The 114,909-nt window shown below is 72.2% G+C and carries 102 protein-coding genes, 1 tRNA gene, 1 pseudogene and 1 riboswitch (2 of these 105 cut by a window edge); of the genes and pseudogenes, 52 read left to right on the top strand and 52 right to left on the bottom strand.

Annotated elements, in window-relative coordinates; all coding sequences use genetic code 11:
* The 3 genes in view from OO60_RS01260 to OO60_RS01250 are tightly spaced (at most 47 nt apart) and all read right to left on the bottom strand, a layout consistent with a single transcriptional unit that may run on beyond the window.
* A protein-coding gene (locus OO60_RS01260) for a WXG100 family type VII secretion target (protein WP_033260642.1) crosses the window boundary here: on the bottom strand, window positions 1–529 show its beginning. 800 nt of this gene lie to the left of the window's left edge; the window shows 529 of its 1,329 coding nt (coding positions 1–529); its start codon is at window positions 527–529; its stop codon lies off the left edge, out of view.
* 3 nt (window positions 530–532) lie between these two features.
* Entirely contained in the window at window positions 533–1,138 is a 606-nt protein-coding gene (locus tag OO60_RS01255; RefSeq protein ID WP_240490955.1) for a DUF3558 domain-containing protein, read from the bottom strand.
* Window positions 1,139–1,185: 47 nt separating this feature from the next.
* A complete protein-coding gene (locus OO60_RS01250; RefSeq protein WP_004562601.1) occupies window positions 1,186–1,581 on the bottom strand; it encodes a hypothetical protein in 396 nt (131 codons plus the stop codon).
* 184 nt (window positions 1,582–1,765) lie between these two features.
* Here OO60_RS01250 and OO60_RS01245 point away from each other — a divergent pair, with 184 nt between their 5' ends.
* The 5 genes from OO60_RS01245 to OO60_RS01225 all read left to right on the top strand — a co-directional run bounded on the left by OO60_RS01245 (window position 1,766) and on the right by OO60_RS01225 (window position 7,418).
* Entirely contained in the window at window positions 1,766–2,347 is a 582-nt protein-coding gene (locus OO60_RS01245; protein ID WP_004562600.1) for a TetR/AcrR family transcriptional regulator, read from the top strand.
* Between the two features lie 199 nt (window positions 2,348–2,546).
* Window positions 2,547–3,896: a hemolysin family protein gene (locus OO60_RS01240; protein WP_033260641.1), complete on the top strand. Its 1,350-nt coding sequence runs from the start codon at window positions 2,547–2,549 to the stop codon at window positions 3,894–3,896.
* Entirely contained in the window at window positions 3,893–4,936 is a 1,044-nt protein-coding gene (locus OO60_RS01235; protein WP_004562599.1) for a hemolysin family protein, read from the top strand. The genes OO60_RS01240 and OO60_RS01235 overlap by 4 nt, the downstream gene beginning before the upstream one ends.
* Entirely contained in the window at window positions 4,933–5,808 is an 876-nt protein-coding gene (locus OO60_RS01230) for a hypothetical protein (RefSeq protein WP_004562598.1), read from the top strand. The genes OO60_RS01235 and OO60_RS01230 overlap by 4 nt, the downstream gene beginning before the upstream one ends.
* Before the next feature lie 116 nt (window positions 5,809–5,924).
* Complete coding sequence (locus OO60_RS01225; protein ID WP_033260640.1) at window positions 5,925–7,418, top strand: hypothetical protein; 1,494 nt, start codon at window positions 5,925–5,927, stop codon at window positions 7,416–7,418.
* Here the strand turns inward: OO60_RS01225 and OO60_RS01220 are convergent.
* The 3 genes from OO60_RS01220 to OO60_RS01210 are packed head-to-tail and all read right to left on the bottom strand — an operon-like array spanning window position 7,415 to window position 9,383.
* Window positions 7,415–8,194: an aldo/keto reductase gene (locus OO60_RS01220; protein ID WP_033260639.1), complete on the bottom strand. Its 780-nt coding sequence runs from the start codon at window positions 8,192–8,194 to the stop codon at window positions 7,415–7,417. The genes OO60_RS01225 and OO60_RS01220 overlap by 4 nt on opposite strands.
* A 40-nt stretch (window positions 8,195–8,234) precedes the next feature.
* Window positions 8,235–9,023, bottom strand: coding sequence for a helix-turn-helix domain-containing protein (locus OO60_RS01215; RefSeq protein ID WP_033260879.1), 789 nt, complete (start codon window positions 9,021–9,023; stop codon window positions 8,235–8,237).
* Window positions 9,024–9,068: 45 nt separating this feature from the next.
* A complete protein-coding gene (locus OO60_RS01210) occupies window positions 9,069–9,383 on the bottom strand; it encodes a hypothetical protein (protein WP_033260638.1) in 315 nt (104 codons plus the stop codon).
* A gap of 143 nt (window positions 9,384–9,526) precedes the next feature.
* On the opposite strand from OO60_RS01210, the gene OO60_RS01205 reads away from it, so the two are divergent.
* The gene (locus tag OO60_RS01205; RefSeq protein ID WP_033260637.1) at window positions 9,527–9,886 is read left to right on the top strand and encodes a nuclear transport factor 2 family protein; all 360 of its coding nucleotides are present in this window, start codon (window positions 9,527–9,529) and stop codon (window positions 9,884–9,886) included.
* A 61-nt stretch (window positions 9,887–9,947) separates the two neighbouring features.
* Here the strand turns inward: OO60_RS01205 and OO60_RS01200 are convergent, their stop codons facing one another.
* Window positions 9,948–11,102 (bottom strand): NAD-dependent epimerase/dehydratase family protein, encoded by a 1,155-nt coding sequence (locus OO60_RS01200; protein ID WP_033260636.1) that lies wholly within the window; start codon window positions 11,100–11,102, stop codon window positions 9,948–9,950.
* Between the two features lie 139 nt (window positions 11,103–11,241).
* Between OO60_RS01200 and OO60_RS01195 the strand changes: the two genes are divergently transcribed.
* Window positions 11,242–11,739 carry a GtrA family protein gene (locus tag OO60_RS01195; RefSeq protein WP_033260635.1) on the top strand — a complete coding sequence of 166 codons (498 nt, stop codon included), beginning with the start codon at window positions 11,242–11,244 and terminating at the stop codon, window positions 11,737–11,739.
* On the opposite strand, the gene OO60_RS01190 is transcribed toward OO60_RS01195, so the two are convergent.
* From OO60_RS01190 to OO60_RS01175, 4 genes are all read right to left on the bottom strand, one after another.
* Window positions 11,669–13,843, bottom strand: coding sequence for a glycosyltransferase family 2 protein (locus tag OO60_RS01190; protein ID WP_033260634.1), 2,175 nt, complete (start codon window positions 13,841–13,843; stop codon window positions 11,669–11,671). The two genes, OO60_RS01195 and OO60_RS01190, sit on opposite strands and share 71 nt — an antisense overlap.
* A complete protein-coding gene (locus OO60_RS01185) occupies window positions 13,840–14,775 on the bottom strand; it encodes an NAD-dependent epimerase/dehydratase family protein (RefSeq protein ID WP_033260633.1) in 936 nt (311 codons plus the stop codon). Before OO60_RS01185 ends, OO60_RS01190 begins: the two co-directional genes overlap by 4 nt.
* A gap of 5 nt (window positions 14,776–14,780) precedes the next feature.
* Entirely contained in the window at window positions 14,781–17,684 is a 2,904-nt protein-coding gene (gene gcvP / locus OO60_RS01180; RefSeq protein WP_033260632.1) for an aminomethyl-transferring glycine dehydrogenase, read from the bottom strand.
* 170 nt (window positions 17,685–17,854) lie between these two features.
* A riboswitch (glycine riboswitch) is annotated at window positions 17,855–17,953 on the bottom strand.
* A 42-nt stretch (window positions 17,954–17,995) separates the two neighbouring features.
* Window positions 17,996–18,574: a MerR family transcriptional regulator gene (locus OO60_RS01175; RefSeq protein ID WP_033260631.1), complete on the bottom strand. Its 579-nt coding sequence runs from the start codon at window positions 18,572–18,574 to the stop codon at window positions 17,996–17,998.
* Window positions 18,575–18,851: 277 nt separating this feature from the next.
* Here OO60_RS01175 and OO60_RS01170 point away from each other — a divergent pair, with 277 nt between their 5' ends.
* Window positions 18,852–19,484, top strand: coding sequence for a TetR/AcrR family transcriptional regulator (locus tag OO60_RS01170; RefSeq protein WP_081656039.1), 633 nt, complete (start codon window positions 18,852–18,854; stop codon window positions 19,482–19,484).
* Here the strand turns inward: OO60_RS01170 and trxA are convergent.
* The 8 genes from trxA to OO60_RS01130 all read right to left on the bottom strand — a co-directional run bounded on the left by trxA (window position 19,465) and on the right by OO60_RS01130 (window position 23,973).
* Window positions 19,465–19,800, bottom strand: coding sequence for a thioredoxin (trxA, locus tag OO60_RS01165; protein ID WP_004559571.1), 336 nt, complete (start codon window positions 19,798–19,800; stop codon window positions 19,465–19,467). The genes OO60_RS01170 and trxA overlap by 20 nt on opposite strands.
* 11 nt (window positions 19,801–19,811) lie before the next feature.
* The gene (locus OO60_RS01160; protein ID WP_004559570.1) at window positions 19,812–20,207 is read right to left on the bottom strand and encodes a MerR family transcriptional regulator; all 396 of its coding nucleotides are present in this window, start codon (window positions 20,205–20,207) and stop codon (window positions 19,812–19,814) included.
* 41 nt (window positions 20,208–20,248) lie between these two features.
* The gene (locus OO60_RS01155; RefSeq protein ID WP_004559569.1) at window positions 20,249–20,722 is read right to left on the bottom strand and encodes a bifunctional nuclease family protein; all 474 of its coding nucleotides are present in this window, start codon (window positions 20,720–20,722) and stop codon (window positions 20,249–20,251) included.
* 216 nt (window positions 20,723–20,938) lie between these two features.
* A complete protein-coding gene (ftsR, locus tag OO60_RS01150) occupies window positions 20,939–21,685 on the bottom strand; it encodes a transcriptional regulator FtsR (RefSeq protein WP_162186941.1) in 747 nt (248 codons plus the stop codon).
* Window positions 21,682–22,146 carry a glycogen accumulation regulator GarA gene (gene garA / locus OO60_RS01145; RefSeq protein WP_004559567.1) on the bottom strand — a complete coding sequence of 155 codons (465 nt, stop codon included), beginning with the start codon at window positions 22,144–22,146 and terminating at the stop codon, window positions 21,682–21,684. The genes ftsR and garA overlap by 4 nt, the downstream gene beginning before the upstream one ends.
* Before the next feature lie 114 nt (window positions 22,147–22,260).
* Complete coding sequence (gene gcvH / locus OO60_RS01140) at window positions 22,261–22,644, bottom strand: glycine cleavage system protein GcvH (protein WP_004559566.1); 384 nt, start codon at window positions 22,642–22,644, stop codon at window positions 22,261–22,263.
* Between the two features lie 92 nt (window positions 22,645–22,736).
* Window positions 22,737–23,354 (bottom strand): cardiolipin synthase ClsA, encoded by a 618-nt coding sequence (clsA, locus tag OO60_RS01135; protein WP_004559565.1) that lies wholly within the window; start codon window positions 23,352–23,354, stop codon window positions 22,737–22,739.
* A 409-nt stretch (window positions 23,355–23,763) separates the two neighbouring features.
* A complete protein-coding gene (locus OO60_RS01130; RefSeq protein WP_033260629.1) occupies window positions 23,764–23,973 on the bottom strand; it encodes a hypothetical protein in 210 nt (69 codons plus the stop codon).
* A gap of 316 nt (window positions 23,974–24,289) precedes the next feature.
* On the opposite strand from OO60_RS01130, the gene OO60_RS47630 reads away from it, so the two are divergent.
* Together OO60_RS47630 and OO60_RS01120 are read left to right on the top strand one after the other, a co-directional pair.
* Window positions 24,290–24,793 (top strand): hypothetical protein, encoded by a 504-nt coding sequence (locus OO60_RS47630; RefSeq protein ID WP_081911101.1) that lies wholly within the window; start codon window positions 24,290–24,292, stop codon window positions 24,791–24,793.
* 30 nt (window positions 24,794–24,823) lie between these two features.
* Complete coding sequence (locus OO60_RS01120) at window positions 24,824–25,219, top strand: hypothetical protein (protein ID WP_033260628.1); 396 nt, start codon at window positions 24,824–24,826, stop codon at window positions 25,217–25,219.
* Between the two features lie 3 nt (window positions 25,220–25,222).
* On the opposite strand, the gene OO60_RS01115 is transcribed toward OO60_RS01120, so the two are convergent.
* The gene (locus OO60_RS01115) at window positions 25,223–26,917 is read right to left on the bottom strand and encodes an AMP-binding protein (protein ID WP_003091700.1); all 1,695 of its coding nucleotides are present in this window, start codon (window positions 26,915–26,917) and stop codon (window positions 25,223–25,225) included.
* 12 nt (window positions 26,918–26,929) lie between these two features.
* Window positions 26,930–27,772 (bottom strand): crotonase/enoyl-CoA hydratase family protein, encoded by an 843-nt coding sequence (locus OO60_RS01110; protein ID WP_033260627.1) that lies wholly within the window; start codon window positions 27,770–27,772, stop codon window positions 26,930–26,932.
* 134 nt (window positions 27,773–27,906) lie between these two features.
* Between OO60_RS01110 and OO60_RS01105 the strand changes: the two genes are divergently transcribed.
* Window positions 27,907–28,782: an alpha/beta fold hydrolase gene (locus tag OO60_RS01105; protein ID WP_003091693.1), complete on the top strand. Its 876-nt coding sequence runs from the start codon at window positions 27,907–27,909 to the stop codon at window positions 28,780–28,782.
* 26 nt (window positions 28,783–28,808) lie between these two features.
* Here OO60_RS01105 and cobA read toward each other — a convergent pair whose 3' ends face one another.
* The 7 genes from cobA to rpmB all read right to left on the bottom strand — a co-directional run bounded on the left by cobA (window position 28,809) and on the right by rpmB (window position 34,054).
* The gene (gene cobA, locus OO60_RS01100; protein ID WP_003091691.1) at window positions 28,809–30,029 is read right to left on the bottom strand and encodes a uroporphyrinogen-III C-methyltransferase; all 1,221 of its coding nucleotides are present in this window, start codon (window positions 30,027–30,029) and stop codon (window positions 28,809–28,811) included.
* 47 nt (window positions 30,030–30,076) lie between these two features.
* On the bottom strand, window positions 30,077–31,945 hold the full coding sequence (locus tag OO60_RS01095; protein ID WP_003091689.1) for a vWA domain-containing protein: 1,869 nt from the start codon (window positions 31,943–31,945) through the stop codon (window positions 30,077–30,079).
* A complete protein-coding gene (locus OO60_RS01090; protein WP_003091688.1) occupies window positions 31,942–33,003 on the bottom strand; it encodes an ATP-binding protein in 1,062 nt (353 codons plus the stop codon). Before OO60_RS01090 ends, OO60_RS01095 begins: the two co-directional genes overlap by 4 nt.
* Window positions 33,004–33,094: 91 nt before the next feature.
* Window positions 33,095–33,349 (bottom strand): 30S ribosomal protein S18, encoded by a 255-nt coding sequence (rpsR, locus tag OO60_RS01085; protein WP_033260626.1) that lies wholly within the window; start codon window positions 33,347–33,349, stop codon window positions 33,095–33,097.
* Window positions 33,346–33,651, bottom strand: coding sequence for a 30S ribosomal protein S14 (gene rpsN, locus OO60_RS01080; protein WP_003091684.1), 306 nt, complete (start codon window positions 33,649–33,651; stop codon window positions 33,346–33,348). Before rpsN ends, rpsR begins: the two co-directional genes overlap by 4 nt.
* Complete coding sequence (gene rpmG, locus OO60_RS01075) at window positions 33,651–33,818, bottom strand: 50S ribosomal protein L33 (RefSeq protein ID WP_003091682.1); 168 nt, start codon at window positions 33,816–33,818, stop codon at window positions 33,651–33,653. Before rpmG ends, rpsN begins: the two co-directional genes overlap by 1 nt.
* Window positions 33,818–34,054 carry a 50S ribosomal protein L28 gene (gene rpmB, locus OO60_RS01070; protein WP_003091680.1) on the bottom strand — a complete coding sequence of 79 codons (237 nt, stop codon included), beginning with the start codon at window positions 34,052–34,054 and terminating at the stop codon, window positions 33,818–33,820. The genes rpmG and rpmB overlap by 1 nt, the downstream gene beginning before the upstream one ends.
* 79 nt (window positions 34,055–34,133) lie before the next feature.
* Here rpmB and mrf point away from each other — a divergent pair, with 79 nt between their 5' ends.
* From mrf to OO60_RS01025, 9 genes are all read left to right on the top strand, one after another.
* The gene (gene mrf, locus OO60_RS01065) at window positions 34,134–35,378 is read left to right on the top strand and encodes a ribosome hibernation factor-recruiting GTPase MRF (protein WP_003091678.1); all 1,245 of its coding nucleotides are present in this window, start codon (window positions 34,134–34,136) and stop codon (window positions 35,376–35,378) included.
* Window positions 35,375–35,629 (top strand): type B 50S ribosomal protein L31, encoded by a 255-nt coding sequence (locus OO60_RS01060; protein ID WP_003091674.1) that lies wholly within the window; start codon window positions 35,375–35,377, stop codon window positions 35,627–35,629. Before mrf ends, OO60_RS01060 begins: the two co-directional genes overlap by 4 nt.
* Complete coding sequence (gene rpmF, locus OO60_RS01055) at window positions 35,629–35,781, top strand: 50S ribosomal protein L32 (RefSeq protein ID WP_003091673.1); 153 nt, start codon at window positions 35,629–35,631, stop codon at window positions 35,779–35,781. The genes OO60_RS01060 and rpmF overlap by 1 nt, the downstream gene beginning before the upstream one ends.
* Window positions 35,778–36,830 carry a GTP-binding protein gene (locus OO60_RS01050; protein WP_003091671.1) on the top strand — a complete coding sequence of 351 codons (1,053 nt, stop codon included), beginning with the start codon at window positions 35,778–35,780 and terminating at the stop codon, window positions 36,828–36,830. Before rpmF ends, OO60_RS01050 begins: the two co-directional genes overlap by 4 nt.
* Before the next feature lie 20 nt (window positions 36,831–36,850).
* The gene (locus OO60_RS01045) at window positions 36,851–37,534 is read left to right on the top strand and encodes a hypothetical protein (RefSeq protein ID WP_003091669.1); all 684 of its coding nucleotides are present in this window, start codon (window positions 36,851–36,853) and stop codon (window positions 37,532–37,534) included.
* 94 nt (window positions 37,535–37,628) lie between these two features.
* A complete protein-coding gene (locus OO60_RS01040) occupies window positions 37,629–38,063 on the top strand; it encodes a MarR family winged helix-turn-helix transcriptional regulator (protein ID WP_003091668.1) in 435 nt (144 codons plus the stop codon).
* Complete coding sequence (locus OO60_RS01035) at window positions 38,060–39,730, top strand: MFS transporter (RefSeq protein WP_003091666.1); 1,671 nt, start codon at window positions 38,060–38,062, stop codon at window positions 39,728–39,730. Before OO60_RS01040 ends, OO60_RS01035 begins: the two co-directional genes overlap by 4 nt.
* Window positions 39,727–40,467: a dienelactone hydrolase family protein gene (locus OO60_RS01030; protein WP_003091665.1), complete on the top strand. Its 741-nt coding sequence runs from the start codon at window positions 39,727–39,729 to the stop codon at window positions 40,465–40,467. Before OO60_RS01035 ends, OO60_RS01030 begins: the two co-directional genes overlap by 4 nt.
* A gap of 13 nt (window positions 40,468–40,480) precedes the next feature.
* Window positions 40,481–40,753, top strand: a complete 273-nt coding sequence (locus tag OO60_RS01025; protein WP_003091663.1) for a DUF6295 family protein — start codon at window positions 40,481–40,483, stop codon at window positions 40,751–40,753.
* A gap of 42 nt (window positions 40,754–40,795) precedes the next feature.
* Here the strand turns inward: OO60_RS01025 and OO60_RS01020 are convergent, their stop codons facing one another.
* From OO60_RS01020 to OO60_RS01005, 4 genes are all read right to left on the bottom strand, one after another.
* Entirely contained in the window at window positions 40,796–42,214 is a 1,419-nt protein-coding gene (locus tag OO60_RS01020; protein WP_003091661.1) for a pyridoxal phosphate-dependent decarboxylase family protein, read from the bottom strand.
* On the bottom strand, window positions 42,201–43,514 hold the full coding sequence (locus tag OO60_RS01015) for an MFS transporter (RefSeq protein WP_003091658.1): 1,314 nt from the start codon (window positions 43,512–43,514) through the stop codon (window positions 42,201–42,203). The genes OO60_RS01020 and OO60_RS01015 overlap by 14 nt, the downstream gene beginning before the upstream one ends.
* Window positions 43,515–43,633: 119 nt before the next feature.
* Entirely contained in the window at window positions 43,634–44,659 is a 1,026-nt protein-coding gene (locus tag OO60_RS01010; RefSeq protein ID WP_003091653.1) for an LLM class F420-dependent oxidoreductase, read from the bottom strand.
* A gap of 10 nt (window positions 44,660–44,669) precedes the next feature.
* Window positions 44,670–45,587, bottom strand: a complete 918-nt coding sequence (locus OO60_RS01005; RefSeq protein ID WP_003091652.1) for an oxygenase MpaB family protein — start codon at window positions 45,585–45,587, stop codon at window positions 44,670–44,672.
* Window positions 45,588–45,674: 87 nt separating this feature from the next.
* Here OO60_RS01005 and OO60_RS01000 point away from each other — a divergent pair, with 87 nt between their 5' ends.
* The 5 genes from OO60_RS01000 (at window position 45,675) to OO60_RS00980 (ending at window position 50,485) form a co-directional block, all read left to right on the top strand.
* A complete protein-coding gene (locus tag OO60_RS01000; RefSeq protein WP_003091651.1) occupies window positions 45,675–46,265 on the top strand; it encodes a TetR/AcrR family transcriptional regulator in 591 nt (196 codons plus the stop codon).
* 57 nt (window positions 46,266–46,322) lie between these two features.
* Window positions 46,323–47,108 carry an IclR family transcriptional regulator gene (locus tag OO60_RS00995; protein WP_003091649.1) on the top strand — a complete coding sequence of 262 codons (786 nt, stop codon included), beginning with the start codon at window positions 46,323–46,325 and terminating at the stop codon, window positions 47,106–47,108.
* Between the two features lie 95 nt (window positions 47,109–47,203).
* Complete coding sequence (locus tag OO60_RS00990) at window positions 47,204–49,027, top strand: hypothetical protein (RefSeq protein ID WP_033260625.1); 1,824 nt, start codon at window positions 47,204–47,206, stop codon at window positions 49,025–49,027.
* Between the two features lie 17 nt (window positions 49,028–49,044).
* Complete coding sequence (locus OO60_RS00985; protein ID WP_003066513.1) at window positions 49,045–49,878, top strand: DUF4397 domain-containing protein; 834 nt, start codon at window positions 49,045–49,047, stop codon at window positions 49,876–49,878.
* A complete protein-coding gene (locus OO60_RS00980) occupies window positions 49,868–50,485 on the top strand; it encodes a class F sortase (RefSeq protein ID WP_003066515.1) in 618 nt (205 codons plus the stop codon). The genes OO60_RS00985 and OO60_RS00980 overlap by 11 nt, the downstream gene beginning before the upstream one ends.
* On the opposite strand, the gene OO60_RS00975 is transcribed toward OO60_RS00980, so the two are convergent.
* From OO60_RS00975 to OO60_RS00955, 6 genes and pseudogenes are all read right to left on the bottom strand, one after another.
* Window positions 50,482–51,585: an LLM class flavin-dependent oxidoreductase gene (locus OO60_RS00975; RefSeq protein ID WP_033260624.1), complete on the bottom strand. Its 1,104-nt coding sequence runs from the start codon at window positions 51,583–51,585 to the stop codon at window positions 50,482–50,484. The two genes, OO60_RS00980 and OO60_RS00975, sit on opposite strands and share 4 nt — an antisense overlap.
* The gene (locus tag OO60_RS00970) at window positions 51,582–52,592 is read right to left on the bottom strand and encodes an ABC transporter substrate-binding protein (protein WP_033260623.1); all 1,011 of its coding nucleotides are present in this window, start codon (window positions 52,590–52,592) and stop codon (window positions 51,582–51,584) included. The genes OO60_RS00975 and OO60_RS00970 overlap by 4 nt, the downstream gene beginning before the upstream one ends.
* Window positions 52,582–53,283: pseudogene (locus OO60_RS47020) on the bottom strand (ABC transporter ATP-binding protein); the annotation flags it as partial. The pseudogene OO60_RS47020 and the gene OO60_RS00970, both read right to left, overlap by 11 nt.
* Window positions 53,268–54,083 (bottom strand): ABC transporter permease, encoded by an 816-nt coding sequence (locus OO60_RS00965; RefSeq protein ID WP_003066519.1) that lies wholly within the window; start codon window positions 54,081–54,083, stop codon window positions 53,268–53,270. The gene OO60_RS00965 and the pseudogene OO60_RS47020, both read right to left, overlap by 16 nt.
* A gap of 125 nt (window positions 54,084–54,208) precedes the next feature.
* Window positions 54,209–54,919, bottom strand: coding sequence for an MBL fold metallo-hydrolase (locus OO60_RS00960; RefSeq protein ID WP_003066521.1), 711 nt, complete (start codon window positions 54,917–54,919; stop codon window positions 54,209–54,211).
* Between the two features lie 10 nt (window positions 54,920–54,929).
* Window positions 54,930–55,883, bottom strand: a complete 954-nt coding sequence (locus OO60_RS00955; protein WP_033260622.1) for a zinc-binding dehydrogenase — start codon at window positions 55,881–55,883, stop codon at window positions 54,930–54,932.
* Window positions 55,884–55,950: 67 nt separating this feature from the next.
* Here OO60_RS00955 and OO60_RS00950 point away from each other — a divergent pair, with 67 nt between their 5' ends.
* The gene (locus tag OO60_RS00950; RefSeq protein ID WP_033260621.1) at window positions 55,951–56,508 is read left to right on the top strand and encodes a TetR/AcrR family transcriptional regulator; all 558 of its coding nucleotides are present in this window, start codon (window positions 55,951–55,953) and stop codon (window positions 56,506–56,508) included.
* Here the strand turns inward: OO60_RS00950 and srmL are convergent.
* Window positions 56,452–57,603, bottom strand: coding sequence for a PheS-related mystery ligase SrmL (srmL, locus tag OO60_RS00945; RefSeq protein WP_003066529.1), 1,152 nt, complete (start codon window positions 57,601–57,603; stop codon window positions 56,452–56,454). The genes OO60_RS00950 and srmL overlap by 57 nt on opposite strands.
* A gap of 567 nt (window positions 57,604–58,170) precedes the next feature.
* Window positions 58,171–58,683 carry a DinB family protein gene (locus OO60_RS00940; protein ID WP_003088632.1) on the bottom strand — a complete coding sequence of 171 codons (513 nt, stop codon included), beginning with the start codon at window positions 58,681–58,683 and terminating at the stop codon, window positions 58,171–58,173.
* A 56-nt stretch (window positions 58,684–58,739) separates the two neighbouring features.
* Between OO60_RS00940 and OO60_RS00935 the strand changes: the two genes are divergently transcribed.
* From OO60_RS00935 to OO60_RS00925, 3 genes are read left to right on the top strand one after another with little or no spacing between them, the layout of a single operon-like run.
* Entirely contained in the window at window positions 58,740–59,600 is an 861-nt protein-coding gene (locus tag OO60_RS00935) for a DMT family protein (protein ID WP_003088634.1), read from the top strand.
* 53 nt (window positions 59,601–59,653) lie between these two features.
* Entirely contained in the window at window positions 59,654–61,324 is a 1,671-nt protein-coding gene (locus OO60_RS00930) for an ABC transporter ATP-binding protein (RefSeq protein WP_033260620.1), read from the top strand.
* Entirely contained in the window at window positions 61,321–63,072 is a 1,752-nt protein-coding gene (locus OO60_RS00925) for an ABC transporter ATP-binding protein (RefSeq protein ID WP_033260619.1), read from the top strand. Before OO60_RS00930 ends, OO60_RS00925 begins: the two co-directional genes overlap by 4 nt.
* A 326-nt stretch (window positions 63,073–63,398) precedes the next feature.
* Here OO60_RS00925 and OO60_RS00920 read toward each other — a convergent pair whose 3' ends face one another.
* The 4 genes from OO60_RS00920 to OO60_RS00905 form a co-directional block, all read right to left on the bottom strand.
* The gene (locus OO60_RS00920; protein WP_033260618.1) at window positions 63,399–63,608 is read right to left on the bottom strand and encodes an MbtH family protein; all 210 of its coding nucleotides are present in this window, start codon (window positions 63,606–63,608) and stop codon (window positions 63,399–63,401) included.
* A gap of 11 nt (window positions 63,609–63,619) precedes the next feature.
* Window positions 63,620–64,645: an ABC transporter substrate-binding protein gene (locus OO60_RS00915; RefSeq protein ID WP_033260617.1), complete on the bottom strand. Its 1,026-nt coding sequence runs from the start codon at window positions 64,643–64,645 to the stop codon at window positions 63,620–63,622.
* Window positions 64,646–64,712: 67 nt separating this feature from the next.
* Complete coding sequence (gene panD, locus OO60_RS00910) at window positions 64,713–65,126, bottom strand: aspartate 1-decarboxylase (protein ID WP_004561863.1); 414 nt, start codon at window positions 65,124–65,126, stop codon at window positions 64,713–64,715.
* Between the two features lie 2 nt (window positions 65,127–65,128).
* Window positions 65,129–83,134 carry a non-ribosomal peptide synthetase gene (locus OO60_RS00905; protein WP_033260616.1) on the bottom strand — a complete coding sequence of 6,002 codons (18,006 nt, stop codon included), beginning with the start codon at window positions 83,132–83,134 and terminating at the stop codon, window positions 65,129–65,131.
* 136 nt (window positions 83,135–83,270) lie between these two features.
* On the opposite strand from OO60_RS00905, the gene OO60_RS00900 reads away from it, so the two are divergent.
* The 4 genes from OO60_RS00900 to OO60_RS00885 are packed head-to-tail and all read left to right on the top strand — an operon-like array spanning window position 83,271 to window position 86,686.
* Entirely contained in the window at window positions 83,271–84,308 is a 1,038-nt protein-coding gene (locus tag OO60_RS00900; RefSeq protein WP_063749369.1) for a FecCD family ABC transporter permease, read from the top strand.
* Window positions 84,308–85,366: a FecCD family ABC transporter permease gene (locus tag OO60_RS00895; RefSeq protein WP_003097982.1), complete on the top strand. Its 1,059-nt coding sequence runs from the start codon at window positions 84,308–84,310 to the stop codon at window positions 85,364–85,366. Before OO60_RS00900 ends, OO60_RS00895 begins: the two co-directional genes overlap by 1 nt.
* A gap of 4 nt (window positions 85,367–85,370) precedes the next feature.
* On the top strand, window positions 85,371–86,180 hold the full coding sequence (locus tag OO60_RS00890; RefSeq protein ID WP_033260615.1) for an ABC transporter ATP-binding protein: 810 nt from the start codon (window positions 85,371–85,373) through the stop codon (window positions 86,178–86,180).
* Between the two features lie 20 nt (window positions 86,181–86,200).
* Entirely contained in the window at window positions 86,201–86,686 is a 486-nt protein-coding gene (locus OO60_RS00885) for a DinB family protein (protein WP_003097988.1), read from the top strand.
* 44 nt (window positions 86,687–86,730) lie between these two features.
* On the opposite strand, the gene OO60_RS00880 is transcribed toward OO60_RS00885, so the two are convergent.
* Entirely contained in the window at window positions 86,731–88,029 is a 1,299-nt protein-coding gene (locus OO60_RS00880; RefSeq protein ID WP_003097991.1) for a lysine N(6)-hydroxylase/L-ornithine N(5)-oxygenase family protein, read from the bottom strand.
* A gap of 114 nt (window positions 88,030–88,143) precedes the next feature.
* Here OO60_RS00880 and OO60_RS00875 point away from each other — a divergent pair, with 114 nt between their 5' ends.
* Window positions 88,144–89,088: a methionyl-tRNA formyltransferase gene (locus tag OO60_RS00875; protein ID WP_003097994.1), complete on the top strand. Its 945-nt coding sequence runs from the start codon at window positions 88,144–88,146 to the stop codon at window positions 89,086–89,088.
* Window positions 89,089–89,093: 5 nt separating this feature from the next.
* Here the strand turns inward: OO60_RS00875 and OO60_RS00870 are convergent, their stop codons facing one another.
* Entirely contained in the window at window positions 89,094–90,047 is a 954-nt protein-coding gene (locus OO60_RS00870) for a hypothetical protein (protein ID WP_003097996.1), read from the bottom strand.
* Between the two features lie 273 nt (window positions 90,048–90,320).
* Here OO60_RS00870 and OO60_RS00865 point away from each other — a divergent pair, with 273 nt between their 5' ends.
* The 4 genes from OO60_RS00865 (at window position 90,321) to OO60_RS00850 (ending at window position 95,575) form a co-directional block, all read left to right on the top strand.
* Window positions 90,321–92,411, top strand: a complete 2,091-nt coding sequence (locus tag OO60_RS00865) for an alpha-galactosidase (protein ID WP_003097999.1) — start codon at window positions 90,321–90,323, stop codon at window positions 92,409–92,411.
* 112 nt (window positions 92,412–92,523) lie between these two features.
* A complete protein-coding gene (locus OO60_RS00860) occupies window positions 92,524–93,798 on the top strand; it encodes an extracellular solute-binding protein (protein ID WP_033260613.1) in 1,275 nt (424 codons plus the stop codon).
* On the top strand, window positions 93,780–94,745 hold the full coding sequence (locus OO60_RS00855; protein WP_003098003.1) for a carbohydrate ABC transporter permease: 966 nt from the start codon (window positions 93,780–93,782) through the stop codon (window positions 94,743–94,745). Before OO60_RS00860 ends, OO60_RS00855 begins: the two co-directional genes overlap by 19 nt.
* Window positions 94,742–95,575 carry a carbohydrate ABC transporter permease gene (locus OO60_RS00850; protein ID WP_033260612.1) on the top strand — a complete coding sequence of 278 codons (834 nt, stop codon included), beginning with the start codon at window positions 94,742–94,744 and terminating at the stop codon, window positions 95,573–95,575. Before OO60_RS00855 ends, OO60_RS00850 begins: the two co-directional genes overlap by 4 nt.
* A 533-nt stretch (window positions 95,576–96,108) precedes the next feature.
* Here the strand turns inward: OO60_RS00850 and OO60_RS00845 are convergent.
* Window positions 96,109–97,746 (bottom strand): ABC-F family ATP-binding cassette domain-containing protein, encoded by a 1,638-nt coding sequence (locus tag OO60_RS00845; protein WP_003098009.1) that lies wholly within the window; start codon window positions 97,744–97,746, stop codon window positions 96,109–96,111.
* A gap of 146 nt (window positions 97,747–97,892) precedes the next feature.
* On the opposite strand from OO60_RS00845, the gene OO60_RS00835 reads away from it, so the two are divergent.
* The 5 genes from OO60_RS00835 to OO60_RS00815 all read left to right on the top strand — a co-directional run bounded on the left by OO60_RS00835 (window position 97,893) and on the right by OO60_RS00815 (window position 103,447).
* Window positions 97,893–98,804 carry a PaaX family transcriptional regulator gene (locus OO60_RS00835; protein ID WP_081655931.1) on the top strand — a complete coding sequence of 304 codons (912 nt, stop codon included), beginning with the start codon at window positions 97,893–97,895 and terminating at the stop codon, window positions 98,802–98,804.
* Between the two features lie 2 nt (window positions 98,805–98,806).
* Window positions 98,807–99,586, top strand: coding sequence for an enoyl-CoA hydratase/isomerase family protein (locus OO60_RS00830; protein WP_033260611.1), 780 nt, complete (start codon window positions 98,807–98,809; stop codon window positions 99,584–99,586).
* A 119-nt stretch (window positions 99,587–99,705) separates the two neighbouring features.
* Window positions 99,706–101,961, top strand: coding sequence for a glycosyl hydrolase family 18 protein (locus OO60_RS00825; RefSeq protein WP_240490760.1), 2,256 nt, complete (start codon window positions 99,706–99,708; stop codon window positions 101,959–101,961).
* Window positions 101,962–102,093: 132 nt separating this feature from the next.
* The gene (locus OO60_RS00820) at window positions 102,094–103,257 is read left to right on the top strand and encodes an alginate lyase family protein (protein ID WP_003098024.1); all 1,164 of its coding nucleotides are present in this window, start codon (window positions 102,094–102,096) and stop codon (window positions 103,255–103,257) included.
* 116 nt (window positions 103,258–103,373) lie between these two features.
* Window positions 103,374–103,447 (top strand) — tRNA-Pro (locus tag OO60_RS00815).
* Window positions 103,448–103,555: 108 nt separating this feature from the next.
* Here the strand turns inward: OO60_RS00815 and OO60_RS00810 are convergent.
* Both OO60_RS00810 and OO60_RS00805 read right to left on the bottom strand, forming a co-directional pair.
* On the bottom strand, window positions 103,556–104,767 hold the full coding sequence (locus tag OO60_RS00810) for a site-specific integrase (protein ID WP_003098027.1): 1,212 nt from the start codon (window positions 104,765–104,767) through the stop codon (window positions 103,556–103,558).
* An 11-nt stretch (window positions 104,768–104,778) separates the two neighbouring features.
* Entirely contained in the window at window positions 104,779–105,321 is a 543-nt protein-coding gene (locus tag OO60_RS00805) for a helix-turn-helix domain-containing protein (protein WP_003098028.1), read from the bottom strand.
* Between the two features lie 117 nt (window positions 105,322–105,438).
* Between OO60_RS00805 and OO60_RS00800 the strand changes: the two genes are divergently transcribed.
* The 9 genes from OO60_RS00800 (at window position 105,439) to OO60_RS00765 (ending at window position 113,099) form a co-directional block, all read left to right on the top strand.
* Window positions 105,439–105,660 carry a MerR family transcriptional regulator gene (locus OO60_RS00800; RefSeq protein WP_003098031.1) on the top strand — a complete coding sequence of 74 codons (222 nt, stop codon included), beginning with the start codon at window positions 105,439–105,441 and terminating at the stop codon, window positions 105,658–105,660.
* A 284-nt stretch (window positions 105,661–105,944) separates the two neighbouring features.
* Window positions 105,945–106,766 carry a helix-turn-helix domain-containing protein gene (locus tag OO60_RS45690; RefSeq protein ID WP_081655932.1) on the top strand — a complete coding sequence of 274 codons (822 nt, stop codon included), beginning with the start codon at window positions 105,945–105,947 and terminating at the stop codon, window positions 106,764–106,766.
* Window positions 106,763–107,308, top strand: coding sequence for a hypothetical protein (locus tag OO60_RS00795; protein WP_033260609.1), 546 nt, complete (start codon window positions 106,763–106,765; stop codon window positions 107,306–107,308). The genes OO60_RS45690 and OO60_RS00795 overlap by 4 nt, the downstream gene beginning before the upstream one ends.
* Entirely contained in the window at window positions 107,305–107,829 is a 525-nt protein-coding gene (locus OO60_RS00790; protein ID WP_033260608.1) for a hypothetical protein, read from the top strand. Before OO60_RS00795 ends, OO60_RS00790 begins: the two co-directional genes overlap by 4 nt.
* A 76-nt stretch (window positions 107,830–107,905) precedes the next feature.
* Entirely contained in the window at window positions 107,906–108,679 is a 774-nt protein-coding gene (locus OO60_RS00785; protein ID WP_051767610.1) for a head maturation protease, ClpP-related, read from the top strand.
* Window positions 108,680–108,681: 2 nt separating this feature from the next.
* Complete coding sequence (locus OO60_RS00780) at window positions 108,682–109,473, top strand: hypothetical protein (protein WP_033260607.1); 792 nt, start codon at window positions 108,682–108,684, stop codon at window positions 109,471–109,473.
* Window positions 109,470–109,823 (top strand): hypothetical protein, encoded by a 354-nt coding sequence (locus OO60_RS00775; protein ID WP_003055829.1) that lies wholly within the window; start codon window positions 109,470–109,472, stop codon window positions 109,821–109,823. Before OO60_RS00780 ends, OO60_RS00775 begins: the two co-directional genes overlap by 4 nt.
* A 139-nt stretch (window positions 109,824–109,962) precedes the next feature.
* Window positions 109,963–112,818, top strand: a complete 2,856-nt coding sequence (locus OO60_RS00770) for a hypothetical protein (protein ID WP_033260606.1) — start codon at window positions 109,963–109,965, stop codon at window positions 112,816–112,818.
* A 2-nt stretch (window positions 112,819–112,820) separates the two neighbouring features.
* The gene (locus OO60_RS00765) at window positions 112,821–113,099 is read left to right on the top strand and encodes a hypothetical protein (RefSeq protein WP_033260605.1); all 279 of its coding nucleotides are present in this window, start codon (window positions 112,821–112,823) and stop codon (window positions 113,097–113,099) included.
* 387 nt (window positions 113,100–113,486) lie between these two features.
* Here the strand turns inward: OO60_RS00765 and OO60_RS00760 are convergent, their stop codons facing one another.
* The 3 genes from OO60_RS00760 to OO60_RS00750 all read right to left on the bottom strand — a co-directional run.
* Window positions 113,487–113,750 (bottom strand): hypothetical protein, encoded by a 264-nt coding sequence (locus OO60_RS00760; protein ID WP_033260604.1) that lies wholly within the window; start codon window positions 113,748–113,750, stop codon window positions 113,487–113,489.
* A 65-nt stretch (window positions 113,751–113,815) separates the two neighbouring features.
* Window positions 113,816–114,799: a helix-turn-helix domain-containing protein gene (locus OO60_RS00755; protein ID WP_003055821.1), complete on the bottom strand. Its 984-nt coding sequence runs from the start codon at window positions 114,797–114,799 to the stop codon at window positions 113,816–113,818.
* An 82-nt stretch (window positions 114,800–114,881) separates the two neighbouring features.
* Window positions 114,882–114,909: the 3' portion of a hypothetical protein gene (locus OO60_RS00750; protein WP_003055819.1), read on the bottom strand. The gene runs 248 nt beyond the window's last position; only the last 28 of its 276 coding nucleotides appear in the window; the start codon falls outside the window, past its right edge; its stop codon occupies window positions 114,882–114,884.

Here is a 114,909-nt window from a genome sequence, read left to right as displayed (position 1 = left end):
CACCGTCGGACTCGAGAACACCGTAGTCGGTGGGGAGCACCGCCTGGTTGCTGCTGGTGCTGTTGCTGTACTGGTCCATGACGCGGACGTTGGTCTCGTTCGCGGCGTTGTACCGCGCCATGCCTTCTTGGTAGTTGTCGATGTCGTCCTTGGCCATGAAGGGCCCGGCGATCGGGATCGCGGCTTTCAGGCCGGTGGTCCACGGATTCGGCTTGTCGGGCTTCGGCGGCACCTCGACGACGGTATTGCTGGAGTCTTCGAAGACGGCAGCTTGCGTCTTCACGGACGCGGACGTCGCGTCCAGCGGCGCCGAGCTGTCGTGGAAAGCCCGTTCCATCGGCCCTGCGCCGGCGTTCGCGGCATCCGCTGCGTCACCGCTCCACGACTCCACCATGCGTGCCTGGAGCGCCTTGATGCTCGCGCCCCGCTCCATATAGGCATCGGACAGCTCCTGCACCGTCTGCGCCATCTGCTGCAGCCCGGAGGTGTCACCCTGTCTGAAGTTGTCGTAGATCTGCTTTCCGTCCACTCGTCATGCCCCCTTGAGTGTCTTTATGACGCTCGACGCAACCTGGTTGGCCACCCCGCAGGAGTCGTCGGCTCCCTGGTAGCCCTGCGCGTACACGTCGAAGGTGAGGTCGTCGGCGATGCCGACCCCGATCCCGCAGGAACCCATCGGCCGTTCGTCCAGCGGTCCCCAGTAGACGGCCGGATAGCCGTCGACGTCCGGAGCGCGTTCCAGGAACCTGATGTAAGTCTTGCTGGCGTAGCCGCGATAGATCCCCGCCAGGCCACCAGCCCCCTCGTCGCGGCTCCCGGTGCCGAGCGAGACCGACAGACCGATCCCTTCACCCTGCAGTTTCCAGAGGCAGGACGGGCCGGCCTTGGTGAACAGCGTGTCACCCTTCGCCTGGTACCGGCCCGGGTCGGTGAACTTCAGCGACGTCAGCACGTCCTTCGACACGACGGCACAGGTGTCGGAGACATACTTGCTCGCGTCGAGCGGGGCGGAAACCTTCGGAACTTCCGGATCCGCCGTTGGCTCGCCGGTCACCGACGACGAGGCCGCCGTCGACGGGGACGCCGTGCCTCCGGTCGTCGTGGTGCACGCGGCTACCGAGCCCCCCGAGACGGCCACGAGGACGGCCAGAACGCCCAGTTTGGTTCGGAACAAGTTCAGTTCGCCTATGCCTTGAAGGTGCCGGACAGGTCTTGATCGGTCGCCACGGTCTTGGACTGGGCTTCCTTCAGCTTCTTGAGGTACTCCTGCGCGTACTTGCGCATCGAGTCGTTTTGCTTGAGCAGGGCCAGGACCGAGTCCGAGGTCGTCGAGGCGTAACCTCCGCTGACGGAGTCCTGGCCCGGCGCCAGCTGTCCGATCTGGATGATCTGCCGGATCTTCGCCCCGTCGTCGACGATCTTGTCGACCAGGTCCTCCCACTGGCCGATCACCGCGGACAGCTCTTCGGGGTCCATCTTGAACTGGCCACCCTTGCCCCCGCCGCCGTACACGCGGCCGGAGTTGCTGAAGACGTCTCCCCACAGCGCCTGTGCCGCCTGGCCGGCCTCACCGATGATCACGCCGCACCTTCCCCTCAGCTCACCCACCGTGATGGGGCAAACCATAGCCAACCGTCTCACTTCGTGTCAGCGAAACGCCGCAACGTTCAGACGGTGGGGACACGCTCGGGGTTCCCGGGCACTCCGGGTCACAGTACGTACGTACGGATTGCGAGAAGCCGGTCCTCGGTGCCAGGATTTCAGGATGCCACGCGTAAGCCAGGATCACCTCGACGCACGCCGGCGCCAGATCCTCGACGGCTCGCGCGTCTGCTTCGCGCGCTACGGCTATGAAGGTGCCACAGTCCGGCGCCTCGAGGAAGCCACCGGGCTCTCCCGAGGGGCCATCTTCCACCACTTCCGCGACAAGGAGTCGCTCTTCCTCGCCCTCGCCGAGGACGATGCCCTCCGGATGGCCGACGTCGTCGCCGAACAGGGGCTCGTCCAGGTCATGCGGGATCTGCTGGCCGGTGGGGACCACCCCGCCGACTGGCTCGGGACGCGCCTGGAGGTCAGCCGGCGGCTGCGCACCGATCCGGAATTCCGGGCGCGGTGGGCCGAGCGGTCCGAGCAGCTGACCACCGCCACCCGGCTGCGGCTGCTGCGGCAGCGGGAGGCCGGGAACCTGCGTGACGACGTCGACGTCGACGTGCTCACGGCCTTCTTGGAGCTCGTCCTCGAAGGGCTCGTCTCGCACCTGGCCATGGGCCTGCCCGCCGCCGGGCTGGGGCCGGTGCTCGACCTCGTCGAAGAAACCGTGCGCCGGCACCGGCCCGGTGCCGGATGAGCGCTCCGACACACCCGGTACGCCTGCGGCGGACCCAAAAGACACGTTAAGATTGTCCCCATATCCGCAGTACACGCCGATTTCTTGCTAGGAGTGACCGTTTCGTGCGCGCAGCGCAGTCACCCGGTGACAGTACCGGGCCGGGTGACCGACCCGGCTGTCCGATAGGTTCGTCCCCCGCCGCTCGAGCGGGTGCGGAATGATCCAGATCCTCTTCGCCGTGCTCGGCGTCCTCCTCTTCGTGCTGCTGACCGTCGGCACCGGCCTCGCCGTCGCCGCCGAGTTCTCGCTGACCGCGCTGGAACGCAGCACCGTTGACGCCAACGTCCGCCAGGTCGGCGACCGCCGCGCGCTGACCGTGCAGAAGGCGCACCGGACGCTGTCCTTCCAGCTCTCCGGCGCCCAGGTCGCGATCACGCTGACCACGCTGGTCACCGGGTACCTGGCCGAGCCGCTGATCGGCGAGCTCGTCCGCCCGCTGCTGACCGCCGTCGGCCTGCCGGCCGGGTTCGCCGGGGGCGCGTCGATCGTGCTCGCGCTCGTCATCGCCACCTCGCTGTCGATGATCCTCGGCGAGATGGTGCCGAAGAACCTCGCGATCGCCCGGCCGCTGCCGACCGCGCGCGCGGTCGCCGGCTACCACTCGCGGTTCTCCGCGCTGTTCCGCTGGCTCATCACGCTGATGAACAACAGCGCGAACTTCCTCGTGCGCAAGTTCGGCGTCGAACCGCAGGAAGAGCTGCGGTCCGCCCGCTCGCCGCAGGAGCTGGGCTCGATCGTGCGGTCCAGCGCCGAGAGCGGCACGCTCGACACGTCCACCGCCGAGCTGCTCGACCGCTCGCTGCGGTTCGGCGAGCGCACCGCCGAGGAGCTGATGACCCCGCGCGTGCAGCTCGAATCGCTGGCGATCGACGACACCGTCGAGGACCTCATCGAGATCTCCCGCCGCACCGGGTTCTCGCGCTTCCCGGTGCACGCCGAGGACCTCGACGACGTCCGCGGCGCCGTGCACGTGAAGCAGGCCTTCGCCGTGCCCGCCGCCGACCGGGCCGCCGTGCCGATCGGCTCGGTCATGCGGCCGGTGCCGACCGTGCCCGAGTCGCTGCCCGGCGACGACCTGCTGCTGCGCCTGCGCGACTCCCGCTTCCAGCTGGCCATCGTCGTCGACGAGTACGGCGGCACGGCCGGGCTGGTGACCCTGGAAGACGTCGTCGAGGAGATCATCGGCGACGTCCGCGACGAACACGACGAGCGCGAGGCGCCGGCGTCCCAGCAGGTCGGCGCGGACAGCTGGCTGGTGTCCGGGCAGCTGCGCGCCGACGAGATCACCGATGTCACCGGGTTCCGGATGCCCGACGGCGACTACGAAACCATCGCCGGGCTGATCCTCGAACGACTGGGCAAGATCCCCGCCGAGGGTGACGCCACCGAGGTCGACGGCTGGCTGCTCACCGTGACCACGATGGACAAACGGCGGATCGCCGAGGTCGAGGTCGCCCCGGTCCGCCCCGTTCAGGAAGCGGCCGCGGACGCGGAGGTGGCCTCGTGACCGACTGGCTGAACATCGCCCTCGTCGTCGTCCTGCTGCTGGCCAACGCCTTCTTCGTCGGCGCGGAGTTCACGCTGATCTCCTCCCGGCGCGACCGGCTCGAAGCGCTGCTCGAACAGGGCAAGACCCGCGCGAAGATCGTCATCAACGCGAGCAAGCACGTGTCGCTGATGCTCGCCGGCGCGCAGCTGGGCATCACCATCTGCTCGCTGCTGCTCGGGCGGCTCGGCGAGCCCGCCATCGCGCACCGGCTGTCGGCGGCCTTCGACCTGCTGGGCCTGCCCGAAGCGCTGCTGCACCCCATCTCGTTCGCCATCGCGCTGGCGTTCATCACCGTGGCCCACGTCCTGATCGGCGAGATGGTGCCGAAGAACCTCGCCATCGCCGAGCCCGAGCGGCTCGCGCTGTGGCTGGTGCCGGCGCACGTCGCGTGGGTGAAGGTGGCCAACCCGTTCATCTGGCTGCTGAACTTCGTGGCCAACTCGCTGCTGCGCGCGGTCCGCGTCGAGCCGAAGGACGAGCTGGAAACGGCCTACACGTCCGACGAGCTCGCCGAGCTGCTCAGCGAATCGCGGCGGGAGGGCCTGCTCGACCAGTCCGAGCACCAGCGGCTCGCCCAGACGCTGTCGTCGGTGCAGAAGACGGTGGCCGACGTGCTGGTGCCGACCGCCGAGCTGACCACGCTCCCCTGCGGGCCGACGGTCGGCGAGGTCGAGAAGGCCGTGTCGTCCACCGGGTTCTCGCGGTTCCCGGTGTGCACCGACGACGGGCGCCTGACCGGCTACATCCACGTCAAGGACATCCTGGACCTCGCCGGGCAGGACCCGGGGACGATCGTGCCCGCCTCGAAGACGCGCGCGCTCACCGAACTGCGGGCCGACGCCCGGCTCGACGTCGCCCTTTCGGCGATGCGCAAGGAGCGCAGCCACCTCGCGCGGGCGCTCGACGAAGGCGGCAACGCCGTCGGCGTCGTCGCGCTCGAGGACCTGGTCGAGGAGTACGTGGGCACGGTGCGCGACGGCACCCACGTGGGCGCATGACCGAGGTGCTCGCCGAGGCGGACTGGCTCGCCCGGGAGGCGGCGCACGTCGCGCGGATGCGCCGGTGGACCGGCCCGCACCAGGAGCGGCGCTCCCGTGGCGAGAAGCACCCGGTGCTGGACTTCCTGTTCACCTACTACTCGTACCGGCCGTCGCACCTCGAACGGTGGCAGCCCGGGCCCGGCATCGCGCTCGCCGGGCCCGCGGCGCGCCGCTTCCTGGACCGCAAGGGGTACGTCACGGCACCGGACGGCGTGGTCCTGGACCCCGCCGGGTTCGGCGCGGGCAAGGTGCGGACGGCCGAGTTCGTCCTCCGCCTGCTGACCGCGACGGCGTCCCGCCCGCCCCGGCTGAGCTGCTTCGGGCTGCACGAATGGGCGATGGTCTACCGCGAGCCGGCGGATTCGGTGCGGCACGACCAGGTGCCGCTGCGGCTGGGCTCGGCGGGCACCGACGCGGTCGTCGAGTCCCTGGACATCCGGTGCGGGCACTTCGACGCGTTCCGCTTCTTCACCGCGCCCGCGCGGCCGTTGAACGGGCTGACGCCCTCGCGGGAGACGCAGATCGCACTCGAGCAGCCGGGGTGCCTGCACGCGAACATGGATCTGTTCAAATGGGCGTACAAGCTCGACCCGTTCGTGCCGGCGGAGCTGGTGGCGGACTGCTTCGAGCTGGCGGTCGAGATCCGGACGCTGGACATGCGGGCGAGCCCGTACGACCTGGCCTCGCTCGGCTACGAGCCGGTGCGGATCGAGACGGCCGGGGGCCGGGCCGAATACGCCCGCGCCCAAGGGGAGTTCGCCCGCCGGGCGGCGCCGCTGCGTCATCGCCTGATTGCGCATTGCCATCGCCTGGTCAGCGCAGCACCCTGAGCACGGGCCACTGTGAGTCAGATTATTCTCTCACCGATACTCACCTGTTAGGGTGATAACGGTTTGATTGCATAGCAGCGCGTGCTTGGCATGCGCTCACCCCGAAAGGATGACGGATGGGGCGACACTACCGGGACGAGGAGCCGGTGCCGCACCCTCAGGACCGCACGCCGCGCGTGCCCGCCGAGGGCCGCAGCGAGGCGTCCGGTGCCTTCCGCACCCCGGGGCGCAGCTCCATTTCCGACGCCTTCGGGATCGCGGGCCGCGCGGCCGGTGCTCCTCGCGAGTCGTCCGGTTCGGCCTTCTTCACGGAAGGGGCCGAGGCACCGGGGTTCCCACCGGAGCCGAGCGGCCCGCCGCCGGCCGGTCGCCGGGGCGAGGCGTCCGGGGCCTACCCGGTCGCGAGCCGAGGTCAGGCCTCGGGTTCGTACCCGGTCGTGGGCCGCGGCGAGCCGACGGTGACCCGTGCCCCGCGGCGTGGTGAGGCGTCCGGCTCCTACCCGGTCGCGAACCGCGTCGACGTTCCCGCCGTCACGGCGACGCACCCGGCCCGCCGCGGCGAAACCTCGGGTTCCCATCCCGCCGTGTCCACCACGACGCACCCCGCCCGCCGGGGCGAGGAACCCATCAGCACGCGCGCCCCCCGCCGCCAGGCCCCCGCCGAGAACAGCGCCGAGGTCACCACCGCCTACCTCGCGGTCGCCGACCCGGGCACCCGCCCCCGCCGTGGCAAGCGCGCCGCCGCCCGGCAGCCCGAGTCCGCCGCCGAGCGGACCGAGGTCATCACCCGGCAGGACGACTCCCCCGGCGACGTCGCCACCCGGAGCGACGACAGCGACACCCGGACGGCGGGACACAGCGAGAGCACCGTTGCCCTCCGGACCGCCGAGCGCAGCGACACCACCGGCCCGCAGCGCGCCGGCCGCACCGACAGCACCGGGCCGCAGCGCACCGGGCGCAGCGAGGGCACCGGCTCGCACCGCGTGCTCGGCAAGGGCGAGGCCACCGGCTCACACCGGATCGTCGGCAAGAAGGCGCCGCGCCGCCGGATCGCCACCTGGCCGATCGCATGCCTCGTGCTGGCCGTCCTGATCGGGCTCGGCATCGTCGGCTGGAACTGGGCCGACAACGAGCTCAACAGCCGCGCCGAGGCGCAGGCCGCCAGCTGCGACGGCGGCACCGCGCAGATGCGGATCGTCGTCACGCCCAGCGTGCAGAAGCCGCTCTCCGCGGCCGCCGACCGCTGGAACCAGGCCGCCACCGTCGTGCACGGCAAGTGCGTGCGCATCGCGATCGACGCCAAGCCCTCCGCGCAGGTGCTCGACGCACTGGTCGGCCGGGCCAACCTCGATTCCATCGGCGGGCTCCCGGCGGCCTGGCTGCCCGAGTCGTCGTACTGGGTGAGCGAGCTGACCACGAAGAAGCCGGAGATGATCGGCTCGCCGGCCCAGTCGGTGGCGAACGCCCGCTCGGCGGACTACCCGTTCATCGGGCTCGCCGGACCGGGCATCGACGACACCGCGCTGCGCGCCGCCCAGACGTTCCGCGAGTACCTGGAGCAGCCCGCACAGCAGGCCGATTTCGCGGCCGCCGGGATCAAGTCCGCTTAGACGCGCGTTCCGTTGTCGAGCTCGGCCACCACGGCGATGTCGTCGTCGGCCAGCTCGAAGTCGAAGACGCCGAAGTTCTCGCGGATCCGGGTCGTCGTGGCTGACGCCGCCACGGCGACCGTGTCGTTCTGCAGGTGCCAGCGGAGCACGATCTGCGCCGGTGTCTTGCCGTACTTCGCCGCGAGCGCCGTGACCGTCTCGTCGGACAGCAGGGCCGTGTTCGCCGCCGGGCTGGCCGCCGCCGTCACGATGCCGCGCTCGGCGTGGAACTCGCGCAGCGGGAGCTGCTGCAGCCACGGGTGCAGCTCGACCTCGTTGACCGCGGGGACCGAGCCGGTCGCGTCGATCAGCCGGCGCAGCTCGGAGCCGCCGAACCCGGCCACGCCGAGGACGCGGGCCCGGCCGTCGGCGCGCAGCCGGCTCAGCGCGCGCCAGGTGTCGGTGAACGCGCCCTTCGTGCCGTCCAGCAGGCACAGGTCGACGCGGTCGAGCTGCAGGGCCGCCAGCGCCTGGTCGGCCGCCCGGCGGGCGGTGTCGTAGCCCTGCGCGGGCACGTGCACGCTGACGAACAGCTCCTCGCGCGGCACGTCCGCCGCGGCGAGCACCGCGCCCACCGCCGCCTCGGTCCCGGGCGTGACGTCGATGCCGCGGTAGCCGGTGTCGAGGGCGATGCGGACGGCCCGGCCGGTTTCGGCCGCGGACAGGTCCGCGACGCCGAACAGCAGCTGGGGGATGCGGACTCCGTCGGACAGGGCGAGCGAAGGCGGGACGGCCATCAACCGGTGATCCTCACTTCGGATGCTGCGCGGAACCCCATCATCCCACCGAGGCGGCCCGCTCGCGCAGGTATGCCGCCGTCGCCGGGTCGGCCGGGAAGAACGACTCGATCACCAGCTCGGCCACGGTGATGTCCAGCGGGGTGCCGAACGTGGCGACCGTGCTGAAGAAGGCCAGGTCGGTGCCCTCGTGGCGGAATTTCAGCGGCACGAAGATGTCCCCCGGCCCCGGCACCTCGACCTCGGGCACCGGCTGGTCGCAGGGGTACCCGCGCAGCTCGTCGAGGAGTTCGGCGAGCCCGGCGTCGGCGGTCTGGCTCACCTGCCGCCGCAGCCGGCCGAGCAGGTGGGCGCGCCACTCCCCCAGGTTGAGGATGTGCGGAGCCATCCCGTCGGGGTGCAGGGTCGCGCGCAGCACGTTGGTGGTCAGCTCGGGCGCGACACCGGCGACGAAGAGCCCGACACCGGCGTTGGCGTCGACGAGGTTCCAGTTCCGGTCGACGACGGCGGCCGGGTAGGGATCGTGCCCCGCGAGCAGCTGCCGGACGGCCCGCCGGACGGCGTCCAGTTCGGGATCCCCGAGCGCGGTTTCGGTGTAGGCGGGCGCGTACCCGGCGGCGAGCAGCAGCCGGTTGCGGTCCCGCAGCGGCACGTCGAGGTGCTCGCCGAGCCGCAGCACCATGTCCCGGCTCGGCTTGGACCGGCCGGTCTCCACGAAACTGAGGTGGCGGGTGGAGATGTCCGCCGAAATCGCCAGATCGAGCTGGCTGATCCGGCGCCGGTCCCGCCATTCCCGCAGCAGCTCACCGACGGGCCGCGCCTGCACCATGGTCGTCACGCGGGTGACGCTACGGCGATCTTGGAGCCGCTGCCATTACTTCGGGGGTAATGGCCCGATCTCCGCGCCGGGCGGGCAGAAGCCGGTGAGCCGGTCCATGAGGTCCAGCAGGGCCTCCCAGGCCGGGTCGTCGTCGGCCGCCGCCGATTCGGCGACGACCGTGTCCTGAGCCGCGTAGCAGGCCCGCATCAGGCCGAGCGGCGTGACACCGGCTGCGTAGGCCGCCACGGCCACCCGCTCCAGCGGTGCGGACGGCCGCTCGGCGCGGGCCGCGGCGAGCACCTCGCGAACCAGCGCGGGGTCGGCCGGCCCCGGCTTGGCGTGCCACGCGTCGTCCGGATCTTCCTCCACCGGTCCAGTGTCCTGCGGCACGCCACCGGATTTCGCCGCACCGGCATTACCTCTCGCGTAATCGACGGGCCGCGGCCGAGCCGACAGAGTGGTCCTCAGCGCAGGGACGACGAACCCGTTGTCCCCCAACGAAAGGATCCACCATGACCGACGTCCGCACCCTCGTCGAGCAGTACATCGCCGTCTGGAACGAGACCGACGCCGACAAGCGGCGGGCCCTCGTCGCCGACGTCTTCACCGCCGACGCCGGCTACACCGACCCGCTCGGTGCCGTCGCCGGGCACGACGGGATCGACCAGTTCGTCGCCGGGGCGCAGGCGCAGTTCGGCGGGCTCACCTTCAGCCTGCCCGCCGAGCCCGACGCGCACCACGACCTCGCGCGCTTCCAGTGGTACCTCGGCACCCCGGGTGCCGAGCCCGTCGCCATCGGGTTCGACGTCGTCGAGCTCGAAGCCGGGAAGATCGCCAAGGTGCACGGCTTCCTCGACAAGCTCCCCGGCTGACCAGCCCGTCGTGAGTGGTAAGGCGCGTTAGAACTCGTCTTACCACTCACGACAGCGGGGGCTAGGCCTTCAGCGCGCCCCGCCAGCGGACCGTCGGGCGCAGCTTCTCCGGGTTCACCCGGTGCTTGTTGGCTCCCACGATGTCGAACATCGACTCGATCAGCGTGTCCGACAGCAGGTGCGGCTCCAGGCCCAGGCCGACCAGCCCGGTGTGCTTGACGTTGTAGTAGTGCTCCGGCGCCTCGGTGCGCGGGTTCTCCAGCTGCTCGATCTGCACCGGGCCGGGGAACCGGTCGGCCACCAGTTCGGCGATGCCCGCCACGGACATGCTCTCGGTCATCTGGTTGAACACCCGGAACTCCCCGGCCGCCGCCGGGTGCTCGACGGCGAGGCGGATGCACTCGACCGTGTCGCGGATGTCGATCAGGCCGCGGGTCTGCGCGCCCTTGCCGTACACCGTGAGCGGCTGGCCCAGCACCGCCTGGATGACGAACCGGTTCAGCACCGTGCCGAACACCGCGTCGTAGTCGAACCGGGTCGCCAGGCGCGGGTCGAGCGCCGTCTGCGGCGTCTGCTGGCCGTACACGATGCCCTGGTTGAGGTCCGTGGCGCGCAGTCCCCACGCGCGGCAGGTGAATTCGATGTTGTGCGAATCGTGGACCTTCGTCAGGTGGTAGAAGGAACCCGGCCGTTTCGGGAACAGCACGCGGTCGGCGCGGCCGTTGTGTTCGAGTTCCAGCCAGCCCTCTTCGATGTCGATGTTCGGCGTGCCGTATTCGCCCATCGTGCCGAGCTTCACCAGGTGGATCGCCGGGTCGATCTCGGCGATCGCGTACAGCAGGTTCAGCGTCCCGACCACATTGTTGTGCTGCGTGTACACCGCGTGTTCGCGGTCGATCATGGAATACGGGGCCGACCGCTGCTCGGCGTAGTGGACGACGGCGTCCGGCGCGAAGTCGCGCACCGCCCCGAACAGGAACTCCGCGTCGAGCAGGTCGCCTTCGTAGCTGGTGATCGTCCGGCCGGAGACCTCGCGCCAGGTGGCGATGCGGTCGCTCAGCGGCTCGATCGGGACCAGGCTTTCGACGCCGAGTTCGGCGTCGTACCCGCGGCGCGCGAAATTGTCGAGGACGGCCACCTCGTGACCTTTGTCCGATAAGTGCAGCGCGGTCGGCCAGCCCAGATATCCGTCACCGCCGAGAACCAGCACACGCATTGTGCCGCCTTTCCTGCTCGTTTACGCCACACGAACGCTATAGATCACGTGCTGATGAGGACCTGGCAATGACCTGTGAATCTCCTATGCGTAGGGGGGCCGGACGGCGGCGCGGGCGGCCCGCGGGGAGGATGGGGACATGACGACCGTAACCAACGGCGTGCGGCCCCGCACGGCGGAGAAGACGCGCCGCCGCGGGTGGGCCCGGCTGGCGCGCGCCGCCACGACGTCGGTCGCGGCCACCGTCGTCAGCCAGGTCGTGCTGCTCGCCGTCCTCGCCGCCGGCGGGGCCCCGGCCGTGGCGAGCGCGCCGGCCTGGGCGGCCGGGGCGGTGCTGAACTTCCTGGTCACCCGGCGCTGGGTGTGGGGCCGCACCGGGCGGCCGCGGGTCCGCCGCGAGCTGCTGCCCTACCTGGCCGTCATCGGGCTCGGCGGGCTGGCGTCGATCGGCCTGACGACCCTCGCGGGCTCGCTGCTGGCGCCCCTGGCGCTGCCGCACTTCTGGTGGGTCGTGCTGGTCGACGGCGCGTACGTCGCGAGCTACGCGGTCGTGTTCGTCGTCAAGTTCACCCTGCTCGACCGGCTCGTGTTCGGCCGCGGCGCAGCACGTACCCCCGCCACCACGTCCCGGTCATGACGCGGGCGTAGTTGGCGCCGTAGACGAGGCTGCCGCCCTTCTTGCTCTTGCCCGCCTTGCGCAGCCGCATGCTCATCGGCAGCTCGGTGACCCGGGCGCCGCGCGCGGTGACGCCGAGCAGCAGCTCGGACGACTGGTACTGCGGCTCGCGCAGCGGGACCGCGCAGGCGAGGTCCGCTCGCATCGCGCGGAAGCCGAACGACGTGTCGGTGATCCGCCGCGCGGTGAGCACCGACGCCAGCACCGCGAAGACGCGCACGCCGAGCCACCGCACGCGGCTGTCGGCCTCCTCGTGCCCGAGCCGCCGGGAGCCGGTGACGAAGTCGGCGGTGCCGTCGGCGACCGGGCGGACGAGCGCCTCGAGTTCGCTGTTGTCGTACTGGCCGTCGGCGTCGGTCGTCACGACGTACTCGGCGCCCGCCTCGGCCGCCAGGTGGTAGCCGAGCCGCAGGGCGGCGCCCTGGCCGCGGTTGCGCGGCGCGACGCAGACGTACGCGCCGTGCGCCTCGGCGATCGCGGCCGTGTCGTCGGTCCCGCCGTCGACGACGACGAGGACGTCGACCGGCATCCCGAGGCACTGGTCCGGCATCTTCTCGAGGACCTCGCCGATGCCGCCGGCCTCGTTGTAGGCGGCGATGACGACGGTCAGCGGCGCCAGTTCGAGGTTCGGGTGCCGGCCGCGGAAGTCGTCGAGCGCGCCCTGGTCGACGTCGTCGGGGAAGGCGGCGAGGCGCTTCCGGCTCGCCGACGTCAGCGTGGTGAAGCCGAGCGCTCCGGCGACCGGGAACAGCACGAGCGCCGGGATCTGGTAGCGCCAGGAGAACTGGAACACCGCCGAGGCGAAGAGCAGGACCAGGCCGCCCGACGCCGCCAGCAGCGCCCCCGCCTGGGCGCGGTCCAGGGGTTTCCTGCGCCGGAACACCGTCAGCAGGCCCAGTACCGCGCCGAGGCCCAGCACCCCGCCGGAGACGTACCCGCCGCCGAGCTGGTAGTCGCGGAGGATCTTCGCCAGTGGCTGGTCGACGTGCGCGACGACGCCGTCGTTCTGCAGCGTGACCAGGTCGATCAGCGACTGGTCGGCCCACTGGGGGTAGGTGAGCTGGAACTGCCAGCGGTCCAGGGGGACGTCGGTCGGATCCTGCTCGCGCGTCCAGGCGAAGCTCTTCGCGAAGTCGGTCAGGATCGCGTCGGCGATGTCACCGGGCTGCGCCTTCAGGACGTCGATGGCGAACTCGTGCGCCAGCGCCGCCTTGTCCGCGCCCGGGGGCAGCGGGCCGGGCCAGTTCGGGTCGAGGTCGGCGTGGGTGTAGTTGTCGACGAGCCGGGTTTCGCGGGGCTCGGCCGGGCAGAACACCTGCAGCTGCGGGGCGAGGTGGAGGTTCGCGCAGTCGGCGACGGCGGCGGTGCGGCCGTAGAGCATGTTCCCGGACGGCCCGGTCAGGCCCCACTTCCCGGTCTCGGCATGCACCCGCGCCGAGTACGGCACGAGCACGGCGAGCAGGCCGAGGAGGCCGATACCGGCCCGGCGCCAGCCCGCCCACTGCCGCCACGCTCCCCCGGCGACGACCAGGAAGACCAGCAGCGGCAACGCCAGCGAGATGCCGATCAGCCGCGTCAGCACGCCGAACCCGAGCAGCAGGCCCGCGGCGCCGGCGCGCTTCCAGCCCGGGGTACCCCAGCCGAGCAGCAGCCAGAGGAGCCCGAGGAGGACGGCCTCGAACGTCACCTCGGACATGATGTTCTGCTCGATCTGCAGCTGGTACGCGTCGAGCAGCACCGGCGCGGCGGCGAGCGCGCCGACCCACGGACGGCCGCCGAGGCGCAGGACGAGCCCGTAGACGCCGACCGCGATGAGGATCCCGCCGACGTGCTGGACCGCCGCGACCCAGGCGAGGCCGCCGACGGCCAGCAGCGGGCGCAGCACCAGGTCGTAGCCGATCGGGTCGAGCTGGTCGGCGCGCAGGGCGTGCAGGTTGTCGAGGTAGCGGAAGGAATCGATGAACAGCAGCGCGGGCCGGTAGGCCAGCCAGGTCAGCACCCGGAGCGTGATCGCCGGGACGAGGAGCAGGAGCAGCAGCCAGTGCCGGCTCAGGAAAGAAGTCACTGGTTCGCGAGGCCGGAGAAGTACTTCCAGGCTGTCGCGAGGCCGTCGGTCAGCGACACCTCCGGCCGGTAGCCGATGGTCTCCGCGCTCGCCGAGACGTCGACGACGACCGCGGGCATCTCCCCGGCGGGCGCCTCGACGTGCTCGACCGGCAGCTCGGCGCCGGTCACCTCGCGCACGGCCTCGACCATCTCCAGCACGGACACCGAGCGCCCGGCGCCGACGATCGCGCGGCCGGAGTAGCCGCTGTCCAAGGCCAGCAGGACGGCACGGACGACGTCGTCGACGTGCACGAGGTCGCGGCACTGGCGGCCGTCGCCGTAGACCTTGACGCCGGTGCCGGCCAGCGCGGCCCGCATCATCCGCGGCACGAAACTGTCCTTGTGGGACATTCCCGGGCCGTAGACGTTGGTGAACCGCAACGCACAGGTCGTCATCCCGTACGCGCCGGCGTACCCCGACAGCAGCATCTCGCACGCCGCCTTGGTCGCACCGTAGGGCGTCAGCGGGCGCAGCGGGAGGTCCGGGGTGATGGTCGCGGAACCGACGTTGCCGATCACGGCGTTGGTCGAGGCGAGCAGGAACTTCGGCACCTCGTGGCGGCGCGCGAGTTCGATGAGCTCCTGGGTGACGAGGACGTTGTCGGCGAAGGTGTCCTCCGGCAGCTCGACCGACTTCAGCACCGAGGTCAGCGCGGCCAGGTGCACGATCCCGGCGGTCTCCCGCGTCACGGCCTCCTCGCGGACCGCCGCCTCGCGCAGGTCACCGGTCACCACGCGAACGCCGGTGGCGTCCCCGGGAAAGGGAACCCGGTCCACGACGGTGACCGGCACGCCCCGGTCGCGGAGGGCGCGCACGACGGCCCGGCCGATGAAGCCGCTCCCGCCGGTCACGACCACGGACGTCCGATCAGGACCGTGCCTGCTCACCATGGGCGTCAACCTACCCCGCGTTCCTGTGACCGGTCCGCGAAGGCCGCCGGGGGCGGGCAGGAGCAGACGAGGTTCCGGTCGCCCGCCGCGCCGTCGATGCGCCGGACCGGCGGCCAGACCTTCGGCGTGCCCGGCCCGTTGGGGAACGCCGCCGTCTCGCGGCTGTACGGCCGGTCCCATTCGCCGGCGACGCACCGCGCGGTGTGCGGCGCCTGCCGCAGCGGCGACTCTTCCAGGGGCCACTCCCCCGTCGCGACGCGGTCGATCTCGCCGCGGATCGCGATCATCGCGGCGCAGAAGCGGTCGAGCTCGGCGAGGTCCTCGCTCTCCGTCGGCTCCACCATCAGCGTCCCGGCGACGGGGAACGACATCGTCGGCGCGTGCAGCCCGTAGTCCGCCAGCCGCTTGGCGACGTCGTCCACGGTGACGCCGGTGGCCTTCGTCAGCGGCCGCAGGTCGAGGACGCACTCGTGCGCGACGAGCCCTTCGCGGCCGGCGTACAGCACCGGGTAGTGGCCGGCGAGGCGGCGGGCGACGTAGTTCGCGTTGGCCACCGCGACCAGCGTCGCCCGGCGGAGGCCCTCGGCCCCCATCATCCGGACGTAGGCCCACGAGATCGGCAGGATCGACGCGCTGCCCCACGGCGCCGCGCTGACCGGGCCGACGCCGGTGGCCGGGCCGGCCGCCGGCTGGAGCGGGTGGTTCGGCAGGAACGGCGCGAGGTGCGCGCGGACGCCGACCGGGCCGACGCCGGGCCCGCCGCCGCCGTGCGGGATGCAGAACGTCTTGTGCAGGTTGAGGTGCGAGACGTCGGCGCCGAACCGGCCGTACTGGGCGACGCCGATCAGCGCGTTGAGGTTGGCGCCGTCGACGTACACCTGGCCGCCCGCGTCGTGCACCGCCGCGCACACCTCGCCGACGGTGTCCTCGTAGACGCCGTGCGTCGACGGGTAGGTGAGCATGATCGCGGCCAGGTCGGCGCGGTGGTCGTCCACAGTGGACTTGAGGTGCGCGAGGTCGATGTCGCCGTCGTCGTCGCACCGGACGACGACCACCCGCAGGCCCGCCATGACGGCGCTGGCCGCGTTGGTGCCGTGGGCGCTGGCCGGGATGAGGCAGACGTCCCGGGCGTGCTCGCCGCGGGAGCGGTGGTAGGCGCGGATGGCGAGCAGGCCCGCGAACTCGCCCTGGCTGCCGGCGTTGGGCTGCAGCGAAACCGTGTCGTAGCCGGTGATCCGGGCGAGCCAGGCGCCGAGGCCGGCCACCACGTCGAGCAGCCCGGCGGCGTCCTCGGCGGGCGCGAACGGGTGCAGCCCGGCGAACTCCGGCCAGGTGACCGGCTCCATTTCGGCGGTGGCGTTGAGCTTCATGGTGCACGAGCCGAGCGGGATCATGCTGCGGTCGAGGGCGACGTCCTTGTCCGCCAGCTGCCGGAGGTAGCGCAGCATGGCGGTTTCCGAGCGGTGCGCGTGGAACACCGGGTGGGTGAGGTACGCGCTCGTCCGGCGCAGCGGGGCCGGGAGCGCGTCGGCGGTGTCCGCGTCGAGGCCGTCCACATCGGACACCGAGATACCGAACGCTTTCCACACCAAGGAGAGCCGTTCGCGGGTGGTGGTCTCGTCGCAGGCGATGCCGACGTGATCGTCGTCGACGTGTCGCAGGTTGACGCCGAGGTCGCGGGCCGCCGCGACGACCGTGGCCGCGCGCCCGGGCACGGCCGCGATGACGGTGTCGAAGAACTCGCCGTGCACCACCTCGACGCCACCTTCGCAGAGGCCCGCCGCCAGCACGGTGGCCATCCGGTGGGCGCGCAGCGCGATCGACCGCAGCCCGTCGGGCCCGTGGTACACCGCGTACATCGACGCCATCACGGCCAGGAGCACCTGCGCGGTGCAGATGTTCGAGGTCGCCTTCTCGCGGCGGATGTGCTGCTCGCGGGTCTGCAGGGCGAGCCGGTACGCGGGCGTCCCGTCGGCGTCCTTCGAGACGCCGACCAGCCGGCCAGGCAGCTGCCGTTCGAGGCCCTTCCGGACGGCGAGGTAGGCGGCGTGCGGGCCGCCGAAGCCGAGCGGGACGCCGAACCGCTGCGTCGACCCGACGGCGACGTCGGCGCCGAGCTCGCCCGGCGGCCGCAGCAGGGTGAGAGCGAGCGGGTCGGCGGCGACGATGACGGCCGCGCCGTGCTTCTTGGCGTCGGCGATGGTGAGGTCGAGTTCGCGGACCGCGCCGGACGCGCCCGGGTAGGCCAGCAGGATCCCGAAGAAGTCGCCGCCGAGCCCGAGGCCGGTGAGTCCCTGGGAGAGGTCCTCGACGACCAGCTCGATGCCGAGCGGTTCGGCCCGGGTCCGGAGCACGGCGAGGGTCTGCGGGAGGGTGTCCTCGTCGACGACGAACCGGGTGGACCGGGTTCGCCCCGCCCGGCGCACGAGCGTCATCGCCTCGGCGGCCGCGGTGGCCTCGTCGAGCAGGGACGCGTTGGCGATGGGGAGCCCGGTCAGGTCGGCGATCATGGTCTGGAAGTTGAGCAGCGCTTCGAGCCGCCCTTGGGAGATCTCCGGCTGGTAGGGCGTGTAGGCGGTGTACCAGGCCGGGTTCTCGAGGACGTTCCGCCGGATGACGGGCGGGGTGACGGTGTCGTGGTAGCCGAGCCCGATCATCTGCGCCATCGGCTGGTTCCGGGCCGCGAGTTCCCGCAGTTCGGCGAGGGCCTGGGCTTCGGAGGCGGCGGGCGGCAGTTCGAGGGGCTGCGCGGAGGCCCGCAGCGACGCGGGGACGGCCCGTTCGGCGAGTTCGTCGAGGGAGGCGACGCCGATGACGTCGAGGATGCGCCGGAGGTCTTCGGCCCCGGGCCCGATGTGCCGGTCGGCGAACGGGATGCCCTGTTCCAGGGAGGCGAGTGAGGGTTCCACGATGGCCTCCTGGGGACAGCGGGGCTGGACCGGGACGGCGATGTCCTGGTCCTCCCCGCTCTGTCTGACCCCAAAGGGGCGCCTGAGAGTTTCGCCCGTAGGTTGACCCGGGCTTGCACCGTCGGCGGGGCCATCAGGGTGTGTCCTGACGACCCGCTTTCCAGAGGCGTCTCGTCCGCGCGGTCCTGGGTGCCTGAGAGGTTCCGGGGAGGACTTGCTCCTTCGGCGCCGAGCTCAAGGTGTGGCTCGGACTCTCCCGCGCGGACTCGTCGACCGCACGGTGAACCTTACTCTGTCCGTCGCAGTGGTGATCAACCGGTCTTGCGGGCGTTGCGGCGCTGGGTGAGTTCGTCCGGTTCGTGCGTCTCGACGATGCCGCCGTCGGCGCGTTCGGCCGGGAACTCGTGGATCGTGCCGCTGATTTCCTGCATGGCTCCGCTGACCGCGATGCCGAAGACGCCTTGGCCGCCCTGGAGCAGGTCGACGATCTCCTCCGGGGACGTGCACTCGTAGACCGTGGTGCCGTCGGAGAACAGCGTCACCCGGGCCAGGTCGCGGACGCCGCGGACGCGCAGGTGGTCGACCGCGACCCGGATGTTCTGGAGCGAGACGCCGGTGTCGAGCAGGCGCTTGACGACCTTGAGGACCAGGATGTCCTTGAACGAGTACAGCCGCTGCGAGCCGGAGCCGTGCGCGGTGCGGATGCTGGGCGCGACCAGTTTGGTCCGGGCCCAGTAGTCGAGCTGGCGGTAGGTGATGCCGGCGATCTGGCACGCCGCCGGACCGCGGTACCCCACCAGCTCGTCGGGCAGCGAGTTGTCGGGGAACAATTCCCCCTGCTCACCAGTCGCGACCTCGACAGGCTGCTTCTCGGAACCAGCCTCGACCACGCAAGCCTCCCCTCGCCCGACCTGACGGCCGGCGAATGACAGCCGGACGGTCCCAGGAGCGGGACCCGCCGGAGATCAACCGCCACGATCCGGCCCCAGACCGTTAATCACACCGTGGCGATTTCCCTCCTTCGACGGTAAGCGCCCGGACAGTGCCGGTCAACGCGACGCGCGGCAACGCTCAACGGTCGGCTGAGCCTTTGAGCCGTTCGCCGTACCCCCTCCGGCGTGATCCAAACACTTGACCGCTTTTACTCAGCCGAGTAACTTTTTACTCATGCAAGTAAACACCGACCTCATGGCCGAGATGGGGCTCAGCCCGGCCGAGGCCGCGCGCCGGGCCCAGATCATCGGCGCGACCATCGGCGTCCTCGCCGACCTCGGTTACCACCGGACCACCTTCGCCAAGATCAAGGAACGCGCCGGGCTCAGCAGCACCCGGCTGATCTCGTACCACTTCACGAACAAGGCCGGCCTGATGCAGGCCGTGCTCAGCACGGTCGTCGAGACGAAGGGCGCGTTCCTGACCGAGCGCACCGGCGGCGGCCTCGACCCGGCCGACCGGCCCGGTTACCTGCGGGCGCACATCGAGACGTCGATCGCGTTCCTGCGGGCCTACCCGGAGTGCGTCCGGGCGCTGTCGGAGCTGGCCGCCAACGCCGACGACGCCGACGGCTGGGTGATGACGAAGGTGCTGGTCGACGACCTGCGCGTGCACGGGCTGGCCAGTCAGCTCAAGCAGGGCCAGTCCGAGGGCGTGTTCGGCACCTTCACCCCCGAGGTGATGGCGATGTCGATCGCGCAGGCCGTCGACGGCGTCGCCGCGGCCTACGCGGCCGACCCTTCGCTGGACCTCGAAAAGTACGGGCGCGAGGTGGCGGACACGTTCGTCAAAGCGACGGCACCGTGAGCGCCCGGTCGAGGCGGTCTTCGATGCGGGCCTTCGGGAACGCGCCGACGATCGTCTCGACCGGCTCGCCGCCGCGGAAGAGGATCATCGTGGGCAGGGACATGACCTGGTAGGAGCGGGTGGTCTCCGGGTTCTCGTCGGCGTTGAGCTTGCGGACGGCGAGCTCGCCGTCCCGCTCGGCGGCCAGCTGCGCCAGCACCGGGCCGACCATCCGGCAGGGGCCGCACCAGGTGGCCCAGAACTCGACGAGCACAGGAACGTCGCTGCTCAGGACCTCGGCGAAGCTGCTGTCGGTGACTTCGAGGACTTCGGGCACGGCGGACTCCTTCAGGGGCGCGGGGATGCGGGCACGACACACGGATCGGGCGCCTGCCGGGCGAGGGCGGCGGCAAGCTTGGCGGCCAGCTCGCCGCGGATGCCGCCGAGGCGGGCAAGGAGGGCGTCGGCTTCTTCCAGCTTGCGGCGGTAGACCTCGATGGAGCTCAGGCAGGAATCGCCGGTCTCGTGGCCGCTGCGCAGGCACTCGACGAACGGGCGGGTCTCCTCGAGGGTGAGGCCGACCGTCTGCAGGGTCTGGATCTCCTGGACCAGCTGCAGGTCGTCCTCGTCGTATTCGCGGTAGCCGTTCGCCGAGCGCCGGGCCTGCAGAAGGCCCTGGTCCTCGTAAAACCGCAGCGCACGGGTGGTGACGCCCGTGCGCTGCGCAAGTTCTCCGATCCGCATGCTTCGACGCTAGACGTTGACGTCCGCGTCAAGGCAAGGTCTTACGTATCCGCACCGCGGAAGTCTTCCGGGGAAACCGAGTCGAGGAACTCGCGGAACTTCTCGACTTCGTCTTCCTGCTCGTCCGGGATGATCAGGCCGGCTTCCTCCAGCACCGAGTCCACGGCGTGGATGGGGACGCCGATCCGCAGGGCCAGCGCGACCGAGTCGCTCGGCCGGGCGGACACCCGGATGTCGCCGTCGAAGACGAGCTCCGCGAAGAAGGTGCCTTCCTTGAGGTCGGTGATGACGACCTGCTCGAGCTCCCGGCCGAGCGCTCCGATGACCTCTTTCAGCAGGTCATGCGTGAGCGGGCGGGCCGGCCGGACCCCCTGCTGCTCCAAGGCGATGGCGGTGGCCTCGACCGAGCCGATCCAGATCGGCAGGTACCGTTCGCCTTCGGTCTCCCGCAGCAACAAGATCGGCTGATTCGCGGGCAGCTCGACCCGCACACCGACGACGCGCATTTCGCTCATCGGGCTTCGCCTCCCTCTCGTGCACACGGGCTGCAGCGCCGAAACGGTTCCGCGCCGCCACTGTCGACGCTACCCGTCATCCGTGCGCTGTGCTCGCTGTCCGGACTCTCTCGGTTCGCCTGCCGCAAACCCGTGCCTTCACGGTACGGCATGCGGTGCCGAACATTCAGTCATTGACATGGGACCGCAAAGAGGATCTCACTGCCCCGTTATCGATCAACACCCGGCGACGCCACGGATTCCGGCCTTGACGAGGAGCGTGTGCAGGGTCACGGACAGTGCCGCGAGCTCCCGCACCACCTCGTCGGCCCGGGACTTGGCCTCCGGGTCACGGTGCCGGTACACCGGCGTCACGATCTGCTCCAGCAGCCCGACCTCGCGGTCGGCCGCGGCGCGGAAGGCACGCAGGTGTCTCGGTTCGATCCCGAATTCGGTCATCGCCTTCACCGTCCGCGCGACCAGCACCGCGTCCGGGTCGAAGAACCCGGCGGGGCCGGGCCGGACCAGGCCGTACTGCTGCAGCTCGGCCAGCGCGGCGGCGTCGATGCCCGCCTGGTCCAGGAGCTCCTCCTGGGTCAGGCGCAGCTCCTTGCCCGCGGCGAAGTCGTCCGCCACGGGCAGGCCGACGTTCTCGGCCGGCGCGTCGATCGGCACCAGCCGGCGCGGCGGGCGGGGCAGGGCCGCGGCGGTCCCGTTGCCCGAGTCCGCCGCGTCCAGCTGTTCCTTGATGACCTTCAACGGGAGGTAGTGGTCCCGCTGGGCGGCCAGGACGAACCTGAGACGCTCCACGTCCGCCGCGGCGAACTGCCGGTACCCCGAAGGCGTGCGGCCCGGCTGGACCAGGCCTTCCGCTTCGAGGAACCGGATCTTGGAGATGGTGACATCGGGGAAGTCGCCGCGCAGCTGCGCGAGAACGGCCCCGATGCTCAACCCGTCACGTTGTGGCCGTCCGGCCGCCGTCACTGCGCCCCCTGGCCCCCGTGCCCCGGGCCGGTCAGGAAGACCAGGCGGAACTTCCCGATCTGCACCTCGTCGCCGCCGGCGAGCACGGCCTGGTCGACCGGCTCGCGGTTGACGTAGGTGCCGTTGAGGCTGCCGACGTCGATGACGACGAACTCGCCGCCCTCACGCCGGAATTCGGCGTGCCGGCGGGAGACCGTGACGTCGTCGAGGAAGATGTCGCTGTCCGGGTGCCGCCCGGCGCTGGTGGTGTCGCGGTCGAGCAGGAACCGCGAACCCGCGTTCGGCCCGCGCTTCACGACCAGCAGCGCCGAACCCGGGGGCAGCGCGTCGACACCCTGGACCGGGGCCTCCGGGGCGGGCTCGCGACCTTCGGCTTCGGCCAGGAAGTCGGCCCGGAAGACAGAGGTCCGCTCCGGAGACTGCTCCGGGGGAACGCCGCCGGGCCCGTCGTTCGTGCTCACCTGAGCTCTCCTCCACACATGCTGTGTTGCCAGTACTCAAGAACGTGTAGCTGCCAACGTACCGTGCCTGATCGATTCTCCGAGCCCCGGCTCCCCGAACCGGCGGAGCGGGCTTCAGCCCTTGGTCAGTGCGTCGTACGCCTCGGCTTCGAGCAGGGCTTCGAGCCCGGCCGGGTCGTCGAGCCGGATCTCGATCAGCCAGCCCTCGCCGTAGGGGTCGCTGTTGATCAGCTCCGGCGAGTCGGCGACGCCGTCGTTGACCGCGACGACCTCCCCGTCGACCGGCGCGAACAGCTCGGAGACGCTCTTGGTCGACTCGACCTCGCCGAAGACGTCCCCCGCGCTCACCTGCCTGCCGACCTCGGGCAGGTCGACGAACACGACGTCGCCGAGCTGGTCCTGCGCGTACTCGGTGATGCCCACCCGGACGAGCGTCTCCTCGCGGGTGGCGACCCACTCGTGGTCCTCGGTGTAGCGAAGCTCTTCAGGAGCGGACACCGCGGTCCCCTTTCATGCCCTCACTGGCCAAACGTGCTGGGCGAAGTCTTACACCCACACGGCGCAGCCGCCCGCCACGACCCGGCGAAAGCTCACTCTGCGGGTTCGCGGAGGGCGTTGCGCGCCTGCACGACGTAGAGGACACCGGACCAGACGTAGAGGACGGCGCCCCAGATGGTGAAGGCGTACCCGATCGGCCGCGCGACCGCGGCGACGTCGGAGCCACCCTGCGCGAGCAGCAGGAACGGGAAGGCGTACATCAGGACGAAGGTGGCCCCCTTCCCGAGGTAGGTGACCTCGGGCGGCGCGAACCCCCGGCGGCGCAGCGTCATGACGCAGACGCCGAGCACGGCCTCGCGCAGCACCAGCGGCACGACGACCCACCACGGGATGATGTCGCGGACGAGGAAGGCGACGAGGGTCGCGAGGATGTAGAGCCGGTCGGCGGCGGGGTCGAGCAGCTGCCCGAGCCGCGACATCTGGTTGAGCCAGCGGGCGAGCTTGCCGTCGAGCCAGTCGGTGAGGGCGCTGAAGACGAGCAGCGCGAGCGCCCAGCCGTCTTCCTTCGGGCCGAGGAGCAGCCAGAGGAAGACCGGCACGCCGGCCAGCCGCAGCAGGGAGAGGATGTTGGGGACGTTGAGCGCCTGCCGCAGCAGGGAGGGCTCGGCGGCATCGGCCTGAGCGGCGGGTTCGGGTGCGGCTGTGCTCACGGGGCCATTAAACAGCGGAGAGGTGCGGGGGCGCCCGGTGGTGCGGCGCCGGGGCCGGTGGTGCCGGTGGGGGCTTCGGGCCGGGCGGGTTTGGCAAGCGCGGTTGCGGACCTGTGGCGGCCGGGGAGGGGCGGTGCACGGCGGCGGGCTCGGCTGCCGGGCCTTGCGTGCGAGCCGGTGCGGCGCCGGGCGAGTTCGACCCTCGCTCGCGCCGGGCGGCCCGGCCTTGCGGCGCGGGGTTCGGCGAGCTGGGTCGCGGACCTGCGGCGGCCGGAAAGGGGCGGGCTCAGGCGGTGCACGGCGGCTCCCCGGCCATCAGCGGCATCCGGCACCCCCGCCAGCGCGGCCAAGAGCAGCCCCGAAAGGGTCTCGGGCCGCCCCTCCCCAGGAAGGGGCGGCCCGGACGGCGTCAGCTGGCCCGGCGGTGGCTCCACCCGCGGCGCTGCAGCTCGGCGCTGGTCAGCGACTCGGGGCGGCCGCGGTAGTCGGTGCCCATCCAGCGGGCTCGGCCCGCGCGGCCCTCGAGGACGTACGGGCGGCCGCAGCACCAGACCACGGTGCTCGGGACGGTCGGCGGGCTGGACGGGTCTTCGGTGCTGGTCACTGCGTCGGCGTTCATCGCTCTCACGGGTTCCGGGACGGGTGTCGGGGACGGGGAAGCTCGTCGGCTCCCACCAAGATCTTCGGCGCGCCGGGCCGGATTGTTAACGGGAACGGCCGGAATTAGACCGATCGATTCTTGATGACAGCGGGAGGTTTCGGAGCGTGAACGGAATGTTAATTGTCCATTGTGGACACCAATTCGGCGGCCACCGGACCGGGGCGCCACCCCGCTGGAGTAATCTCCGGCACACCCGTGGGCGCGTCGATCCGCGGGGCCCCGGCCGGGATGGGCCAGAATGACCGGGCCAGTCAGCCGGGGAGGAAGGATCGCGGTGCCCCACCCGACCACCACGAAGACGTGGCTCGTGGCCTGCCTCGCCCTGCCCGCGCTCGCGGCCTGCGCCGGCGGCCCGGCCGCGCAGGCGCCCCCGCCGCCGCCCTCTCCGACCGCCGCCGCGCCCTCGACCACGCCGACCGGCACCCCGCCGCCCCCGCCCGCCGCCACCGACGGCTCCGGCGCGCCCGCTCCGGTGTCCAAGCCGTCCGGGCCGCCGCCGTCGGTGCCGGGCTCCTGCGGCACCGTGACCGCCGCCAGCGGGCTGACGCTCTACGTCTTCGACAGCGGGTCCGCCGGGGTCAGCTGCGCCGCCGCGACGAAGCTCGTCGGGGACTTCCACCGCAAGATCGCCGGGCGCCAGGGTGCCGGCTCGAACGACGCGGTGAACGAGACCGTCGACGGCTGGCTGTGCGCCTCCGGGCCGCCCGCCGCGCAGGGCGGCACCACCTGCACCAAGGGCGAGCAGACGGTGTTCGCCGCCGTCGTGCCGTCCGAGTGAGAACCCGTCCCGTCCGCTCCTGAAGGGCCCATGAAGACTCTCGCGTACCCCCTGCTGCTCGTCGCCGCGACCGCCGCACTGGCCGGCTGCGGCAGCGGTGACCCGGCGCCCGCCGCGCCCTCCCCCGCCGCGGCCGTGCCCGCCGCCGCTGCGGCGGCCGCGTCGACGGCACCCGGCGTGCCGTGCGGCGACGTCACCGCCGCCGGCGCGAAGACGGCGGTCGTCGCGCACGGCCGGGTCGACTGCGCCGCGGCGGCGAAGCTGCTCACGGACTACTTCGCCAAGCTGACCCCGGCCGAAGCCGCCTCCCCCGACGGCCCCGGCCCGATCGCGATCGGCGAGTGGACGTGCGGCAGCGCCGCCGGCGACCCGGTGACCGCCTGCTCGACCGAGGACGGCCGCCAGGTCGAGGGCACCCGCAGCTGAGGCTCAGGACTTGAGGTCCGGGAAGTCCTCTTCGCGGTACTCGGTCCCTTCGCCGCGCTTCGGGTCGCTCTCGCGGCCGCGCAGCTCGACACGGCGGATCTTGCCCGAGATCGTCTTCGGCAGCTCCGCGAACTCGAGCCGCCGGATCCGCTTGTACGGCGCCAGGTGCTCGCGGCAGTGCGCGAGGATCGACCGCGCCGTGCCGGCGTCCGGCGAGAAGCCGGCGGCCAGCACGACGTAGGCCTTGGGCACCGCGAGCCGGATCGGGTCGGGGGCCGGGACCACCGCCGCCTCGGCCACCGCCTCGTGCTCGATCAGCACGCTCTCCAGCTCGAACGGCGAGATCCGGTAGTCCGACGCCTTGAACACGTCGTCGGTGCGCCCGACGTAGGTGATGTACCCGCGTTCGTCGATCGAACCGACGTCACCCGTGTGGTAGAAGCCGCCGGCGAACGCCGCCGACGTGCGTTCGTCGTCGTCCGCGTAGCCGGTCATCAGGCCCACCGGCCGGTGGGCCAGGTCCAGGCAGATCTCGCCCTCCGTCGCGCGCTCGCCGCTGACCGGGTCCACCAGCGCCACCACGAAGCCGGGCAGCGGGCGGCCCATCGACCCGGGCACGACCTCCTGGCCCGGCGTGTTCGCGATCTGGACGCTGCTCTCGGTCTGGCCGAAGCCGTCGCGGATGGTGACGCCCCACGCCTTCTCGACCTGGTCGATCACCTCGGGGTTGAGTGGCTCGCCCGCGCCGACGACCTTGCGCGGCGGCGTCGTCAGGGCCGTCAGGTCGGCCTGGATGAGCATTCGCCAGACCGTCGGCGGCGCGCAGAAGCTGGTGACGCCGCACCGGTCCATCTGGGCCATCAGCGCGCCCGCGTCGAACCGGCTGTAGTTGTAGAGGAACACCGTCGCCTCGGCGTTCCACGGCGCGAAGAAGTTGCTCCACGCGTGCTTCGCCCAGCCGGGCGAGGAGATGTTCAGGTGGACGTCGCCCGGCTCCAGCCCGATCCAGTACATCGTGGACAGGTGGCCCACCGGGTACGAGACGTGCGTGTGCTGCACCAGCTTCGGCTTCGCCGTCGTGCCGGAGGTGAAGTAGAGCAGCAGCGGGTCGGCGGCCTTCGTCGGGCCGTCCGGGGTGTACTCGGGTGACTCGGCGAACGCGGCCGAGTACGAGTGCCAGCCCTCGACCGGCTCCCCCACCGCGATCCGCGTGTAGTCACCCTCGACGCCGTCGAACTTCGGCGCGTCCACCGAGCGGACCACGACGTGCCGGGCCGCGCCGCGCTCGACGCGGTCGGTCAGGTCGGCCGGGCCCAGCAGCGTCGACGCCGGGATGATCACCGCGCCGAGCTTGATCGCCGCGAGGATGGTCTCCCACAGCTCACCCTGGTTGCCCAGCATCAGGATCAGCCGGTCGCCGCGGCGGACGCCGAGGCCGCGCAGCCAGTTGGCGACCTGGTTGGACCGGCCCGACATCTCCGGGTAGGTCCAGCGGTTCTCGCGGCCGTCCTCCTCGACGATCCACAGCGCGTACCGCTCGGCGTTGGCCGGGTCGTGCGCGACGACGTCGAACCAGTCGATCGCCCAGTTGAACTCGTCGAACTCCGGCCAGGCGAAGTCGCGGTACGCCGTGTCGTAGTCCTCGCGATGGGTCTGCAGGTAGTCCCGTGCGACGCGGAACGCGTGGTGGACGCTCACGCTGTGCCTCCTCTACTCGCCCTTGAACTCCGGCTTGCGGCGCTCCATGAACGCCTGGACCGCCTCGCCGAGGTCCTTGCTGGGCAGGAACGCCGAGTTCCACGCCGCGACGTACCGGAGGCCGTCGGCGACCTGGCGCTCGGTGTTCGCCGCCAGTACCTGCTTCGTACCCTGCACCACCAGCGGCGGGTTCGCAGCGATCTCGCCGGCGAGTTCCCGCGCAGCCTCCAGCAGCGCCTCCTGGTTCTCGTAGACGTCGTTGACCAGGCCGATCTTCTCCGCGCGGGCGGCGTCGACGTCCTTGCCGGTGAGGGCGAGCTCCCGCAGGTGCCCCTCGCCGATGATCGAGGCGAGCCGCTGCAGGCTGCCGAGGTCCGCGACGATGGCGACGCGCACCTCGCGGACGCTGAACTTGGCGTCGGCGCTGGCCAGGCGGACGTCCGCGGCGGCGACGACGTCGACCCCGCCGCCGATGCACCAGCCCGAAACGGCCGCGACGACCGGTTTGCGGCATTCCGCGATCGAGCTGACCGCCGCCTGCAGCGACCGGACCTGGTCGAGGAACGCGGTGCGCGGGCCGGCCAGGTTGTCCCCGCCCAGCATCGGCGCCCAGTCGCCCATCATCGCCGGCAGGTCGAGGCCGTAGGAGAAGTGCTTGCCGCTGCCGGTGAGCACGACCGCCCTGACCCGCGGGTCGGCGTCCAGCGCGCGGAACACCAGCGGCAGCTCGCGCCAGAAGTCCGGGCCCATCGCGTTGCCCTTCGAGGGGCCGAGAAGCGTCACTTCGGCCACAGGGCCGTCGACGTCGACCTTGAGGGAGACGAGGTCGGGCAGACTGTCAGCAGTAGCGGTCATGGGGTCATCTTGACCCATGCCCGCTGCGACCCGCCATTGGCGCCCTGTCAATTGCTGGGGACGTCACTGTGCCAAGGTGGCCGGGGGATGCTTTCCTGGGAGAACCGACGCCGACACGGGGAGGACGGTGGGACATGAGCCCGGCCAGCGCGACCGCGATCGAGTCCGAACCCCCGCCCGCCCCCGTCCGGCGGGCGTCCCGCCCGATCGAGCTGACCGGTTCGTTCGACCACGAAGGCCACCGGCTCTGGTACACCGAGTTCGGCAGCGGTGACAAGGTCGTCGTCCTCACGCACGGCATCATGCTGACCCGCCGGATGCACGCGCCGCTGGCCCGCCGGCTGGCCCGCGCGGGGTTCCGGGTGATCACCCTGGACCTGCTCGGGCACGGCGACTCCGACCGGCCGACCGAGTCGTGGCTGTACTCGATGCCGTCGTTCGCCGAGCAGACCCTGGCATTGCTGGACCACCTCGACGTGCCGTCGGCCGTGATCGGCGGGACGTCCCTTGGCGCGAACGTCTCGCTGGAAGTCGCGGTGTCGGCCCCTTCGCGCGCCCGGGGCCTGATCGTCGAGATGCCGGTGCTGGACAACGCGATCGTCGCCGGGCTGGTGACTTTCGCCCCGCTGCTGATGGCGGCCCGGTTCCTGCCGTTCACCGTGCAGGCGGTGGCGCTGGCGGCGTCGGTCGTGCCGCACGGCAACCAGTGGGTCGACGTCGTCACGGACACGCTGTCGCAGCGCCCGGCCCCGATGGCGGCCCTGCTGCACGGGGTGCTGTTCGGCCGGATCGCGCCGCCGAAGGCGGTCCGCCGCAAGATCACGACCCGCGCGCTGGTGATCGGCCACCAGGGCGACCCGATCCACCCGTTCGGCGACGCGGACACCCTGGCGGTCGACATGCCGGACGCGGAGTTCGTCCAGGCCCGCAGCCCGGTCGAGCTCCGCCTCGACCCGACGAGGCTGTCGGACGCGATCCGCGACTTCGCCGCGAGCTGCTACGAAGACTGACCACGTGCCCGAACCCGCAACTCGCGTCAGGACACGGGGGCGAGGCCGGCTACCGGGCCGATCACGATCACTGCCGGGGGGCGGACGCCGGAGGCGGCCGCGTCGGTGACCACCTTGTCCAATGTGGACCGGAGGGAACGCTGGGTGCGCATCGTGCCGTCCTCGACGACGGTCACCGGGGTGTCGGCCGGGCGGCCGCCGTCCAGGAGGGCCTTCGCGAACTGCGGGAGGCGCTCCACGCCCATCATCAGCACGATCGTGCCCTTCATCCGGGCCAGCAGGTCCCAGTCGACCAGGGACCGGTCGTCGCCGGGGGCCACGTGGCCGGAGACCACCACCACCTCGTGCGCCACGCCGCGGTGGGTGACCGGGACGTCGGCGGCCGCCGGGACCGCGAACGCGCTCGTGATGCCCGGGACCATCGTCACCGGGACGCCCGCCTCCGCGCAGGCCAGCACCTCCTCGAAGCCGCGGCCGAACAGGTACGGGTCGCCGCCCTTGAGGCGGACGACGAACTTGCCCTCCTTGGCGCGCTCGATCAGCGTGCTGTTGATGACGTCCTGGCTGGCCGCGCGGCCGTACGGGATCTTCGCCGCGTCGACGATCTCCACCTCGGGCGCGAGTTCGTCGAGCAGCTCGCGGGGCGCCAGGCGGTCGGCCACGACGACGTCCGCGCGCGCCAGCAGGCGACGGCCGCGGACCGTGATCAGCTCCGGGTCGCCCGGGCCGCCGCCGACCAGCGCCACCCCGGGCAGGGTGCCTTCCGGGTGTGGCTGACGGCCGTCCTCGATGGTGCCGTTGTGCAGGCCGTCGAGCATCGAGTCGCGGACCGCCGCGGAGCGCAGGGGCTCGCCGCCGGAGAGCACGCCGAACAGCAGGCCGCCGTGCCGCCCGGACGCCGGGGTCACCGCCGAGCCCGACTCGCCTTCGTCGGCGCGGACGCAGAACACCCGCTCCCGCTCGGCCTCGGCGCAGATCTCCGCGTTGACGCCCGCGTCGTTCGTGCAGGCCAGCGCGTACCAGGCGGCACGCAGGTCACCGGGCTCGTAGCGGCGTTCGTGCCAGACCAGCTCCCCCGCGTCCACCATTCCCTGCACCGACGGCGTCGTGTGCGGCGACACCAGTTCGACGCGGGCGCCCGCCGCGATCAGCCGGGGCAGCCGTCGTTGGGCCACGCTGCCGCCGCCGAACATCACGACGCGGCGGCCGGTGAGCTGCAGGCCGGAAAGGTAGTGCGGGTCGTCCATGCGCGGGAGTTTATTGGCGCGCGAGCCCCACGCCAGCCCAGCGTGCGTTACGCCACCCGGAACACCGGCCCGCGGGCCACGAACGGCAGCCGCGCACCCCGCGGCACCAGGTACGCGTGCTCGCGGCGCGGCCGGACGTGGTCGCAGTAGGCGTCGGTGATGATCAGGATCGGCCCGTCGGCCGGGAAGTCGGGCGCCCGCTGCAGCAGGTCGACACCGGGCTGCAGGGCCGTCCCGCCGCGGCCGCGGACCTTCACCCGGCCCGCGATGTCCTCCACCGCGAGGTACCCGGCGTCGTAGGCGACCGCGTCGCAGAACACCACGCGCGCCGCCGGGACGTCCCTGGCCAGCGCGTACGACGCGATCGCGCCCAGCGCCTTGCCGAGCAGCTCCGCGTTCATCGACCCGGACGTGTCCAGCACGACGCCGAAGGTGACGCGCTGGTCGAGCCGTTCCGGGCGGACGCGGCCCGGACGCGGGATGTCCGGGGTCGCCGACTGGCGGCGCGACGCCCGCGCGTAGCTGCGCACCGGCAGCTCCGCCCGGACGTGCTCGTCGAACCAGCGCGCAAGCTGCGCATCCCACGGCAGCGGCGGGTGGTCGAGGGCCCGGATCTCCTGCTCCAGCCCGGCCGGCAGCAGGCCGCGGCCCTGGGCGTGGTGGTACTCGAGACCCTGGGTGAGCGCCCGGCGGTAGAACTCGTCGAGGTCGACGCCCTGGACGCGGTCACCCCACGGCATCGGCCGCGCGGTCCGGCGGGACGACCGGCGCTGCGCCGCCTCCGGCTCGGACAGCCAGTCGCCGAGGACGTCCCCCGCCTCGCGCGAGCCCAGGGTCAGCAGCTTGCGGGCCCGGCGGAGGTCGGTGGTCAGCGTGTCGTACACCGACTCCGCCGACATCCCGGCCAGCTGCTGGTCGTGCAGGCCGCCGTCGGGCAGCTCGCCGACGGCCATCGCGACCAGCCAGCCGTTGATCACGTAGTCGCAGGCGACGTTCCACAGGTACGGGTCGCGGCCCAGCGCGCGGCGGTCGTGCCGCAGCGCCGCGTGCAGCATCTCGTGGGCCAGGACGAACCGCCACTCCTCGGTGGTCAGCGCGGCACTCGGGTTGACGTAGATCTCGCCGTGCTCGGCGTCGACCGCGGCCACCGAGATGTCCCAGGCGCGGACCACCTCGACGTCGACGACCAGGGTGAATCCGGCCGCCACCGCGCCGAGCAGCGGGAACGACGAGACGAACCAGGACAGCGCGCGGTCCCACTCCCCCAGCGCCCGCCGGTGCCGGGTCTGGCCGCGGGCGTCGGCGGCGCGTTCCATGGCTTCGGTGGCCGAGGCGATCAGCCCGCGGGCGAACCGCTCGGTCCACGGCGTCGGCTTGCCGTGGTACTGCAGCTGCCAGCGGGACATCGGCTCGCCGAGCGCCAGGCACGGGCGCCCGGTGCCCAGGTCGGTGAACGGCGCCGGAACGCCGGTTTCGCGCCAGGCGCGGGTCAGGGCGAGCTCATCGGTGCCGGGGAGTTCGGGCAGGTCCAGCACCGGGGTGCCGACGTGGACGGCCTCGGCGAACCGGTGCACGGCGACGCAGCAGGCGGCTGCGTAGACCGGGTCGACCTCGCGGGCCGTGACCGCCTCCGCTTCGTCCAGCCGATCGTCGTCGAGGTGACCGAGCCCGAGGTGCAGCAACAGGTGCGCGAAAACCCACGCCCACTCGCCCGCCTCGGCGTCCCGGGCGCGGTTCGGCCGGATCACCCCGCGGTCGGTGACGACGGCCCAGCCACCATCGGCACTGTCGGTACTGAGGCTCGCGCCGCGGGCGAGGTGGTCCAGGACCGTGTGCGACCGCACCTCGGCCCAGCCGTCTTCGATCGCCTTCTTCCGGCGCTCGCGGCGCTTCGCTTCGACGCGGGCGTTGCTCATGCGCGCGCCGCGACCAGCCGCGGGAGGTCACGGGCGGCTTCGACCAGGAACCACGACGGCAGCCGCGGGTTGCCTGCCTCGTCGTCGGCGATGACCAGCTGCGCCATCTCCAGGGAGATTTCGGCCAGCTCGACGAGCAGGCTCTTCGCGCGGAAGGCGAACTGGCGGACGGCCGCCGACGCGTGCCGCTTGTCCGCGGGCAGATCCTTGACCAGCCGGGCGCGGAACGTCTCGGCGAGGAAGTAGAGCAGGTCGCGGTCGGCGGGCTCGGCGGGCCAGCGCGCGTCGCCCTTGAGGATCGCCTCCAGGTCGAAGGCGTGCCGGGCGACTTTGAGATACGCGCGGAAGGCACCGGCGTGCGCCGGGGTGAGGGTGGCGTACGCCAGCAGCGCGACCGTCTCGTCGTCCGCCGGGTCGCCGGCGGAGTGGAGCAAGTCCGAGAGCATGTGCCAGGACCGCGGCGTCGAAAACGGCTCCTCGGTCTTCGGCGGCGGGCTCCAGAGGTGGTCCGGGCGCTGGGTGAGGTATTCGATCACCCACGGGTGGATGCCGTTCCCGGCCGCCCAGGCGAGCCAGTCGCCGGGCGCGGCGCGCAGGTGGACGTGCACCAGGCGGTTCACCAGGGCGGACGCCATCGGCCGGGCCAGCGCCTGGTCGGTGGCGCGGTTGCCGGCGCCGATCACGACCGAACCCGGCGGCAGCTCGTAGGAGCCGATGCGGCGGTCGAGGATGAGCGAGTAGAACGCCTTCTGGACGTCGGGCGCGGCGGCGTTCAGCTCGTCGAGGAACAGGCAGTACGGCTCGTCGCGCGCGATCTGCTCCGGCGGGCAGAACCGGCTGCGGCCCTCCACGATCTGCGGGACCCCGATCAGGTCTTCCGGCGCGAGCTGGGTGCCCAGCAGCGACACGCAGTCGAGCCCGAGCGACGCCGCGAAGTCCCGCACCAGCGAGGACTTCCCGATGCCGGGCGCGCCCCAGAGGAACACCGGCCGCACGACGGCGGTGGTGAGCAGGATCTCGGGCAGCCGGGCGGGCGTGACCGTGAGCTGGGCGTGCAAGCGTGGACCTCCTGTGCGTCAGGACATCCGCGTGCGACGCCCCCTTTCGTGGGCTCATGATCGCGCGACCACCCGGCCGCCCGCATCCGATTTACTGCGCGCGGCCCGCGGCCGGGTACGGCAGCAACGCCATCTCGCGCGCGTTCTTGATCGCCGTGGCGACCTGTTTCTGTTGCTGCGGCGTCAATCCCGTCACCCGGCGGGCGCGGATCTTGCCGCGGTCGGAGATGAACTTCCGCAGCAGGTCGGCGTCCTTCCAGTCGACGTGCGTGATCTTGTTGGCGTGCAACAGGTTCACTTTGCGCTTGGCGGGACGGTCGCGGTTCGGCTTCGGCATCCGGCTCACCAGCTCGACTTCGCGACGCCGGGCAGCTCGCCGTGGTGCGCGGCCTGGCGCATCTTCACCCGCGACAGCCCGAACTTCCGGAGGTACCCGCGGGGACGGCCGTCCGAGACGTCCCGGTTGCGGATCCGGGTCGGGCTCGCGTCGCGCGGCAGCTTCTGCAGCGCGACGACGGCCGCCGCCTTGTCCCCGGCCGACGAGCCCGGCGAGGCGATGACGGCCTTGAGCGCGCGGCGGCGTTCGACGTACCGGGCGGCGATCACCTTCCGCTGCTCGTTCTTCGCGATCTTCGACTTCTTGGCCATCAGCGCTCTTCCTTGAACTCGACGTGCTTGCGCGCGACCGGGTCGTACTTGCGCAGGACCATCCGGTCCGGGTCGTTGCGGCGGTTCTTCTTGGTGACGTACGTGTAGCCGGTGCCCGCGGTGGACCGCAGCTTGATGATCGGCCGGACGTCGGTGCTCTTCGCCATTACAGCTTCACCCCCTTCGCCTTCAGCTCGGCGACGACGGCCTCGATGCCGCGCTTGTCGATCGTCTTCATGCCCTTGGCGGACACGCGCAGCCGCACCCAGCGGCCCTCACTGGGCACGAAGTAGCGACGGTTCTGCAGGTTCGGCTCCCACCGCCGGGACGTGCGGCGGTGGGAGTGCGAGACCTGCTTGCCGTAGCCCGGCTTGCGGCCGGTGACCTGGCACACGGCGGACAAGGACCCTCCCGAGTTGATAGTGGTTTTCGTTTTCAGTTACTATAGCGCACCGCACCCCGTCCGCATTCCTGGAGCCCCTGTGACCCACCACCCCCGCGTCCCCCTCGTCCTCGTCGGCGGGCTGGTCGCCGGACCGAGCGCGACGCTGGCCGAGCTGCTGCGCGTGGCCGGGCCCGGCACCGCCGTCGTCCACCACGACCTGCGCGAGATCCACTCCGGCGTCGTCCGCCGCCGCCTGCAACTCGGCGAGCGCGACGAGCTGACCGTGCTCGAACTCGCCCACGGCTGCGTGTCCTGCACCCTGCGCGAGGACCTGCTCCCGCTGCTGCGGCGGCTGGCCCGGCGGCCGGAGGTGACCCGGATCGTCGTCCGGCTCGACGAGGCCATGGAGCCCGAGCCGGTGAGCTGGGCGATCCGGAACGTCCTGGTCGGCGACCGGCCGGTGAGCGAGGACGTCGACCTGCGGGCGGTCCTGACCGTGGTCGACTGCGCGACCTTCCTGGCCGACGCGACCGGCGACGACGAGCTGGCCGACCGGAACCTGCAGGGCAGCCCCGAGGACGAGCGGACGGTCGCCCAGGTCGCGTTGTCCCAGGTCGAGTTCGCCGACGTCCTGGTGCTGGCCGGCGCGGCCGCCGACGCGTGGACCGCCGCGAAGGCGTCCGCGGTGCTGGACCGGGTGGCACCGTCGATCCCGCGGGTCGAACTGGCCCAGATCGACGGTCACAGTGTGCTCGACGCGGTCCCGGCGGACGCCCGGCGCGGCGAGGTCACCGACATGCACGGCGCCCTGCTGCGCGGCGAGCCGCCGCTGCACGCCGACTGCGGCATCGCGCTGCTCACCTTCACCGCGCGCCGGCCGTTCCACCCCACCCGGCTGCACGACGCGCTGGACGTGCTGCTCGACGGCGTCGTCCGCACCCGCGGGCGCGCGTGGGTGGCCAGCCAGCCCGACGTCGCGTTCTGGATCGAGTCGGCGGGCGGCGGGCTGGGCCTGGGCCACGCCGGGCCCTGGCTCGCGGCGCCGGACGGTCCGGAGTGGACGGACGTCTCCCCCGAACGCCGGACGCTGGCGTCCCTGCGCTGGGACCCGGTGCACGGCGACCGCGCACAGGAACTGGTCGTGGTGACGGACCAGACAACGCCCGACGAGATCGACGCGGCCCTGCGCAGCGCTCTACTGACCGACGCGGAATTCGCGGCCGGACCCGAAGAGTGGGCGCGCTACCCCGACCCGTTCGGCGACTGGCACGAGGAACCGTGCGAGGACACCGGACCCGACCCGGCGCGGCACTCCGCGGCGAACCGAAAGGAAGAAGCATGAAGACCGGAATCCACCCCGACTACCACCCCGTGGTGTTCAAGGACTCGTCCACCGGCGACGCCTTCCTGACCCGCTCCACCATCACCTCCGAGCGGACGATCGAGTGGTCCGACGGCCGGACCTACCCGCTGGTCATGGTCGACATCAGCGCGTGGTCGCACCCGTTTTGGACCGGCACCCAGCGGATCATGGACAGCGCCGGCCAGGTCGAGAAGTTCCACCGCCGCTACGGAAAGCGGGGCGACCGCTGATGGCCGTCCCCAAGCGCAAGACGTCCCGCAGCAACACCCGGTCCCGGCGGTCGCAGTGGAAGGCCGCGGTGCCGGATCTGGTGCCGATCAAGGTGGACGGGGAGACGAAGCTCGTCCCACGGCGGCTGATCAAGCACTTCCACGCGCGGTGAGCGTTCCGGTCACCGTACTGTCCGGCTTCCTCGGCGCGGGCAAGACGACGCTGCTCAACCACATCCTCGCCAACCGGGCGGGCCTGCGGGTCGCCGTGATCGTCAACGACATGAGCGAGGTCAACATCGACGCCGCGCTGGTCCGGTCGCAGGAACGCCTGGTGGAACTGACCAACGGGTGCATCTGCTGCACCCTGCGGGAGGACCTCCTCGACGAGGTGGCGGCGCTGTGCGCGGACGACCGCTTCGACCACGTGCTCATCGAGTCGAGCGGGATCTCCGAGCCGATGCCGGTGGCGGCGACGTTCACGTTCTTGGACGCCGTCGCCCACCTCGACACGATGGTGACGGTGGTCGACGCGGCGAACTTCGCCCGCGAGCTGGCCGGCGGCGACTCGCTGGTGGAGCGCCGCCTGGACCAGTACGAAGACGACGAGCGGACGGTCAGCGACCTGCTGATCGACCAGGTCGAGTTCGCCGACGTCCTGCTGCTGAACAAGACGGACCTGGCCACCGACGCCGACCGGCTCGTGGCGGTGCTGCGGCGGCTCAACCCGGCCGCCGACGTCGTCACCGGCAGCTTCGGGAAGGTGCCGCTGGACCGGGTGTTCGGCACCGGCCGGTACGACCCGCTCAAGGCCCGGGAGGCGCCGGGGTGGGTGGCCGAGCTGAACGGCGACCACGTCCCGGAGACCGAGGAGTACGGCATCTCCAGCGTGGTGTTCCGCGCTTCCCGGGCGTTCGACCCGGTGCCGCTGTGGGACTTCGTCACCCGGCGGCTGGACTCCGGCGAGTTCGGGACGGTGCTGCGTTCCAAGGGCTTCTTCGCGCTGGCGTCCCGGCCCGGGGTGACCGGCCTGTGGTCCCAGGCGGGCACGGTCGCCCGGTTCGAGCCCCAGGGCGTGGCCGCCGGACCGCGGCAGGAGCTGGTGTTCATCGGCGTCGACCTGGCCGGCGAAGCACTCCTCGACGCCCTACGGGGTTGTCTCGGCGAGGTGGCTTCCGGACCGGATCCGTTCCCGGCGTGGGATCCGGTCCCCGTCGCCTGATTTCGCGGGACGATGGCGGCATGGACGGACGCGGCTACCTGGAGAAGCTGATTTCCGACGGCCTGGGCGCGGGAAGGGGGCAGCCGCCCGCCGGGCGGCTGAGCGGGTTCGACCGGCGGGAAATCCGCGGCGTGGCGATCGGCCTGGTGGCCGCCGGGGCGCTGGGCCAGGAGGAAGCCGACCGGATCCTCGCCGACCTGGACGTGACCCTGCAGCGCTCCGGCCGGCTCAACGTCGTGCACGCGGAAGCCTCCGCCTCGGCCACCTTCGCGCCGGTGGCCAGGCATGCCGGCACCGAGCGGCCTGAGTGGCGGCAAGCGATCGAAGAGCCGCCCAGGCCGGTGCTGCGGCAGGTGGTTTCCCTGGCGGGCCGCACCCTCGAGGCGGGTGAGCTGACGGCGGACCTGGTCAGCCTGGAGGTGTGGTCGGCCTTCGTGGTCCTGACCATGGCACAAGAGGGCTTCGATCCGCGCCGGATGCGAGAGCGCTTCGCCCTGCGTACCCGGTGGCGCGCGTGGGACGACGCCGGAACCCAGTACCGCGCCGGCGGTGGCGGCGGGTCCGGGTCGCACGGGTTGCTGGTGGAACGGCGCACGTTCGAGCCCGGCCCGCCCGCGGAAGCCCGGCTGCTCACGGTGGCCGTCGAGTCCGCCGACGGCGAGGCGACCGTCCCGATCCCGCTGCCCGCGGACCCGCCCGGCTGATCGCGGCCGCCCGGGCGAAAGCTCCCCGCCCACCCGATTGCGGCCGTTCCGTCCGGGTTGATCAACCCAGGTTTATCAGTCTAGGTTGACGATCGTGACGGACGAGGAACTCCTCCAGGCGAGCGCGGACCTGCGGGTCGCGCTCGGCCGGCTGATCCGGCGGCTGCGCCAGGGGTACGTCGTCGGCGAACTGACGCTGCCCGAACGCTCGGTCCTGTCCCGGCTCGAGCGCGAGGGCCCGGCCACCCCCGGCTGCCTGGCCGACCTCGAACGCGTCAAACCGCAGGCCATGGGCGTGACGCTGGCGGGGCTGGTCGAGCGCGGGCTCGTCGAGCGGCGCAAGGACGAGACCGACGGCCGCAAAGTGCTGATGTCGGTCACCGAAGCCGGCGTCAAGCTGGTCACCGACCGGCGGTCCGAGACCGGCAGGCGGATGGCGGCGGCGCTGGCCGAGAAGTTCACCGAGGCCGAGCGGCGCGAACTGATCACGGCCATCCCGCTGATCGAGCGGCTGGCGGACGAGCTGTGAGCTACAAGTGGGTCGCGCTGTCCAACACCACGCTCGGCGTGCTGATGTCCGCACTCGACGGCTCCATCGTGATCATCTCGCTGCCGGCGATCTTCCGCGGCATCGGGCTCGACCCGCTCGCGCCCGGCAACATCGGCTACCTGCTCTGGATGATCCTCGGCTACCTGCTGGTGCAGGCCGTGCTCGTGGTGACGCTCGGGCGGCTCGGCGACATGTTCGGCCGCGTCAAGATGTACAACGTCGGCTTCGTCGTGTTCAGCGCCGCGTCGGTGGCGCTGTCGTTCGACCCGTTCCACGGCGGCGCCGGGGCGCTGTGGCTGATCGGCTGGCGGGTCGTGCAGGCCGTCGGCGGGTCGATGCTGACGGCGAACTCGGCGGCCATCCTGACCGACGCCTTCCCGGCGCACCAGCGCGGGATGGCGCTGGGCGTCAACCAGATCACCGCGCTCGCCGGGCAGTTCCTCGGCCTGGTCGTCGGCGGCCTGCTGGCCGAGATCGACTGGCGGGCGGTGTTCTGGGTGAGTGTGCCGTTCGGCCTGCTCGGCACGATCTGGTCCATCCGCAGCCTCCGCGAGGTCGGGACGCCGCAGCGCGCGAAGGTCGACTGGGGCGGCAACGTCACCTTCGCGGCCGGGACCGCGCTGGTGCTGGCCGCGATCACCTACGGCATCCAGCCCTACGGCGGCGCGGCGACCGGCTGGGGCAACCCGTGGGTGCTCGGCGGGATCGGCGCCGGGGTGCTGCTGCTCGTCGGGTTCGGCGTCATCGAGACCCGCGTGGCCACGCCGATGTTCCAGCTTTCGCTGTTCAGGATCCGGGCGTTCGCCGCCGGCAACATCGCCGCGTTGCTGACTTCGGTCGCTCGTGGTGGCATGCAGTTCATGCTCATCATCTGGCTGCAGGGGATCTGGCTGCCCCTGCACGGCTACGACTACGAGCAGACGCCGTTGTGGGCCGGGATCCACATGCTGCCGCTGACCGTGGGGTTCCTGGTCGCCGGGCCGGTGTCCGGGTACCTGTCCGACCGGTTCGGGGCCCGGCCGCTGGCCACCGGCGGCCTGGTCCTGGTCGCGGTGGCGTTCTTCGGGCTGCTGGCCCTGCCGGTGGACTTCCCGTACCCGGCGTTCGCGGCCCTGCTCGTGCTCAGCGGGATCGGCCAGGGCATGTTCGCCGCGCCGAACACGTCGGCGATCATGAGCAGCGTCCCCACCGAGCAGCGCGGGGTCGCCTCCGGCATGCGGGCGACGTTCCAGAACTCCGGGACCTCGCTGTCGATCGGCGTGTTCTTCTCGCTGATGATCGCCGGGCTCGCTTCGTCGCTGCCGCAGACGCTGACCGGCGGCCTGCAGGCCCACGGCGTCCCGGCGCCGGTGGCCGACGGCGTCGCGCAGCTCCCGCCGGTCAGCACGCTGTTCGCCGCGTTCCTGGGCAGCAACCCGGTCGGGCACCTGCTCGGCCCGGACGTCCTGGCCGGGCTGGCCCCGGCCGACCGGGTGACGCTCACCGGCGGATCGTTCTTCCCGCAGCTGGTCTCCGGACCGTTCCACCACGGCCTGGCGGTCGTGTTCACCGCGGCCGCCGTGATGGCCCTCGTCGCCGCGGCCGCGTCCGCCTCCCGCGGCAAGCAGTACGTCCACCCGCCCGAACGAGCGAAGGAAAACCGATGACCGACGAAATCGTCGCCGGGACCGTCACCATCACCGGTCACGGCGGGGACGAGCTCGAGGCCTACCTGGCCAAGCCGACCGACGACACCCCGCGCGGCGGCGTCGTGGTGATCCACCACCTGCCCGGCTACGACGCGGCGACGAAGGAGATGGTGCGCCGCTTCGCCGTCGAGGGCTACAACGCGCTCTGCCCGAACCTGTACACGCGTGAAGCGCCGGGCGCGGACCCGGACGACGCGGCGGCGACGGTCCGCGCGGCGGGCGGCGTCCCCGACGACCGCCTGGTCGGTGACGTCTCGGGCGCGGCGGACTACCTCCGCGCCCTGGAGAACGCCAACGGCCGCGTCGGCGTCATCGGGCACTGCTCGGGCGGGCGGCACGCATTCCTGTCCGCGTGTTCCCTGGACCTCGACGCGGCCGTCGACTGCTACGGCGCCTTCGTCGTCAACGACCCGCCGGAGGCGATGAAGCAGATGAAGCCGCTGCTCGGCTTGGCACCGCAGCTGTCGTGCCCGCTGCTGGGCATCTTCGGGGCGGACGACCAGTTCCCGGGCCCGGACGAGGTCGCCGTGCTGGCGGCCGAGCTGGAGAAGCACGGCAAAGAACACGAGTTCCACACGTACGCGGGCGCCGGCCATGCGTTCTTCGCGGTCGACCGCCCGAGCTACCGCCCGGAAGCCGCGAAGGACGGCTGGGAACGGATTCTCGATTTCTACGCCCGGACGCTTTCCGCCTGAGAGGACTCCCCTTATGTGCACGTATCTGACGGAGAAGTTCGAGCTCGAGGGCAGCGGCAAGGGCGCCCGCGGGTGGTTCCGCCTCAACGAGGGGACCGTGTACGTCGACCACCCGGTCCACGCGCCCTACGCGCACACGGTGAACATCGACTTCCGCAACCCGGCCCTGGGTGCCTCGGCGCGCGTCGCCCTCGAACTGACCGAGGAGGACGCGCTGGCCTTGGCGGACGCGATCCACGCGGCGGTCAAGTCGGCGCCCGAGGGCCTGGCTTCGCGCAACCAGTGAGCGCTCGTGAGTGGTAAGGCGGGTTAGAACCCGCCTTACCACTCACGAGGGCGTGTAGAGGGCGCCGAGGAATTCGAGCAGGAGGCGCTCGCGGAGCGGCGCCGGGGCCGTGGCGAGGAGGGCGTTGATCGGCGCCATCCGGTCCGGGAGTCCGGTGCCGGAGGCGAGGCCCGCCGCGGCCAGGAGCCCGGCGAACTGCTCCGACGTCAGCGTCGCCGGGTCGAGCGCCGCCACGAACTCGGCCACCGCCGGGTCGACCGTCACCGGGCCCGCCGCGCGGGCCGCGTCCACCGACGCGGCCAGGTCGGTCAGGAACTCCTTCTCGCTGCCGTGGTTGGCCGCCGTCACCGTCAGGTGCAGGTTCACCGGGGACGACTCAAAAGCGAACTGCGGCTGGACGTACCAGCCGCGCGCCTTCATCTCGTCGGCCACCGTGAACAGGTCGAAGCCGTCGTCGCCGGTGAACGCGATCAGCGTCGAGACCGGGTCGCCCAGTACCCGGAGGCCGGGCAGTTCGGCGATGCCGGAACGGATGCGGGCGGTCGCCTCCCGCGCCGCGGACGCCAGCGTCAGGTAGCCGTCGGGGCCGAGGTGGCGCACCACCGCCCACGCCGCCGCCAAGGGGCCGCCGGAACGGGTGCTCTGGATCGTCGTGTTCAGCATCGTGTAGCCCGGCCAGCCGGCGCTGGCGAAGTAGTGCGTGCGCCGCAGTTCCGCCGACGCGTGCAGCAGCACCGACGTCCCTTTCGGACAGTAGGCGTACTTGTGCAGGTCCACCGAAATGCTCGTGACACCCGGCACGCGGAAGTCGAACGGCGGGACGTCCGCGCCGAGACGGGCGAAGTACGGCAGCACCCAGCCGCCGATGCAGGCGTCCACGTGCATCCGGACGCCGCGTTCGAGGGCGGCCGCCGCGATTTCGGGGACCGGATCGAGCACGCCGTGGGCGTACGACGGGGCACTCGCCACGACCAGGACCGTCGAGTCGTCGATCGCCGCGGCCATTGCCGCCGGGTCGGCGCGGAACGTCACCGGGTCGACCGGGACGTCGATGCGCCGCAGCCCGAACAGGTGCGCGGCCTTGTGGAAGGCCGCGTGCGCCGTGGTCGGCAGCACGATCGACGGCGACGCGGCCGGCGGGTGCGCGTCCCGGGCCGCGAGCACCGCCAGCAGGCACGACTCCGTGCCGCCGGAGGTCACCGAACCGACCACGCCCGTGACATCGCCGAGCAACGCCGAAGCCTCGGCGACGAGGTCGTTCTCCATCCGCAGGAGACTCGGGAACGCCGTCGGGTCCAGGCCGTTGGCCGACGACGCCAGCGCGTGCGCGGCCGCGCCCAGGGAGTCCACTTCGGACAGCCCGCTGTCGTAGACGTAGGCCAGGGTGCGGCCGCCGTGCGTCGGCAGGTCGCCCGCGCGCAGCTGCCGCAGCTGCGCGAGGACGTCCTCAGGCGAGTTCACGCCGCGGCTCCAGCACCGAGCGCCGCAGCAGCGGCAGGGCCAGCGCGATCAGCACGCCGGGGATGATCGACGCGCCGACCAGGATGGCCACGATCGCGCTGTGCGGCTGGAACGCGGTGGCGTCCGTGCTGGACACGTACCCGCCGAACGCCAGGATGAGCGCCCACAGGCCGCCGCCGAAGGCCAGCCCGAGCGTCTCCCCCGCGGTCCACACGCCCGCGGCGATCCCGGCGCGGGTCTCGCCGGTGCGCTCCTCCTCGGCGGTGATCAGGTCCGGCAGGATGGCCAGCGGGAACACCGAGATCCCGGCGTAGCCGACCCCGCAGAGCGCCACGAAGACGAACGACACGACCAGCGGGATCGACTGGGCGAAGACCAGCCCGAGCAACCCGAGCGCGAACGCCGCGGTGGCCAGGCGGAAGCCGTTGAGCTTGCCGACGCGGTCGCCCAGCCGCGGCCACAGCGGCATGGTGACCAGCGCCGGGCCGACGAAGATGACGAACAGGATCGTGCCGTAGCCCTCGCTGCCGAGGATGCGCTGGGCGAAGAACGGGATCGCCGCGAGCACCGTGCCGATGCCGAGCGCCTGGATGAAGTAGGTGCCGAGCAGCCAGCGGAACGGCCGCCAGGCGGCCAGGGTGCGGACCAGCTCGCCGAGGCGCACGGTGTTCGGCCGCAGCGCCCCGACCGGCGCGTCCTTGAGGCCGAAGTAGACCAGCAGCGTCGCGGCCAGCACGATCAGCCCGATCACCAAGGCCATCACCCGGTAGCCGGCGACGCCGCCGATCCCGGTGCTGATCGCGGGCGCGCCGCCGCCGCAGATCAGGATGGTCACGGCCAGCACGCCGATCCGGACGCTGGTGAGCTTCGTGCGCTCGGTGGCCGACTCGGTCAGCTCGGCGGGCAGCGCGTTGAAGGGCACCTGGAACAGCGCGTACGCCGTGGCGCAGGCGGCGAACATGACCGCCACGTACAGCGCGTCCGGCAGCGGGTCGCCGAACCCGGGGTGGGCGAACATCGCCGCGAACAGGATCGCCACGCCGATGCCGCCGATCAGCAGGAACCGCCGCCTGCTGCCGGTCTTGAGCAGGTCGGCGTCGGACAGCCGGCCGGCGACCGGGTTGAACAGCACGTCCCAGGCCTTCGGCACGAACACGATCGCGGCGGCCCAGCCCGCGGGCACGGCCATCGTGTCGGTCAGGTACTTGACCAGGACCAGGCCGGGGACCGTGCCGAAGGACCCGGTGACGAACGAGCCGAGCGAATAGCGGAACCTCGTCCGGCCGGACAGCGTCGCCATGGTCCTCCTCGAAGGCGTACCGGGTGGGAGGCCATGAGTATTCGATCTCGGCGGGCACCCGGTAGTGGTCGAGGGGAATCGTGCCATCGTCGTGACCAAGGCCACGACAGGGGCCCGCGCTAGCCGAGCGCGCGGGCGATCTTCTCCAGCGTCGCGGCGTCGCCGCGGAGCAGCAGCTGGGTCACCACCGTCTCCTCCCACGCCTGCAGCTCGTCGCGGATCTTCGCCGGCGGCCCGATCAGCGAGGTGTCCTCCACCAGGGACGTCGGGATCGCCGCCGTCGCTTCGTCCTTGCGGCCGGCCAGGTACAGCTCCTGCACCTTGTCCGCGACGTCCTCGTAGCCCAGCCGCGCGAAGACGTCGTGGTGGAAGTTGACGCTCTTCGCGCCCATCCCGCCGATGTACAACGCCAGCGACGGCTTGATCCAGCTCGCCGCCTCCTCGACGTCGTCGTGCACGATCACCGGCAGCGAGCACGGCACCTCGAACGTCTCCAGCGTCTGCCGGGCCCCCGGCCGCGCGAAGCCCTCTTCGAGGGCGGCCTTGTAGAAGCCGTTGCTCTTGGGCGAGAAGAACAGCGGCAGCCAGCCGTCGCCGATCTCCGCCGACAGGGCGACGTTCTTCGGGCCCTCGGCCGCCAGGTAGATCGGGATGTCCTTGCGCAGCGGGTGCACCGTCGGCTTCAGCGGCTTGCCCAGCCCGGTGCCGCCCTTGAGCGGCAGCTGGAAGTGGTCGCCGTCCAGGGTCACCGGGGCCTCGCGGGCGATCACCTGCCGGACGACGTCGACGTACTCGCGGGTCCGCGCCAGTGGCTTCGGGTACGGCTGGCCGTACCAGCCCTCGACGACCTGCGGGCCGGACGCGCCGAGGCCGAGCACCATCCGGCCGCCGGAGAGGTGGTCCATGGTCAGGGCGCTCATCGCCGTCGCCGTCGGGGTGCGCGCGGCCATCTGGACGATGTTCGTGCCGAGCCGGATCCGGCTGGTGGAAGCGCCGTACCAGGCCAGCGGGGTGAACGCGTCCGAGCCGTACGCCTCCGCCGTCCACACCGAGTCGAAACCGAGGTCCTCGGCCTTGCGGACGGCGTCCAGCGCACCCGGGGTCGGGCCGCTCTGCCAGTACCCGAGGTGGAATCCCAGCTTCACGAAAGGCCTCCTAGACGTTCGGCGCGTAGTGCTCGGGCTTGCCCCGCTCGGACAGCGGCGGCAGGTTCCTGGGTGGAGTCTCGACCACCGGCGCGTCCGCAGCCAGCTCGCCGCGCTCCCGGCGCCAGCCGGCGCGGGCTCGCGGGTGGTAGCGGCGGTCGTGCGGGACGAGCTTGAAGGCGGCGTCGACCAGCTTGCCGAACCGCCGGTGCCGGCGCGCGTCGCGCTCGGTCCAGCGGAAGCCGAGCAGGTCGCGGATCTCGCGGTCGTACAGGCCGATCGTCAGCCAGACGAAGTTGCGCGCGATCACCCGCTGGGCCGGCCGCCACAGGGCGTCCGGCAGCCACGGCAGGAACGGCGGCTTGCCGAGCCCGCGGATGTCGAGGACGTCCCGGGTGGCCCGGTTGTCTTCGAGGACCTCGGTGCACATGTGCTTCCAGTAGCGCTGGAAGTCCTCCCAGCTCGCCGGCACCGGCCGCATGCTCATGTCGTACATCCGCCACCAGCGGACGTGCTCGTCGAACAGCTGCCGCTTCTCCGCTTCGCCGATGCCGCCCATGAAGTGGTCGGCGATGAGGATCGTGCTGACGAAGAAGGTCGCGTGCGCCCAGTAGTACGTGTCGGGGTCGAGGGCGTGATATCGGCGGCCCTTCGCGTCGACGCCCTTGATGCGGTCGTGGTAGCCGCGGACCTCCAGCGCGGTCCGGTGCGCGCGCGGGCCGTCGTAGACCACCCCGCCGATCGGGTACAGCGAGCGGAACAGGCGCTGCCAGCGCTCTTCGAAGAACCGCGAGTGCTGCTCGACGCCGGCGCCGAGGCCGGGGTGCATGTTCTGCATCGACCCGGCCCAGAGGCCGATGAGCAGGCCGCGCCAGTCGCCGAAGTACTTCCACGTCAGCGACTCGGGACCCAGCGGCTGGGGGGTCATCGGCGCACTCCTCGTCGGGTCCGGAACTGACTACGGGTGTTGTCAGGCTAGGATCTGACAACAGTTGTAGTCAACCGAGGAGTCACCATGCCGGGCCGGACCTGGGCGGGCACGACGCTGGACGACCGGAAGGCGCTCCGGCGCGAGCAGCTGGTGGCCGCCGGCCTCGAGCTGCTGGGCACCGAAGGGTCGGCCGGAACGAGCGTGCGCGCGGTCTGCCGGCACGCGAAGCTGACCGAGCGCTACTTCTACGAGAGCTTCGCCGACCGCGAAGAGCTCGTCGCGGCGGTGTACGAGCACGTCGGCGAGCAGGCGCGGCAGGCGCTCGTGGCCGCCGTGCGGGACGCCCCCACCCCCGCCCTGCGGGCCGGCAACGCCGTCCGCGCGTTCGTCGAGCTCATCGTCGACGACCCCCGCAAGGGCCGGATCCTGCTGCTCGCGCCGCTGACCGACCCCGCGCTGACCCGCCGGGGCCTGCACCTGCTGCCGGTGTTCGCCGCCCTCGTCGGCGAGCAGCTGTCCCACGGCGACGAGACCGAGCGCCGGATGGTCGCGGTGGGGCTGGTCGGCGCGCTGAGCAACGTCTTCATCGCCTACCTCGACGGCTCGCTGAAGGTCTCGCGCGAGCGGCTCGTCGCGCACTGCGTCAAACTCGTCCTCGGCGCCGACGGCCATTGACCTCACCTCCTCGACGGCCTGCTGACAGTCGCGCGGCGGATCGGGCACACTCAACCCATGCGTACCGCTGGGCGGAACGACGGCGCGGGCGGCGACGGCCTCGTCGCCGCCCGGCTCGCCGCGCTCCTGGAAGCCTTCCGGCCGGGTGACGAGACCCTCGGCGTTTCCGAGCTGGCCCGCCGGACCGGCCTGGCCAAGACGACCGTGCACCGGCTCGTCGGCCACCTCACCGGAACCGGGCTGCTCGAACGCGAGGACGGCGCGGTGCGGCTCGGGCTGCGGCTGTTCGAAATCGGCCAACTGGCCTCGCCCCGCCGTGGCCTGGTCGAAGCCGCCCGGCCGTACCTGGCCGACCTGCGCGAGGCCACGCGCAACACCGTCCACCTCGCGATCCTCGAAGGCACCGAAGTCGTGTACCTCGACGTGCTGCGCGGGCCGGACGCGCCGACGCTGCCCTCGCGCATCGGCGGCCGGTTCCCCGCGCACGCCACCGGCGTCGGCAAGGCGATCCTCGCGTTCTCCCCGGATTCGGTGGTGGACCAGGTGATCGACGCCGGGCTGCCGCGGATGAGCGCGCGCACGATCACCGCGCCCGGCCTGCTGCGCCGTCAGCTGACCCGGGTACGCGAGGAGGGCATCGCCTTGGAGCGCGAGGAATCCGGCGTCGGCGTGGTGTGCGCGGCCAGCCCGCTGCTCGACGCGCGCGGGGTCGCGGTCGCGGCGGTGTCGATTTCCGGCTGGGCCAACCGGATGCGGACCGAACGGGTCGCCCCGGCCGTCCGGACGGTCGCGCTCGCGTTGACCCGGACACTCTCCGGATCCACCCCGCGCGGTGGGAAATAATCTTGCCGGGCAACGCTTTTCCCGGCACTGGGCCGTCCGGCTGACGTAACCCTCCCGAGCTGGACCGGTGATCGGGAGCGGCTACGATCCGTCCAATGGCCCAGCACAGCCGGGAGACGACCGACCCGGGCCGCTCCCCCGCGACGCTTCCCGAACCGGCGGGCACCGCCGTCCCGGCCGCACACCGGTTGCTGTCGCTCGACATCGTGCTCGCGCTGCTGGCGCTGGCGGGCGGGCTGCGCGTACTGTACCTCGCCGCGCCCGCACCGGCGCTGCCGGCCGAGGCCGCGAACGTCGCCCACGCCTACGCGTTCGGCCACTTCACGTCCTTCGCCGACGCCGGCGGCGCCGGGGCCAGCCCGTTCGGCTGGTGGCAGCTCTCGGCGTACACGATGCTCTCCGACGCCTTCGGCCGGTCCGCCTCGGCGCTGGCGGCGGTCCGCGAAACCATGCTCGTCGCCGGCGTGCTCGGGGCCGTGCTGCTGTGGGTGCTGGCGCGCCGGCTCGGCCTGACGCGGTGGGCGTCGGCGGCCGCGGTGCTGCTGCTCGCCGCGTCGCCGCTGGCGCTGGGCCTGCAGCGGCTGGTCGTCGTCGAGCACCTGGCGGCGGTGTGGGTGCTCGGGGCGCTCGTGCTCATCACCCGGCCCGGTGCCCGGATCCGGCACGACGCACTGGCCGCGGCCTGCCTGCTCGCCGCGGTGCTGACCTCGCCGCTGGCCCTGCTGTTCCTGCCCGCCGCGGGCTGGCTGCTGGCGCGGCGCGCGCCCGTCCGCGCGGCGCTGGTGGCGGTGCTGCTCAACCTCGGGCTGGGCCTCGCGTTCGGCCCGGCGGCCGGCACGCTGCGGCCGCACCTCGCGGCCGCGAGCCCGCCGTCGGTGGCCGGCTGGGTCGCCCTCGACCCGGCGTGGGCGGTGCTCTCGACCGTCGCACTGGTCGCCGCGCTGGCCGTCAGCGCGCTGCGGCCGTTCGCGGTCTCCGGCCTGCTACTCGTCGCGGCCCTGCTGGTACCCGGCGTGCCGGACACGGCCGTGCTCGCGCTGCTGCTGCCCCTCACGCCGCTGCTGTTCGCCGCGGTGGTCCAGGCCGTGGCGCGCCAGCGCGTCCCGGCCCACCGGGGGAACCCGGGCCGCGGGCCGGGGACGGTGCTGACCACGGCCGTTCTCGTCGCCGTGGTCGCCGCCGGCTGGAGCTACGGCTACCCCGCCCTGCGGCCGACCACCGACCGCGGGGGCCCGCTCCTCGACGCCCAGGACTGGTTGCGCGCCAACGCTTCCGGTGCCCGGGTGCTCGTCGACGACGCCGGGTGGGCCGAGTTCGCCAAGGCCGGCTGGCCGACCGGGCTGCTCGTCCCGCCGTCCGCCTGCGCGACCGCCTGCCCGGCCGCCGACTGGGCCGTGTTCACCGCCGCCACCACGGATCTCCCCGGCCGTTATCCGGCGCTCGGCACCGCGCTCGCCGACGCCGGCGTGACCGCCGTGTTCGGCACCGGCGACCGGCAGGTCACCGTCTCCCGGCTCGGCCTGCCCGCCGCCGACCCGGCCGCGCCGCCCGAGGCGTCCGCCCGCACCCACGCGGGCGAGGCGCTGGCGGCGTCGGCCCGGATCACCTGCACCCCGGACGCCGTCGCCGTGCTGCGCGCGGGCCGCGCCGACCCGCGGCTGATCGCGACGATCGCCGCGCTCGCGGCCCTCCAGCCGGTGCGCGTGGCGGCGTTCCCCGCCGTTCCCGGCGAAGACCCCGCCGGGCAACCCCGCCGCCGGGTGCTGCTGACCGGCGGCGAGGACGGCGCGGCCGCGTTCTACGCCGGCCAGCGCGATCTGTTCCGGCCGTCTTCGGTCACCCGGACCGCGGACGGCGTGCTCGTCACCTACCCGCTGTTCGCACCCCCGGGACTGCTGGTCCCGTTCTCCTCCCCCTGACGGTGAAAGGCCCTCCCATGCGCACTTTCCTCCTCAGACCCGGCGGGCTGGCCGCCGCCGCCCTCCTGTTCGCCGCATTGACGCCGGTGCCGGCCGAGGCGGCGACCGCCCCCGGCCCGGGTGTCGGCTGGATCCGGGTCGGCCACCTGTCGCCGAAGGTGCCCCCGGTGGACATCTACTTCGCCCCCTTCGGCCAGGCCGAGAAGGTCGTCATCCGCAAGGCGGGCTACGGCGCCGTCACGCCGTATTCGTCGCTCGGCCCCGGCAAGTACACGCTCTCGATGCGGCCCGCCGACGCCGCCGCGACCACCCCGCCCGCGCTGTCGGCGACGATCGAGGTCGCCGAGCGCAGCGCCTACTCGCTGCTGGTCTTCACGAACGGCCCGGGCGGCACGCTCAAGGGCGACCTGGTCACCGACGACCTCACCCCGCCGGCCGCCGGGAAGGGCCGCGTGCGGGTCGTCGAGGGGTCGGCAGCGATCGCGCCGGTCACCGTGGCCGGACCGCAGGGTGTCACGCTCGCGAAGGACGCGGCCTACGGCCAGACGTCGTCCTATGTGGACGTTCCGGAAGGACGGTGGCCGCTGCAGCTGAGCGCAGGCTCGGTCAGGTCGTCCGCCGACGTCGACGTCAAGGCGGGGTCGTCGACGACGCTGCTGGTCACCGAGAACGCCGGGACGCTGAAGGCGAACCCCATCTCCGACGGCGCGTCGCTGCCCGAACCGCCGAAGCTCGGCGTCGAGACCGGGGGCGGCGGCACGGCACCCGTGCCCCGTTGGCCCGCGTTCGCGGCGGCCGCCGGGCTGCTGGCCGCGCTCCTGCTGGGACGCCGGGCGGCTCGTGCGCGCTGACGTCGGCGCGCTGCTCGTCGTGGCCGTGCTGGCTGCGGGCTGCTCGGCGGCCCCGGCCGCGCCACCCGCCCTCCCACCCCCGGCCGCGTCTCCGACGTCTCCGGCGTCTCCGGCGTCTCCGGCGGCGACCGCACCGCAGCCGCTGCCCGCCGCGGCCGAGGTCCGCCCGGTGCGGCTGCGCATCCCGGCGATCGGCGTGGACGCGGCCGGGCTCATCCCGCTCGGGCTGAACGCGGACCACCAGCTGGCCGCGCCCGCGCGGTTCGAGGACGTCGGCTGGTACGCCGCCGGCCCGGTGCCGGGCGACCCGGGCCCGGCGGTGATCGCCGCGCACGTCGACTCCCGGTCCGGGCCGGCGCCGTTCTTCCGGCTGCGGGACCTGCGCGACGGCGACGAGGTGTTCGTCGCGCGTTCCGACGGCTCCCAGGTGCGGTTCGTCGTCGACGCCGTCCAGCGCTACCCGAAGGACGCCTTCCCGACCGGCGCGGTGTACGGGCCCGCGCCGGGCAGCGCGCTGCGGCTCATCACCTGCGGTGGCAGCTTCGACGCGGCGAAACGCTCCTACCGCGACAACATCGTCGTCTACGCCTCGACCCGCTGGGGTTAGTACTCCTTGAGCAGCCCGCGACGCGCCAGTTCGGGCCGGACGCCGTCGCCGAACCAGTACGCCTCTTCGAGGTGCGGGTAGCCCGACAGCACGAACTCGCTCACGCCGACGCTGTGGTACTCCTCGATCAGGTCCGCGACCTCCTCGTGGCTGCCGACCAGCGCCGTGCCCGCGCCGCCGCGGACCAGGCCGACCCCGGCCCAGAGGTGCGGGTGGATCTCCAGCCCGCGGACGCCGCCGTCGGTGCGCCCGCCGTGCAGCGCGACCATCCGCTGCTGCCCCACCGACTCGCTCGCGGCCAGCTGCGCCTGGGCCTTGGCGACCTGGTCCGGGCTCAGCGCGTCCAGCAGCTTCTGCGCCTCCGCCCAGGCTTCGGCCGAGGTGTCGCGCGAGATCGTGTGCAGCCGGACGCCGAACCGGACCGGCCGGTCGCCGGCCAGCTCGCGTACCTTGCCGATCTTCTCCGCCACCTGCGCGGGCGGTTCGCCCCAGGTGAGGTAGACGTCGGCGTGGCGCGCCGCGACCGGCAGCGCCGCCGGTGACGAGCCGCCGAAGTAGATCGGCGGCACCGGGTCCGGCGCGGCCAGCGTCGTCGCCCCTTCGACCCGCAGGTGCTCGCCCGCGAAGCTGAACGGCTCGCCGGACCAGACCCCGCGCACGACGGTGAGGAACTCGTCCGTGCGCGCGTACCGGGCGTCGTGGTCGTGCCAGTCACCGAAGCGGCGCTGCTCGACCGCGTCGCCGCCGGTGACGATGTTGAGCAGCACCCGGCCGCCCGACAGGCGCTGGAACGTCCCCGCCATCTGGGCGGCCAGCGTGGGCGAGATGACCCCGGGGCGGAAGGCGACCAGGAACTTCAGCCGGGTCGTCTCGCGGATGAGCGCGGCTGTGGTCAGCCACGCGTCTTCGCACCACGTGCCGGTCGGGGTCAGCACGCCTTCGAAGCCCTGCCGCTCGGCCGCGCGGGCGACCTGAGCCAGGTAGTCCAGGTCGGGTTGACGCTGGGCGGACGGCCCGGCGGACTTGTTGGCGTGGAAGCGTTCCACGATCGTGCGGCCGTCCCCGCTGGTGGGCAGGAACCAGTGCAGCCTGATGCTCATCCGTTGCTCCTCGCCTGGTCCAGGTCGGGACCGAACCGCCGGTCGACGAAGGCGGCGAAGTCCACCTTGCCCGGCAAAGTCTTCTCGTCGGCGAAGGCGTCCGCGAGCTGCTGTTCGGACGCCACGACGGCGTCGTCCAGCACGATCGGCTGGTCGCGGCCGGCCTCGACGGCCTTGCGCGCGACCTCGAGCTTGAGCCCGGTTTCCTTCGCCCACGCCTGCGCCCACTCTTCGCGGTGCGTGTCGGCCCACTTCTGCGCCTTGACCACGCGCACGGCGAAGTCGCGCAGGGCGGAGTTCTTGCCGGGGTCGGCCAGCGCCGCGGTGCTCGCGGTCAGGAAACCGAGGCCGTTCGACGCGCCCCGGCCGTCGGCCAGCACCCGTGCGTGCGCTTCGATCTGCGCCTGCGCGGTGTAGGGGTCCCAGATCGCCCAGGCGTCGATGGTGTGCTGGCTGAACGCGGCGTACGCCTCGGACGGCTGCAGGAAGCTGAGCTTGACGTCCTTCGTGGACAGTCCGTTGTTGTGCAGCGTGTTCAGCAGCTGCCCGTGGGCCGAGGAGCCCTTCGCGACGCCGATCGTCTTGCCCTTCAGCCCGGCGACGTTCTGCAGCGGCGAGTCCGGCGGAACGAGGAGGGCTTCGCGCTCGACGTTGCTGCGCGACACGCTGATCACCTTGATCTTCGCCTTCGCGGCGGCCGCGAAGATCGGCGGCGTGTTGCCGACGCGGCCGGTGTCGATCGCGCCGGCCGAGGCGGCCTCCAGCAGCGGCGGGCCCGACGTGAACGTCGCCCATTCGACCTTGTACGGCGTCCCCTGCAGCAGGTTCGCCGCGGTGAGCAGGGACTTCACCCCGCCCTTCTGGTCGCCGACCTCGAGCGTCACCTTCGCCAGGTCCGCCGCGCTCACCGGCGGCGGCACGGCGGCCGTACCGTCGCCGCCCGCCGTCCCGCAGGCCGTCACGACGAGCGCCGCCGCGACGGCGGCCAATCCCCAACGCCACTGCATCTTCGGTCACTCCCAGGTCGGCCAGCACGCGGCGGCGGAGGTCGTCGTGGTCATCGGTGTCCCGCGGCCGGTGCGCGGTGACGATCCGGCCGCCGTCGAGCACCAGAACCCGGTCGGCCAGGCGCAGGGCCTCGTCGACGTCGTGGGTCACCAGCAGCACGCCCGGCCGGTGCCGCCGCCAGAGGTCGAGCACCAGGCCGTGCATCGCGATCCGGGTCAGCGCGTCGAGGGCACCGAACGGCTCGTCGAGCAGCAGCAGATCCGGTTCCCGGACCAGCGCCCGGGCCAGGGACACGCGCTGGGCCTCGCCACCGGAGAGGGTGAGCGGCCAGTCGTCGGCGTGCTCGGCCAGGTGCACCTCGGCGAGCGCCTTCTCGGCCAGCGCGCGGTTGCGGGATTTCGTCACGCCGTCCTGGCGCAGGCCGAGAACGACGTTGCGCCAGACCTTCCGCCACGGCAGCAGCCGCGGCTGCTGGAACGCGACCGAGACGGTCCCGGTCACTTCCGCGGTGCCTTCGACGTCGCCGTCGAGGCCGGCCAGGATGCGCAGGAGCGTCGACTTGCCGGAGCCGCTGCGGCCCAGCAGGGCGACGAACTCGCCGCGCTCGACGGTCAGGTCGAGTCCGTTGAGGACGGTCCGGTCGCCGAACCGCCTGGTGAGGCCGCGGACCTCGGCTACCGGGTTCGCCACCGCAGCACCTTCCGTTCCAGCAGCCGGACCAGCGCGTCGGTGACCAGGCCGAGCAGGGCGTACAGGACGAGCCCGACGACCACGACGTCGGTGCGCAGGAATTCGCGGGCGTTGTTGATGAGGTAGCCAACCCCGGCGTCGGCGTTGACCGTCTCGCCGACGATCAGCGCGAGCCAGGCCAGGCCGAGCGACTGCCGCAACCCGACGAGCGCCTGCGGCAGCGCACCGGGCAGGACGACGTGCCAGAGCCGTTCGGCGCGGCTGAACCCGAGCGCCCGCGACGCTTCGACCAGCGCCGGGTCGGCGCCGCGGATTCCCGAGTGGACGTTGAGGTAGAGCGGGAAGGCCACACCCAGCGCGACCAGCACGATCTTCGTCTCCTCGCCGATCCCGAACCACAGGATGAACAGCGGGATCAGGCCGAGGAACGGCAGCGTGCGCAGCATCTGCACCGGCGGGTCGACCAGCGCCTCGCCCCAGCGGGACAGCCCGGACACGATGCCGAGCAGGACCCCGGCAACCGCGCCGAGCGCGAACCCGGCGCCGACCCGCCCGAGCGACACCGCGAACGCGGACCCGAGTTCCCCGCTGCGCGCGGATTCGAGCCCGGCCTGCACGACCGTCCACGGGGCACTGAGCTTGTCGGGCGGCAGGACACCGGTGGCGCCGGCGAGCTGCCAGGCGGCCAGCAGCACCACCGGGCTGATCCAGCGTTTGAGATCGAGCCGCCGCGGCCGGCGGCGTGGCCGGTCGGCGGCCGGCCGGGCGCGCGCGAGCACGCCCGTGGTGGAAATCGACACGGATTTCTCCCGGGGACGGGATGTTCTTTCCGATTGCGTGGCCGACTTTCCGGTGCGTGGGAACCGAAGTCAATCCGCGCCCACTCCGTGAACACCCCGTGTTTCACCCCGTGGAACGGGTTGGCTCAGCCGCCGAACATGACCTTCCATTCGTCGAGCGACCGCGGCCGGTAGACGAAGTTGGTGCGCTTGACGTCGGACAGCGCGGCCGACGGCTCGGCCGAGTACTGGTGCCCCGGGTAGACGACGGGGTCGCCGGGCAGTCCGGCGAGCGCCTGCAGGCTGCGGTAGATCTCCTCGGCGTCCCCGCCGGGGAAGTCGGTGCGGCCACAGCCTTCCAGGAACAGCGTGTCGCCCGAGACGAGCTTGTCCTCGACGAGGAAGCACTGGCTGCCGGGCGTGTGCCCGGGGGTGTGCAGCAGCCGGATCGGGATGGCGCCGACCTCGAGGACGTCGTCGTGGTCGTGGGCGCGCAGGTCGGCGCCGGACACGCCGGTGACCCGCCGGACCCATTCGGTCTCGGCGCCGTTGACGTGGATCGGTACCTGCTGCACGGCGAGCAGCTCGGCGATGCCGGGCAGCGAGAAGCCGAGCATCTCGCCGCCGACGTGGTCGGGGTGGTGGTGGGTCGCCAGCACGCCGGTGAGCCGCATGCCGTCCTGCGCGAGCACGTCCAGCAGGTCCCCCACGGCGTACGCCGGGTCGACGACGACGGCGTCCCCGGTCTCGCGGTCCCCGATGAGGTAGGCGAAGTTCACCATCTGCGTCGCGACGGGATCCCCGACGGCGAAGTCCCGCCCGGCGAGCAGCTGCCGGAAGTAGAGCCGATCAGTCATGCCGGACACCCTACGGGCGGCCGGCCGCCGGGGTGAGCACGATCCGGCCGAACACCTCGCCCGCGTCGAGCATCCGGTGTGCTCTCGCGGCCTGCTCCAGCGGCAGCACCTCGTGCACGACCGCCCGCAGGCCGCCGGCGAAGAGCTCGGCCGTGGCTTCGGTGCGGTCCGCCACGGGCACGGTGTCGGCGCTGAAGGTGGCGAACGACATCGACTTGCGGAACGCCGAGAACAGCGCCTGGCCGAAGCCGGCGGGCGGGTCGCCGGCGACCGCGCCGACGGCCACCAGGCGCCCGTTCGGCTTGAGCTTGGCGAAGAAGGCCGGGAGGTCCGGGCCGGCCACGACGTCGAGGATCACGTCGAACTCCCCGGCGCCTTCGCCGTCGCGGCCCAGGACGTGGGTCGCGCCCAGCTCACGCAGCCGTTCGCCGCGTTCGGCCGACGACGTCGTCACGGCGATCGTCTTCGCGCCGCCGCGGGCCGCGAGCTGGACGGCCATGATCCCGATGCCGCCGGCCGCGCCGCGGATCAGCACCGACTCGCCGGGGGCGAACCGGGCGTGGCGCAGGCCGAAGCGGGCGACCACCCCGGAGCTGCCGAGGGTCACCGCGTCGACGGGCGACAGGGTCTCCGGCAGCGGGACGAGCGTCGCGGCCGGGGCGACGGCCAGCTCGGCGTAGCCACCGCCCACGCCGGCGAAGGCCCAGACGCGCTTCCCGAGCCAGGACGGGTCGACGCCGTCGCCGGTCCCGGCCACCGTGCCGGCGATCTCGCCGCCCAGCACGTGCCCGGGCTCGAAGCCGTACGCGGCGAGCGCGCCGCTGCGGATCAGGACGTCGACCCCGCCGACGCCGATGGCCTCGGTCCGGATCAGCACCTGCCCGCCGGCCGGCCCCGGAACCGGCCGGTCCACGACCGCCAGCCCGCCGGGACCGCCGAACGCCTGCACCGCCACTGCTTTCACGTCTTCCTCCGATCGTCGACGGCGGACGGTAACGCCACGTCCGTGGCCTGCCGGCTAAAGTGAGGAAGTGACCGAGGTTTTGCCTCACCTCCGGCGGTCCGACGCCCGCGACAACCGCGAACGCATCCTCGAGGCGGCGCGCGCGGTGTTCGCCGCCGACGGCCTGACCGTGCCGATGCGGCGGATCGCCCGGCACGCCGGCGTCGGCCCGGCGACCCTGTACCGCCACTTCCCGACCAAGGAGGCCCTGGCCACGGCGGCGTTCGCCGGCCGGATGCGCGCGTGCTACGCGATCGTCGACGACGGACTGGCCGACCCCGACCCGGGGCGTGGTTTCACGTCGACGGTCGAGCGGCTGTGCGAGCTGCACGCCCGCGACCGGGGCTTCACCGCGGCGTTCACGGCGGAGTTCCCGCACGCGCTGGACTTCGGGGCAGACCGTTCGCGCGCGCTGAAGGCCATCGCGGAGCTGACCCGCCGCGCCCGGGCGGCCGGTCACCTGCGCCCCGACGTCCAGGCGTCCGACGTGATCCTGGTCCTGCTGGCCAACGGTGGCCTCCCGGCCGCTTCACCGGCGGAGTCCCGGCGGTTCGCCGTGCTCGCCCTGCGGGGCCTGCAGGCCTGACCCGGCCCACTGGTGGACGGCGCCCCGGTGCAACGCGGCGTACGCACGGTCTCTGAGGACGTTCGCCTCGTGGTCGGACAGCGTCCGGCCGAGCGGCCGCAGCACCAGGCGGACGAGGAGGTTCTTCTGGTCCCTGCGGGCACCGAGCCGGGCGAGGGCGGCCGGGGGCAGGGCCGCGCACGGCGTCTCCTGCCGGATCTCGACCGACTCGACGACGTCGGCGTCGTCGCCGAGCGCGTCCCGCACCCGGTCCCCGAGGTCTTCGGCCCGGTCGTCGGCGGCGACGGCGATCGAGAGGTCGCGGCGCACGGGCGGCAGGGCCGAGACCGGCCGGTAGGGCGCGAGGCCGGTCATCTGCGCGGCGACGGCGGGCTCGGCAGAGCGCAGCAGGCGGATGTCCGGGATGCCCTTGCACAGCATCAGCATCCGGTCGAGGCCCAGCCCGAGCGCGAGCCCGGACCAGGTCCCGCCGAGCCCGGCCCGTTCGAGCACGGCGGGGTGCACCAGCCCGCACTCGGCGACTTCGACCCACCGGCCGTCGTGCTCGACGTCGAGCTGCGCACCGTCCACAGTGTACGGATGAAGTCGGGGTTCGAGCCGCCGGCGCCACCCGGGAGTGAGCTCGGCGACCATGTCTTCCAGGTCGGCCCGGGTGGTGCGGCCGCGGGTGATCCGCCAGAGGTCGAGCTGGTGCGGAGTGCCGCTGTGCAACCGGTCGATGCTGTCCCGGCGGTAGACGAGGCCGGGGCAGACGAGCAGGACGTCGTCGGCTGGGCGCGCGGCGAGCTGCCGCAGAGCCGCGGGGACCAGGGCGGTGGAGTGGCTGCGCAGGACGTGGTCCTGGTCGACGTACCGGGTGTAGCGGGCGTCCCGGGTGACGTCCCCGGGGTGGTAGCCGAGGTTGTCGTAGTTGTCGGCGACGGTGACGACCCGATCCCCGCGCCACCACCGCACGGAGCAGGACCACCGGCGGGCGAGGGCATCGACGGCCTGATCGACGAGGAGCTGGACGGCGTGCGGCCCGGCAGCGGGATCGGTGAGATCCCGGACGGCGAGCGCTTGGGTGAGCTGGGCGGGGGTGAGTGGTTCGGGCATGACTGGACCTCCGGGGTGGGCGGGCTTTTCGGGGAGTCGGCTCCCCCTGGCCCGGACGCCCGGCGAGGTCAGTGCAGCGGCTTCGGCGCTGGTTCAGGCAGCGCTTGCCGCGGGCATGGCACCGGAGCCCCGCTGGCACCCACGAGGGCCAGGGGGCCGGTAAATCGGCGGTATCCCGCGACGACGGCCACGAATCCAGGGTAATGGTGCTTGTCACCCGGTTTTCGCCGCTTCGCCGCGCGCCGGACTTGCCGACGCTGCGCCAGCCCGGCCCAGCCGACCCAGCCCGCGCGACCCAGCCCGGCTCGGTCCGAGCGACCCAGCCCGGCCGACCCAGCCCGCGCGACCCAGCCCGGCTCGGTCCGAGCGACCCAGCCCGGCCGACCCAGCTCAGCTCGCTCCGCCCCACCGGCCCGGCTCAGCCCGTTCCCCGAGCCCACCTCGCAAGGCCACCTCAGCAAGCCCGGCGCAGGGCTCGCCGCCCCAGCGGCGTCCGGCTCGGCCCGCTCAGCTCAACCCGGCCCACCTGCGCCCGGCCCGCCCGGCAACCACCCCCTCACCGCTCCCTCACTCACCCACCTCCCCATCGGCCAGCTCCCGCAGCACGTCCAAATGCCCCACATGCCGCGCCGTCTCCTGCACCACATGCGCCACCACCCACCGCACGGTGAACTCCGACCGGCGCCGGGTCCGGTCGTCCGGGCCCAGCCGGCGCAGTGCCTTCTCCGCCCGCGCCCACTCCGCCTTGTACGCCGCCACCACCGAGACCGGCGTGTCCTCCGGCGCCACGTCCCAGCTCGGGTCCGGGCTGCCCGCCCACAGCGACGGCAGGTCCGCCCCGCCCGCCTCGATGCACAGCCACCAGCGCTCGACCGCCGTCAGGTGCTTCACCACGCCCAGCGCGCTCATCCGCGGGGACGTCGGCAACAACGTCGCCACCGCGTCCTCGCGCGACAGCCCGGCCAGCTTGTTCACCGCCGTCGCCCGCAGGAACTGCAGGAACTCCAGCTGCAGGCGCAGCTCGTCGGCCGCCAGGCGGGCCGGCCAGCGGCGGTGCGTCTTCGAACTCGTGTTCGACATGGCCGCAACCTACCGCACCGGTCCGACAAAATCCGCGGCGAAATAGAGTGAGACCCATGTGGTGGGGACTGCTCTGCGCCCTGGGCGCGGCATGCGCGTACGGCGTGGCTTCGGTGATGCAGTCCGTCGCCGCGCGGGCCACAGACACCGGCGCCGACGGCGTCGACCCGAAGCTGCTGGTGCGGGTGCTCGGGCAGTGGAAGTTCGTGCTCGGCCTGTCCCTCGACGTGCTCGGGTTCGTCGCGCAGATCGCCGCCCTGCACGTCCTGCCGCTGTTCGTCGTCCAGGCCGCGCTCGCCGCGAGCCTCGCCGTGACCGCCGTCGCCGCGCGGTTCCTCGGCGTGCGGCTCGGGCGGCGGGAGTGGGCGGCCGTCGCCGTCGTGTGCGCCGGGCTCGCGCTGCTGGGCGCCGCCGCCGAGAGCGAAGGGTCCGATCCGGTCGGGCTCGGGTTCCGGTTCGCCCTGATCGGCGCGGTCGCCGTGCTGGGCGTGGCCGGGATCGTCGCGGGCCGGGCGAACCGCCGGATCCGGACGCCGGCGCTCGGGCTCGTCGCCGGGCTGTGCTTCGGCGTCGTCGCGATCGCCGGCCGGATCATCCCCAGCCTCGCGCCGCTCGACCTGCTCACCGACCCCGCCACCTACACCGTGGCGGTGGCCGGCGGGCTGGCCATGCTGTTCTACGCGACGGCGCTGCAACGCGGGAGCGTCACCACTTCGACTGCGATGATGGTGCTCGGCGAAACGGTGTTCCCGTCGCTGGTCGGCGTGCTGGCCCTCGGCGACCGCACCCGGCCGGGGTTCGCGGTCGTCGCCGTCGCCGGGTTCGTGCTCGCCGTCGTGGCCGCGCTCGCGCTGGCCCGGTTCGGCGAACCGGCGACGGAACAGCGGACTGAGACGAAGCCGACCGTTTTCCCGTAACTTCTTTACTTAGACTAGCCTTACCTATCCCAGCTCTGGACAGGGAGGCGCGGGTGAGCACGACGGGACGGCAGGTCCTCCGCCGGTCGATCGCCGGGCAACGACGATCGGTGGCGCTCGCGGCGCTGCTGACCGCGGGCCACCAAGGCGGCGAAGCACTGGTGCCGGTGGTGATCGGCGTGGTCATCGACCAGGCCGTGGCGAACGGCTCGGTCAGCACGCTGCTCCTCTGGCTGGCGGTGCTGGGCGTGCTCTTCGCCGCGCTGTCGACCAGCTACCGCCTGGGGGCCCGGTTCGGCGAGCGCGCCGCCGAACGCGCCGCCCACGACCTGCGCCTCGACCTCGGCCGCCGGGTCCTGCACCCGGGCGGCGTCGCCGGCTCCGGCACCCTCGCGGGCGAGCTGGTGAGCATCGCGACGTCGGACGCGAAGCGGGTCGGCACGGTCAACGGCGTGCTGCCGTTCGGTGTCGCCGGCCTGGCCGGGCTGCTGGTCAGCGCGGTCGCGCTGCTCACCATGTCGCTGCCGCTGGGCCTGCTCGTGCTGCTCGGCACGCCGCCGATGCTGTACCTGGCGCACCTGATCGGCAAGCCGCTGGAGCGCCGCAGCGAGGCCGAGCAGGAGCGCTCGGCGTTCGCCTCCGGCGTCGCCACCGACCTCGTCGCCGGGCTGCGCGTGCTGAAGGGCGTCGGCGCCGAACGCGCGGCCGTCGACCGCTACCGCCGGACCAGCCAGGACTCGCTGCGGGCGACGCTGCGCGCGGCCCGCGCCCAGGCCTGGCACAACGGGGCGCTGCTGGCGCTCACCGGGATCTTCATCGCCGTGGTCGCGCTCGTCGGCGGCAACCTCGCCGCGGCGGGCGACATCAGCGTCGGCGACCTGGTCGCCGCGGTCGGGCTCGCGCAGTACCTAATCACGCCGTTCAGCATCTTTTCTTGGGTCAACGGCGAGCTCGCGCAGGGCCGGGCGTCCGCCGCGCGGATCGCCGGCGTCCTGGACGCGCCGCCCGCCGTCGGCGCCGGGGAAGCCACCCTGCCCACGCCGGCGGCCGGGCACGTGCGGCTGTCCGCGCTGAGCCGGGGCGCGCTGCGTGACGTCGCCTTCGAGGCCCGTCCCGGCGAGCTGCTGGGGGTGGTCGCCACCGACCCGGCCGCCGCAACCGACCTGCTCGACTGCCTCGGCCGCGCCGCCGATCCCGCGGGTGGTTCGGTGTCGGTCGATTCGGTTGATCTGTCCACGGTGGACCCCGGCCGGGTCCGCGAAGTGGTGCTGGTGGCCGCGCACGACGCGGACCTGTTCGCCGGGACGGTCGCGGACAACGTGACGTCCGGGCCACTGGCCGCCGAGGCGATGGCCGCGGCCGCCGTCGACGAGGTGGCGAGCGCCCTGCCCGACGGCGCCGCGACCGCCGTCACCGAACGCGGGCGGTCGCTGTCGGGCGGGCAGCGCCAGCGGGTCGCCCTCGCGCGGGCGCTCGCCGCCGACGCCCCGGTGCTCGTGCTGCACGACCCGACGACCGCCGTCGACACGGTCACCGAGGCCCGGATCGCCGCCGGGCTGGCCGAGCTGCGGCGCGGCCGCACCACGATCCTCGTGACCACCAGCCCGGCCCTGCTGGCCGCGGCCGACCGGGTCGTCCTGCTCGACGACGGGCGCGTCGCGGGCGAAGGCCGGCACGCCGAGCTCGCCGGCCGTCCCGACTACCGAGCGGCGGTGCTGGCGTGACCCGCGAACTCCTCCCGGTGGCCGACGGCCGCCGGATCCGCGCCGTCGTCGGCGAGCTCGCCGGACGGCAGAAGGGCCGCGCGGCGGCCGCGTTCACGACGCTCGTCGCGGCCACCGCGATCGGCCTGCTCACCGCACCCCTGCTCGGCCGGGTCGTCGACCTGGTCGCCACGCGCCGGCCGGCAGCCGAGCTGGTCACGCCGGCGGCGGGGCTGGTGCTCGTCGCGGTGGCGCAGGCGGTGGCCACCGCGATCGGCGTGTCGCTGGTCGCGCGGCTGGGCGAGACGATCCTGGCCGAGCTGCGCGAACGCTTCGTCGAGCGCGCCCTCGGCCTGCCGCTGGAGCAGCTCGAGCGCGCCGGGTCCGGCGACCTGACCGCCCGCGTGACCAACGACGTCTCGGTCGTCGCCGAGGGTGTCCGGCAGGCGCTGCCCGAGCTGGGCCGGTCGGTGCTGACGGTCGTCCTGACCTTCGGCGCGCTGGCCGTGCTCGACTGGCGGTTCCTGCCGGCCGCGCTGCTGGCCGTGCCGATCCAGCTGTGGACCGTGCGCTGGTACGTGCCGCGCGCGAAGCCGTTGTACGCCGCGCAGCGCGAAGCCGTCGGGGCGCAACAGCAGCAGCTGCTGGACACCGTCGGCGGCGCGAAGACGGTCCGCGCGTTCCGGCTCGCGGACACCCACCTGGCGCGGGTGCGCGAACGGTCCGGCGCCGCCGTTTCCCTGGCGCTGCGCGGGATACGGCTGGTGACGCGGTTCTACGCGCGGCTGAACCTGGCGGAGTTCGTCGGGCTCTCGGCCGTGCTGGCAACGGGGTTCCTGCTGGTCGGGACGGACGCGGTGACGGTCGGCGTGGCGACGGCGGCGGCGTTGTACTTCCACAGCCTGTTCGGGCCGATCACGACCGCGCTGGCGCTGGTCGACGACGCGCAGGCGGCCGCGGCCAGCCTCGCGCGGCTGATCGGCGTCGCCGACCTGCCCGCCGAGGCCTCGCCCGCGCAGCCGTCGCGGCCGGGTGATTCGTCGGTGAAGACCGCGGGCCTCGGGTACTCCTATGTGGACGGTCACCCGGTGCTGCGGGACGTCGACCTCGGCGTCGCCCCCGGCGAGCGGGTGGCACTGGTGGGCGCGAGCGGCGCCGGGAAGACGACGCTGGCCAAGCTGATCGCCGGCATCCACCGCCCGGACACGGGTTCGGTCGCCGTCGGCGGCGTGTCGCTGGACGAGCTGGGGCCGGACGGCACGCGCCGGACGGTCGGGCTGATCAGCCAGGAGGTCCACGTCTTCGCGGGCTCGCTGGCCGACGACCTGCGCCTGGCCCGCCCGTCGGCGGCCGACGCCGAACTGCGGGCCGCACTGGCGAAGGTGGGCGCGCTGACCTGGGTCGACTCGCTGCCGTCGGGGCTGGCCACGGTGGTCGGCGAAGGCGGTCACCAGCTGACGGTGACGCAGGCGCAGCAGCTGGCCCTGGCCCGCCTGGTGCTGGCCGACCCGCCGATCGCGATCCTCGACGAGGCCACGGCCGAGGCGGGCAGCGCGGGCTCCCGGGTCCTGGAGGCCGCGGCCGCGGCGGCCCTGGAAGGACGAACGGCACTGGTGGTCGCCCACCGCCTCACCCAGGCGGCGGCGTCCGACCGGATCGTGGTCCTGGACGCGGGAGCCGTGGTCGAGTCCGGAACCCACGACGACCTCGTGGCCGCGGGAGGCCGGTACGCCAAGCTCTGGGCAGCGTGGTCCGGCCAGCGCACCTGACCGAGCCGACCCTCCAGGTACGCGAGTCGTCCATCCAGGTACGCGAGTCGTCCGTCTGGGTACGCGAGTCGTCCATTCCGCTACGCGGGACTCGCGTGATCAGACGCGGAACTCGCGTGATCGAAGGCGGAACTCGCGTGATTGCAGCGGCATCTCGCGTGATTGGAGAGGCATCTCGCGTGTCTGGAGGGGCATCTCGCGTGCCGGGAGGGTCGGTTCGCGTACCTGGAGGGACGACTTGCGTTCCTGGAGGGACGACACGCGTACCTGGAGGGACGACACGCCGGGAGCCGAACGGGCTCCCGGCGTGTCGTGCTGGAGGAGGGTCAGGTGTCCATGGCTTCGGCCAGGGAGCGGGGACGCATGTCCGTCCAGTTCGCTTCCACGTGGTCCAGGCAGTCCTGGCGGGGGGACGGGCCGAAGGCGACCGTCCAGCCGGCCGGGACCTCGGCGGACTCCGGCCAGAGGCTATGCTGGTTCTCGGCGTTGACCAGGACCAGGTACGTCCCGGCCGGGTCTTCGAACGGGTTGGTCATCGCGGGCCTCCTCAGGCGGTGATGTCCGTGCGGGCACCCTTCACCAGCGCGGTCAGCTTCTGGATGACCGGCGTGGCGAGCAGGTGGTTGAAGCGCGGCTCGGCCGACCAGTCGCCGAGCTGGTTCGCCTTGACCGCGGGCAGCTGGTTCCAGGTCGGGAACTGCGTCATCTGGGCGCGCGGCAGCGCGTAGGAACGCGAGTCGGTCAGGATGAGGTCCGCCGGGTACTTGCCCGCCTGCTCCCAGGACAGCTGCTCCCAGTAGTCCTCGCTGCCGCCACCGGAGACGATGTCCAGGCCGAGCTCGCGGTAGTACGCGAGGTCGGCGAAGAAGTCCGGCTTCGCGATGTACAGGCCGTCCTTGTCGCCGTAGAGCACCAGGACCTTGAGGCCCGCCTTCTCCTTCGCCGCGGCGCGCAGGCCCTCGGACGCCTTGTCGAAGTCCTCCTTGGCCTTCTTCATCGGCTCCGAGTTCGCGTCGCCGCCCAGCGCGACGGCCAGCTGCGAGTACCGCTCGATCACCTTCGGCAGCGTGACCTTGTACTCCGACAGCGCGACGACCGGCGCGACCTGCTGCACCTTCGACCCGAGGTCGCCGGTGAGCACCCACAGGTCCGTCGGCTTGGTGCCGGTGAGGCCGGTGACGACCAGGTCCGGCTTGAGCGCGGCGAACTTCTCCATGCTGAAGTCGTCCCAGGCGTTGCCGATCGAGGTGACGGCGTTCAGGTCGATGTTGCCGGCCTGGATCTCCTTGCCGCCGTCGGCCGTCTTCTGCGGGCCGAACACGCCGGCCGGGCGGACGCCGTAGTCCCAGAGCGCGGCGGCCGAGCTGGCGTAGGCCACCACCCGGGCCGGACGCTGGTCGCGCGAGGCCTTCTGGCCGCGGTCGTCGGTGAACTCCCACGGGCCGGAGGAGCCGGCCGCGGGCTTGCCGCCGCCGCTGCCGCACGCGGTGAGGGCCGCGGCGGCGGCGGCGCCACCCGCCCCGATCAGGAAACCACGCCGGCTGAGCCCGGCAGCGCCTTGGAACACGGACATGACAACCTCTCGCCGAACTTTAGGATAGGCACACCTTATTTAGGGCAGCCTGGCAAAAGCAACTGTGTCAGCGCCCACGGCCGGACAGCTGCGCCGCCGCGCCCGGCACCGCCTCGGCCGGGTCGTGTCCGAAGTGGACCTGCCGGTTGTCGCCGTCCACGTGCACCACCCGCGGCCGGTGCCCGGCGCGCTCGGCCTCGGCCACCTGCGCGTAGGTGATGATGATGACGAGGTCGCCCGGGTGCACCAGGTGCGCGGCCGCGCCGTTGACGCCGATCACGCCCGACCCCGGCTCGCCGGTGATGGCGTAGGTCTCCAGCCGGGCGCCGTTGGTGATGTCGACGACGTGGACCTGCTCCCCCTCGACGATGTCCGCGGCGGCCATCAGGTCGGCGTCGATGGTCAGCGAGCCGACGTAGTGCAGGTCGGCCTGGGTGACGGTGGCGCGGTGGATCTTGGCGTTCATCAGGGTGCGGTGCACTTCTACTCCGTGTCTCGGGTCAGCAGCGCGGCCAGGCCGGCCGCGGTGGGGGTGCGGAAGAACTCGGCGATCGGGAGCTCGGTCCCGAGCCGCTCGGTGATCCGGTTGCGCAGGACCACCAGCAGCATCGAATGCCCGCCGAGGGCGAACAGGTCGTCGTCGGCGCCGACGACGGCGACGTCGAGCACCTCCGCGAAGATCTCGCAGAGGGCCTTCTCCGCGGCCGTTTCGGGCGCCCGCCCGCGGGCGGAGAACTCGGGCACCGGCAACGCCGCCCGGTCCAGCTTCCCGTTGGGCGTCACGGGGAACGCCTCCAGCGGGACGATCGCCGCGGGCACCATGTACTCCGGCAGCGATCGGGCCAGGAACTGCCGCAGCCGCGCGGGATCCGCGGTCGCCGGGGTGGTGTACGCGACCAGTCCGCGGTCCTCCCGGACCACGACCAGGGCCTGCGCGACGTCGTCGTGCCGGGTCAGGGCCGTCTCGATCTCGCCCGGCTCGATCCGGAAGCCGCGGAGCTTGACCTGGTCGTCGGTGCGCCCGAGGTATTCGAGCTGCCCATCGGGCCGCCACCGGACCAGGTCGCCGGTGCGGTACATCCGCTCCCCCGGCTCGAACGGCGAGGCGACGAACCGCTCGGCGGTGAGCGACGGCTTCCCGTGGTAGCCGCGAGCGAGCCCGGCCCCGGCCAGGTACAGCTCGCCCGGCACCCCGGCCGGGACCGGCGAGAGCCCGCCGTCGAGCACGTACGCCCGCGTGTTGTGCACCGGCCGCCCGACGACCGGCCGATCCGCGTCGCGGAAGCGGCCGACCAGAGCGTCCACAGTGGCCTCGGTGGGGCCGTAGAGGTTGTACGCCTCGGTGCCCGGCATCGACGCCAGCGTTTCCCACAGCGGCTGCGACACGGCTTCCCCACCGACGCCGACCACGCCGAGGGCGCACCGGCCGTCCGCGATCACCCCGGCCGCGGCCAGCTGCGCGAAGTGCGACGGCGTCAGCTCGAGGAAGTCGAGTTCGCGCTCGCGCACCACCGCCGCCAGCCGGTCCGGGTCGCGGCGGGTGTCGTCGTCGACGACGTGCACCTCGTGCCCGTCGAGCAGCCACAGCTGCGGCTGCCAGGACGCGTCGAAGAAGAACGCCCACGCGTGCCCGACCCGCAGCCGCCGCCCGCCCGCCGCGGCGACCGCCGGGCGGTACAACGTCTCGCGGTGGCTGTGGAACAGGTTGACCAGCCCCGAGTGCGGGACGACCACGCCCTTGGGCTTGCCGGTGGACCCGGACGTGTAGAGCACGTAGGCCGGGTTCGCGGGCGACGGCGGGGTCAGCGCCGCATCACTGTCCACAATGTCCTCGACGTACAACGCGCCGGGAACCACCGAAGGCAGCGAACGGCTGCTCAGCACCAGTGCGGGACCGGCGTCGGCGAGGATCGCCGAGATCCGCTCCCCGGGCTGGTCCGGATCGATCGGCAGGTACGCCGCGCCCGTCTTGAACACGCCGAAGATCGCCTCGACGACCGCCGCCGAACGCGGCAGCACCAGCGCCACCACCTGCTCCGGCCCCGCTCCCCGGGCGGCCAGCCACCGCGCGAGGCGGTCGGTCCGCGCGGCGAACTCCGCGAACGTGACACTCGAAGTGGCGTCGCTCAGCGCGGTCGCGTCCGGGGTCGCCGCCACCTGGGCGGCCAGCCGGTCGACGACCGTCGGCGCCGGCAGCGTGAGCGGCGCCCCGGCACCCCAGTCGCGCAGGATCCGGTGCCGCTCGCCGGGATCGAGGACGTCGAGCCGGCTCAGCGGCCGGTCCGGGTCCGCCACGACCGCCGCCAGCACCCGCACCAGGCGCTCGGTGAGCGTCCGCGCGGTCGGTTCGTCGAAGAGGTCGAGGCTGTATTCGAGGTCGCCTTCGATCCCGGCTGCCGTCTCGACCAGGTCGAACGAGAGGTCGAACTTCGCCTGCCGCAGCCCGGTGTCCCGGTAGGCCGCGTCCAGCCCGAGCAGCCGTTCCGGGGCCGAACCGGAGTGGTAGACCGCGAGCATGACCTGGAACAGCGGGTGCCGGGCCAGCGACCGGGGCGGGTTGAGCAGCTCGACGAGGTGCTCGAACGGCAGGTCCTGGTGGGCGTACGCGGCCAGGCCGGCCTCGCGGACGCGGGCCAGCAGCTCGCGGAACGCCGGGTCGCCGCCGGTGTCGGTGCGCAGGACGAGGGTGTTGACGAAGAACCCGGCGAGGTCGTCCAGCGCGTGGTCGGTGCGGCCGGCCACCGGCGTCCCCAGCGGGATGTCGGTGCCCGCGCCGAGCCGGGTCAGCAGCGCGGCCAGCGCCGCCTGCAGGACCATGAACGTGCTGGTGCCGCTGCGGTGGGCCAGCTCGCGCAGTCCTTCGTGGACGGACGCGGGCACGGTGAACGACACCGCGGCGCCGCGGCCGGTCGACCGCGCGGGGCGCGGCCGGTCGGCCGGGAGCGCCAGCTCGTCCGGGATCCCGGCCAGGGTCTCCCGCCAGAACGCCGCCTGCCGGCCCAGCACGCTCTCGGGGTTGTCGGCGCGGCCGAACAGTTCCCGCTGCCACAGCGTGTAGTCCGCGTACTGCACCGGCAACGTCGTCCACTGTGGACTCTCGCCGCGGAGCCGGGCCGCGTAGGCGGTGTCGAGGTCGCGCTTCAGCGGCGGCAGCGACCAGCCGTCCCCCGCGGTGTGGTGCACCAGCAGCACGAACACGTGCCGCTCCGGCCCGGCCGAAACCAGGGTGGCCCGGATCGGGATCTCGGCGTCGAGGCTGAAGCAGTACGACGCCGCGGCCGCGACGCTCTCGTCGAGGTCGGCCGCCGTCTCCGTGGCCAGAACCGGGTCAGCTTGGTCGAGCACGACCTGCCGTGGCGTGCCGTCCACTTCGACCAGCAGCGTCCGGAGGATCTCGTGGCGCGCCACGACGTCCGCGAGGGCGGCTTGCAGCGCGCCGGCGTCGACCGGGCCGGTGAGTTCCCACGCCCACGGGATGTTGTAGGTCGCGGCGGGCCCGTCCAGGCGGTCGAGGAACCACAGCCGCTGCTGCGCGAACGACAGCGGGAGCACCTCGGGCCGCTCGGCCGGCCCGAGCGCGGGACGGCTGTCCCGGGCCGGGTCCAGTGCTTCGGCGAGACGGGCCGGGGTCGGCGCGTCGAACACCGCCCGGATCGGCACCTCGACGCCGAGCAGCGCGCGGATCCGGCTGATCAGCCGCGTCGCCAGCAGGGAGTGCCCGCCGAGGGCGAAGAACCCGTCGTCCGGGCCGACGGCCGGGACACCGAGGACGTCGGCGAACAGGGCGCACAACGCCTGCTCGGCCGGGGTCCGCGCGAGACGCCCGGACGCGCGCACCGCCGGGTCGGGCAGGGCGGCCCGGTCCAGCTTGCCGTTGGCGTTCACCGGCAGCTCGGGCAGGACGACGATCGCCGACGGCACCAGGTGTTCCGGCAGCCGCGCGGCAAGCGACGCCCGCAGAGCGACGGGGTCGCCCGACGGTGCCACGTAGGCGATCAGCCGGTTCTCCCGGGCGATCACGGCCGCGCGCGCCACCGACCCGCCGGCCGTCAGCGCCGCTTCCACTTCGCCCGGTTCGACGCGGAAGCCGCGGATCTTGATCTGCTGGTCGGCGCGGCCGAGGAAGTCCAGTGCCCCGTCGGCGCGGCGGCGGACGAGGTCGCCGGTGCGGTACATCCGTTCCCCCGGCTCGAACGGCGACGCGACGAACCGCTCGGCCGTGAGCGCCGGACGGCCGAGGTAGCCGCGGGCGAGCCCGGCGCCGGCCAGGTACAGCTCGCCGCGGACGCCCGGCGGCACCGGACGGAGACCGGCGTCGAGGACGTACGCGCGGGTGTTGGCGATCGGCCGCCCGATGGCGACCGGGCCGCAGACCTGGGCCAGGCTGTCGCCCGCGACCTCCGAACAGCCGTAGAGGTTGACCAGCTTCGCCGACGGCCACCGGGCGGCCACCTTCCCGGCGAGCGCGCCGGAAAGCGGTTCACCGCTGGTGATCCAGGTGGTCACCGAGTCGAATGCGCCGGCCGGGGCGTCCTCGGCGAGCGTGTCGAGGAGGCTCGGGACCACGGTGAGCACCTGCGCGCCGGTCTCCCGCACGAATCCGGCCAGTGCGATCGGGTCGGTGGCCGTCGTGTCGTCGGCGAGGACCACCGGGTCGCCCGCGACGAGGCCGCCGAGCAGTTCGGTCGAGCCGTCGATGAACGTCAGCGCGCTCTTGGCCAGGCGCACGCCTTGCGCGAGGTCCCGGCCCCAGTGCAGCCGGTTGGCCAACGCGCGCTGGGTGCCCGCGACGGCTTTCGGGCGGCCCGTGGACCCGGACGTGAAGATCACGTAGGTCAGGTTGTCTGCCGTGGCTGGTCGTGAGTGGTAAGGCGGGTTAGAACCCTCTTTCTCACTCACGACCCCCGGGCGGAGGCCGTCTTCGGCGATGACCAGGTGGGGCGCCGCGTCGGCCAGCATCAGCTCGATGCGGTCCGCCGGGTGGTTCAGGTCCAGGGGCAGGTACGCGGCGCCGGTCTTGAGCACGGCCAGGAGGGCGACGACGAGGTCGGCCGACCGCGGCAGCGCGACGGCGACCACGCGTTCCGGTCCCGCGCCCCGCGCGAGCAGCGCCCGGGCGAGGACCGTGGCGCGCGTGTCCAGTTCGGCGTAGGTGAGCCGCTCGGCGCCGGACACCAAGGCGAGGGCGTCGGGCGTCCGCGCGACCTGGGCTGCGAAGAGCCCGGCGGCCGTCTCCGCGGGCAGGGGCGTCGGCGTGTCGGCGGCGAGCTGGTCGTGTTCGGCGGCGGTGAGCAGGTCGACGGCGCCGATCCGGGTGTCCGGGTCGGCGACGACGGCGGTCAGCAGGGTCCGCAGCCGCTCCAGGATCGCCTCGACGCTCGCGCGGTCGAAGACGTCGCTGTTGTATTCGGCCGTGCCGCGGATCCCGGCCTGGTGGCCGGGCCGCTCGCCGACGAAGAACGTCAGGTCGGCCCGCGCGGTGCCGGTGCGGACCGGCTCCTCCGCGACGGCGAGCCCCGGCAACGCGAGGTCGGCGACGGCGTTGTTCTGCCAGGCCAGCATGGTCTGGAACAGCGGGTGGTGGGCGAGCGACCGGACCGGGTTCAGCGCTTCGACCAGGCGCTCGAACGGGACGTCCTGGTGGGCGTAGGCGTCGAGGCTGCGCTCGCGCACCCGGGCCACGAGGTCCCGGAACGACGGGTCGCCGCCGGTGTCCACGCGCAGGACCAGGGTGTTGACGAAGAACCCGACGAGGTCGTCGAGCGCCGCGTCGGTGCGGCCGGCGATGGACGTGCCGAGCGGGATGTCGGTGCCCGCGCCGAGCCGGGTGAGCACCGCGGTGAGCCCGGCGTGCACGACCATGAACACGCTGGCCCCGCAGGCGCGGGCCAGTTCGATGAGTCCACTGTGGAGTCCGGCGTCCCAGCCGAAGGCGAACTGCTCGCCGCGGTAGGACGCTTCCGCCGGGTGCGGCCGGTCGGTCGGCAGTTCGATCCGCTCGGGCAGCCCGGCGAGGGTGTCGCGCCAGTAGGCGAGCTGCGGTTCGAGCACCGGTTCGCCGAGGACGTCCCGCTGCCACAGCGTGTAGTCCGCGTACTGCACCGGCAACGGCGTCCACTGTGGAGCTTCGCCGCCACACCGGGCGGTGTAGGCCGTCGCGAGGTCCCGCCACAGCGGCGCGGTCGACCAGCCGTCGGAGGCGATGTGGTGGAACACCAGCACCAGGACGTGCTCGCGGGCGCCCAGGCGCAGCAACGCCGCCCGCAGCGGGATCTCGGACTCCAGTTCGAAGACCGTGCCCGCCGCTTCGGACACGGCGTCGGCGAGCGTGGCCTCGGTGACCGTGCGGACCGGCAGCGGAATCGTGACGGCGTCGAGGACGAGCTGCCGGGCTTCCCCGTCCATCTCGGGGAACACCGTGCGCAGGGCCTCGTGGCGCTCGACCACATCGGACAGTGCCGTGCGCAGCGCGTCGACGTCGAGGTCGCCGGTCAGCCGGACCGCCGTCGGCATGTTGTACGTCGCCGAGGGGCCTTCCAGACGGTGCAGGAACCACAACCGCTGCTGGGCGAACGACAGCGGCAGGACCTCCGGCCGCGGATCGGCGCGCGTGAGGGCAGGCCGGGCCGCGGCGTCCGAAGTGGACAAAAGGGTGGCCAGCCCGGCGACCGTCGGCGTCTCGAACACCGACCGCACCTGCAGCTCGACGCCGAACACCGCGCGCAGCCGCGCGACCAGCCGCGTCGCCAGCAGGGAGTGCCCGCCGAGGGCGAAGAAATCGTCGTCGACCCCGGCCGACGCGGTGTCGAGGACCTCGGCGAACAGTCCGCAGAGGACTTCTTCGACCGGGGTCCGCGGGGCGCGGCCGGTGGTGGCCGCCTGCCGGTCCGGGCTCGGCAGGGCCCGGCGGTCCAGCTTGCCCGAAGCCAGCAGCGGCAGGCGGTCCAGGACCACGAACGCCGACGGCACCATGTACTGGGGCAGCCGGTCGCGGACGTGCGCCCGCAACGCGGTGACCAGCGCCGTGGTGTCCCGCTGCCCGGCCGGGTGGTTGCCCAGCGCCTCGAGCGGGGCCCGGACCGGGCGGCCGCGATACACGCCCGTCGGCGCACCGGTGGTGAACACGACCTCCAGGACGCCCTCGTCCGGGGTGAGGGTCGCGTACACGCGGTAGCCGTGACGCTCACCGAGGTCGTGCAGCGTCTCGGGGTCCACTCCGGACCGATCGTCCAAGGAGGACAGTGCCTTTCCGCCGTCGCCGGCGGCCAGTGCGGTGACGGCGGCGAGTTCGCCGGACAGCCTGGCGTCGGGCACGCCGGTCACGCGCAGCCGGGCCGGCCGGTCGGCCAATGCCTGGTCCAGCTCGGCCAGGGTGACGACCCGCTCTTCGGGGGGGCCGGGTCGCGGCGCCTTCCGCAGGACGACGTCGTAGCGGTGGCGGGTCAGCTCGTTGTGCGCGTGGCCGCGTTTGACCCAGAGGTCGATGTCGTCGAACCCGTCGAGCCCCAGAGCGGCGAAGAAGTCCGGGTCGAGCACCAGCTCGCCCTCGCGCGCGATCGCCTGGTCCACCGCGGCGACGTCGGTGCGGCCGTGGCGCAGCTCGGTCGCGGTCCGGAACGCCCGCAGCGAACGGAGGTTCCGGATGTCGCCGAGGAAGAGCACCCCGCCCGGCCGGACGTGCGCCGCGGCCGTGCGGAGGACCTCGGCGAGGTAGCCGACGCTCGGGAAGTACTGGGCGACCGAGTTGACGATCACCGTGTCGAAGCCCGGCAGCTCGCCCAGGTCGTGGGCGGGCCGCGCGGCCAGGTGGACCTTGCCCGCGTACGGCGTCGCCGCGAGTTCGCGCCGCAGGTTGGCGATGGCCTTTTCGGACAGGTCGACGCCCCAGTACTCCTCGGCGTCCGGCGCGATCCGCGACAGGATCAGGCCACTGCCGACCCCGATCTCCAGGACCCGCTTCGGGTTCAGCGCGCGGATCCGGTCGATTGTGGCCGCGTGCCACTCGCGCATCTCGTCGAGGGGGATTTCGGAGCCGTCGTAGCTGGAGTTCCAGCCGGTGAAGTTCTCCTCCAGCCCGCCGGACGCGGCTTCGGTGAAGACGTTCTCGTGCAGCTCGCGCCACTCGCCGACGTGCTCCAGCTCCGCTGCTCCGTCCCGCCCGGCCGACGGCACGGCGTAAGCGGTGAGCTGTCCGTCGCGGGCGACGACGACGGACTGCCCGACGGCCGGGTGCTCGGCGAGCACCGACTCGATCTCGCCGAGCTCGATCCGGTAGCCGCGGATCTTGACCTGGTCGTCGGCCCGGCCCAGGAACACCAGCCGCCCGTCCGGCAGCCACTTGACCAGGTCACCCGTGCGGTAGAGGCGGCCGCCGGAACCGAACGGGTCGGCCACGAACCGTTCCGCCGTCAGCCCGGGCCGTCCGAGGTACCCCCGCGCGAGGCCGGATCCGGCGAGGTACAGCTCCCCCACCACGCCGGGTGGGACCGGCCGCAGCCCGGCGTCGAGCACGTACGCCCGGGTGCCGGGGTCGGGGATGCCGATCGGGACGACCGTCGCGTCCGCCAGCTCGGCCGGGTCGCTCTCGCCGAGGGTCGAGTTGGTCGTGGCCTCGGTGGGGCCGTAGGCGTTGAACATCCGCCGCCCCGGCGCCCAGCGCCGGACCAGCTCCGGCGACACCCGCTCGGTGCCCGCCAGCAGCACGCTGTCCCGCGGCAGATCGCAGTCCTCCGGCATGGCGTCGAGCAGGGCGGGCGGGAGGATCATGAAGTCGACGCCGTGGGCGTGCGCGTACTCGGTGAGCGCCGGGCCCGCGACCCGCCGCTCGGCCGGGACCACGACCAGGCGCCCGCCCGAGAGCAGCCCGAGGCACAGGTCCCAGAAGGCGACGTCGAAACTCGGCGACGCGAACTGCAGCACCCGGCTGTGCGGGCCGACCCCGAACCGTTCGACCTGGGTGGCGACCAGCTTCGCGACCCCCGAGTGCTGGAGGACGACGCCCTTCGGCCGCCCGGACGAGCCGGACGTGTAGATCACGTACGCCGCGTTCTCCGGCGCGATCGCGACCTTCGGGTCCACTGTGGACATCCCAGCCACGGCCGCGTCGTCGAGAAGCACCCGGGGCAGGGCCGCGGGCAGCTTCGCCTCGACGTCCGCGGTCGTCACCACGCACACCGGCGCCGCGTCTTCGGCCATGTAGGCGATCCGGTCGCCCGGATAGTCGACGTCGATCGGCAGGTACGCGGCACCGGCCTTGAGCACCGCCAGCTCGGCGATGATCATGCCGGGCGACCGCGGCACGGCCAGCGCGACGACCCGCTCCGGCCCGGCCCCCCGGGAGAGCAGCAGGTGCGCGAGGCGGTTGGCGCGGGCGTTCACCTCGGCGTAGGTGAGCTCGACGTCCTCGAAGACGAGCGCCACGGCGTCGGGGGCCTCGGCGACGCGGCGGGCGAACATCCCGGGGAACGTCTCGGTGCCCGCCGGTTCGAGGGAACCGGCCCAGGTGGTGAGCACGCGGTCGCGCTCGTCCCCGGCGAGCAGGTCCAGGGCCCCGACCGGGCGGTCGGGCTCGGCCACCGCCGCGCGCAGCAGGACTTCGAGGCGGCGCAGGATCGCGTCCGCGCCCGCGTGGTCGAAGACGTCGGCGTTGAACTCCAGGACGCCGTCGATCCCGGCTGCCCGTTCGGTCAGCGAGATCGACAGGTCGAACTTGGACGTCCCGGTGTTCACCGGGACTTCGCTGACGGCCAGGCCGGGCAGGGTCACCTCGGCGCGGGCGTTGTTCTGGCCGGCGAGCATGACCTGGAACAGCGGGTGGTACGCCAGCGACCGCGCCGGGTTGAGCACCTCGACCAGGCGCTCGAACGGGACGTCCTGGTGGGCGTAGGCGTCGAGGTTGCGCTCGCGGACGCGGCCGAGGAGCTCGCGGAACGTCGGTTCGCCGCCGGTGTCCACGCGCAGGACCAGGGTGTTGACGAAGAACCCGACGAGGTCGTCCAGTGCCGGGTCGGTGCGGCCGGCGATGGGCGAGCCGATCGGGACGTCGGTGCCCGCGCCCAGCCGGGTGAGCAGCGCCGCGAGGGCCGCGTGCACGACCATGAACACGCTGGCGCCGCTCTCGCGGGCCAGCTCGGCCAGGCCCGCGTGGAGCCCGGCGTCCCAGGTGAAGGGGTGCAGTTCGCCGCGGAAGGTCGCGGTCGCCGGGTGCGGCCGGTCCAGGGGCAGCTCGATCCGGTCCGGCAGGCCGTCGAGGGTGTCCCGCCAGTAGGCCAGCTGCGCGCTCAGCACGCTGTCCGGGTCGTCCTCGCGGCCGAGCAGGTCTTCCTGCCACAGCGTGTAATCCGCGTACTGCACCGGCAGCGGTGTCCACTGTGGAGCATCGCCGGTCCGGCGGGCGGTGTAGGCCGTGGCGATGTCACGCCACAGCGGGGCCATCGACCAGCCGTCGGAGGCGATGTGGTGGAACACCAGCGCGAAGACGTGCTCACGCGCACCGAGCCGCAGCAGCTCCGCGCGCACCGGCACGTGCCGCTCCAGGTCGAACGACCCGCGGACCAGGCCGGCCAGGGCCGCCCCGAGATCGGCGACCTCGCGCACCGGGAGGTCGACTTCCTCCGGCGGGAGGATCTCTTGGTAGGGCACGCCGTTGCGCTGCGGGAACCGGGTGCGGAGTGCCTCGTGCCGGGCGACCACATCGGACAGTGCCCGGCGCAGCGCTTCGCCGTCGAGGTCGCCTTCGAGCCGCATGACCAGCGGGACGTTGTAGGTGGCCGACGGGCCTTCGAGGTGGTGCAGGAACCACAGCCGCTGCTGGGCGCCGGACAGCGGGACCGGCTCCGGCCGCCGGGTGGCGACCAGCGGCGGCCGCGCGGTCCCGCGGGCGGTGGCGACCACTCCGGCCAGGCCCGCCGGGGTCGGCGTCTCGAAGACCGACCGCACCTCCAGTTCGGCGTGCAGTTCCGTGCGGACGCGGGCGATCAGCCGGGTGGCCAGCAGCGAATGACCGCCGAGCGCGAAGAAACTGTCGTCCGGGCCGACCCGCGGCAGCCCGAGGACGTCGGCGAACAGCGCGCACAGCTGCCGTTCGACCGGCGTGCGCGGCTCGCGCTCGGAGGCCGGCGCGCGCACGTCCGGGGCGGGCAGCGCGCGGCGGTCGAGCTTGCCGTTGGCCGTCACCGGCAGCGCGTCGAGCACGACGATCGCCGACGGCACCATGTGCTCGGGCAGCCGGCCGGCGGCGAAGGTCCGCAGCTGCGCCGGCAACGCCGTGCTCCGGCGCGACCGCCGCGGGTTGCCGGTGTAGGCCAGGATCTCCTCCGGGCCGGGACGGAACGCCCCGGCCGGGTCGCCGCTGGTGAACAGGACGTCGACCGACCCGTCACCGGTCGCGGACCAGGTGACGACCGCCCCCAGCGCGTACCAGTCCTCGGGGTCCACGCCGCCGGCGATCCGGCCGTTGGGGACGCCTTCGACGCGCAGGCCGTCGCGCCGCCGTTCGGCGACTTCCTCCACAGTGGACACATCGGTGCCCCAGGTCAGCGTTGCGACCGGGAGCGGCTCGGCGGTACCGGGGCGCAGGACGACGTCGTAACGGTACTGGGTGAGTTCGTTGACCGCCCGGCCGCGCTTGACCCGGATGTCCGCCGCCACGCCGTCGAGGCCCGCGAAGAACTCCGGTGCCACCAGGAGTTCCTTCTCCCGCAGCAGGCGCTGCTCGACGTCACCGCCGCGGGCCTGGGCCACGGCGGTGTGGAACGCCCGGACCTGGCGCAGGTCCCGGACGTCCCCGACGAACAGGGCTCCGCCCGGCGCCAGGAGGTCCAGGGCCGTGCGCACGACGTCCAGGAGGTACGTCCCGCTCGGGAAGTACTGGACGACGGAGTTGAGCACGATCGTGTCGAAGAACCCGGACGGCAGCCCGGAAAGGTCGGCGGCGTCGCCGGTGCGCAGCTCGACGCGTTCGGCGAGCACGCGATCGGCCGCGACCCGCTCGCCCAGCGAGGCGATGACCTCGGCGGAGAAGTCCGTGCCCCAGTACGCTTCGCAGTCCGGGGCCAGCTCGGTCAGCAGCAGGCCGCTGCCGACGCCGAGCTCCAGGACCCGCTTCGGCCGGAGGGAACGGATCCGGGTGACGATGGCGTCCCGCCACTCGCGCATCTCCTCGCGCGGGATCGGCTCACCGGTGTAGCTGGAGTTCCAGCCGGCGAACTCGTCGCGGTCGCCGGCGTACATCGAGTCGTACAGCTCGCGCCATTCGCCGACCTGCTCGGACTCCTCCTCGGCCGAACCGGACGTGTCGGCGGGGACGACGTAGCCGACCAGGCGGACGTCGCCGGGCCGGTCTTCGCGGGCGACGACCACGGCGTGGGCGACGTCGTCGTGCGCGGACAGCGTCGCGGCGATCTCGCCGGGCTCGACGCGGAAGCCGCGGACCTTGACCTGCTCGTCGCCGCGGCCGAGGAACTCGAGGACGCCGCCGGAGCGGAAGCGGGCGAGGTCGCCGGTGCGGTACATCCGGGTGCCGGGCGCGCCGAAGGGGTCGGCGACGAACCGCTCCGCGGTCAGCGCAGCGCGGCCGAGGTAGCCGCGGGCGAGCTGGACCCCGGCGAGGTACAGCTCGCCGGGGGTGCCCGGCGGCACCGGGCGCAGGGCGGCGTCGAGCACGTACGCCCGGGTGTTCCACACCGGACGTCCGATGAGGACGGTTCCGTCCTCGGTGGACGTCCGCCACGACGTGACGTCCACCGAGACTTCGGTCGGGCCGTAGAGGTTGTGCAGTTCGGCGGCGAGGACTTCGCCGAACCGGGCGACGGCGTCGAAGGGCAGGGCTTCGCCGCTGCACAGCACCCGGCGCAGGCTCGTGCATTCCGCTGCCGCCGGTTCCCCGAGGAACACCTGGAGCATCGACGGGACGAAGTGGACGGTCGTGATCCCGCGGTCGCGGATCAGCCGGGCGAGGTAGGCGGGGTCCTTGTGCCCGTCCGGCCGGGCGAGCACCTCGGTGGCGCCGGTGAGCAGCGGCCAGAGGAACTCCCACACCGACACGTCGAAGCTGGACGGCGTCTTCTGCAGCACGCGGTCGTCGCCGGTCAGGCCGTATTCGGCCTGCATCCAGAGCAGCCGGTTGACGATCCCGGCGTGCGGGACGACGACCCCCTTCGGCCGGCCCGTCGAACCGGACGTGTAGATGACGTACGCCGGGTTCTCCGGCCGGAGCACGACGTCCAGGGGCACGTCCGGGACGCCGGCGAGGGTGGCCGGGTCGTCGAGCAGCAGCGCGCCCGGGACGGCGGTGTCCGCGACGGCCAGCACCAGGGCCGGGTCCGCGTCTTCGAGCATGAAGGCGATGCGGTCAGCCGGGTAGCCGGGGTCGAGCGGCAGGTAGGCCGCCCCCGTCTTGAGCACGGCGACGATCGCCGTGACCAGGTGCAGCGACCGCGGCAGCGCCAGCGCGACCACGCGCTCGGGTCCCGCGCCGCGGTCCGCCAGCACCCGGGCCAGGCGGTTGGAGACGGCGTCGAGCTCGGCGTAGGTGAGTTCTTCGTCCTCGAAGACCAGGGCCGGGTGCTCCGGCGTCCGGGCGACCTGCGCCGCGAACAGCTCCGGCACGGTGACCGGGGGAACCTCCTCGACGGCACCTGACCAGGTCTTTTCGAGGCCCGCACGCTCGGCCGGGGTGAGGACGTCGAGGGAGCCGAGGCGGCGGTCGGGAGCGGCGACGACCTGCCGGAGCAGGGCTTCCAGGCGGTCGAGGAGGCCGGTCACGGTGGCCCGGTCGAAGACCTCGGCGTTGAACTCGGCCTGGCCGTGCAGGCCGTCGGCCCGCTCGGTGAAGGAGAACCAGAGGTCGAACTTGGCCGTGCCGGTGCCGACGGGCTGCTCGGTGACGGTCAGGCCGGGCAGCTCGACGCCGGCGCCGGGGGTGTTCTGCCAGGCGAGCATGGTCTGGAACAGCGGGTGGTGCGCCAGCGACCGGGCCGGGTTGAGCGCCTCGACGAGGCGCTCGAACGGGACGTCCTGGTGGGCGTAGGCGTCGAGGCTGCGCTCGCGCACCCGGGCGACCAGCTCGCGGAACGATGGGTCGCCGCCGGTGTCCACGCGCAGGACCAGGGTGTTGACGAAGAACCCGACGAGGTCGTCCAGCGCCGGGTCGGTGCGGCCGGCGATCGGGGTGCCGATCGGGATGTCGGTGCCCGCGCCCAGCCGGGCCACCAGGGCCGTCAGGCCCGCGTGCACGACCATGAACGGGCTGGCTCCGCAGGCGCGCGCGAGGTCGGCGAGCCCGGTCTGGAGCCCGGCGTCCCAGGCGAAGGTGAAGAACCCGCCGCGGTAGGCCGACACCGGCGGGTGGGGACGGTCGAGCGGGAGCGGGATCCGGTCGGGCAGGCCGTCGAGCGTGGCGCGCCAGTAGTCCAGCTGGGCGGCCTCCTCGGTGGCGAGGAGTTCGCGTTGCCACAGCGTGTAGTCCGCGTACTGCACCGGCAGGGGCGTCCACTGTGGACTTTCGGCGCGCAGGCGGGCGCGGTAGGCCACGGCGATGTCCCGCCACAGCGGCGCCAGCGACCAGCCGTCGGCGGCGATGTGGTGCACGACCAGCACCAGCACGTGCCGCCGCGGGTCGGCGGTCAGCAGTTCCGCCCGCACCGGCACCCCGGCACCGAGGTCGAACACCCCGCGCACGAGCGCATCCACCTCGGTGTCCACATCGGACACCTCGCGGACGGCCAGCGCCACGGTCCCTTCGGGCAGGACCTGCTGGTACGGGACGCCGTCGGCCACCGGGAAGACCGCCCGCAGGGCCTCGTGCCGGGCCACGACGTCGTTGAGCGCCGCGCGCAGCGCGTCGATGTCCAGCTCCCCGGCCAGCCGCATGACGAGCGGGACGTTGTAGGTCGCCGAGCCGCCTTCCAGGCCGTGCAGGAACCACAGCCGCTGCTGCGCGAACGACAGCGGCAGCCGCTCGGGCCGGTCTTCGGCGCGCACGAGCGGACGCCGGCCGGTGCCGGTGACGGCGCCGTCGAGGACGCCGGCGAGCGCGGCCGGGGTCGGCGCGTCGAACACCGCCCGCACCGGCACCTCGGCGCCGACGGCCGCGCGGATGCGCTGGATCAGCCGCGTGGCCAGCAGCGAGTGGCCGCCGAGGGCGAAGAAGTCGTCGTCCGGCCCGGCCTGCGGGACACCGAGGACGTCGGCGAACAGCTCGCACAGCAGCTGCTCGACGGGGTTGCGCGGCGCCCGGCCGGGCCCGGCGGTGAAGCGTTCCGGGCTCGGCAGGGCCTTGCGGTCGAGCTTGCCCGAGGCCAGCACGGGCAGCTTGTCCAGGACGACGAAGGCCGACGGCACCATGTACTGCGGCAGCCGGTCCCGCAGGTGGGCGCGCAGCGACGTCACCAGCGCGCCGGTTTCCCGCAGGGCCGCCGGGTTGTTGGCGTAGGACCCCGGTGTGCCGGTCCGGCGCACCGGACGGTAGGCGGGGCCGCCTTCCCCCCTCGAGAAGACGGCCTCCAGCTCACCGCCGCCGGGCGCCGGGGTGACCGCCACGCGGTAGCCGGCCTGCTCGCCGAGCCGGTGCAGGGCTTCGGGATCGACGCCGTCGCGACCGTCGAGGGCAGCCAGCGCCGCCTCGGCGTCGCCGGTGTCCAGGGCGCGGACCGCGGCCAGCTCCCCGGCCAGCCGGGCGTCCGGGATGCCGGTGACGCGCAGCCGATCCGGCGTCTCGGCGGCAAGGAACCGTTCCACCGCCCCGAGATCCGCGAACGCGACGACCGGCTCTTCGGCCGGTTCGGGCCGGGGTGCCTTCCGCAGGACGACGTCGTAGCGGTGGCGGGTCAGCTCGTTGTGCGCGGCGCCGCGCTTCACCCACAGGTCGACGTCGCCGAAGCCGTCGAGGTCACGGGCCAACGCCGGGAAGAAGTCCGGGTCGAGGACCAGCTCGCCCTCGCGGGCGATCGCCTGGTCCACCGCGGCGACGTCGGCGCGGCCGCGGTGCAGCTCGACGGCGGTCCGGAACGCCCGCAGGGACCGCAGGTTCCGGATGTCGCCGAGGAAGATCGTCCCGCCCGGCGCCAGAACGCCCGCGGCGGTCTTGACGACCTCGGCGAGGTAGCCGGCGCTCGGGAAGTACTGGGCGACCGAGTTGATGATCACCGTGTCGAAGCCGGGCAGTTCCCCGAGGTCGTGGGCGGGCCGGGCGGCCAGGTGGACCTTGCCCGCGAGCCCCGGCATCGCGGCAACCTCGCGCCGGACGTTCTCGATGGCGCTCTCGGAAAGGTCGACACCCCAGTAGGTTTCGGCGTCCGGGGCGATCCGGGACAGGATCAGGCCGCTGCCGACGCCGATCTCCAGGACCCGTTTGGGCTGCAGCGCCCGGATCCGGTCGATCGTGGCCGCGTGCCACTCGCGCATCTCGGCGAGGGGGATTTCGGCGCCGTCGTAGCTGGAGTTCCAGCCCGCGAAGTTCTCCTCGATGCCGTGGGAACCGGCGAGCATCTCCTCGTGGACGTCGTGCCATTCGGCGACGTGACCCTGCTCGGCCGCCGGGTCGCGGTCGGGCACCGGCACGGCGTAGGCGATCAGCTGCCCGTCCTGCGCGACGACGACCGACTGCCCGACCCGCGGGTGCTCGGCGAGCACGGACTCGATCTCGCCGAGCTCGATCCGGTAGCCGCGGATCTTGACCTGGTCGTCGGCCCGGCCCAAGAAGACCAGACGGCCGTCCGGCAGCCACTTGACCAGGTCACCGGTCCGGTACAGGCGGCCGCCGGAACCGAACGGGTCGGCCACGAACCGTTCCGCCGTCAGCCCCGGCCGCCCGAGATATCCCCGTGCCAGGCCGGATCCGGCGAGGTACAGCTCCCCGGCGACGCCGACCGGGACCGCCGCGAGGTGCGCGTCCAGGACGTAGGCGCGGGTGCCGGGGTCCGGGACGCCGATCGGGACGGCCGAGCCCGGCGGGATCTGCGGGTCGCAGAGGCCCAGTGTCGAGTTGGTCGTGGCCTCGGTCGGGCCGTAGGCGTTGAACATCCGGCGGCCCGGCGCCCAGCGGCGGACCAGCTCCGGCGACACGCGCTCGGTGCCCGCCAGCAGCACGCTGTCCCGCGGCAGGTCGCAGTCGTCCGGGAACTCGGCGAGCAGGGCGGGCGGGAGGATCATGAAGTCGACGCCGTGGGCGTGCGCGTACTCGGCCAGTTCCGGGCCGGGCACCCGGCGTTCGGCCGGGACGATCACGAGGCGCCCGCCCGAAAGCAGCCCGAGGCACAGGTCCCAGAAGGCGACGTCGAAACTCGGCGACGCGAACTGCAGCACCCGGCTGTGCGGGCCGACCCCGAACCGCTCGGCCTGCGTTGCGACGAGCTTCGCGACCCCCGCGTGCGAGACCACGACGCCCTTGGGCCGCCCGGTGGAGCCGGAGGTGTAGATGACGTAGGCGGCGTTGGCCGGGACGAGCTCCACGCCCGGGTCCGGCGCCGGGCCCCACGAGATTTCGTCCAGCAGCACGATATCACCGTCGAACCGGCCGGCCAGCTCGCTCGTGGTGACCACGCAGACCGGGCGGGCGTCGGACACCATGAACGCGATCCGCTCGGCCGGGTAGTCCTGGTCCAGCGGCAGGTAGGCGGCACCGGCCTTGAGCACCGCGAGCTCGGCCACGATCATCTCGAGCGAGCGCGGGACCGCGAGCGCGACCACGCGTTCCGGCCCGGCACCGCGGCCGATCAAGACGTGGGCGAGCCGGTTCGCGCGCGCGTCCAATTCGGCGTAGGTCAGCTCTTCGTCTTCGAAGACCAGCGCGACGGCGTCCGGGTTCTCGCGGACGCGGGCCGCGAACAGCTCCGGGAACGTGGCCGGCGGGGTCGCGAGGTCCGTGTCGTTCCAGTCGTCCAGGATCTCGTGCCGCTCGGGCGCGGTCATCAGGGCGAGCCGGTCGACCGGCCACTGTGGACGCTCGGCCGCGTCGGCGAGCAGGTGTGCGAGGTGGTCGAGCATGCGGTCCACAGTGGACTCGTCGAGGACGTCGGCGCGGTAGCGCACGCCGTCCGCGGTCAGGTTCAGGTCGAGCGGAAGGTCCGTCTCGGCACCGAAACCGACGTTGACCAGCAGCGCTCCCCCGCGACCGGGCTCGGGGTCCAGCTCGGCGACCAGGTCCCCGAACGGGACCTCGTGGGCCAGCGCTTCTTTCCGCGCCTCCCGCACGCGCGTCACGACTTCGGCGAACCCGGGCGACCCGCCCAGATCCACCCGCAGGGGCACCAGCGAGCCGATGCCGACGACGACGTCCACCGCTCCCGCGTAACGGGACAACAGCACGGTGAACGCCGCCAGCAGGGTCAGCTCGCCGGCGGCGGGCAGTGGCCGGTCCAGCCGGGCGAAGACGGGCTCCGCTGGGTGGGGCCGGTCGGTCGGCAGCGGCAGCTCCTTCGGCGCCGAGGCGAGGCGGTCACGCCAGAAACCGAGCCTCGACACCTGCTGCACAGCGTCACCGTTACTCACCGGTAGACCAGCCTCCCGCTGCTCACGGCGCCCCGACCGGGGCGCTAACTTAGGTGACCCTAACAAACGGATGGTGAGGATGCACTCCTGTACCATCGGTTAGCCTTACCTAAAATCAGTACCAGTCGGAGGTGCGGTGCGAACAGACCCCGGAGGGATCGCTCTCAAGCGACGCCCGCCACACACGGGCCGCGCACTGGGGCTCCTGGCCGCCCTCGCCGTCCTCGTTTTCCTGTGCCTGCTGAGCGTTTGGCTGGGGTCCAAGGAGATTTCGTTCGGCGCCGTCTGGCAGGTGCTCTGGCACGACGACGGCTCGGCCGACGCGGTGATCATCCACAGTGTCCGGATCCCGCGGACCCTCCTGGCGGTGCTCGTCGGCGCCGCGCTGGGCCTGGCCGGGACGGTGATGCAGGCGCTGACCCGCAACCCGCTGGCCGAACCCGGCCTGCTCGGGATCAGCGCCGGGGCCGCATTCGCCATCGTCTTCTCGATCACCGTGCTCGGCGTCGGGTCCCTCTACGGCTACATCTGGTTCGCCTTCGCCGGTGCGCTCGCCGCGACCGCGGTCGTCTACTTCCTCGGCACCCGCGGCCGCAACGGCTCGAGCCCGGTCAAGCTCGCCCTCGCCGGGGCCGCGGTCACGGCGTTGCTCGGGTCGTTCACCAGCGCGATGGTGCTCTCGGACCCGGTGGCGCTCAACCGGTACCGGTTCTGGTCGGCCGGTTCGCTCGCCGGGGTCGACAGCGGCTCGATCCTGCGGGTCCTGCCGTTCCTGCTCGCCGGCGTGGTGCTGGCGATCGCGAGCGGGCCCGCGCTGAACAGCCTCGCGCTCGGCGACGACGTCGCGGTCGCCCTCGGACGGCGGCTCGGCCCGCTGCGGCTGCGCGGCGCGCTGGCCGTCACGCTGCTGACCGGCGCTTCCGTCGCGGTTGCCGGCCCGATCGTGTTCCTCGGCCTGATCGTCCCGCACGCCGTGCGGTTCGTCATCGGACCCGACCACCGCTGGCTGCTGCCCTACACCGCGGTCCTCGCCCCGTGCCTGCTGCTGGCCGCCGACATCCTCGGCCGCGTCATGGCGCGGCCCGGCGAGGTCCGCGCCGGCGTGATCGTCGCCTTCCTCGGCGCCCCCTGCTTCATCTGGCTGGTCCGCCGCCGCAAGCTGGTGGAGTCCTGATGAGCGTGCTGCAGGTGCGGCGCGGCCGCATCACCTTCCGCCTCGCGAAACCCGCGGTGTCCGGGCAGGTCCGGCTGCGGCTGCCGGCCGTCTCGCTGGTGCTTGCCGGGCTGGCGTTCGCGTTGTTCTGCTGGGGCATGACGATCGGTGACGTGCCGCTGAGCGTGTCCGACGTCCTGGCCGCGGTGTTCGGCGGCGGTGACAGCGGGACCGGCTACATCGTGCAGGAGCTGCGGCTGCCGCGGGCGCTCACCGGGCTGCTGGCCGGGCTCGCGTTCGGCGCGTCCGGCGCGGTGTTCCAGACGGTCACGCGCAATCCCCTGGCCAGCCCGGACATGATCGGGATCAACGCGGGCGCGGCCACGGCCGTCGTCGCCGGGATCTCCTTCGGCTTCGGCGGCGGGCTCGGCACCACCACGCTCGGCCTGCTGGGCGGCCTGCTGGCCGGGCTGCTCGTGTACGTCCTCGCGTGGCGGCGCGGCACCACCGGCTACCGGATCATCCTGGTCGGCATCGGGATCTTCGCGATGTGCACCAGCCTGACCGACTACCTGCTCAGCCGCGCGCAGATCACCGAGGCCCAGGCGTCGATCGGCTGGCTCGTCGGCAACCTCGCCAACCGCGGCTGGGAGCACGTCGTCCCGCTGGCGTGCGCGCTGGCCGTGCTGCTGCCGCTCGTGCTGGCCCTGTCCCGGTGGATGCGCACCCTGCAGCTCGGCGACGACGTGGCGGCCGGGCTGGGCACGCCGGTGCAGCCGGTGCGGCTGGGGCTGTTGCTCTCCGGCGCCGGGCTGGTCGCCTTCGCGACGGCGTCCGCGGGCCCGGTCTCGTTCGTCGCGCTGACCGCACCGCAGATCGCGCAACGCCTGGCGCGCCAGGCGTCCCCGCCGCTGACGGCGTCCGCGCTGACCGGCGCGGTCGTGGTGCTGGGCAGCGACATCGTGGCCCGTTCCCTCACGGCGTCCCCGCTGCCGGTCGGCATCGTGACCGGCGCGCTCGGCGCCCCGCTGCTGCTCTGGCTGCTGGCCAGGGCCAACCGATCCGGCTCCGGAGGCTGAGAAGATGACACCGTCCCTGCGCGTGCAGGACCTGCGCGTCGCCTACGACGACCGGGTCGTCATCGACGGCCTCGACCTCGACATCCCGGCCGGCGCGATCACCGCGATCGTCGGGGCGAACGCGTGCGGGAAGTCGACGCTGCTGCGCACGCTGGCCCGGCTGCTCACGCCGAAGGCGGGCGGGGTGTACCTCGACGGCCGCTCGATCCACGACCTGCCGACCCGCCAGGTCGCCCGGCAGCTGGGCATCCTCCCGCAGTCCCCGGTGGCGCCGGAGGGCATGACGGTGGCCGACCTCGTCGGCCGCGGCCGCGCCCCGCACCAGAGCTGGTGGCGCCAGTGGTCCACATCGGACGAAGACGCGGTGCGCGCGGCCCTGGAAGCGACGTCGCTGACCGACCTGGCCGACCGCCCGGTGGACGAGCTGTCCGGCGGCCAGCGGCAGCGCGCGTGGATCGCGATGGCGGTCGCGCAGGGCACGCCGGTGCTGCTGCTCGACGAGCCGACGACGTACCTGGACCTGGCGCACCAGATCGACGTACTGGACCTGGTCGTCGACCTCAACCGCGGCGAAGGCCGCACGGTGGTCATGGTGCTGCACGACCTCCCGCAGGCGTGCCGCTACGCCGACCACGTGATCGCGATGAAGGCGGGCCGGGTGGTGGCGTCCGGCGAGCCGGCGTCGGTGATCACCGAGGAACTGGTGGACGAGGTCTTCGACGTGCGCTGCCAGGTGACGCCGGACCCGGTGAGCGGGACGCCGATGGTGATCCCGATCAGCCGCCACCACCCGGCACCGGTGCACCAGGGCTGATTCTCCGGCAAGCTGAAGGCATGTATGCGCTGCCCGAAAAGACCGTCGGCACCGAGCGTGAGCTCCTGGAAGCCATGCTCGACCGCAACCGCCTCGCCCTGGTGGAGAACGCGCGAGGCCTGCCGGAAGCCGACGCCCGCCGCCGCCTGGTTTCGTCACTGACCACGCCGATCGCCTTGGTCAAACACGCCGCCGTCGCCGAACGCCGCTGGTTCCAGTGGCTGGTCGCGGGTCTGGGCGAGACCGAGATCGACGGCCCGTCGACCCCGGGCGACGCGAGTTTCGCGGTGGCCGACGACGAGACGGTGGCCGACGTGATCGCGGAGTACGAGCGCGCGAGCGCCCGCTCCCGCGAAATCGCGGCGGGCTTCTCACTGGACGACCGGTGGACGCACCCGGTGGTCGGCGAGGTCAGCCTGCGGTTCATCTACCTGTTCCTGATCGAAGAGTTCGCCCGGCACACCGGCCACGGCGACATCCTGCGGGAACAGATCACCGCGGGCTGACGGCGTTCCCGGCGGTCCGCAGCGGACCGCCGGGGCACCGGCCCTCAGCGCGCGCTGACCGCGTACTCCCCGGCCGGCTCGGCCACCACCCGGCGGTCCACAACGGACGCCAGGATCTCCCCCACCCGCACCGCGGTGTTCGACAGCAGCGACGACGTGATGCCGTGCGTGTGCTCGGTGCCGCCCTGCAGGTAGATCCCGCCGCGCACCGGCGCATCGGTCACCAGCCGGTAGTCGCGTTCGACCCGGAGGCGGCCTTCGCCGTCACGCAGGCAGTGCGCGCCCAGCTCGCCGAGCAGCGGCGTCGGGTCCGCGGGCCGGTAGCCCGTCGCGTACACGACCGCGTCCGCCTCGAGGACCGTGCGCTCGCCGGTGGTCAGCGACTCGACCGTCACCGTTCCCGCCTCGGTCACCTCGGCCGGGCGCGAGACGTTGAACAGCCGCAGCCGCTGCACGCCCAGCACCTTCTCGCGGTAGACCCGCCGGTACAGCTCGTCGATCAGGTCGAGGTCGACGGCCGAGTAGTTCGTCGCGCCGTGGTAGCGCATCAGCCGGTCCTTCACCGGCTCGCCCGCGCGGTAGAACTGGTCGACCGCCTCCGGGTCGAAGATGCGGTTCGCGAACGAGCTGTCGTCGGCCGGGCTGTAGCCGTAGCGCGCGAACACCGCGCACACCTCGGCGCGCGGGAACTCGTCGTGCAGCAACGCGGCGACCTCGGCTGCGCTCTGGCCGGCCCCGACCACGACGAACCGCTTCGGGCCGGCCTCGCGCAGGGCGTCCACGCGGAACAGCAGCTCGCTGTTGTGCCAGATCCGCGGCCCGGCCGTGACGCCGTCGGGCAGCTGCGGCCGCAGCCCGGTGCCCACCACCAGGTTCCGCGCCCGCAGCACCGAACCGTCGGACGCACCGACGTCGAAGTAGGCCACTTCCGGGCCGTCGTACACCGGCGTCACCGAGACGACCTCGGTGCCGTACGAGACGACGTCGTCGACCTTCGCGGCCGCCCACTCGAAGTAGTCGTGAAACTCGACCCGCAGCGGGAAGAGGTTCTTGTGGTTGATGAAGTCGACCAGCCTGCCGGCCGCGTGCAGGTAGTTGAGGAAGCTGAACTCGCTGGTCGGGTTCCGCATGGTGACGAGGTCCTTCAGGAACGACACCTGCATCGTCGCCGTGTCGATGAGCATCCCCCGGTGCCAGCCGAACCGGGGCTGCCGCTCGAGGAAGTGCGCGGTCACCGGCTCCCCCTGGCCGGTGTTGTGCTCGGCGAGGGCGATCGCGAGCGCGAGGTTCGACGGCCCGAAGCCCACGCCGACGATGTCGTAGATCGGGACCTCTGCAGTCATGTTGCTCCCTCGCGCGCTCCGGTACGGTTCAGGGAACCCTAACCTAACTTAGGCGAGCCTCGCCTAGTACGTTCGTGGTGATGTTCGTCCCCCGACCATGAAAGGCACTCTCGAATGCGCGTGGCGATGTTCGGCTACCAGACCTGGGGGCACCGGACCCTCCAGGCGCTCATCGACGCCGGTCACGAGGTCGCCCTCGTGGTCACCCACCCGAAGAGCGACCACGCCTACGAGCGGATCTGGGCCGACTCGGTCGCCGACCTCGCCGCCGAGCACGCCATCCGCGTCCTGCTGCGCACCCGCCCGGACGACGCCGAACTGCTGGCCGAGCTCAAGGCCGCGGACCTCGACCTGATCGTGGCGAACAACTGGCGCACCTGGCTGCCGCCGGAGATCTTCGAGCTGCCGCGCCACGGCACCCTGAACATCCACGACTCGCTGCTGCCGGCGTACGCGGGCTTCTCGCCGCTCATCTGGGCGATGATCAACGGCGAGCCCGAGGTCGGCGTCACCGCCCACCTGATGGACGGCGAGCTCGACGCCGGCGACGTCGTGCTGCAGCGCGCGATCCCGGTCGGCCCGGCCGACACCACGACGGATCTCTTCCACCGCACGGTCGACCTCATCGCGCCGATCACCGCCGAAGCCATCTCGCTGATCGAGACCGGGTACACGCCGGTGCCGCAGGACCGCTCGAAGGCCAGCTTTTTCCACAAGCGCGCCAAGCGGGACAGCCTGATCGACTGGACGCTGCCGCCCGCCGACCTCGAGCGGTTCGTGCGCGCGCTGTCCGACCCGTACCCGAACGCGTTCGCCTACCACCGCGGCGAGGAGCTGCGGATCCTGAAGGCGTCCGTGTCGCGGGGGAACTACGGCGGCACGCCGGGCCGGATCTTCATCCGCGAGGGCGACGGCGTGGTGGTCGTCGCCGGTCCGGACGCCCGCCGCGGGCAGTCACCCGGGCTGCTCGTCGAGCGCGTCCGGACCGCCGACGGGACCGACCTGCCCGCGGCCGAGTACTTCAAGACGATGGGCGGGTACCTGACCGACCGCCCGTGACCGCCTCAGCCGTCCTTGCCCCGCGCCGGCACGACCGTGTTCTGGTCCGCGGCGCCGGGCAGGGTGCGGACGATCGTGTCCTGCGCCCAGCGTTCACTGAATCCGGCGAGGAAAGCGAGTCCGGCGAAGAAAAACGTCACCTTGTCCGCCGGATCCGGCACCGCGATCGGCAGCAGCCCGGCTTTCACGAGCACGAACATCGCCGCGCCGAACACGGCACCGATGATCAGCCGGAAAACCCCGGACAGGAAGACCACGAACCGTCCCTGGCCGAGGCTCATCTGGAGTTTCTGCCGGTTGGCCGTGCGGGTCATGACGCTCAGAATCGCGCCGATGGCACCCGAAGCCAGGCAGGTGATCAGCGTGGCACCGATTTCCGCTTTCATGGACGAGAAAGCCAGTGCGACCACGATGGCGCCGGCCAGCAGCGCACCCGCGGCGAGACCACCGAGATACCGGACGAGGGCCCGGTCCTGGGCGGCATCCCGCGCGTTCTGTTCGATCTGGCGGATTTCCTTCTGCGCCGACACGGCCGCGGCCTGCACCCGCTTGGCCCGGTCCGGCAACCCCACCATCGCGTCGAGCACGCCCAGGAGGACGACGGCCGTGGTGGAGATGCCGCGCGCCAGCATTTCCTGCGTCTTCCCCTCCAGCAGCACCGAGTACTTCCGCTCGACCCGGCGAGCCGACCGGAAGACGTCGTCGACGTCGGTCGTGCTCTGGGACGCGTCGTAATACAGCCGCATCTTAAGGACGTTGCGCACCGGGCCGCCGTCGGCTTCGGTCTGCTCCTTCGCGAGGACGAGCAGGATCGCCGCCGGGAATTTGACCGCGTAGTACTCCTCCAGGATCGTTCCCTGGCTCTTCTCGTAGGCCGCTCGCATCGCCGCGAAGTCCGGCCGGCCGGTTTGCTTGGCCTCGATGAGATCGGACAGGCACGGGCAGTCGACCTCGATCACCGGCTCCGCTTGCCCATTCTTCAAACTGTTGTCGACCACCACGGCGATCTCCCCTCGTTGACGACGGCGTCGCCGCCACGTCGCCACCCTCGAATCTTTCCGATCTCACTCATTGTTACGTCAATCACCCGATCGCACCAATATTATTTCTTGAAGGCCACCCGATCGGCCGCAGGAAATAACTCTCAGGATGCACAGGTGTCACATTCCGGCGGTGCCCGGTCAGCGGGACATCCCTTGGCGGCGGCCGCGCCGGTGAGCAGGATGTGCCGCATGGCCGGGATCAGCTTCCTCGACGAGCACCGCACCTGGGTCCTCACCGGGGAAACGAGCACCTACGCGCTGCGGCTCGACGAAGACGACGTCCCGGTCCACGTCCACTGGGGGCCCGCGCTGCCCGCGACCGCGGTCGCCGAGCTGATCGGGAAAACGCTTCCCTGGTGGGACGGGTTCAACGACCCCGGCGAGGGCCTCGGCGAGCTCGCCGCCGACGGCGGCACCCGGTACTGGACACCGGCGCTGCAGGTGCGGTTCGCCGACGGGACCCGCGCCCTCGAGTGGCGGTACGAGAACCACGAAATCACCGCCGGGCACCTGGCGCTGCGCTTCGCGGACCGCCACTACCCGCTGCGGATCACCCTGCACTACCGGCTGCGCGGCGACGTCCTCGAACGCTGGACCGAGCTGACCGCGGACACCGACGTCGAGGTGGTCCGCGCCGACTCGGCCACCTGGGTCCTGCCGGTCTCCGAGGACTACCGGCTGAGCCACGTCACCGGCCGCTGGGCGGCGGAAACGCAGCTGCAGCGCGCGTTCGCGCCCCACGGCGAGACCGTCTTCGGCAGCCGCCGCGGGATCACGAGCCACCACGCCAACCCGTGGGTGATGGTGGACGACGGCACGGCGACCGAGCGGCACGGCGAGGTCTACGGCGTCGCGCTGGCCTGGAGCGGGTCGTGGCGGCTGACCACCACGCGTTCGTCGACCGGGCGGCTGACGGTGAGCGGCGGGTTCGGCCAGGACGGCGTCGTCCACCGAGTCGGGCCGGGACGTCCGCTGACCACGCCGGTTTCGGCCGGGCTGTACACCGGCGGCGGGTTCGGCGCCGCGAGCCGGGCGTGGCACGCCTACGTCCGGGCGCACGTCCTGCCGCACCCGGGCGAACTGCGTCCGGTGCTCTACAACTCGTGGGAGGCCACGGGGTTCGACGTCACCGAGGCCGGCCAGCGCGCCCTCGCCGAACGGGCGGCGGCGCTCGGGGTCGAGCTGTTCGTGATGGACGACGGCTGGTTCGGCGCCCGCACCGGCGACCACGCCGGCCTCGGCGACTGGCACGTCAACCGCACCCGGTTCCCCGACGGGCTGAAGCCGCTGGTCGACGCGGTGCACGGGCTGGGCATGCAGTTCGGCATCTGGGTCGAACCCGAGATGGTCAACCCCGACAGCGACCTCTACCGCGCGCACCCGGACTGGGTGCTGCACCACCCGCACCGGCGCCGGTCGGAGCTGCGGCGGCAGCTGGTGCTCAACTTCGCACGCCCGGACGTCGCCGCGTGGGCGCACGAGTGGCTCGACCGGCTCGTCGGCTCGCACGGCATCGACTTCCTCAAGTGGGACATGAACCGGCCGTTCAGCGAAGCGGGCTGGCCGGGCGAACCCGACCAGGACCGGCTGTGGGTCGACCACACCCGCGCGGTGTACGCGCTGCTCGACCGGCTGCGCGCGGACCACCCGGGCCTGCGGATCGAGTCGTGCGCGGGTGGCGGCGGGCGGATCGACCTCGGTGTGCTCGCCCGCACCGACCAGGTCTGGACCTCCGACAACACCGACGCCCTCGACCGGCTGCGGATCCAGCACGGCTACGGCCAGCTCTACCCGGCGCGGGCGATGTCGGCGTGGGTCACCGACAACCCGAACTTCGTGACGGCGCGGTCGGTCCCGCTGCGGTTCCGGTTCCACGTCGCCATGGCCGGCGTGCTCGGCCTCGGCGGCGACATCGTGCAGTGGCCCGCCGAAGACCTCGCGCTCGCCCGGGACCTCGTGGCGCAGTACAAGGACATCCGGCCGGTGGTGCAGCACGGCGCGCTGTACCGGCTGCGCCCGCCGGTCGACGACGGCGTCACCGCTGTCCAGTACGTGCACGGGGATCGCGCGGTCGTCTTCGCCTACCGGCAGGCGGCGCACTTCAACGCGCCGGCGCGGCCGCTGCGGCTCGACGGGCTCGACCCGGCCGCGCGGTACCTCGACCCGGATTCCGGCCGCACGCACAGCGGGGCCGTCCTGCTCGCCCACGGGCTCGCCGTCGACCTGCCCGCCGGGGACTTCGCCAGCGCCGTCGTTCGACTTGATCGGGTAAAGATCTGATCTATCTCGCGGCTTGATGCGGTTTCGTCGCCGCCTGATGCTTGACATCGTCGAATAGGTCCGATCAAATGCGTCATACATCACATATGGTGGGCGAGGAAGGTGGCTGGACATGAGAAGGTCCCTGGCGCTGGGAGCAGCGGCGCTCCTGGCGGTGAGCGCGTGCTCGGTCGGGTCGAACACCGGCGGCAGCGGCGGCGACGCGGAGATCACCTTCCTGACGTTCGAAACCCCGAACCTGACCCCGGCCTACTGGGACGCCGCCATCAAGCGCGTCACCGACAAGAACCCGGGGATCAAGGTCAAGAAGCTCGTCGCGCCGACCGCCGACGGGCGGACGTCGTACGCGAAGCAGCTCCTGCAGTCCGGCCAGTTCCCGGACGTGATGATCGCCGTCGACTCGGCCGGCTTCGCCGAGGCGGGCAACCTCTACGCGTGGACCCCGGACGAGCTGAAGGACTTCCAGTTCCCGCAGGCCAACCCGGTCAACGGCAAGTACTACCAGCTGCCGGCCAACACCCAGACCATCCCGCCGGTCTACTACAACAAGAAGATGTTCGCCGACGCGGGCATCGCGGCGCCCCCGAAGACCTGGGACGAACTGGTCACCGACGCCGGCAAGCTGAAGGACAAGGGCTACGCGCCGTTCACCATCGGCGGCGGCAAGGACGGCTTCCCGTCGTCGATGATCCTTTCCGGACTCGTCAGCACCGAGGTCTACAACACGATGCCGGACTGGCTGACCCAGCGGCGCCAGGGCAAGGTGAAGTTCGCCGATCCCGCGTTCCAGCACGCGTTTTCGAAGCTCGCCGACCTCGCGGCCAAGGGCTATGTGGACAAGACGAGCGTGTCCCGCGACTACGCGGCGACCGAGCAGGCGTTCCTCGACGGCCAGAGCGCGATGTACCCGATGGGCAACTGGTTCTCCGCCAACGCCGACTCGAAGAAGCACGACTTCGAGGTGGGCGTGTTCAACTTCCCCACCGAGGACGGCAAACTCGTCGTCCCGGCCTACACCGGCGGCGGCATGATCGTGAACGCCAAGGCGACGAACCTCGACGCGGCAAGGAAGTTCGCCCTCGGGTTCCAGCTCGACAAGGACCAGCTGGACGCCTCGGTGAAGGCCGACGGCCTGTTCCCGGCGATCAAGGGCTACACGCCGCCGTCCGACGTCGGGGCGACGTTCAAGGCGGGCTACGACCTGTACACGCAGGCCGTGCAGCAGAACGCCGTGGTGCACGCCTTCCGCTGGGAGACCGCGGACGACGGGCTGCTGCCCGGGATGAAGGACAAGGTCGACCAGGCCGCCCAGGACGTGATCACCGGCCGCAAGTCCGTGGCCGACGCGTGCGCGTTCCTGGACACCGAGTGGGCGAAGGCGGGCTGACGTCCTTGACCGCCGTCGTCTCTCCGCCGTCCCCGCCCCGCCCGGTCACCCGGCCCCGACGCCGGCGGCGGCCCGTGCTGCCACGGGTGGCGCACTTCGCGTCGTTCGGTGCGCCGGGTGTGCTGGTGTACCTGTGTTTCGTGATGGCGCCGATCCTGATCAGCTTCGGGTACAGCCTGACGAACTACAACCCGTTCAACCCGCCGGTGAAGTTCGTCGGGTTCGACAACTACCGGCTGCTGTTCACCGATTCGCAGTTCCTCACGGCGTTGCAGGTGACCACGATCCTGACGGTGATCGTGGTGGTCGTCCCCAATGTCCTGGGTCTCGGGGTGGCGCTGCTGCTGGACCGGAAAGGCTGGCTGTACAACGCTTTGCGGAGCGTGTTCTTCACTCCGGTGATCCTCAGTTCGGTGGTGGTGTCGATCGTCTGGTCGCGCCTGCTCGACGACCGGGGGCCGCTGAACAGCCTGCTTCGCGGGCTGGGTGTCGCGCATCCGCCCGGCTGGCTGTCCGATCCGGACCTCGCGCTGTACTCGGTCGCCTCGATCGTGTGCTGGCAGATGCTCGGGTTCTGCGTCGTCGTGTACCTGGCCGGGCTCCAGGGCGTGCCGGCGGAGTTGCTGGAAGCCGCGGAGATCGACGGCGCGGGGCCGCTGCGCCGGTTCCGGGCGGTGACCTGGCCGCTGCTGGCGCCGTCGCTGACGATCAACACGGTGGTGCTGCTGATCTCGGCGTTCAAGACGTACGACTACGTCAAGGTGATCACCAACGGCGGCCCGGGATCCGGCGCCACGGCCACGATCGCGTTCGACGTCCTCCAGACGGGCTTCGACTCCAACCACGTCGGCTACGCGTCGGCGATGGCCGTGCTGATGCTGGTGATCGTCGCGGCCGTGACGACGGTCGTGTTGAACTTCCTCCGCCGCCGGGAGGTGGACCTGTGAGCGGCTCCCGTCCTCTATCCGGAGTCCGGCCCGCGGTCGCCCTGGTGGTCAGTGCGGTGTTCTTCGTGCCGCTGTACCTGGTGCTGGCCAACGTGTTCAAGGAAGGTTCCTCGATCGCGAAGGAGCCGGCGTCCCTGCCGGTGCCGCCAACGCTGTCGAACATCCACGCGGTGCTGACCCGCCCGGACGGGTTGTTCTGGGTCAGCCTGACGAACAGCATCGTGGTGACGGTGCTGTCGATCCTGGTGCTCACGGTGTTGTCGGCGATGCTGGGCCACTACCTGGCGCGCTCGGGCAAGCGGTGGACGAAGGTGCTGACGCTGGTGCTGCTGGCCGGGCTGATGATCCCGCCGCAGGTGATCCTGATCCCGATCACGGACGTCCTCCGGGTGACGCACCTGATGGCGACGCTGCAGGGGCTGATCCTGTTCAACGTCGGGTACTACGTGCCGTTCGGGGTGTTCGTGTTCAGGGGGTTCATCCGCGGAGTACCGGTGGAGCTGGAGGAGGCGGCCCTGCTCGACGGCGCAAGCCGCATGCAGGTGTTCTGGCGAGTGGTGTTCCCCCTGCTCCGCCCGGCGACGGCATCGGTGCTGATTTTCCTGGGCGTGTGGATCTGGAACGACTTCATCGACCCGTTGATCATCCTCGGCCCGAGCCAGGGCACGACGATCACGACGGGGATCTATCGGTCGATCGGGCAGTACCAGGCGGATCTCGGGAGCGTGTTCGCGCTGATGTTCTTGGCGACGCTGCCGGTGTTGATCTTTTATCTGGCGCTACAGAAGCAGTTCGTGAAGGGCCTTACGGGAGGGGCGACGAAGGGGTGAGCAGCGCTCTCGAACAGGAGCACTGCTCACGCAAGACTTGGAGCGGTGCTCGCATCCGAGAGCACCGCTCTCGCAGGTGGCCGAGCGGCGCTCCAATTCGAGAGCACTGCTCGCACTTAACCCTGCGCGCCGCCCTCGCTAGAGAGCACCGCTCAAGACCGAGAGCACTGCTCACCCACGGCGGCGGCCAATGGTCGCGATCGAGAGCACTGCTCACCTCCTACATCTAGCCGCTCTCTCCAGAAGCGCTGCCTGGAAGCGCGAGAGCAATGCTCGAATTGAAGAGCACCGCTCGCTTCAAGCAGCAGCCAGTGCTCATTTTCGAGAGCACTGCTCACAAGACCGCGAGCACCATTCGAAATCGAGAACACTGCTCAACCAAGGTGTGCGCACCAGTGCCCATCCGAGAGCGCTGCTCACAACTCCACCCAGCGCGCCGCTCCCAACCGAGAGCAGTGCTCATAACCACCCCCAGCGCACCGCTCCCAACCGAGAGCACCGCTCACCAAACCCCTACCCGACCCCCAACCCCGTCAGAGCTCGCGAACCTTCCCCGAATCGACCTCCAGCCGACGCGTCACCTGCACCGCATCGAGCATCCGCCGATCGTGCGTCACCAGCAGCAGCGTCCCCGGGTACTTCTCCAGCGCCGCCTCGAGCTGCTCGATCGCCGGCAGATCCAAATGGTTCGTCGGCTCGTCCAGCACGAGCAGATTGACCCCGCGCGCCTGCAGCAAAGCCAAAGCCGCCCGCGTCCGCTCCCCCGGCGAAAGCGTCGCCGCCGAGCGCAGCACGTGGGCCGCCTTCAGACCGAACTTCGCCAGCAACGTCCGGACCTCCGCGTCGGCGAACTCCGGCACCTCCCGCGCGAACGCCGAAGCCAGCGGAACATCCCCGAGGAACAACCGCCGGGCCTGGTCGACCTCGCCGACCACCACCCCCGGCCCCAGCGCGGAAGAGCCCGCAGCCAGCTCAACCCGGCCCAGCAGAGCCGCCAGCAGCGTCGACTTGCCCGACCCGTTCGCCCCCGTGATGGCGACCTTGTCCGCCCGGTCGACCTGCAGGTCGACCGGCCCCAGCGTGAACCCGCCCCGGCGCACCACCGCACCCCGCAGGGTCGCGACCACCGCACCCGCCCGTGGCGCCGCGGCGATCTCCATCCGCAGCTCCCACTCCTTGCGCGGCTCCTCGACCACCTCCAGCCGCTCGATCATCCGGTCGGTCTGCCGCGCCTTCGACGCCTGCTTCTCGGTGGCCTCGCTGCGAAACTTACGCGCCGCCTTGTCGTTGTCGGGCTGTTTCCGGCGGGCGTTCTTCACGCCCTTCTCCATCCACGCCCGCTGCATCCGCCCGCGCGCCTCCAGCGAGGCCTTCGTGTCGGCGTACTCCTCGTACTCCTCCTGCGCGTGCCGGCGCGCGACCTCGCGCTCCTCGAGGTAGGACTCGTACCCGCCGCCGTAGACGTTCACCTGCTGCTGCGCCAGGTCCAGCTCCACGACGCGGTCCACCGTCCGCGCCAGGAACTCGCGGTCGTGGCTGACGAGCACCGTCGCCGCCCGCAGGCCGGACACGAACCGCTCCAGGCGGGCCAGCCCGTCCAGGTCGAGGTCGTTGGTCGGCTCGTCCAGCAGGAACACGTCGTAGCGGCTCAGCAGCAGCGACGCGAGCCCCGCCCGCGCCGCCTGGCCGCCCGACAGCGACGTCATCGGCTGCTCGAGATCCACCGAAAGGCCCAGGTCAGCGGCCACTTCCGCGGCCCGGTCGTCGAGGTCGGCGCCGCCGAGGGCGAGCCACCGGTCCAGGGCCGCCGCGTACTGGTCGTCCGCGCCCGCCACGCCGTCGGTGAGCGCCGACGTCGCCGCGTCGAGGTCTGCCTGGGCCGCCGTGACGCCGGTGCGGCGTGCCAGGAACGCCCGCACCGACTCGCCCTCCCGGCGCTCCGGCTCCTGCGGCAGGTGCCCGACCGTCGCCGACGGCGGGTTCAGCCGGATCTCGCCGCTGTCCGGTTTCGCGAGCCCGGCCAGCGTGCGCAGGAGCGTCGACTTGCCGGCGCCGTTGACGCCGACCAGGCCGACGACGTCGCCGGGGGCGACGACGAGATCGAGGCCGGAGAAGAGGATGCGATCACCGTGGCCCGCGGCCAGGTCCTTCGCGACGAGAGTTGCGCTCATGAGGTAACCGAGTCTACGACCCCGCCGTGAACTGTCAGATCAAGGTCAAAACCACCGGCTGTGTGTGTCCCGTGGCGCTTTGATCACTCACTGTGGGTACCCTGTTCGGTTGTCAGTGCCGCAGCACAGTGAGGTCGGTGAACAGCATGGGCGAGCCCGCTCCCCCGGTCACCCTCGGCCGCAGGCCGAAGCCGAGGGAAGGCCGGTCGTCCGCGCCCCGGCCCACGGTGAGCCGGCGCCGGGAGGTCAGCCACGCCAGCGCGCGGTCGCTGCTGATGACCGTCCTCGGCGAGTACGCGCTGCCGCGGGACAAGCCGGTCTGGACGTCGATGCTCGTCGAGGTGCTGGGCATCCTCGACATCGAGGAGAAGTCGGCGCGGCAGGCGCTGGCCCGCTCGGCCGCCGAAGGCTGGGTGGTCTCCGAACGCGTCGGGCGCCGCGTGCGCTGGTCGCTGACCCCGCCGGGGCGCCGCCTGCTGACCGAAGGCGCCGACCGGATCTACGCGTTCGGCCGCGAAGAACGCCGCTGGAACGGGCAGTGGCTGATGCTCATCGTGTCCGTCCCGGAGGCCAAGCGCGACCTCCGGCACCGGCTGCGCACCCGGCTGACCTGGGCGGGCTTCGGCTCGCCGGTGGCCGGCGTGTGGGTCAGCCCGGACCTGTCCCGCCAGCGGGAGGCGCAGCAGATCGTCAACGAACTGGGTCTCGACGCGCAGGCGATGTCGTTCACCGCCTCCTACGGCGAGGTCGGCGAGCAGGAGTCCATGGTCGCCCGGTCCTGGGACCTGACCGAGCTGAAGGACCGCTACGAGGATTTCATCGACCGGTTCACCGGCCTGCACCCGACCGGCGGCCGGGCGGTGCTGCGGGCGCAGACCGAGCTGGTCCACGAGTGGCGGCGGTTCCCGTTCCTCGACCCGCAGCTGCCCGCCGAACTCCTCCCGGCGAAGTGGAGCGGGACGAAGGCGGCGGAACTGTTCCATCACAAACACGTCGACTGGCGCCCCGAGGCCCAGCAGTATTGGGACGACATCGTCGAAGCCGAAGAAGCAGGGTGAACATGACTCAGCAGGTCCGCCTCGATCGTGACGGCGGGCTCGCCGTCCTGACCGTCGACGCTCCGCCGTTGAACCTCTACACGGCTTCGCTGCAGTCTGCGCTCGCCTCGGCGATCGGCGAGCTGGAGGCCGAGCCCGCCCGTGCACTGCTGATCCGCGCCGAAGGCAAGATCGTCAGCGGCGGCGTCGACGTCTCGCTGTTCGACGCCCAGGGCTCGCCCGCCGAGGCGAAGGTGCTGTTCGACGAGATGCTGGCGGTGCCGGACCGGATCGCGGCACTGCCGTTCCCGACCGTCTTCGCCGCCCACGGCCTGTGCCTGACCTGGGCGTTCGAGGTCGCGGTGGCCTGCGACCTCATCCTCGCCGCCGAGCGCGCGAAGTTCGGGCTGGTCGAGAAGGTCGTCGGCCTGACGCCGACGATGGGCGGCACCCAGCGGCTCGCGGCACGGGCCGGTGCCGGCCGGGCCAAGGAGTTCGTGATGACCGGCGACACCTACGACGCCGCGACGCTCGAGCGCTGGAACGTCGTCAACCGGGTGCTGCCGGACGAGGGCTTCGACGACGCGGCCAGGGCCTTCACCCGGCGGCTGGCCGAGGGCCCGACCCGCGCCCACGCGGCAACCAAGCGCGTCCTCGAGCACTTCTCCGCCGGCGGTGTGCCCGAGGCAAATGCGCACATCACGACGATCGCCGCCGAGCTCTTCGAAACCGAAGATCTCCGCAACGCCGTGAAGTCGTTCTTGGCCGACGGGCCGGGGAAAGCGACGTTCTCGGGACGTTAACAGTCCGTTCGGACAGCGGTTTCCGCCGTTCGGGCGTGCGCGGTTCTCGCCGGACCGGGTTACATTCGATGTGGTCTAGACCACCTCGTCCCCCGCCTCGTGCCGCTTGGAGAACCGCCATGAGACGCACTCCCGCACGACTACGCTCCGCGCTCGCCGCCTTGCTGATAGCAGCAGGCGGCACCGCGGCGCTCGCGCCACCCGCCGCTGCCGCCGGTTCGCTGACCGCCACCCTGGCGCTGAGCGGCACCACCGGCACGTACACCGTCGCCAACACCGGCACCGCGTCGGTGAGCAACTGGGCCATCACGTTCACGCTGCCCGCCGGCGTCACCGCGTCGACCGGGGAAAACGGCACGGTGACACAGAACGGCACCCAGGTCACGCTGACGCCCGCGTACTACATCGCGACGCTGGCGCCGGGCCGCACGACCTACCCCTACAGCCCGACGTTCCGGCTCAGCGCGGCCGCGACGCCGACGCAGTGCCGCGTCGACAACGCCAACTGCGACGGTTCACCGGACACGCCGCCGGGCGCGCCGGCGAACCTGCGCCTGGTCGCGAAGACGACCAAGACGGTCGCACTGGCCTGGAACGCGTCGACGGCCGGTTCGCTGCCGGTCACCGCGTACGACGTCTACCAGGGCAGTTCCCTCGCCACGACGGTGACCGGCACGAGCGCCACGATCTCCGGGCTCACACCGGGCACGGCGTACTCGTTCACGGTGAAAGCCAAGGACGCCAAGGGGAACACGTCCCCGGCGAGCGCCGCGCTGGCTGTCACGACCAACAACCCGGCCGACGACACCCAGCCGCCGTCGGTGCCGACCGGGCTGCGGTCGACGGCCGCCGACTCGGGCAGCGTGTCCCTGGCGTGGACCGCGTCGACCGACAACACCGGCGTCGTCAGCTACGACGTCTACCAGGGGTCCACTTTGGCCACGACGGTGACGACGACGTCCGCCGTGGTGACCGGGCTGGCACCGTCCACTTCGTACTCCTTCACGGTCCGGGCCCGCGACGGCTACGACAACGTGTCGGCGCCCAGCGCGTCCGTCACCGCGAAGACCGGCGACATCGTGTCGGGTTACGCGAAGGTCGGGTACTTCGTGCAGTGGGGCATCTACGGGCGCCAGTACTTCGTGAAGAACCTGGAGACTTCGGGCGCTGTGGCGAAGCTGACGCACCTGCTGTACGCGTTCGAGAACATCGACCCGGTGAACCTGACCTGCCTGTCCGGCGTCACGAAGGGCACCACAGCCAACCCGCAGGACCCGAGCCAGGGTGACGGCGCCGGGGACGCCGAGGCCGACTACTCGCGGCCGTTCTCGGCGGCGCAGTCGGTGGACGGCGTTGCGGACACGGGCTGGGAGTCGTTGCGTGGCAACTTCAACCAGCTCAAGAAGCTCAAGGCGAAGCACCCCAACCTGAAGGTGCTGGTGTCATTGGGCGGCTGGACGTATTCGAAGTACTTCTCCGACGTCGCCGCCACGGACGCGTCGCGCAAGAAGTTCGTCTCGTCCTGTGTGGACACCTGGCTCAAGGGCAACATCGCGTCGTACGGCGGCGCGGGCGGGCCGGGCACCGCGGCCGGCATCTTCGACGGCATCGACCTCGACTGGGAGTGGCCGGCGAGCGGCGACGGGCACCCGGGCAACCACTGGAGCCCGAACGACAAGGCGAACCTGACCGCGCTGCTGGCCGAGTTCCGCACGCAGCTGGACGCGTACGGCGCAACGACCGGCAAGCGGTACCAGCTGCACGCCTTCACACCGGCGGACCCGGCGAAGGTCGCTTCGGGGTGGGACCTGTCGAAGGTGTTCAACTACCTGGACGTGGCGAACGTGCAGGGGTACGACTTCCACGGCTCCGGCAGCGACAACTCGTGGGAGCCGAACCGCACCGGCCACCAGGGCAACCTGTACGCCGACGCGGACGACCCGTACAACTTCCACTTCAGCGTCGAAAGCGCGATCAACGAGTACACGAACGCCGGCGTCGATCCGCGGCGGCTGACGCTCGGCCTGGCGTTCTACGGCCGCGGCTGGCAGGGCGTGGCCGACGGCGGGAAGAGCGGCGAGTGGCAGTCGGCGACCGGCGCGGCGCCGGGCCAGTTCGCCGAGGAAGCGGGCACCCGCGGGTACGCGAACCTGGTGGCGAGCGTGCCGAACTGCACGGTCCACCACGACACGGCCGCGGTGGCGACGTCGTGCTACACGGGCAACGGCGGCCAGTGGTGGACGTTCGACGACGCCTGGTCGATCGGCCTGAAGACGACGTGGCTGAAGTCGCGCGGGCTGCTCGGCGTGATGGCGTGGGAGATGTCGGGCGATACCGGCGCGTTGATGAACGCGGTGAGCGCCGGGCTCGGCTGAGAGGAGCGTTCAGCCCGCTGAACAGCGCTTGTTCAGCGGGCTGAACGCCTTTCTGGTACTTGACCAACGGTGGTCTGGACCATGACACTGAGCCGGCGCGCGCCCGAAGACACCGTCGTCTCGAGGAGAGCCATGTCCCGCTTCCGCAAGGTCTTCGTCCTGGTCCCCCTGCTCCTGGGGTTGACCGCCGCCCCGGCCCCGGCGGCCCCGGCGGCGTTCACCCACCCGGGCGTGCTGGTCAGCCGTCCGCAGCTGGACTTCGTCAAGGCCAAGGTGAAGGCGGGCGCCCAGCCCTGGAAGGCGGCGTACGACCAGGCGTCGTCGAGCTCGTACGCTTCCCTTTCCCGGACACCGAAACCGCGTGCGGTGGTGGAATGCGGCCCGTATTCGAACCCGAACTACGGCTGCACGGACGAGCGCGAGGACGCGATCGCGGCCTACACGGACGCACTGATCTGGTACATCTCGGGCGACGCTCGTTACGCCCAGAAAGCGATCGCGCTGATGGACGCGTGGTCGGCGGTGATCACGAGCCACACGAACAGCAACGCACCACTGCAGACGGGCTGGGCGGGCTCAACATGGCCGCGCGCGGCGGAAATCATCAAGTACACGTACACGAGCTGGCCGAACTCGGGCCGGTTCGCGACGATGCTGCGAAATGTCTACCTGAGCAAGGTGATCAACGGCAGCAACAGCAACGGAAACTGGGAACTGTCCATGATGGAGGCCGCAGTCGGGATCTCGGTGTTCCTGGAGGACAAGACGAGCTACGACAAGGCGGTAACACGCTACCGCAACCGCGTCGCGGCGTACGTGTACCTTTCGACGGACGGTTCGCTGCCGAAGACGGTCCCCGGCAGCGGCCTCTCGTCTCGCGACCAGATCGTGAAGTACTGGCAGGGCCAATCGACATTCGTGGACGGCCTGACCCAGGAAACCTGCCGCGACTTCACCCACACGGGCTACGGCATAGCGGCAATAGCGGACGTGGCGGAGACGCTGCGCATCCAGGGCGAGGACGTGTACGGCACGGACATCGGCACCCGCCTGCGCCAGGCACTGGGCTTCCAGTCCAAGTACCAGCTGGGCACAGCGACACCGTCGTGGCTGTGCGGCGGCCACCTGAACCTGGGCCTCGGCCCGGTGACGGAGGTGGGGTTCAACGCGCTGAACACGCGGATGGGCATCGCGATGGCGAACACCCAGACGTTGACGGAGCGCCAGCGCCCAGCGGGCTCGAACAACCTGTTCGTGGCGTGGCAGACGCTGACCCACGCGGCAAACCCGGCTTGATCTTGGCTCCGGGTCCCCTGGCCTGTTTCCGCAGGTCAGGGGGACTGGGGACCCTGGTTGCACGGGGGTTCGGGGGGCACGCTAAAGTACTTTCACGCACTCAGGGAGTGCGGGTCCGGGCTGTGGCGCAGTTTGGTAGCGCACTTGACTGGGGGTCAAGGGGTCGCAGGTTCAAATCCTGTCAGCCCGACCGGACGAACTGCAGGTCAGGGCCTCTTTCGCTACCAGCGCGAGGGGCCCTGATTCGCGTCTCGGGCCCCGATTTCTCACAAAATCTCACACACCTTGTGGATCACGGTCAGCCGAGCAGCGTGCCGAGCTGGTCGCTGGCCTGCCGCAGGTGGCTGAACTCCGGGTGCGTGTACACCCGGTCGGCGATGGTCAGGTCGCCGTGCCCGGCCCACGCCGACACGATCGGGCCCGGGACGCCCGACATGCGGAGGAACGTCAAGCACGCGTGCCGCGCGTCGTACAGGCGCACCCGCCGCACGCTGGCCGCGTCCATCAGCGCGTAGATCCGCCGCCGCAGCCAGTCCGTCCGCACCGGCTGGCCCAGCTCGTCGACGAGCACGTAGCCGCTCGCCTCGTACGCCTCACCGGCCAGCAGCCGCTCGCGAGCTTGCCGCGCCTTGAACCGCCGGAGCGCCGCCACCGACGGGGCCGGCAGCGGGAGCGTCCGGTCGCGGTTCTCGGTCTTGCCGTCCTTCTCGTCGACGACGCCGCCGCTCTCGGTCCACACGATCGTGCGGGTGTTCTCCCCCGCGATGATCGTGGGCACCTCGTCCTCGCCCTCCGGGTCGAGCGTGACGTGGTCCTCCCACTTCAGCCCGCACAGCTCGGCCGGACCCACACCCATCAGACTCAGCTGCGCCGCAGCTTCCAGGCGATGCTGACTCGCGGCCAGGTAGCCCAGGAACTGCTTCACCTCGGCCGTACTCCAGGGCTTCACCTTCTTCTGTCCCCGAACCTTCGACGGACACTTCACTGGCGCGGCGACGTTGAACTCGACCAGCCGACGCCCCGGCAACGCCGCGGCGTCGAGCGCCGACTTCAGCCGCGAGAGCGTCAGCTGCACCGTCCGCGGGGCGAGTCCGGTGCCCGTCTTGCCGCCCCGCTTCCGGCCGGACGTGAGCATCCAATCGACGAGATCCTCGACGTCCTTCGTGGACAGTCGCTGCAAGGGCAACGCCCCGTAGCGCTCGTGCACAGGCTTGAGCGCGTTCCGGTAGTTCTCGACGGTGTTGGCCTCCTTGCCGCGCGTCTCCGACCGCAGCCACTCGTCGAGGTACTCCCCCACCGTCAACTTCGACGGTGCCGCGTACACGCCGCGCCGGACCTCGTCGAGGATCTTCGAGAGCGCCTCCTCGGCTCCGCCCTTGCCGGTCTTCTTGTCGAACGTGCGGGTCACCTGCCGCCGCTTGCCGGTCGCCGGGTTCATGCCGACGTCGACGACGAACTGGTACCTGGTCTTGCCGCGCGCGGTGATCTTCTTGATCGTCGGTTGCGCCACCTACCACCCTCCTATCCTCTGCCGGGGGCCTCGTCGCCCTCGGGAGCCATCGAGCGAGCCTCTTCGTCGGCCCGCAGTGCCGCGTTGGTCAGCCGCTGCTGCTCGTGCAGCCGTTCGGGTGTCCACCATGCAGCGTTGAGCGCGGCCGCGCGGAACGTCGGAACACGCCGCATTACCTCGGCCAACTCGGCAAGGTCAGCCGGCTCTTCGAGGAACCCGGTGCCGGCAATCCATGCACGCGCTTGCCCGGCCGTGACCTCCAGTCCGGGCGGCAGCGTCACCAGCTCGTCGTCGCCGGCGTCGCCAGGAATGAGCAGATCGATCGGGTGTACGCCGAGCACGACGGCCAGGGCGAGCAGCTCGTCGACGGAGATCTCGCGCCGAGGCCGTGGCTTGTCCTCCCCCTTCGACACGCGCCGGATGCCCTCGATGTTCTCGATGGTGGAGGCGCTGATGTTCCAGCCTGCAGCGGCGCACGCGTCCACCAACTCGCGCTGCTTCATGCCTCGCGCCTCGCGGATCGCCCGGACCTGGGCGCCGACCGTTTCGCTCATCAGCCTACTAACCGTCATAAGTACGGAGACTACCGGGAATTGCACGGCGAGGGTAGACCGGGTACGCTGCCGTACAGAAGACGGGTGAATCCGTCGTAAGTACGGCAAGGAGTACCGATGGCAGCCGCCCAGCTCTCGGAGATCAAGACATGGCCGTCCACTGTGGACGTCGCGACCGCCGCATCGGCTTTGGGGATCTCGAAGTCCTACGGCTACGCGCTCGCGGCGCGCGGCGAGTTCCCGTGCCGCGTGCTCGCGGTCGGTACTCGGTATCGCGTCGTCACCGCGTCGCTGGTCGCCCTCCTCGAGGAGCCCGGCGACACGCCGCCCGCGGCCTGACGGACAGCTCCTACGGACGAGAGGCACCTCATGACGGTGTCCACAAAGGACGAGGGCCTCGGCTGCCGCGCGCAGCCGAGGCCCTCTTCGGAGGTGACGCCGGTCGCTGCCCTTGCGGTTCCCGACTTCGCCGCCAAGCGTACCGCGCGAACCCGTTGCAGCACGGGCGGTTGCCCCTGGCGTGGCGTCTGTCCGCTCCACGGTGTATCGACTGCTCGGCCGAGCGAACTCCTCGCGCGCCTCGTCCGCGAACGGCCGTACGGGCCCGGCTGGACGGTCGCCTGATGAGCTACAAGGCCGTCGCGTGGGCGCTCTACGAAGCGCCAATGCTCCTCACCGAGAAGGGCAAGCCCGACACGACCGCGCGCCTGGTGCTCGTCGCCATGGCCGAGGCCGCGCACGAGGACGGCACCAACGCGTACCCGAGCCCACTCCGGATCCACTGGGCCACCGGCCTCGACGAGCGCACGGTCAGCCGCGCGATCGCCCGGCTCGAACGCGCCGGCCTGATTCAGCAGGACGGCACCGTCCGGTCCGGCACGAAGCGCTGGACGCTCACGATCGGGCTGCGCCGCACGGACTCCTGGGAGGACTGCCAGGCCGCCGCGGAGAAGGTGCGCCGCGTCGAGTCCGACCGCCGCCAGGCTCGCCGAGTCCGCGCCTTGTCCGGGACGAAGAATCCCGGACAGCTCGCACTCGGATCGCCCAGCGAGTCGCCTACCGATCGGGACCGAGAGACGTCCGAGACGACCTATGTCCGGGACGCAGAATCCCGGCGTCCGGCACTCCGCGTCCCGGCGTCCGGGACGCAGAATCCGGATGTCCGGGACGCAACGCCCCCCGAACCAGAAGAGGAACCACCAGGGGAACCGGGGAGTGAATCCGGGGGCACGCTGCCCCCGCGCCCCCTGCGACGAGATGACCCTTCGGGCCATCTCAACGATCAGGCGAGCAAACCTCCAGTGCCGCCCGCTGACCAACCCCCGACCCCACGCAACGCACCACACGCGCGCGAGGGCCGACGACGCGCACTGTCCACATGCGAAACCCACGATCGCTACCTCGAGGCAGACGGCTCCTGCCTCGCATGCAAGGAGGCGTCATGAGCGGCCACCTCGACCGCTACGGCGAGCACCAGGACGACGACGTCGACACCACCCAGGCCGCCCACCACGAGTGCAACGACGGCTGGCTCGACGCTGACGGCGCCGTTCCCTGCCTCACGTGCCGACCGCACCTCGCGCCGCCCGCGCGCACACCGCGGCCCGCCCCCGAGGTCGCCGAGGCCGGCGCCGCCGCCGTCCGCGCCGTCCTCGACGCCCGCCCCGGCCGTCGCCGCCTCGCGGCTGACAGGCGCGCCAGCTTCCAGACTGCCCGGAACGCGGGGCTGGCGCGGCGCCACGCGTCCAAACTGGAGCACCTGCAGGCGCAGACCCTCACCGTGCCCGCCGAAGCACTCACAGAGGCGCTCAGCGCCGCGCGCTGCCCCACCTGCCAGCACCCCGCCGCGGTCAAAATCCGGCTCGACGTCGCCGCCCGCCTCGCCTGGCAGGCCGTCACGACGCACACCAAGGACTGCTCCGCTGCCCAACCCATGCACACCTGCGCACCTGAACAGGTAACGCCAACCCAAGGAGGCCAACCGTGAGCCGACCCGACGCCGCCGAACAGATCGAGGTCGCCCGCCGCCGGAGCCAGGCCATCGCGCTGCGGTCCCAGGGCCGTACGTGGGCCGCCATCGCCGACGAACTCGGCTACTCCGACAAGGGCGCCGCCTGCAAGGACGTGACGCGGGCTCTCGATGCGGAACGGCGCGAGCTGGCCGAGACGGCTGATCTCCACCGCGCCGAGCAGGTCGAGCTGCTCGACGAGCTGACGCGCCGCGCGTTCGAGATCTTGGACAAGGACCACCTGACCGTCTCGCACGGCCGCGTGGTGCGCCTCGGCCAGCCGTACGTCACCGAGCAGGGCATCGCCGAGATCGACCAGAACGCCGGCGCCCCGGTCCTCGACGACGGCCCCAAGCTCGCCGCGATCGACCGCCTGCTCCGGATCGCCGAGCGGCGCGCGAAGCTCCTCGGCCTGGACCTCCCGGTGAAGCAGGCGATCGAGCACACGGGGTCCGTGAACTACCTGATCAACGGCGTCGATGTCAGCCGGCTCACGTGACGCCGCATCAAGTGAAGCCGCCGCAACCAGCCGAAACACAAGGCCCCTCACGGGTTTCTCACGGGAAGGCACACCGATGACACACCACCTGCGACGGCCCCGACCGGTCGTCGCGCTCCGCCGCCCGCCGGCCATGCAGCGGGTGCGCGAGCAGCTCAGCGCCAAGGCCACCCCGCGCCGCTGGTTCTCGATCAAGAACGCGGGCGGCAGCACCGCCGAGGTCTACATCTACGACGAGATCGGCTGGTACGGCGTGACCGCCGCGGACTTCACCGCCGAGCTCAACGCGCTCGGCACGATCTCGAAGATCAACCTTCACGTGTCCTCCCCCGGCGGCGACGTCTTCGATTCGGTGGCGATCTACAACAGCCTCCGCCGCCACCCGGCCACCGTCACGACCTATGTGGACGGTCTCGCCGCTTCGGCCGCCTCGTACATCGCGATGGCCGGCGACAAGGTCCTCATCGAGCCGAACGCGACGTTCATGATCCACGAGGCCAGCGGCATCTGCCTGGGCAATGCGGCGGACATGCGCGAGACCGCGACCCTCCTCGACCGGGTGTCCGACACCATCGCCGGGATCTACGCGGCCGCCGCGGGCGGCACCGCGGCCCAGTGGCGCGCCGCGATGAAGAAGGAAACCTGGTACACCGCCGAGGAATCCGTGGCCGCCGGGCTGGCCGACGCCGTGCTCGACGAGGCCACGCCTCGCGGCAACGGCAACACCCAGCTGCAGGAGTTCGCCGCCCGGCTGGAGTGGCAGAAGCTCACGGCCGGCCTGCACCAGCCCACCACCGACGACCTACTCAAGAAGCTCGCCGCCACCGGCGTGCCCCGGAAAGGAAAGTGATCATGCCCATCACCGAACTCGACATCGAGACCGCGCTGCTCGAGGTTGACGAGGCCGCCGCCGACGTGGCCGCGGCCGAGCATCTGCCCATGGGCCCGGCCGCCGGACAGGCGTGGGCCAGCGCCCAGGGCCGTCTCCGCCACGCCACCACCACGCACGCCCGGCTCGTCGAGCAGCGCGCGGAGGAGCTGGCCGCACAGGAGCGGTTCGCCGCCGCCGAGGCCGCGGCCGCCAAACGCCTCACCGCGATGGGGAAGGAGCTGGACGCCAGCCGCGACAAGCTGGCCAAGGCGTTCGCGGCCGCCCAGGCTGGCCTCGTCGCCATGCTCGACGCCGCGCACGAGCACAACGACCTCCGCAAGGCCGCCGCCCGGGAGCTGTTCGCGGCCGGCCTGGGCGTGGCGGACGGCGACAACGACCACGAGAGCTGCGCGACGCAGCATGGGCAGCTTCGCGTCCGGGGCGCGTGGTGGCTCGACGTGGACCCGGCGCGGCTGCTGGCGCTGCTGACCGCGCGGGTGTCGGTGACGCGCGTCGGCGCGCCGGTCGGCGGCGCGGCGGTCGAGCTGCGGCGCATGGTCACGGTGCTCGGCCTGGCCAACCGGCAGGATCTCCGCCTCGAGGAGATTCCGCTGCCGGACAGCGTCGTCGCGCCGACGCAGCTGCCGCGCGCCGCCGAGGTGGTCGAGCGGCGCCCCGTTGGCGCATCTGACTGGGACCGGCGCCAGTTCGAGCACCGCCAGCGCGAGGACGACGACCTGCGTCGCCTGATGAACCAGGAGAGCCGATCGTGACGACGACGCTCGATCTCACCGAGTTCCGCGGCTGGCCGGCCGCGGACCGAGCGGCGTTCTGCCGCGCCTTCGTCAAGGCGACCGGCCAGTACCGCGGTGGCATCGCGTCGGTGATCGACCAGGTCATCGGCGCGTTGAGCCCGGCGACGGCGAACACCGTGGAGATCGACACGTCCGGCGTGCAGGCGCGCAACGCCGCGTCCGCGTGCGCGGTCCTGCTCAACTTCGGCGGCATCTCGCCGGGCCCCGCGCAGCCACTGCCGGCGTTCCGGACGTTCGTGAAGACGCTGCTTGCCGCCGACGTGGCGGTCTCCGCGGCGTACAAGGCGGCGGGCTACCCGACGCCGTGATCCGGGTGGCGGCGGAGGCATTCCGCGCCGGGCCCGCCGCCACCCAACGCTGTGAGAAACCCGTGAGACGGGACAAAAACCACCAGGTCAGCAGCCGCGCCGCACGGCCTCACTTGACCACCGAAGAAGGGCGGACGGCGTGAGCAACGACGTGCGAATCCAAGTCCACTGGGACGACAAGGACGGCGACCGGTTCGCCAAGTCCACAAAGGACAAGGCGAAGCGGGCCGGTGAACAGGCGGGCACCGAGTTCGAGGGCACGTTCAAGGGCAAGCTCGGCCCCGCGGGCGAGAAGGCCGGCCAGGCCGCGGGCGACGGCCTGGAGAAAGGCCTGCGCGACAAGAGCCGCCGGGCCGGAAAGTCCGTTGAGGACGAGATGGGGCGGGTGGCGAAGCGGTCGAACAACGCGTTCGACGCCGCCAAGTTCACGGCCCTCTCCGTGGGGCTCCCCGCTGCGGCCGGGGCCGGTGCTGCAGGCGCGGGGGTTGCGCTGGCCGCCGTGCCGCTCCTGTTCGCCGGCGTCGGCGCGGCCGCGCTGAAGGGCAACGCGCAGGTCGAGGGCTCGTTCATGGCGCTGAAGAACCGCGTCGTCGGCGACACGCAGGCGATGGCCGACGTGCTGGCCGGGCCGGTATCCGGTGCGGCTGACCAGCTTGGCGCGTCGTTCAACCGGCTGCGGCCGCAGATCCAGTCCGCGATGGCCGGCTCGGCGCCTGCCGTGCACGAGCTGACCGGGGCCGTCACCGACTTCGCGGAGAACGCCATGCCCGGCATGGTCACCGCGGTCAAGTCCTCCGAGCCCGCGCTGCGCGGGCTGCACTCGTTCTCCTCGCAGGCGGGCAAGGGGCTCGGCGACTTCTTCACCAACGTGTCGGCCGGGTCGGAGGGCGCCGGGCAGGGCCTCATGATCCTCGGCGGCACCGTTGGCAAGCTGGAGGGCCGCCTCGGCACGCTGTTCGCGAACCTCGCGAACGGCAGCGCCGGGCCGCTGCGGTCGCTCGACGTGGTCGTGGACCAGGTGACCGGCAGCCTGGTCGACCTCACCGCCCAGGGCTCCGGTGCGATGGGGTTCCTGCAGGGCTTCACCTCCGCCGGGTCCGGCCTCGCGACCGTCCTGCGCGGAGTCTCGTCGCTGGTGTCGACGCTGCCTCCCGGCGTCACGCAGTTCGCCGGCACGCTCGGGGCGACGTCGATGGTCGCGTCGAAGTTCGGGCTGGACGCCGGCGCCGCGTTCGAAGGGCTCGGCGGGAAGATCAAGGCTGCCGAGGGCGTCGGCGGCAAGCTCAAGACCACGATCATGGGCCTCGCCGAAGGCGGACTCAACCCGGCGACGCTCGCCGTCGGCGCGCTCGGCCTGGGCCTCAGCGTCCTCGGCCACGAGCAGGAAGTCGCCGCGCGGTACGCCGCGGAGCACGCCGCCGGAGTGCAGCGCCTCACGGCCGCGATCCGCGAAGACGGCGGCGTCCTGGGTGAGCACACCAAGCAGGCCAACATCGACGCCCTCACAACGAAGAACGCGGCCGCGAACCTCGCCAGCTTCGGCCGGAACATGGGCGACGCAAAGCTCGCGATCGAGGGCAACACCGACGCCTACGACCGGCTCAACTACTCGGCCCGCGCCCGGCTCGACCAGATCGCCAAGTCCGTCTACCTCACCGACCAGGACCGCAACGCCCTGAAGGACTTCGGTAGCCAGGCCCTGGCCACCGGCAAGAACTACGACGAGATGAGCCAGGCCGGCGGCCGCGGTGCCGAGGTCGCGGCCATGCTCGGCGACGCCACGAAAAACGGCGTCGCGGCGGTGATCAACGCCAATGGCGCGATCGGCGCGCAGATCCAGCAGCAGAAGGCCGCCTACGAGTCCTACCTGCAGTCCGAGGGCGCGCTGACCGGGCTGGCTGAGGCGCAGATCAAGGCTCGCGACGCGACCGCCGAGCACACCCAGTCGATCTACGAGCAGGTCAACGCGTCCCTCGGGTTGCGTGGCGCGCAGATGAACACGAAGCAGGCGCTCGACGACTACAACACCGCCCTCAAGAGCGGCAAGGAGGACGACAAGGCCGCGGCGCTGTTCCGGCTGGAGCAGGCGTGGCAGGCCGAGCTCTCCGCGGTCGAGAAGAACACGGAGGCGCACTCGCAGGCGGCGACGCCGGAGGGCAAGCACGCCGAGGGGATGGCCGCCATGAACTCGCGGGCGGTCGAGCTGGCCAACACCTTCCGCGGCACGCTGCCGGCGTCGCTGGCGGAGACGATCGGGCGGATGAGCGCGACCGAGGCCAAGGCCGCGGGCGTCACGGTCGCGATCGACGGGACGGGGAACGCCGTGTACCGGCTGCCGAACGGGAAGTTCGTCAGCATCTCGACCGACGCGGGCCGGGCCGCTGCTCAGATCGAGTACGTGCAGCAGCAGATCAACGCCCTGCACAGCAAAACGGTCAGGATCACCGTGGAAACGGCCTACGGCACCAGCGGCAAGGGCGCCAGCATCACCGGTCCGTACGTCGCCCGCGCCAAGGGCGGCATGGTCGGTTACGCAGGGGGCGGCCAGATCATGTCCGTGCCCCGCTTCGCTGGCGGTGGCTTCCGCGCCTTGGACGTGACCGCGGGCGGCCTGATGCAGGGCGCCGGTACCGGGACGTCCGACAGCCTCCTAGCGATGTCGTCGGCGGGCCTGTTCCGCGGCTCGGCGGGCGAGTTCGTCGTCCGGGCCAGCCAGACCCGGAAGTTTCGGCCGCTGCTGGAAGACCTCAACAACGGCGTGAACGGCTTCGCCGGCAGCGGGATGGCGACCGGCAGCGCCGGTTTCTCGTCCGCGTGGGGCCCGACGTCGAGCGCCGCGCCACCTGCGGTACCCAGCGGTCCGGCCTCGGCCACGACGTCCAAGGTCGAAATCACGCTGAACATCACCGGCGGGGACCGCGATATGCAGGAGATGATCCGTAAGTGGGTTCGGGTCGACGGTGGCGGCAACGTCCAGGTCGCGTTCGGGAGGTGACCATGCGCAGCTACAAGATCGACCCCGAGTGCATTCTCGCCCCTGACTCGCCAGCGCACGCGACGGCCGTGGAGGAGTTCCGCAGCACCTACGGAGTCCATCCGGACGAGGCGTTCGGCGCCGACGGGTACGTCCTGGCCATCACCGCCGGACGGCTGATACTCGGTCTCACCGACGCTGGTCTCGCGCGCGTGCGAGACGAACTTGCGCCGAACCGCACGCTCTACCTCGCGTGGCTGGACCAGGCACAGGCGTACACGAAGGACACCCTGAGCGGCTAGTCGGTGGGGGCCCGGCCGGGCGCGGGACTCGGGGGTGTCTCCGCGCCGGCCGGGCTGCTCGTGGTGGTGGCGCGTTCCCGCTGCCGGATCAGGGCCGCGTGCTCCCGAGCCATCGCTCGTGCGGCGGTGTCGAGTCCCTCGGCGCCTTTCCCAGACACGGCCATCAGCGGCCAGCCGGGCACGAGTGGGTGCGCTTGAGGTTCAGGTTCAGGAGGCTGCCGCAGTCCCTGCACGTGAACCTCAGCGGAAGCGGCGGGCCGGCCGGGGGAGCCGGACGCGTGAACCCCGGAGCGCCCCTCAGCCAAGCGTTGAACAAGGTGAGCGGGCTGACCCCGTTCTCGTCGTCCGCGTTGTGTCGTCGCCGGTTCCGCTTCGGTGCGCGCGCCGTCACCGCGGCCCCCGGCGATGTGCACGCTCAGCGAGGGCCTGCAGCTCCTCCACGTCGAGCAACGTCTGCAGCGCGTTGACGCTCACCTGGACGCTGCCGTTGCCCTGCCGGTCGAGCACCGCCGAGGGGCCGTCGCCGATGGCGAGCACGCCGACAAGCCGCCCGTTCTGGTCGGTAGTGACACCGGTGGTCACCGCCACCTGCGTGCCGGTTGTGTCGACCGTCCACACCACGCGTTCGCGTTGCCATCCCCGAGAAGCCATACCCCGATCGTCGTGCGGAAACTACGCGGAGTGAAGGGGTTGTGCGATGCGCATGGTGATGCGCATCAGCTCGCGTCAGCCAGCTCCCGGCGGCGCGCGGCCCACTCGGACGTCGTCCACTCGGGCGGCATCTCGGCCAGGCAGTCACGCGCGGCCTGGCGGGCGCCGGACTCGTCGCCGAGGGCGCGCAGCACGAACGCGCGCTGGCCGAGGAAGAACGCCGGCGTGTACCAGTAGCCGGACGGTGGCAACTCGTCCGCGGGCGGCAGCTTGTCGACCATGCCGTCTGCCTCGGTGAGCAGCCGCACAGCGTCGGCCCGCTCGTCGTTGCGGGCGAGGACCTCGGCGCGCTGGTACGTCTCGTACGTGCGGAGCCCGATGTGGACGCGGGTGTCCCGCCGGGCGGCCTCCGACAGCGCGTCGGCGGTGCTCAGGTCGTGGCGCCGGATCGCCCCGTACGCAGAGAACGACAGCGCCGTGGACAGCCGCAGCGGGTCGTCAGCCTCCATTCCGAGCACGGCGGCGCGGTCGAGGTGCTGCCGCGCCTGCTCCCACCGTTGCCCGGGAATGGCCAGCCACCCGCGATACTGCTCCAATTCGGACAGGAGCCCGACCGCGACCGGCCGCATCGCCGAGCGTGCCTCGGCGGCGAACTGGCGGGCGAGCTCGCGCTGAGCATCGACCATCGGGATCACGTGCGCCGAGCTGGTCTCGTCCTCCAGGCGGCGGACAGCGGTGAGCACGCCAGCGAGCGAGTCAAGTGCGGCCGCGTCGACTCGCCGCGGGTGGTCGGCGGCGTCGGCCAGGCGCTCCTCCTCGGCCGGGCTCAGCGTCTCGGTGCCGAGCGACGGCCACAGCTCGAGCAACCGGCCGCCTGCGGCGAGGAGGTCGTCGAGCCGTGCGGCGGTGCGTTCGTCGGGACGCTGCAGGCCGGCTTCGTAGCGGGACAGCGCGGACTGCGAGATGGGGACGGCGCGCGCGAGCTTGCGCTGCGACAGCCCAGCCGCCTCTCGTAGGCGGAGCAGGGCGGCGCCGAAGGACTCGGCCATCGGACCCTCATTCGCGGAGGCTCTTCGCGTGGCCCCCGGTGATCAGCCGGGGGCGCTCCCTCCGCGAAGAGGTGAAACCAGCCTACCGGCGCGACAGCACCCGCGGCACA

It is taken from the genome of Amycolatopsis vancoresmycina, from assembly GCF_000716785.1.
In the GTDB taxonomy this organism is placed as follows: Bacteria; Actinomycetota; Actinomycetes; order Mycobacteriales; family Pseudonocardiaceae; genus Amycolatopsis; species Amycolatopsis vancoresmycina.
The sequence above is the reverse complement of the archived record's forward strand: the minus strand, read 5'-3'. Positions and strand labels throughout refer to the sequence as shown.

Coding starts and splice junctions, on each gene's coding strand:
- OO60_RS00935 (WP_003088634.1), top strand. CDS start 58,740: ATGTGGTGGGGACTGCTCTGCGCCCTGGGCGCGGCATGCGCGTACGGC.
- OO60_RS00875 (WP_003097994.1), top strand. CDS start 88,144: ATGCGCGTGGCGATGTTCGGCTACCAGACCTGGGGGCACCGGACCCTC.
- OO60_RS00845 (WP_003098009.1), bottom strand. CDS start 97,746: ATGAGCGCAACTCTCGTCGCGAAGGACCTGGCCGCGGGCCACGGTGAT.
- OO60_RS00795 (WP_033260609.1), top strand. CDS start 106,763: ATGAGCGGCCACCTCGACCGCTACGGCGAGCACCAGGACGACGACGTC.
- OO60_RS01025 (WP_003091663.1), top strand. CDS start 40,481: ATGTGCACGTATCTGACGGAGAAGTTCGAGCTCGAGGGCAGCGGCAAG.
- OO60_RS00880 (WP_003097991.1), bottom strand. CDS start 88,029: ATGACTGCAGAGGTCCCGATCTACGACATCGTCGGCGTGGGCTTCGGG.
- OO60_RS00895 (WP_003097982.1), top strand. CDS start 84,308: ATGAGCGTGCTGCAGGTGCGGCGCGGCCGCATCACCTTCCGCCTCGCG.
- OO60_RS00830 (WP_033260611.1), top strand. CDS start 98,807: ATGACTCAGCAGGTCCGCCTCGATCGTGACGGCGGGCTCGCCGTCCTG.
- OO60_RS00820 (WP_003098024.1), top strand. CDS start 102,094: ATGTCCCGCTTCCGCAAGGTCTTCGTCCTGGTCCCCCTGCTCCTGGGG.
- OO60_RS01005 (WP_003091652.1), bottom strand. CDS start 45,587: ATGACCCCCCAGCCGCTGGGTCCCGAGTCGCTGACGTGGAAGTACTTC.
- OO60_RS01105 (WP_003091693.1), top strand. CDS start 27,907: ATGAGCCCGGCCAGCGCGACCGCGATCGAGTCCGAACCCCCGCCCGCC.
- OO60_RS00860 (WP_033260613.1), top strand. CDS start 92,524: ATGAGAAGGTCCCTGGCGCTGGGAGCAGCGGCGCTCCTGGCGGTGAGC.
- OO60_RS00780 (WP_033260607.1), top strand. CDS start 108,682: ATGCCCATCACCGAACTCGACATCGAGACCGCGCTGCTCGAGGTTGAC.
- OO60_RS00760 (WP_033260604.1), bottom strand. CDS start 113,750: ATGGCTTCTCGGGGATGGCAACGCGAACGCGTGGTGTGGACGGTCGAC.
- OO60_RS00995 (WP_003091649.1), top strand. CDS start 46,323: ATGCGTACCGCTGGGCGGAACGACGGCGCGGGCGGCGACGGCCTCGTC.
- OO60_RS01160 (WP_004559570.1), bottom strand. CDS start 20,207: ATGCGGATCGGAGAACTTGCGCAGCGCACGGGCGTCACCACCCGTGCG.
- OO60_RS00970 (WP_033260623.1), bottom strand. CDS start 52,592: ATGCAGTGGCGTTGGGGATTGGCCGCCGTCGCGGCGGCGCTCGTCGTG.
- OO60_RS00800 (WP_003098031.1), top strand. CDS start 105,439: ATGGCAGCCGCCCAGCTCTCGGAGATCAAGACATGGCCGTCCACTGTG.
- rpsN (WP_003091684.1), bottom strand. CDS start 33,651: ATGGCCAAGAAGTCGAAGATCGCGAAGAACGAGCAGCGGAAGGTGATC.
- srmL (WP_003066529.1), bottom strand. CDS start 57,603: ATGCCCGAACCACTCACCCCCGCCCAGCTCACCCAAGCGCTCGCCGTC.
- rpmF (WP_003091673.1), top strand. CDS start 35,629: ATGGCCGTCCCCAAGCGCAAGACGTCCCGCAGCAACACCCGGTCCCGG.
- OO60_RS01240 (WP_033260641.1), top strand. CDS start 2,547: ATGATCCAGATCCTCTTCGCCGTGCTCGGCGTCCTCCTCTTCGTGCTG.
- OO60_RS01230 (WP_004562598.1), top strand. CDS start 4,933: ATGACCGAGGTGCTCGCCGAGGCGGACTGGCTCGCCCGGGAGGCGGCG.
- OO60_RS00975 (WP_033260624.1), bottom strand. CDS start 51,585: ATGAGCATCAGGCTGCACTGGTTCCTGCCCACCAGCGGGGACGGCCGC.
- OO60_RS00835 (WP_081655931.1), top strand. CDS start 97,893: ATGGGCGAGCCCGCTCCCCCGGTCACCCTCGGCCGCAGGCCGAAGCCG.
- OO60_RS00890 (WP_033260615.1), top strand. CDS start 85,371: ATGACACCGTCCCTGCGCGTGCAGGACCTGCGCGTCGCCTACGACGAC.
- OO60_RS00785 (WP_051767610.1), top strand. CDS start 107,906: ATGACACACCACCTGCGACGGCCCCGACCGGTCGTCGCGCTCCGCCGC.
- OO60_RS01030 (WP_003091665.1), top strand. CDS start 39,727: ATGACCGACGAAATCGTCGCCGGGACCGTCACCATCACCGGTCACGGC.
- OO60_RS01130 (WP_033260629.1), bottom strand. CDS start 23,973: ATGAACGCCGACGCAGTGACCAGCACCGAAGACCCGTCCAGCCCGCCG.
- OO60_RS00765 (WP_033260605.1), top strand. CDS start 112,821: ATGCGCAGCTACAAGATCGACCCCGAGTGCATTCTCGCCCCTGACTCG.
- OO60_RS00920 (WP_033260618.1), bottom strand. CDS start 63,608: ATGACCAACCCGTTCGAAGACCCGGCCGGGACGTACCTGGTCCTGGTC.
- OO60_RS00825 (WP_240490760.1), top strand. CDS start 99,706: ATGAGACGCACTCCCGCACGACTACGCTCCGCGCTCGCCGCCTTGCTG.
- OO60_RS00960 (WP_003066521.1), bottom strand. CDS start 54,919: ATGACTGATCGGCTCTACTTCCGGCAGCTGCTCGCCGGGCGGGACTTC.
- OO60_RS01060 (WP_003091674.1), top strand. CDS start 35,375: ATGAAGACCGGAATCCACCCCGACTACCACCCCGTGGTGTTCAAGGAC.
- OO60_RS00940 (WP_003088632.1), bottom strand. CDS start 58,683: ATGTCGAACACGAGTTCGAAGACGCACCGCCGCTGGCCGGCCCGCCTG.
- OO60_RS00885 (WP_003097988.1), top strand. CDS start 86,201: ATGTATGCGCTGCCCGAAAAGACCGTCGGCACCGAGCGTGAGCTCCTG.
- OO60_RS00985 (WP_003066513.1), top strand. CDS start 49,045: ATGCGCACTTTCCTCCTCAGACCCGGCGGGCTGGCCGCCGCCGCCCTC.
- OO60_RS01195 (WP_033260635.1), top strand. CDS start 11,242: ATGACGACCGTAACCAACGGCGTGCGGCCCCGCACGGCGGAGAAGACG.
- OO60_RS00865 (WP_003097999.1), top strand. CDS start 90,321: ATGGCCGGGATCAGCTTCCTCGACGAGCACCGCACCTGGGTCCTCACC.
- OO60_RS01095 (WP_003091689.1), bottom strand. CDS start 31,945: ATGAGCAACGCCCGCGTCGAAGCGAAGCGCCGCGAGCGCCGGAAGAAG.
- OO60_RS01110 (WP_033260627.1), bottom strand. CDS start 27,772: ATGACCGCTACTGCTGACAGTCTGCCCGACCTCGTCTCCCTCAAGGTC.
- OO60_RS00805 (WP_003098028.1), bottom strand. CDS start 105,321: ATGAGCGAAACGGTCGGCGCCCAGGTCCGGGCGATCCGCGAGGCGCGA.
- OO60_RS01170 (WP_081656039.1), top strand. CDS start 18,852: ATGCAAGTAAACACCGACCTCATGGCCGAGATGGGGCTCAGCCCGGCC.
- OO60_RS45690 (WP_081655932.1), top strand. CDS start 105,945: ATGAGCTACAAGGCCGTCGCGTGGGCGCTCTACGAAGCGCCAATGCTC.
- OO60_RS01220 (WP_033260639.1), bottom strand. CDS start 8,194: ATGGCCGTCCCGCCTTCGCTCGCCCTGTCCGACGGAGTCCGCATCCCC.
- OO60_RS01185 (WP_033260633.1), bottom strand. CDS start 14,775: ATGGTGAGCAGGCACGGTCCTGATCGGACGTCCGTGGTCGTGACCGGC.
- OO60_RS00990 (WP_033260625.1), top strand. CDS start 47,204: ATGGCCCAGCACAGCCGGGAGACGACCGACCCGGGCCGCTCCCCCGCG.
- OO60_RS01155 (WP_004559569.1), bottom strand. CDS start 20,722: ATGAGCGAAATGCGCGTCGTCGGTGTGCGGGTCGAGCTGCCCGCGAAT.
- OO60_RS01205 (WP_033260637.1), top strand. CDS start 9,527: ATGACCGACGTCCGCACCCTCGTCGAGCAGTACATCGCCGTCTGGAAC.
- OO60_RS01000 (WP_003091651.1), top strand. CDS start 45,675: ATGCCGGGCCGGACCTGGGCGGGCACGACGCTGGACGACCGGAAGGCG.
- OO60_RS01120 (WP_033260628.1), top strand. CDS start 24,824: ATGAAGACTCTCGCGTACCCCCTGCTGCTCGTCGCCGCGACCGCCGCA.
- OO60_RS01225 (WP_033260640.1), top strand. CDS start 5,925: ATGGGGCGACACTACCGGGACGAGGAGCCGGTGCCGCACCCTCAGGAC.
- OO60_RS01200 (WP_033260636.1), bottom strand. CDS start 11,102: ATGCGTGTGCTGGTTCTCGGCGGTGACGGATATCTGGGCTGGCCGACC.
- cobA (WP_003091691.1), bottom strand. CDS start 30,029: ATGGACGACCCGCACTACCTTTCCGGCCTGCAGCTCACCGGCCGCCGC.
- OO60_RS01245 (WP_004562600.1), top strand. CDS start 1,766: ATGCCACGCGTAAGCCAGGATCACCTCGACGCACGCCGGCGCCAGATC.
- OO60_RS01215 (WP_033260879.1), bottom strand. CDS start 9,023: ATGGTGCAGGCGCGGCCCGTCGGTGAGCTGCTGCGGGAATGGCGGGAC.
- rpmG (WP_003091682.1), bottom strand. CDS start 33,818: ATGGCGAAGAGCACCGACGTCCGGCCGATCATCAAGCTGCGGTCCACC.
- OO60_RS00755 (WP_003055821.1), bottom strand. CDS start 114,799: ATGGCCGAGTCCTTCGGCGCCGCCCTGCTCCGCCTACGAGAGGCGGCT.
- OO60_RS01015 (WP_003091658.1), bottom strand. CDS start 43,514: ATGGCGACGCTGTCCGGCCGGACGAGGTTCCGCTATTCGCTCGGCTCG.
- OO60_RS00915 (WP_033260617.1), bottom strand. CDS start 64,645: ATGTCCGTGTTCCAAGGCGCTGCCGGGCTCAGCCGGCGTGGTTTCCTG.
- OO60_RS01045 (WP_003091669.1), top strand. CDS start 36,851: ATGGACGGACGCGGCTACCTGGAGAAGCTGATTTCCGACGGCCTGGGC.